The sequence below is a fragment of the Pseudomonas sp. Teo4 genome (assembly GCF_034387475.1).
Classification (GTDB): Bacteria; Pseudomonadota; Gammaproteobacteria; order Pseudomonadales; family Pseudomonadaceae; genus Aquipseudomonas.
Genome location: NZ_JAXCIL010000002.1, coordinates 341,112 through 456,454 on the forward strand (window position 1 = coordinate 341,112; position 115,343 = coordinate 456,454).

General features: G+C 62.5%; 96 protein-coding genes, 2 tRNA genes and 1 pseudogene (2 of these 99 cut by a window edge). 49 read left to right on the forward strand and 50 right to left on the reverse strand.

Annotated features, from left to right (window positions below; genetic code table 11):
* Positions 1-985, reverse strand: partial view of a ShlB/FhaC/HecB family hemolysin secretion/activation protein gene (locus PspTeo4_RS17965; RefSeq protein WP_322365265.1) — the 5' portion only. Its footprint begins 686 nt before the window's first position; only the first 985 of its 1,671 coding nucleotides appear in the window; the start codon lies at positions 983-985; its stop codon lies off the left edge, out of view.
* 91 nt (positions 986-1,076) lie between these two features.
* Positions 1,077-3,431: a peptidoglycan glycosyltransferase PbpC gene (pbpC, locus tag PspTeo4_RS17970; protein WP_322365266.1), complete on the reverse strand. Its 2,355-nt coding sequence runs from the start codon at positions 3,429-3,431 to the stop codon at positions 1,077-1,079.
* 77 nt (positions 3,432-3,508) lie between these two features.
* Between pbpC and PspTeo4_RS17975 the strand changes: the two genes are divergently transcribed.
* The gene (locus tag PspTeo4_RS17975) at positions 3,509-3,802 is read left to right on the forward strand and encodes a hypothetical protein (RefSeq protein ID WP_322365267.1); all 294 of its coding nucleotides are present in this window, start codon (positions 3,509-3,511) and stop codon (positions 3,800-3,802) included.
* A 123-nt stretch (positions 3,803-3,925) separates the two neighbouring features.
* Here the strand turns inward: PspTeo4_RS17975 and PspTeo4_RS17980 are convergent, their stop codons facing one another.
* Positions 3,926-8,827 (reverse strand): alpha-2-macroglobulin, encoded by a 4,902-nt coding sequence (locus PspTeo4_RS17980; protein WP_322365269.1) that lies wholly within the window; start codon positions 8,825-8,827, stop codon positions 3,926-3,928.
* Positions 8,828-8,998: 171 nt separating this feature from the next.
* Here PspTeo4_RS17980 and PspTeo4_RS17985 point away from each other — a divergent pair, with 171 nt between their 5' ends.
* Positions 8,999-10,336: an MATE family efflux transporter gene (locus PspTeo4_RS17985; protein WP_322365270.1), complete on the forward strand. Its 1,338-nt coding sequence runs from the start codon at positions 8,999-9,001 to the stop codon at positions 10,334-10,336.
* Positions 10,337-10,528: 192 nt separating this feature from the next.
* On the opposite strand, the gene PspTeo4_RS17990 is transcribed toward PspTeo4_RS17985, so the two are convergent.
* The 5 genes from PspTeo4_RS17990 to PspTeo4_RS18010 form a co-directional block, all read right to left on the reverse strand.
* A complete protein-coding gene (locus tag PspTeo4_RS17990; RefSeq protein ID WP_322365271.1) occupies positions 10,529-10,927 on the reverse strand; it encodes a hypothetical protein in 399 nt (132 codons plus the stop codon).
* A 224-nt stretch (positions 10,928-11,151) separates the two neighbouring features.
* Positions 11,152-13,065, reverse strand: a complete 1,914-nt coding sequence (speA, locus tag PspTeo4_RS17995; RefSeq protein WP_322365272.1) for an arginine decarboxylase — start codon at positions 13,063-13,065, stop codon at positions 11,152-11,154.
* 151 nt (positions 13,066-13,216) lie between these two features.
* On the reverse strand, positions 13,217-13,588 hold the full coding sequence (locus PspTeo4_RS18000) for a translation initiation factor Sui1 (protein WP_322365273.1): 372 nt from the start codon (positions 13,586-13,588) through the stop codon (positions 13,217-13,219).
* 273 nt (positions 13,589-13,861) lie between these two features.
* On the reverse strand, positions 13,862-14,410 hold the full coding sequence (locus tag PspTeo4_RS18005; RefSeq protein ID WP_322365274.1) for an NUDIX hydrolase: 549 nt from the start codon (positions 14,408-14,410) through the stop codon (positions 13,862-13,864).
* 2 nt (positions 14,411-14,412) lie between these two features.
* Positions 14,413-15,480, reverse strand: a complete 1,068-nt coding sequence (locus PspTeo4_RS18010; protein WP_322365275.1) for a DUF2333 family protein — start codon at positions 15,478-15,480, stop codon at positions 14,413-14,415.
* Between the two features lie 249 nt (positions 15,481-15,729).
* Here PspTeo4_RS18010 and PspTeo4_RS18015 point away from each other — a divergent pair, with 249 nt between their 5' ends.
* From PspTeo4_RS18015 to accC, 6 genes are all read left to right on the forward strand, one after another.
* Positions 15,730-17,346: a diguanylate cyclase gene (locus PspTeo4_RS18015; RefSeq protein WP_322365276.1), complete on the forward strand. Its 1,617-nt coding sequence runs from the start codon at positions 15,730-15,732 to the stop codon at positions 17,344-17,346.
* 228 nt (positions 17,347-17,574) lie between these two features.
* Positions 17,575-19,422, forward strand: a complete 1,848-nt coding sequence (locus PspTeo4_RS18020) for a methyl-accepting chemotaxis protein (protein WP_416196983.1) — start codon at positions 17,575-17,577, stop codon at positions 19,420-19,422.
* A gap of 214 nt (positions 19,423-19,636) precedes the next feature.
* Positions 19,637-21,415: a protein-disulfide reductase DsbD gene (locus tag PspTeo4_RS18025; RefSeq protein ID WP_322365278.1), complete on the forward strand. Its 1,779-nt coding sequence runs from the start codon at positions 19,637-19,639 to the stop codon at positions 21,413-21,415.
* A gap of 179 nt (positions 21,416-21,594) precedes the next feature.
* Positions 21,595-22,047: a type II 3-dehydroquinate dehydratase gene (gene aroQ, locus PspTeo4_RS18030; RefSeq protein ID WP_008093086.1), complete on the forward strand. Its 453-nt coding sequence runs from the start codon at positions 21,595-21,597 to the stop codon at positions 22,045-22,047.
* A 100-nt stretch (positions 22,048-22,147) separates the two neighbouring features.
* Positions 22,148-22,612 (forward strand): acetyl-CoA carboxylase biotin carboxyl carrier protein, encoded by a 465-nt coding sequence (gene accB / locus PspTeo4_RS18035; RefSeq protein ID WP_322365279.1) that lies wholly within the window; start codon positions 22,148-22,150, stop codon positions 22,610-22,612.
* Between the two features lie 17 nt (positions 22,613-22,629).
* Entirely contained in the window at positions 22,630-23,985 is a 1,356-nt protein-coding gene (gene accC / locus PspTeo4_RS18040) for an acetyl-CoA carboxylase biotin carboxylase subunit (RefSeq protein WP_322365280.1), read from the forward strand.
* A gap of 333 nt (positions 23,986-24,318) precedes the next feature.
* Here accC and PspTeo4_RS18045 read toward each other — a convergent pair whose 3' ends face one another.
* Entirely contained in the window at positions 24,319-26,172 is a 1,854-nt protein-coding gene (locus PspTeo4_RS18045) for a sigma-54-dependent Fis family transcriptional regulator (protein ID WP_322365281.1), read from the reverse strand.
* Between the two features lie 280 nt (positions 26,173-26,452).
* Here PspTeo4_RS18045 and PspTeo4_RS18050 point away from each other — a divergent pair, with 280 nt between their 5' ends.
* The 12 genes from PspTeo4_RS18050 (at position 26,453) to PspTeo4_RS18105 (ending at position 41,619) form a co-directional block, all read left to right on the forward strand.
* Positions 26,453-27,508 (forward strand): ATP-NAD kinase family protein, encoded by a 1,056-nt coding sequence (locus tag PspTeo4_RS18050; protein WP_322365282.1) that lies wholly within the window; start codon positions 26,453-26,455, stop codon positions 27,506-27,508.
* Between the two features lie 22 nt (positions 27,509-27,530).
* Positions 27,531-28,508 carry a thiamine pyrophosphate-dependent dehydrogenase E1 component subunit alpha gene (locus PspTeo4_RS18055; protein WP_322365283.1) on the forward strand — a complete coding sequence of 326 codons (978 nt, stop codon included), beginning with the start codon at positions 27,531-27,533 and terminating at the stop codon, positions 28,506-28,508.
* Positions 28,509-28,540: 32 nt separating this feature from the next.
* The gene (locus PspTeo4_RS18060) at positions 28,541-29,563 is read left to right on the forward strand and encodes an alpha-ketoacid dehydrogenase subunit beta (RefSeq protein ID WP_322365284.1); all 1,023 of its coding nucleotides are present in this window, start codon (positions 28,541-28,543) and stop codon (positions 29,561-29,563) included.
* On the forward strand, positions 29,560-30,666 hold the full coding sequence (locus PspTeo4_RS18065) for an acetoin dehydrogenase dihydrolipoyllysine-residue acetyltransferase subunit (RefSeq protein ID WP_322365285.1): 1,107 nt from the start codon (positions 29,560-29,562) through the stop codon (positions 30,664-30,666). The genes PspTeo4_RS18060 and PspTeo4_RS18065 overlap by 4 nt, the downstream gene beginning before the upstream one ends.
* 433 nt (positions 30,667-31,099) lie before the next feature.
* The gene (gene prmA, locus PspTeo4_RS18070) at positions 31,100-31,978 is read left to right on the forward strand and encodes a 50S ribosomal protein L11 methyltransferase (protein WP_322365286.1); all 879 of its coding nucleotides are present in this window, start codon (positions 31,100-31,102) and stop codon (positions 31,976-31,978) included.
* A gap of 42 nt (positions 31,979-32,020) precedes the next feature.
* Entirely contained in the window at positions 32,021-33,352 is a 1,332-nt protein-coding gene (locus PspTeo4_RS18075; RefSeq protein WP_322365288.1) for a DUF3426 domain-containing protein, read from the forward strand.
* A 213-nt stretch (positions 33,353-33,565) separates the two neighbouring features.
* The gene (dusB, locus tag PspTeo4_RS18080; protein ID WP_322365290.1) at positions 33,566-34,579 is read left to right on the forward strand and encodes a tRNA dihydrouridine synthase DusB; all 1,014 of its coding nucleotides are present in this window, start codon (positions 33,566-33,568) and stop codon (positions 34,577-34,579) included.
* Positions 34,576-34,896 (forward strand): DNA-binding transcriptional regulator Fis, encoded by a 321-nt coding sequence (gene fis / locus PspTeo4_RS18085; protein ID WP_011535876.1) that lies wholly within the window; start codon positions 34,576-34,578, stop codon positions 34,894-34,896. Before dusB ends, fis begins: the two co-directional genes overlap by 4 nt.
* An 81-nt stretch (positions 34,897-34,977) precedes the next feature.
* Complete coding sequence (gene purH / locus PspTeo4_RS18090) at positions 34,978-36,585, forward strand: bifunctional phosphoribosylaminoimidazolecarboxamide formyltransferase/IMP cyclohydrolase (protein ID WP_322365293.1); 1,608 nt, start codon at positions 34,978-34,980, stop codon at positions 36,583-36,585.
* 182 nt (positions 36,586-36,767) lie between these two features.
* Entirely contained in the window at positions 36,768-38,063 is a 1,296-nt protein-coding gene (gene purD, locus PspTeo4_RS18095) for a phosphoribosylamine--glycine ligase (protein ID WP_322365294.1), read from the forward strand.
* Positions 38,064-38,198: 135 nt separating this feature from the next.
* Positions 38,199-40,970 (forward strand): hybrid sensor histidine kinase/response regulator, encoded by a 2,772-nt coding sequence (locus PspTeo4_RS18100; protein ID WP_322365295.1) that lies wholly within the window; start codon positions 38,199-38,201, stop codon positions 40,968-40,970.
* A gap of 52 nt (positions 40,971-41,022) precedes the next feature.
* On the forward strand, positions 41,023-41,619 hold the full coding sequence (locus tag PspTeo4_RS18105; protein WP_322365296.1) for a MarC family protein: 597 nt from the start codon (positions 41,023-41,025) through the stop codon (positions 41,617-41,619).
* Here PspTeo4_RS18105 and PspTeo4_RS18110 read toward each other — a convergent pair.
* The 6 genes from PspTeo4_RS18110 to cobG all read right to left on the reverse strand — a co-directional run bounded on the left by PspTeo4_RS18110 (position 41,604) and on the right by cobG (position 47,524).
* A complete protein-coding gene (locus PspTeo4_RS18110; protein ID WP_322365297.1) occupies positions 41,604-42,272 on the reverse strand; it encodes a hypothetical protein in 669 nt (222 codons plus the stop codon). The two genes, PspTeo4_RS18105 and PspTeo4_RS18110, sit on opposite strands and share 16 nt — an antisense overlap.
* Positions 42,273-42,343: 71 nt before the next feature.
* Positions 42,344-43,030, reverse strand: a complete 687-nt coding sequence (locus PspTeo4_RS18115) for a hypothetical protein (protein ID WP_322365298.1) — start codon at positions 43,028-43,030, stop codon at positions 42,344-42,346.
* A gap of 118 nt (positions 43,031-43,148) precedes the next feature.
* Entirely contained in the window at positions 43,149-44,855 is a 1,707-nt protein-coding gene (gene cobJ / locus PspTeo4_RS18120) for a precorrin-3B C(17)-methyltransferase (RefSeq protein WP_322365299.1), read from the reverse strand.
* Positions 44,843-45,574 carry a precorrin-2 C(20)-methyltransferase gene (locus PspTeo4_RS18125; RefSeq protein WP_322365300.1) on the reverse strand — a complete coding sequence of 244 codons (732 nt, stop codon included), beginning with the start codon at positions 45,572-45,574 and terminating at the stop codon, positions 44,843-44,845. Before PspTeo4_RS18125 ends, cobJ begins: the two co-directional genes overlap by 13 nt.
* Positions 45,574-46,200: a precorrin-8X methylmutase gene (locus tag PspTeo4_RS18130; RefSeq protein WP_322365301.1), complete on the reverse strand. Its 627-nt coding sequence runs from the start codon at positions 46,198-46,200 to the stop codon at positions 45,574-45,576. Before PspTeo4_RS18130 ends, PspTeo4_RS18125 begins: the two co-directional genes overlap by 1 nt.
* On the reverse strand, positions 46,193-47,524 hold the full coding sequence (gene cobG, locus PspTeo4_RS18135) for a precorrin-3B synthase (RefSeq protein WP_322365302.1): 1,332 nt from the start codon (positions 47,522-47,524) through the stop codon (positions 46,193-46,195). Before cobG ends, PspTeo4_RS18130 begins: the two co-directional genes overlap by 8 nt.
* 223 nt (positions 47,525-47,747) lie before the next feature.
* Between cobG and cbiE the strand changes: the two genes are divergently transcribed.
* The 16 genes from cbiE to PspTeo4_RS18215 all read left to right on the forward strand — a co-directional run bounded on the left by cbiE (position 47,748) and on the right by PspTeo4_RS18215 (position 64,211).
* Positions 47,748-48,959 carry a precorrin-6y C5,15-methyltransferase (decarboxylating) subunit CbiE gene (gene cbiE / locus PspTeo4_RS18140; protein ID WP_322365303.1) on the forward strand — a complete coding sequence of 404 codons (1,212 nt, stop codon included), beginning with the start codon at positions 47,748-47,750 and terminating at the stop codon, positions 48,957-48,959.
* On the forward strand, positions 48,952-50,046 hold the full coding sequence (locus PspTeo4_RS18145; protein ID WP_322365304.1) for a cobalt-precorrin-5B (C(1))-methyltransferase: 1,095 nt from the start codon (positions 48,952-48,954) through the stop codon (positions 50,044-50,046). The genes cbiE and PspTeo4_RS18145 overlap by 8 nt, the downstream gene beginning before the upstream one ends.
* A complete protein-coding gene (locus PspTeo4_RS18150) occupies positions 50,043-50,762 on the forward strand; it encodes a cobalt-precorrin-6A reductase (protein ID WP_322365305.1) in 720 nt (239 codons plus the stop codon). The genes PspTeo4_RS18145 and PspTeo4_RS18150 overlap by 4 nt, the downstream gene beginning before the upstream one ends.
* A 92-nt stretch (positions 50,763-50,854) precedes the next feature.
* Entirely contained in the window at positions 50,855-51,070 is a 216-nt protein-coding gene (gene vapB / locus PspTeo4_RS18155) for a type II toxin-antitoxin system VapB family antitoxin (RefSeq protein WP_322365306.1), read from the forward strand.
* Between the two features lie 149 nt (positions 51,071-51,219).
* Positions 51,220-51,609, forward strand: a complete 390-nt coding sequence (locus tag PspTeo4_RS18160) for a DUF2946 domain-containing protein (protein WP_322365307.1) — start codon at positions 51,220-51,222, stop codon at positions 51,607-51,609.
* Between the two features lie 47 nt (positions 51,610-51,656).
* Positions 51,657-52,142 carry a copper chaperone PCu(A)C gene (locus PspTeo4_RS18165; RefSeq protein ID WP_322365308.1) on the forward strand — a complete coding sequence of 162 codons (486 nt, stop codon included), beginning with the start codon at positions 51,657-51,659 and terminating at the stop codon, positions 52,140-52,142.
* Between the two features lie 23 nt (positions 52,143-52,165).
* Entirely contained in the window at positions 52,166-52,603 is a 438-nt protein-coding gene (locus PspTeo4_RS18170) for a DUF2946 domain-containing protein (protein ID WP_322365309.1), read from the forward strand.
* Positions 52,604-52,670: 67 nt separating this feature from the next.
* Positions 52,671-54,737, forward strand: a complete 2,067-nt coding sequence (locus tag PspTeo4_RS18175; RefSeq protein ID WP_322365310.1) for a TonB-dependent copper receptor — start codon at positions 52,671-52,673, stop codon at positions 54,735-54,737.
* A 58-nt stretch (positions 54,738-54,795) separates the two neighbouring features.
* On the forward strand, positions 54,796-56,160 hold the full coding sequence (locus PspTeo4_RS18180) for a PepSY domain-containing protein (RefSeq protein WP_322365311.1): 1,365 nt from the start codon (positions 54,796-54,798) through the stop codon (positions 56,158-56,160).
* 147 nt (positions 56,161-56,307) lie between these two features.
* Entirely contained in the window at positions 56,308-57,708 is a 1,401-nt protein-coding gene (gene cycA, locus PspTeo4_RS18185) for a D-serine/D-alanine/glycine transporter (protein ID WP_322365312.1), read from the forward strand.
* A 288-nt stretch (positions 57,709-57,996) separates the two neighbouring features.
* On the forward strand, positions 57,997-59,262 hold the full coding sequence (gene urtA / locus PspTeo4_RS18190; RefSeq protein ID WP_322365314.1) for an urea ABC transporter substrate-binding protein: 1,266 nt from the start codon (positions 57,997-57,999) through the stop codon (positions 59,260-59,262).
* A gap of 106 nt (positions 59,263-59,368) precedes the next feature.
* Positions 59,369-60,889 (forward strand): urea ABC transporter permease subunit UrtB, encoded by a 1,521-nt coding sequence (gene urtB / locus PspTeo4_RS18195; RefSeq protein WP_416196984.1) that lies wholly within the window; start codon positions 59,369-59,371, stop codon positions 60,887-60,889.
* Positions 60,889-61,968 carry an urea ABC transporter permease subunit UrtC gene (gene urtC / locus PspTeo4_RS18200; RefSeq protein ID WP_322365316.1) on the forward strand — a complete coding sequence of 360 codons (1,080 nt, stop codon included), beginning with the start codon at positions 60,889-60,891 and terminating at the stop codon, positions 61,966-61,968. The genes urtB and urtC overlap by 1 nt, the downstream gene beginning before the upstream one ends.
* The gene (gene urtD / locus PspTeo4_RS18205; RefSeq protein WP_416196964.1) at positions 61,965-62,822 is read left to right on the forward strand and encodes an urea ABC transporter ATP-binding protein UrtD; all 858 of its coding nucleotides are present in this window, start codon (positions 61,965-61,967) and stop codon (positions 62,820-62,822) included. The genes urtC and urtD overlap by 4 nt, the downstream gene beginning before the upstream one ends.
* 143 nt (positions 62,823-62,965) lie before the next feature.
* Positions 62,966-63,664 (forward strand): urea ABC transporter ATP-binding subunit UrtE, encoded by a 699-nt coding sequence (gene urtE, locus PspTeo4_RS18210; RefSeq protein ID WP_322365317.1) that lies wholly within the window; start codon positions 62,966-62,968, stop codon positions 63,662-63,664.
* A gap of 31 nt (positions 63,665-63,695) precedes the next feature.
* Positions 63,696-64,211 carry an N-acetyltransferase family protein gene (locus PspTeo4_RS18215; RefSeq protein ID WP_322365318.1) on the forward strand — a complete coding sequence of 172 codons (516 nt, stop codon included), beginning with the start codon at positions 63,696-63,698 and terminating at the stop codon, positions 64,209-64,211.
* An 85-nt stretch (positions 64,212-64,296) separates the two neighbouring features.
* Here the strand turns inward: PspTeo4_RS18215 and PspTeo4_RS18220 are convergent, their stop codons facing one another.
* Both PspTeo4_RS18220 and cbpA read right to left on the reverse strand, forming a co-directional pair.
* Positions 64,297-64,602: a chaperone modulator CbpM gene (locus PspTeo4_RS18220; protein ID WP_322365319.1), complete on the reverse strand. Its 306-nt coding sequence runs from the start codon at positions 64,600-64,602 to the stop codon at positions 64,297-64,299.
* Positions 64,603-64,604: 2 nt separating this feature from the next.
* Positions 64,605-65,555, reverse strand: a complete 951-nt coding sequence (gene cbpA / locus PspTeo4_RS18225) for a curved DNA-binding protein (protein WP_322365320.1) — start codon at positions 65,553-65,555, stop codon at positions 64,605-64,607.
* Positions 65,556-65,718: 163 nt separating this feature from the next.
* Here cbpA and PspTeo4_RS18230 point away from each other — a divergent pair, with 163 nt between their 5' ends.
* Positions 65,719-66,990, forward strand: a complete 1,272-nt coding sequence (locus PspTeo4_RS18230; protein WP_322365321.1) for an Hsp70 family protein — start codon at positions 65,719-65,721, stop codon at positions 66,988-66,990.
* Between the two features lie 125 nt (positions 66,991-67,115).
* Here PspTeo4_RS18230 and PspTeo4_RS18235 read toward each other — a convergent pair whose 3' ends face one another.
* The 3 genes from PspTeo4_RS18235 to PspTeo4_RS18245 form a co-directional block, all read right to left on the reverse strand.
* Complete coding sequence (locus tag PspTeo4_RS18235; protein WP_322365322.1) at positions 67,116-68,123, reverse strand: hypothetical protein; 1,008 nt, start codon at positions 68,121-68,123, stop codon at positions 67,116-67,118.
* Positions 68,124-68,194: 71 nt separating this feature from the next.
* Entirely contained in the window at positions 68,195-68,467 is a 273-nt protein-coding gene (locus PspTeo4_RS18240; RefSeq protein WP_322365323.1) for a PsiF family protein, read from the reverse strand.
* A gap of 62 nt (positions 68,468-68,529) precedes the next feature.
* Entirely contained in the window at positions 68,530-69,420 is an 891-nt protein-coding gene (locus PspTeo4_RS18245) for a triacylglycerol lipase (protein WP_322365324.1), read from the reverse strand.
* Positions 69,421-69,544: 124 nt separating this feature from the next.
* On the opposite strand from PspTeo4_RS18245, the gene osmE reads away from it, so the two are divergent.
* Together osmE and PspTeo4_RS18255 are read left to right on the forward strand one after the other, a co-directional pair.
* Positions 69,545-69,886, forward strand: coding sequence for an osmotically-inducible lipoprotein OsmE (gene osmE / locus PspTeo4_RS18250; RefSeq protein ID WP_322365325.1), 342 nt, complete (start codon positions 69,545-69,547; stop codon positions 69,884-69,886).
* Between the two features lie 47 nt (positions 69,887-69,933).
* Entirely contained in the window at positions 69,934-70,464 is a 531-nt protein-coding gene (locus PspTeo4_RS18255; RefSeq protein ID WP_322365326.1) for a ferritin-like domain-containing protein, read from the forward strand.
* Between the two features lie 764 nt (positions 70,465-71,228).
* Here the strand turns inward: PspTeo4_RS18255 and PspTeo4_RS18260 are convergent.
* Positions 71,229-73,295, reverse strand: coding sequence for an AsmA family protein (locus tag PspTeo4_RS18260; protein ID WP_322365327.1), 2,067 nt, complete (start codon positions 73,293-73,295; stop codon positions 71,229-71,231).
* 341 nt (positions 73,296-73,636) lie between these two features.
* On the opposite strand from PspTeo4_RS18260, the gene PspTeo4_RS18265 reads away from it, so the two are divergent.
* The 3 genes from PspTeo4_RS18265 (at position 73,637) to PspTeo4_RS18275 (ending at position 76,244) form a co-directional block, all read left to right on the forward strand.
* Entirely contained in the window at positions 73,637-74,224 is a 588-nt protein-coding gene (locus tag PspTeo4_RS18265; RefSeq protein WP_322365328.1) for a phage infection protein, read from the forward strand.
* A 122-nt stretch (positions 74,225-74,346) separates the two neighbouring features.
* Complete coding sequence (locus PspTeo4_RS18270; protein WP_322365329.1) at positions 74,347-74,979, forward strand: TetR family transcriptional regulator; 633 nt, start codon at positions 74,347-74,349, stop codon at positions 74,977-74,979.
* Between the two features lie 164 nt (positions 74,980-75,143).
* Positions 75,144-76,244: an AGE family epimerase/isomerase gene (locus tag PspTeo4_RS18275; RefSeq protein WP_322365330.1), complete on the forward strand. Its 1,101-nt coding sequence runs from the start codon at positions 75,144-75,146 to the stop codon at positions 76,242-76,244.
* An 88-nt stretch (positions 76,245-76,332) separates the two neighbouring features.
* On the opposite strand, the gene PspTeo4_RS18280 is transcribed toward PspTeo4_RS18275, so the two are convergent.
* From PspTeo4_RS18280 to PspTeo4_RS18305, 6 genes are all read right to left on the reverse strand, one after another.
* Positions 76,333-77,100 carry an SDR family oxidoreductase gene (locus tag PspTeo4_RS18280; RefSeq protein ID WP_322366887.1) on the reverse strand — a complete coding sequence of 256 codons (768 nt, stop codon included), beginning with the start codon at positions 77,098-77,100 and terminating at the stop codon, positions 76,333-76,335.
* Between the two features lie 605 nt (positions 77,101-77,705).
* Positions 77,706-78,422, reverse strand: a complete 717-nt coding sequence (locus PspTeo4_RS18285) for an ABC transporter ATP-binding protein (RefSeq protein ID WP_322365331.1) — start codon at positions 78,420-78,422, stop codon at positions 77,706-77,708.
* Positions 78,419-79,294, reverse strand: a complete 876-nt coding sequence (locus PspTeo4_RS18290; RefSeq protein ID WP_322365332.1) for an ABC transporter ATP-binding protein — start codon at positions 79,292-79,294, stop codon at positions 78,419-78,421. The genes PspTeo4_RS18285 and PspTeo4_RS18290 overlap by 4 nt, the downstream gene beginning before the upstream one ends.
* Positions 79,291-80,589 (reverse strand): high-affinity branched-chain amino acid ABC transporter permease LivM, encoded by a 1,299-nt coding sequence (livM, locus tag PspTeo4_RS18295; protein WP_322365333.1) that lies wholly within the window; start codon positions 80,587-80,589, stop codon positions 79,291-79,293. Before livM ends, PspTeo4_RS18290 begins: the two co-directional genes overlap by 4 nt.
* A 2-nt stretch (positions 80,590-80,591) precedes the next feature.
* A complete protein-coding gene (locus PspTeo4_RS18300) occupies positions 80,592-81,506 on the reverse strand; it encodes an ABC transporter permease subunit (protein WP_019098910.1) in 915 nt (304 codons plus the stop codon).
* A 154-nt stretch (positions 81,507-81,660) separates the two neighbouring features.
* Positions 81,661-82,797, reverse strand: a complete 1,137-nt coding sequence (locus PspTeo4_RS18305) for a branched-chain amino acid ABC transporter substrate-binding protein (protein ID WP_322365334.1) — start codon at positions 82,795-82,797, stop codon at positions 81,661-81,663.
* 511 nt (positions 82,798-83,308) lie between these two features.
* Between PspTeo4_RS18305 and pncB the strand changes: the two genes are divergently transcribed.
* Together pncB and nadE are read left to right on the forward strand one after the other, a co-directional pair.
* Entirely contained in the window at positions 83,309-84,514 is a 1,206-nt protein-coding gene (gene pncB / locus PspTeo4_RS18310) for a nicotinate phosphoribosyltransferase (protein ID WP_322365335.1), read from the forward strand.
* Positions 84,515-84,517: 3 nt separating this feature from the next.
* Positions 84,518-85,345 (forward strand): ammonia-dependent NAD(+) synthetase, encoded by an 828-nt coding sequence (nadE, locus tag PspTeo4_RS18315; RefSeq protein WP_322365336.1) that lies wholly within the window; start codon positions 84,518-84,520, stop codon positions 85,343-85,345.
* Positions 85,346-85,456: 111 nt separating this feature from the next.
* Here the strand turns inward: nadE and azu are convergent, their stop codons facing one another.
* Positions 85,457-85,906, reverse strand: coding sequence for an azurin (gene azu / locus PspTeo4_RS18320; RefSeq protein WP_322365337.1), 450 nt, complete (start codon positions 85,904-85,906; stop codon positions 85,457-85,459).
* A 349-nt stretch (positions 85,907-86,255) separates the two neighbouring features.
* On the opposite strand from azu, the gene PspTeo4_RS18325 reads away from it, so the two are divergent.
* Positions 86,256-86,843, forward strand: coding sequence for a TIGR00730 family Rossman fold protein (locus PspTeo4_RS18325; RefSeq protein ID WP_322365338.1), 588 nt, complete (start codon positions 86,256-86,258; stop codon positions 86,841-86,843).
* 119 nt (positions 86,844-86,962) lie between these two features.
* Here the strand turns inward: PspTeo4_RS18325 and PspTeo4_RS18330 are convergent, their stop codons facing one another.
* From PspTeo4_RS18330 to rnr, 8 genes are all read right to left on the reverse strand, one after another.
* Positions 86,963-89,260, reverse strand: coding sequence for a YgiQ family radical SAM protein (locus PspTeo4_RS18330; protein ID WP_322365339.1), 2,298 nt, complete (start codon positions 89,258-89,260; stop codon positions 86,963-86,965).
* Positions 89,261-89,463: 203 nt separating this feature from the next.
* Entirely contained in the window at positions 89,464-90,861 is a 1,398-nt protein-coding gene (gene dnaB, locus PspTeo4_RS18335; protein WP_322365340.1) for a replicative DNA helicase, read from the reverse strand.
* 113 nt (positions 90,862-90,974) lie between these two features.
* Entirely contained in the window at positions 90,975-91,421 is a 447-nt protein-coding gene (gene rplI, locus PspTeo4_RS18340; RefSeq protein WP_075804740.1) for a 50S ribosomal protein L9, read from the reverse strand.
* 20 nt (positions 91,422-91,441) lie between these two features.
* Complete coding sequence (locus tag PspTeo4_RS18345) at positions 91,442-92,305, reverse strand: hypothetical protein (RefSeq protein WP_322365341.1); 864 nt, start codon at positions 92,303-92,305, stop codon at positions 91,442-91,444.
* Positions 92,306-92,338: 33 nt separating this feature from the next.
* Positions 92,339-92,569, reverse strand: a complete 231-nt coding sequence (gene rpsR, locus PspTeo4_RS18350) for a 30S ribosomal protein S18 (protein WP_003249563.1) — start codon at positions 92,567-92,569, stop codon at positions 92,339-92,341.
* A 28-nt stretch (positions 92,570-92,597) separates the two neighbouring features.
* Positions 92,598-93,023 (reverse strand): 30S ribosomal protein S6, encoded by a 426-nt coding sequence (rpsF, locus tag PspTeo4_RS18355; protein WP_023378487.1) that lies wholly within the window; start codon positions 93,021-93,023, stop codon positions 92,598-92,600.
* 288 nt (positions 93,024-93,311) lie between these two features.
* On the reverse strand, positions 93,312-94,058 hold the full coding sequence (gene rlmB, locus PspTeo4_RS18360; RefSeq protein ID WP_322365342.1) for a 23S rRNA (guanosine(2251)-2'-O)-methyltransferase RlmB: 747 nt from the start codon (positions 94,056-94,058) through the stop codon (positions 93,312-93,314).
* Entirely contained in the window at positions 94,055-96,637 is a 2,583-nt protein-coding gene (rnr, locus tag PspTeo4_RS18365; protein WP_322365343.1) for a ribonuclease R, read from the reverse strand. Before rnr ends, rlmB begins: the two co-directional genes overlap by 4 nt.
* 271 nt (positions 96,638-96,908) lie before the next feature.
* Between rnr and PspTeo4_RS18370 the strand changes: the two genes are divergently transcribed.
* The 4 genes from PspTeo4_RS18370 (at position 96,909) to PspTeo4_RS18385 (ending at position 100,050) form a co-directional block, all read left to right on the forward strand.
* Positions 96,909-96,995 (forward strand) — tRNA-Leu (locus PspTeo4_RS18370).
* Between the two features lie 88 nt (positions 96,996-97,083).
* Positions 97,084-97,170, forward strand: a tRNA-Leu gene (locus tag PspTeo4_RS18375).
* Between the two features lie 301 nt (positions 97,171-97,471).
* Complete coding sequence (locus PspTeo4_RS18380; protein WP_322365344.1) at positions 97,472-98,485, forward strand: extracellular solute-binding protein; 1,014 nt, start codon at positions 97,472-97,474, stop codon at positions 98,483-98,485.
* Positions 98,485-100,050 carry an iron ABC transporter permease gene (locus tag PspTeo4_RS18385; protein ID WP_322365345.1) on the forward strand — a complete coding sequence of 522 codons (1,566 nt, stop codon included), beginning with the start codon at positions 98,485-98,487 and terminating at the stop codon, positions 100,048-100,050. The genes PspTeo4_RS18380 and PspTeo4_RS18385 overlap by 1 nt, the downstream gene beginning before the upstream one ends.
* A gap of 37 nt (positions 100,051-100,087) precedes the next feature.
* Here the strand turns inward: PspTeo4_RS18385 and PspTeo4_RS18390 are convergent, their stop codons facing one another.
* The 14 genes and pseudogenes from PspTeo4_RS18390 to PspTeo4_RS18450 all read right to left on the reverse strand — a co-directional run.
* Positions 100,088-100,462, reverse strand: a complete 375-nt coding sequence (locus PspTeo4_RS18390; RefSeq protein WP_322365346.1) for a hypothetical protein — start codon at positions 100,460-100,462, stop codon at positions 100,088-100,090.
* Positions 100,462-101,424: a hypothetical protein gene (locus PspTeo4_RS18395; RefSeq protein ID WP_322365347.1), complete on the reverse strand. Its 963-nt coding sequence runs from the start codon at positions 101,422-101,424 to the stop codon at positions 100,462-100,464. The genes PspTeo4_RS18390 and PspTeo4_RS18395 overlap by 1 nt, the downstream gene beginning before the upstream one ends.
* 9 nt (positions 101,425-101,433) lie before the next feature.
* Positions 101,434-101,922, reverse strand: a complete 489-nt coding sequence (locus PspTeo4_RS18400; RefSeq protein ID WP_322365348.1) for a type VI secretion system tube protein Hcp — start codon at positions 101,920-101,922, stop codon at positions 101,434-101,436.
* A 466-nt stretch (positions 101,923-102,388) separates the two neighbouring features.
* On the reverse strand, positions 102,389-103,273 hold the full coding sequence (locus PspTeo4_RS30005; protein WP_416196985.1) for a methyl-accepting chemotaxis protein: 885 nt from the start codon (positions 103,271-103,273) through the stop codon (positions 102,389-102,391).
* A gap of 21 nt (positions 103,274-103,294) precedes the next feature.
* A pseudogene (locus tag PspTeo4_RS30010) lies at positions 103,295-104,476 on the reverse strand (methyl-accepting chemotaxis protein); the annotation flags it as partial.
* Positions 104,477-104,597: 121 nt separating this feature from the next.
* Positions 104,598-105,890 carry an adenylosuccinate synthase gene (locus PspTeo4_RS18410; protein ID WP_322365350.1) on the reverse strand — a complete coding sequence of 431 codons (1,293 nt, stop codon included), beginning with the start codon at positions 105,888-105,890 and terminating at the stop codon, positions 104,598-104,600.
* A gap of 56 nt (positions 105,891-105,946) precedes the next feature.
* Positions 105,947-107,134 carry an ATP phosphoribosyltransferase regulatory subunit gene (locus PspTeo4_RS18415; protein WP_322365351.1) on the reverse strand — a complete coding sequence of 396 codons (1,188 nt, stop codon included), beginning with the start codon at positions 107,132-107,134 and terminating at the stop codon, positions 105,947-105,949.
* A gap of 301 nt (positions 107,135-107,435) precedes the next feature.
* The gene (hflC, locus tag PspTeo4_RS18420; RefSeq protein WP_322365352.1) at positions 107,436-108,305 is read right to left on the reverse strand and encodes a protease modulator HflC; all 870 of its coding nucleotides are present in this window, start codon (positions 108,303-108,305) and stop codon (positions 107,436-107,438) included.
* On the reverse strand, positions 108,305-109,483 hold the full coding sequence (gene hflK / locus PspTeo4_RS18425; RefSeq protein ID WP_322365353.1) for an FtsH protease activity modulator HflK: 1,179 nt from the start codon (positions 109,481-109,483) through the stop codon (positions 108,305-108,307). The genes hflC and hflK overlap by 1 nt, the downstream gene beginning before the upstream one ends.
* Before the next feature lie 96 nt (positions 109,484-109,579).
* The gene (gene hflX / locus PspTeo4_RS18430) at positions 109,580-110,881 is read right to left on the reverse strand and encodes a ribosome rescue GTPase HflX (RefSeq protein WP_322365354.1); all 1,302 of its coding nucleotides are present in this window, start codon (positions 110,879-110,881) and stop codon (positions 109,580-109,582) included.
* 12 nt (positions 110,882-110,893) lie between these two features.
* Positions 110,894-111,154, reverse strand: coding sequence for an RNA chaperone Hfq (hfq, locus tag PspTeo4_RS18435; RefSeq protein WP_003249532.1), 261 nt, complete (start codon positions 111,152-111,154; stop codon positions 110,894-110,896).
* A gap of 94 nt (positions 111,155-111,248) precedes the next feature.
* Positions 111,249-112,220 (reverse strand): tRNA (adenosine(37)-N6)-dimethylallyltransferase MiaA, encoded by a 972-nt coding sequence (gene miaA, locus PspTeo4_RS18440; RefSeq protein WP_322365355.1) that lies wholly within the window; start codon positions 112,218-112,220, stop codon positions 111,249-111,251.
* Between the two features lies 1 nt (position 112,221).
* Positions 112,222-114,129, reverse strand: coding sequence for a DNA mismatch repair endonuclease MutL (gene mutL, locus PspTeo4_RS18445; RefSeq protein WP_322365356.1), 1,908 nt, complete (start codon positions 114,127-114,129; stop codon positions 112,222-112,224).
* Positions 114,126-115,343 carry the 3' portion of an N-acetylmuramoyl-L-alanine amidase gene (locus PspTeo4_RS18450; protein WP_322365357.1) on the reverse strand. 210 nt of this gene lie beyond the right edge of the window, so the window shows 1,218 of its 1,428 coding nt (coding positions 211-1,428); its start codon lies beyond the right edge, outside the window; its stop codon occupies positions 114,126-114,128. The genes mutL and PspTeo4_RS18450 overlap by 4 nt, the downstream gene beginning before the upstream one ends.

Here is a 115,343-nt window from a genome sequence, read left to right on the forward strand (position 1 = left end):
GCGCGACGGTCACTGGCTGACTCAGGCCTATGGCATAGCGGTCGCTTTCACGATGCTGGGTCAGGGTCCCGCCATGGTCCAGACGAACACGGGTATGCGGCTCGCTGCGGTAGCGTGTGGCCGACAGCAACAGTTGGCTGCCTTCGGCATCCAGATACTGGCTGTACTCGACATGCTGGTAATGGGTGTGTTCGTCACCCGGTGGCAGCACGATGCTGGCTGCGAACTGTTCGGCGAAGCGGGTCTGCGACCTGCTGGAAACCCCCAGCAACGCCTGTGGCCCGTCGCGGCTACCATCGCTCAAGGTCAATGCCGCGCCGAACGGCGTACGCCGGGCACGAACGGTCAACTCGGTGGCACCGTCAGTTTGTCCGGTAGGAGGCAGTTCGGCCTCGATGGCTATACCTGGAACACGCTCGGCCAAGCCCAGGTAATGGTCGAGTGTCTTGCGGGTCAGCGGACGTTCGGCCCTCAGCCGGGTCAGCAACTGCTCGAGGTAATCGGCGGCAGGACCGATGTCTCCTTCAAGTCGATAGTCGTGAATGTAGCCTTCGACCAACACCACTTGCACCCGACCATCGGTGAGGTCCTGGGGTGGCAGATAGGCGTACGAAAGCAGGTAGCCGTCACGCTGATAACGTTGTGTGAGGCGGTCCGTGAACTGTTGCAGCTCGCCAAAGGTGGTTTCCCGGCCAATCAACGGCTGATAGTGCTCGCGCAGGTCACTGAGCGGGTACACCGTACCGCCCTCGAAGCGCACCTTGTGCAGCACCAGCCGGGTATCGCTCGGCATTGCTGCTGCCTGCTTGGCGACAGGTAACGCCAGGCGCAGGTCGGGTGCCACGGGACGATAAGCGTCCACCGGCAGGTTCGCGGCAGGCAGGCGGCGTTCGTTTTCGTGGCTGTCGAGAAAGCCGGGCAATAGCTCGGCATGGGCCAGGTTGGCCCAAGACAGCAGCAACAGGGGCACGACCAGAGGACGCATAGGACGCTCCATGATCCCTTGGGCACCGGGACGCCGCCGGTCACACCCGTCACTTGCAAGCGTAGGTGCTGGCCCGGCAAACGTCGAACGGTCACTCGTTGACCTGGAACGCCACCCGCGCGGTTTCACCGCTCTCGTCCAACGCACTCAGTTCGATCTGCCCGGCATTGTCGAAGCGCACCAGCAAACTGTCCTGCCCCTCGGTTTCGCCCAGCGGCTGGCCGTTGAGGAACCACCAGCGTCGCCCGCCACCGCCCAGGGCCGAAACATGCAACTGCAGGGGTTCGCTGCTGGTGGCTGGCCGCCGCAGGTTGTCCCCTGGACGCACACCGACGATCGACAATGGCGGCGCACTGGCGGCCACCTGTGGCGGGCAGGCAGGGTCCACGGCCGGCAGTCGGGCGGCGCGGCGCTCGCTGCGCGCCAGCCAGGGTTCGAGTGGCGCTGGCCACAGAGCGATCTCTCGGGCCTTGGCACCGGGGCATGTGCTGTCGACACGCAGCCCTTGGTCGTTGACCCACACGCTTTCCCGAAGCCCAAGCCCGATGGGCTGGTCGGCCGCCTGCAGTGTCGGCGGGGTGGTGCCGTCCAGGGTCCAGGCGAAGCGCTGGCGACGGCAGTTGGGGTCTTGCCGGTTCATCGGCTGGCCCAGCGGCCAACAGATGGCTGCCACGCCAACGCTCTGCGGTACCTGCTCCACCGGCGCGGCGATGCCACGCTGGCTGTCGCGGTTGCTCAACAGGTCATGGACCTGCAGCATCAACGGCGCCGCCGATGCCAGGCCGAACTGCCCAGGCACTGGCGTGCCGTCCGGGCGACCGATCCACACACCAATCAGGTAACGCGGCCCAACCCCAATCGACCAGGCATCGCGAAAGCCGTAACTGGTCCCAGTCTTCCAGGCCAACTGCGGGCGCTGGACCAACTCGGCATGCGGATCACGATCAGGACGTGCCTGGCCGCTGAGAATGCGCCGGATGATCCAGGCCGAGCCTGGCGACAGCAGGCGTCGTTCCGCCAAGGGGTCCTGGGGCTGCAGGCGTACCCGGGCACTGTTGCCAGCTCTGGCCAACGCGGCGTAACCACCGACCAAGTCTTCCAGACGGCTGCCTGCCCCTCCGAGAATCAACGACAGGTTGGGCTCGGCCAAAGGCGGCAGCACCAGCGGAATGCCCGCGTTGCGCAGTTCAGCGGCGAAACGCTTGGGGCCATAGGCTTCGAGCAACTGCACCGCAGGCAGGTTCAGCGACAGAGCCAGCGCCGAACTGGCCGCCACTGGCCCGCTGAAGCCCATCGAGAAGTTGCCAGGGCGATAGTCCCCATAGCGACGCGGAACATCTTGCAGCAGCGATTCGGAATGAATCAGGCCCTCGTCCAGCGCCATGCCGTAGAGAAATGGTTTGAGGGTCGAGCCGGGCGAGCGCAGGGAGCGCACCATGTCGACATGTCCGAACCGACGCTCGTCGGCCAGGTCGATGGAGCCCAGGTAGGCTCGCACCGCCATGGTCTGCGACTCCACCACCAGCACCGCCGCCGACGTACGCTCCGGCAAACGTGCACGCCAGCCCAGCAACAGGTCCTCGAGACGCCGCTGCAGGTTCGCATCCAGGGTGGTGCGGATCAATGGCGGGCTGTTGGCCGTGTTCAGTCGACGCGCCAGCAAAGGCGCCAGCGCCGGCTCCTGCCGTGGGGCCAACAGCAGTGGTTCTTCGGCAGCCTCCTTGATCTGCTGCGCGGGCCACACTTGATACTCGCCCAGGCGCTGCAGCACCTTGTCGCGGGCCTTTTGGGCACGCGCCGGGTGACGGTCAGGGCGCAGGCGGCTGGGCGCTTGTGGCAACACCGCCAGCAGCGCCGCCTCGGCTGGGGTCAGGTGCATCGGCGACTTGCCCAGGTAGGCCCAACTGGCCGCCGCCACACCCTGCAAGGTGCCGCCGAACGGGGCACGGTTGAGGTAGATCTGCAGAATCTCGCCCTTGGACAGGTGCCATTCGAGCTGCGCGGTGCGCCACAGTTGCCGCAGCTTGCCGGCCAGCGTTCGATCATGCGGGTCGAGCAACCGCGCCACTTGCATCGACAAGGTACTGCCTCCGGACACCACACGCCCGCCGCGCAGGTTGAGCCAGGCAGCCCGTGCCAGGGCCAGCGGGTTGACACCGGGGTGGCGGTAGAACCAACGGTCCTCGTAAGTCAGCAGCGCCTGCAGGTACAGCGGCGAGACCTCTTCAGGGCTGACCGGGTAACGCCACACGCCATCAGCATCGGCGAAGCGCCACATCGGCGTGCCGTCTTCGGCCAGCACTACCCGCGCGAGGTCATCCGCCGGCATGGGCAATGGCCAGATGCGGTCGGCCAACCACAACAAGCCGGCCGCCAACGCCAGCGCCAGAGCGAAACCGCGCAGCAAGCGCCCCGCACGGGGGCGCAGGCGGGTTAAGCTTGGCATCGGGAACCGACCTGGCCAGGTGATGGCCAAAGGCTTGGAATCGGTAACTTCGCCGATTCGATCATCAGGAAGCAACTATGCATGTAGAAGGTTTTTTCGAGTGGCTGGGCCAGGCGCTGGGGTCGTTGATCCGCTTCATCGTCGACGCCTTGAGCGGGCTGTTCAACCTGTTGGCCAACGCCGGGGGTAATTTCATCGACGGCCTGGCACGCACGTTGGGCATGGACACCTCGCTGCTCAGCATCCTGGCGCTGATCGTTGGCCTGATGCTGCTTTACTCGGCAATCCGCGCCTTCATGCGCGCCTCGATCATCGCAGGGATCATCTGGTTGCTGCTGGGTTTGTGGGTGATGAGCTGGATCATCCATTGATCCGGGGCCGCATCGCGGCCCATCGCAGGCTTCGCCAGCTCCCACGAAGAAATCAAAAGTTCGACGGCAAGATACCAGTGGGAGCTGGCGAAGCCTGCGATGGGCTGCAAAGCAGCCCCTTCTTCACCGCGCTTTCACCACCATCTCACCCTGCCCATCCCCCACTGCCTGCAGGTTCGGCCGATACATCGACTCGACCTGCGGCGGCGGCACGCGGTAGCTGCCCGGCGTCACAGCACGCGCCAGGTAGAGCAAGTGCGTGGTGCCATAGCTGTCGAGCTTGAGCGCTGCCACGTAACGATCATCACGATACTCCTGGTGCACCACACTGGCATTCTGCATCGACTCACGCCACTGTTTCACCGCACTGCTGGCGTTGTCCAGGCTCGCCGCGCTCTGCGCCAGGTTCTGGTTTTCCAGCTCCAGGCCCGCAGGTAGCAGGTCGACCACCAGTGCGTCCGGCACAGCGTTCTCGGCCTTGAGCGCCAGGTGCACCAGCACCAGATCACCGCTGCGCAGGTTGTGCAGGTCCAGCGCTTGACCATTCATGCCCAGGTACTCGCGGCGGATCTCCATGCCGTTACCGCCGGCTGCAGGTGCCTGGCGTGGGTACCCCGATAGCGTCAGTTGCTGGTACAGCGTTTCGCTGCCCTCGTTCTGCACACTCAACGGCGAGGCCAGCAGCGGGCCTTCGAGCTTCATGCCCGACTCGGTATTGTTGAACTCGCGAATCTCACCTGCGCTGTCCAGGCGTGCCTTCCACTGCCCCTCCGGTTTGCCGAGCAAGCCGCGACCTGCCAGATACAGCGCATTGCGCTCCTGGGTCGAAAGCCAGCGGTTGGCTGCGAGTTCATCGGACAGAGCGAACAGCCGCTGATCGACCTGGTTGCTGGCCAGGTTGTTCTCCTGCAGCAGCGCCAAAATCAGCGCCTGATCCCGTAGCGCGCTGCCGTAATCAGCCATCCAGCCCTTGCCACGGCTGATGCCCAGGCCAGCCTGCAGTGCCTGATCGGCACGCGGCTTGTCGCCCATCTTGTCCAACGCCACTGCCAGTTGCACCAGCGGCAGCCCGGAGCGCGCATCGGCACGCCGCTCGAACAGGCTGCGCAGGGCACCCAGTGGCGCCTGCTGGCTGCGCGACAACACCAGCGCAGCATAGGCCTGTACGGCAAAACGGGTGTGCTCGGCGTTCTCGCTGTAATCGACCTCGATCAGGTTGCGCTCCTGCAGGTAGCGCAACAGTCGCTCGCTCGCCTTTTTCAATGCCTCGGCCGGCACGCCGTAGCCCTGGTCGCGGGCACGCATCAGGAAGTCGGTGACGTAGGCGGTCAGCCAGTACTCTTCTTCGCTGTCCGAACTCCACAGACCGAAGCTGCCGTTGTGGCGTTGCATGCCCAACAGGTGCTCGATACCCATCTCGATCTTGCGCTTGCGCAGCTCGGTCGGTTCACCCTTGATGCCCAGGCGCTTGAGGCTCTCGGCATCGGCGTACAGCGAGGGGTACAGACCGCTGGTGGTCTGCTCCAGGCAACCGTAGGGGTAGGCCTCCAGTGCACGGATCTGCTCGGCCAGGTTCAGCGGCGGCCGGCTCGACAACGCCAGGCTGGCCTCCAGGCCGGCTGGTTCGAAGGCGGCCAGGTCGCTCTCCGGCAGGCTCCAGGGCTGATCCTTCAGGGCCACCCGGTAGTGCTTGAGCATGGCCGGATAGGCTGGGCGAATACCCAAGGTCCATTCACGCTCGAAGGTATTGGACGGCTCGCCCGGCAGTTGCAGGCCATTGACCCGCACGGTCACTTTGCCCTGGCCCAGGCCTCCTTGGGCCTGTACCGGAATCATCAGCGTGGTGCGCTGGCTTTCAGCCAGGGCGACCGTTTGCTGGGCGCTCGACATCAGGCTCAGTTGGCCTTGCGCACGAAGCTCGACATTCAACTGCTGGGCGCGGCCCGACAGGTTGGCCAGGTCCAGCGCCAGGCTGGTCTGGTCGCCGCCCGCCAGGAAGCGTGGCGCCGCGAGTTCGGCAATCAATGGTGCAGCAACAACGGTCTTGCCCTCGGCCATGCCGAAGTGCTCTTCGCTCCAGGCCTGAGCCATCAGGCGCAGTTCGCCGTTGAAGTCGGGGATATCGACCGTGGCCTGACCTTCGCCATTTTCGTCCAGGGTTACCGGCACGCTTTGCTGGGCGACGATGGTCACCGTGGTGTTGGGGCGTTTGCCACCTTTGGCCATCGCGGCATCACCACCGAACGCCAGGCTTGCAAGGCGGCCCTGGCCGGCTTCGATCAACTGCCCGTAGATGTCCAGTTGATCAGCGCCATAGGCCTTGCGACCAAACAGGCTGGCGAACGGGTCCGGGGTCTTGAAATCGGTGATGTTGAGAATACCCACGTCCACTGCGGACAGCAGCACATGAACCTGTTTCGGGTGGCTGCCGTCGGCGTTGGCGGCCTTGAACTTCACTGTCAGCGGCTGTTTCGGCCGCATCTTTTCGGGGGCCTGCAAGGTGACGGCAAGCTTGCGCTCGGCACGGTCCAGCGGCAGATGCAGTACGCCCACTGCCCGCTTGGGCGTGGCATTGGCTTTGCGTTCACCGGGGCGGATCACCAAGGCGCTGACATACAGGTCATGGCGGGCCCACTGCTTGTCGAGTTTGACCTCGAAGGTCTTGCCCTCGGCGGGAACGTCGATCTCCTGCCACCACAGCGGGCCATCGCTGGACTCGACCATCAGGTAACCACTGCCTGCCGCTGGAGGCGTCACGGTGACGTTTGCAGTGGCGCCATCGGCGTAGGAAGGTTTGTCCAGGGCCAACTTCACCTGGTCTGGGCGCACCGCGCCGCCTTCGGCGTTGTCCTGCGCACGATACCCGGCCCAGAAGCGTTCGCTGGAAACCAGGCCGGTTTCCGGGTCTTCCACTTCTACACGATAAGGCCCCCACTCGACCTGGAAGGTCATCTTGGCCGTGGAGCCTGCCTTGACGCTAACTGTCTCCTCGCTTTGCGTGAGGAACTTCTCGTTGAAGTTGTAGCTCCAGCCATCACTCTGCGAATAGTTCCAGTAGTAGTCTCGGCGCTCGCGAATCAGCCTGACCTTGAGGTCGTTCGCCGCAAGCTTATTACCGTCACGATCCGCCACCAGGAACTCGAATTCCACTGGGCCATCGCTGTCGGTCTCGTCGCCGTCGAACAGGCCACGCAGGCCCGGCAACCTTTCGCCAGGCCAGATCGGCTGTTCCAGGCGCCGAGTGATCGGTCGGCCACCAGACTCCTGCAGGCTGGCCTGCACCGTCAGTTGCAGCGGCGAACGGGCCTCGGCCCAGCGGCTCTCGATATCGACCACCGCTTTCCCGGCCTGGTCGAGGGTCACTTCATCGAGTTCCAGGTCTTGGTTCAGCTCGGTCTCGGTCACCGAACCGAACTGGTAACCCGGCAAGGCCGGCACGGCTTCACGCAGTGGGCGCACATAAGCCTGACCACTCAGGCGATTGCCCGCGGCCGGGGCGCCGTAGAGGTAACGTCCATTGACCTGGATGCGTGCATCCTGCTCAGGCGCGAGCGGCTTGCTGCTGCCCTTGAGTTCCAGGGCCAGGCGCTCAGGCAGGAAGTCTTCGACCAGGAATTCATAAACCTGCTTGCGCCCGCCGCCGAGGTCGAGCAGTAACTGCCAACGGCCCGTCGGCGCCTCCGTAGCCAGTTGCAGTTGGTACTGGTAAAGACCATTGGTATCGGCCTCCCAGACGAACTTGCGGCTCACCTGTTCATCGGGGCGACGCACCTCCACGCTGACCGGCTGAGCCTTGACCGGCTTGCCATCCTGATCGCGCAGCAGGCCATTGAGCAGCACCGTTTCGCCAGGGCGATACAGGTCGCGCGGGCCGAAAATGAAGAACTGCAGCGGGTTGGCCTGAGGCCCGGTGATGTCGAATTCGGCCAGGTCCAGTGCCGCCGTGTTCAGGCGCAGCAGCGTGGTGTGCACGCCCTGGGTGGCGATCAGGGTGTCGGCCTTGGCGGTGATGGGCAACTGCGCATGGCCCTGGCCATCCGTCTTGGCCTGGGCCAGCAGCTTGCCCTTGTCATCGTGCAGTTCGAGGTTGACGTCCTTCAGCGCCTTGCCACCTTCGAGTGCCTGGGCGAATACATCCAGACGGTCATGGTAGCGGTGGGCGGAAACGCCAATGTCGCTGAGGGTGAACAATGTCGCTGGCTGCGAGTAGTCGTAGGTGCCTGAGGCACGCATTACTGCCAGGTACACGCCGGGCTCCTGCAGCGGCTTGATTCCGGCGATCGGCAACAGCACGGTCTCGCGGGTGTTGCGCGCAGGGTTGAGGTCAAAACGGCCACTGTAGACCAGTTCGGCCATCTCCAACGTTTCCTTGGACTGGTAGTAGTACAGGCTGCTGTTGCGGCCCCAGTTGACCAGGAAGCTGGAGAGCATGTCCGGCTTGATGCGGAAGAACTCGACGTCGACCTTGTTGACGTTAAGGGCGATGACCGGCAGGCCTTCGGCCAGGCGCGTCGGCAGCAGCGAACCGCGGCTGGCGAAGCCCACGGTGGGCTGCATGTCCCGGGTTTCCAGGCGGCTCACCGACTCGCTGTCCAGCGTCTTGCCGTTGACTGCCAGCAGGCCCTTGTCGACGGTCAACACCAGCTTGCGCTGTGGCTCAAGATGGCGCAGGCGCAGTTCCATCTGGTTGTCGGAAAGCTCCCAGGCGCCATCGACCTTGCCTTTGACAGTGTCCACAAGGTGCACCTTGGTGGCGAAGTCCTGCTTGGCATCCAGCGGCACCGAGAAACTGATCGACAGCGTGCTGGCTCCGTCGAGCTGAACTTCGGACACATCCAACACGCTCAGTTCGCGGCCCTCGTAGCGTTTCGCGAGCACGGCCGGGTCTTCGCGCTTGGATGCCGGCGCCTCGACCGCCGCGCTCGTGGCAGCAGGTTCGGTCGACTTGGCTTTTTCCGGCGCGGAGCCGTCACAAGCACTGAGCAACGCCAGCGCGCAGGCCAGCAACAATCCTTTGTTGAACATGGAGTGGGAACTCTTTGGCAGCGTGTACGTGAGGGCTGCAACTATAGCGCAAAGGCAGGGACGGCACCGGTGGTTGAGCGGATGAGTGGGCTGGCCATTAGAATGTTGCCAGCCTATTCAGGGGCGCTGCGCACCCCAATCGCTGGCAAGCCAGCTCCTACAGGAATATCCATGTCCCAACTGTCCAACGACTGGCGCGACCGCCTCACCCACCGCAAAGTATGGGGCCTGGCCGCGCCGATGATTCTCTCCAACATCTCGGTGCCCATGGTGGCGCTGGTCGACAGCACGGTGATTGGCCACCTGCCCCACGCCCATCAACTCGGTGCAGTCGCTGTAGGCGCCACCTTGTTCACGTTCATGGTCGGCCTGATGGGTTTCCTGCGCATGGGTTCCACAGGTTTCGCCGCCCAGGCCGCCGGACGCGCCGACGGCGCCGCGCTGCGGCAGGTGCTGGTGCAAGGGCTGCTGCTGGCGATCGGCCTCGCACTGCTCATCGGCCTGGTTGCCCTGCCCTTCAGCCAATTGGCACTGCACGCCATGCAGCCGAGCGAGGCCCTGCAACAATCCACCGAAGACTTCTTCCACACTCGCCTGCTGGGCCTGCCGGCCGCACTCGCCAGTTATGCGCTGGTGGGCTGGTTCCTCGGCACCCAGAACGCCAGGGCACCACTGGCCATTCTGCTGACCACCAACCTGCTCAACATCGTGCTCAACCTGTGGTTCGTCCTCGGGCTGGACTGGGGGGTGTTGGGGTCGGCAAGGGCATCGGTGATCGCCGAGTGGAGCGCTGCCCTGCTGGGCTTGGCCCTCACCCGCCCCGCCCTGCGCGCCTACCCGGGCCAGGTCGCCTGGGCGGCGCTCAAGCGCTGGCAAGCCTGGCGGCCACTGCTGGCGGTGAACCGCGACATCTTCCTGCGCAGCCTTGCGCTGCAGATGGTGTTCCTGCTGATTACCGTGCAGGGCGCACGCCTGGGCGAGGCCACGGTGGCGGCCAACGCCCTCCTGCTCAATGGCCTGCTGCTGACCGCCTATGCCCTGGATGGCCTGGCCCACGCCGTGGAGGCCCTGTGCGGCCATGCCATCGGTGCCCGCGACCGCAACACCCTGCGCCGTTCGTTGGTGGTGGCCTGTGGCTGGTCGCTGATCACCAGCCTGGGCTTTGCCGTGCTGTTCCTGATCGGCGGGCACCTGTTCATCGACCTTCAGACCGACATCGACAGTGTGCGGGCAGCGGCCTACCCATATCTGCCGTACCTGGCTGTACTGCCGTTGATTGCGGTGTGGAGTTATCTGCTCGACGGGTTATTCATCGGTGCCACAAGGGCGCGGGAAATGCGTAATGCAATGTTGGTTTCAGTGCTGGTCGCGCTGCCCCTGGCGCTTGCATTGAGTGGCTTCGGCAACCATGGATTGTGGTTGGCGTTTCTGGGCTTCATGGCGTTGCGGGCGGTGACGCTGGGGTGGGTGGGGTGGAGATTGAAGCAGCGAGACAAGTGGGCTGCATAGCAGCCCTTGGGATCATCAGGAGGGCAGGTACAAAAACCAGGTCGACCCAAATTAATGGTTCTTCCCGGAATGCTGGGGAAGAGGCCTGACTTGAGTTTTGAGTGGGTACGAAAATCGAGCGCCACCCGCGCGGCGCTCGGTCTGCCAAGCACCGAAAATGTTGCGGCAAGCCCAATAGAAATTAATGCCCACTCACGCGCGCTGACCTGGGCCAATAACATCCAACAAATATTTGCTAAGTTGCTTGAACACCTCAACCATCGCTTCGGTGGTATACCCCGTAAACGCGTCTGCGGTGGCTGGGCCAATAACGCCATCAACCGCCAAGTCAACGTTCCACAGTTCGCCTAGATGTTCATTCAGGGCCATTTGCAGCTGGCGGGTAAGGGCTTGTTTCTCCGCCTTCACCGTCAACAACAGTGCAAAATATTGCCCTGTTGCTTCCCTGGCTTCGCCCTCTAAGGAGCTGAGCATATGAAGTGGAGCTGACACCTTTCTGACATCGGTATCAGCCGCCCCCTTGATGAAGTTGAAGGCGTTGTACACAGCTTCTTCGTATACCGCTTTAAGCATTCGATCATTCAGAGTCATGGTTTCTCTCGCGCACTAAAACAGGTTGATCCTGTAGCCGTTGCCTCTGAATACCTTCAGAAGCATCTCGATATAACCATTCCAAAAATGCGTATTGCAGAAGCTGTATCTGTGCGCGCTGTACGACCTTTCCCACCGCTATGAAAGGAAACTGATGAACAAGTGCCTGCCGACTCATTGGGGGAGAAAGCAAGAGCCCGCGATAATCGCGGGCTCTTTGGATGTCACGAAGACAAGTACGAAGACCGGGTCAACCCCAACCGCAGCGCATCGAGGAACTGGGTCCGCTCGCGGGCGCTGATCTTGGCGCTGGCCACCTTGTCGCGGTAGTGGGTCATCAACTCCTCCGGCGACAGGTGCACGTAGCGCAACATGTCCTCGATGGTGTCGTGGGTCTCGATACCGGCGTGGTACACGCTGCCATCGGCATTCTGGTAGATGTTCACCGAATCGGTATCACCGAACAGGTTGTGCATGTCGCCCAGAATCTCCTGGTAAGCGCCGACCAGGAACACGCCCAGCAGGTAATCCTCGCCTTCCTTGACCGCATGCACCGGCATGCTGGTCTCGATGCTCTGCTCGTCGACGTACTGGTTGATCTTGCCGTCGGAGTCGCAGGTCAGGTCCTGCAGCACCGCACGACGCATCGGTTCTTCGTCCAGGCGGTGCAGCGGGATGATCGGCAGCACCTGGCCGATGGCCCAGGTATCCGGCAGGCTCTGGAACACCGAGAAGTTGCAGATGTACTTGTCGGCCAGCTTGTCGTTCAGTTCGTCCAGCACCTGGCGGTGCGAGCGCTGGCGGGCTTTGAGCGAGTTGTGCAGGCGACGGCACACGGCGAAGTAGCACTGCTCGGCCAGGGCTTTCTCGGCCAGGCTGATCTTGCCATCGGCATACTGCGCCGCCACGTCACCCATGTAGTGGGTGGCACGCCAGTAGGTCTCGGTGACCATCTCGATGTCGGTCGGGCCGAGCAAGTCAGCCAACCACTGCACGGTCTCCGGCAAGGCTTCCTTGTTCTCGATGGTCGGTACGTCGTCGTTGTGTTTCTCGACGTCGGTCACCTGGATCACCAGCATGGCGTGGTGCGCGGTCAGCGAGCGGCCGCTCTCGGAGAAGATGTGCGGGTGCGGCAGGCCCTGCGCGTCGCAGAACTCCTTGAGCATGCCCACCACGACGCCGGCATAGTCGTCCATGTCGTAGTTGATGGAGCTGGCATTGCGCGAGTGAGTGCCGTCGTAGTCCACACCCAGGCCGCCGCCGACGTCGATATGGTCGACCGGCAAGCCCAGCGCGCGCAGTTCGCCGTAGTAGCGAATGGCTTCCTTGAAACCGTGCTGGTAGTCGGCCAGGTTGGCGATCTGCGAACCCATGTGGAAGTGCAGCAGGCGGATGCCCTGGTCCAGGCCGGCGTCGCGGAAACGCTGCACCACCGAGATCAACTGGGCGGCAGACAAACCGAACTTGGACTTTTCGCCACCGGTGTCTGCCCACTTGCTCGACGCCAGCGACGACAGGCGCACACGCAGGCCGACCTGCGGCTTGACCTTCAGCTCGGCGGCTTCCTCGATCACCAGGCCGACTTCGGACTCTTTCTCGATGACGATGAACACGTTGTGGCCGAGTTTCTGCCCCATCAGCGCCAGGCGAATGAACTCACGGTCCTTGTAGCCGTTGCAGACGATGGTCCCGCCCTTGGGCGCCAGTGCCAGCACCGCCAGCAACTCGGGCTTGGAACCGGCTTCCAGGCCGATGGACACGTTTTGGGTGGCGATGATGTTTTCCACCACCGCTTCCTGCTGGTTGACCTTGATCGGGTACAACGCGGTGTACTTGCTCTGGTACTCCAGGCGCGCGATGTTGGCATCGAAAGCGCCGGTCAGTTGGCGCACGCGGTCCTGCAGAATGTCTGGGAAGCGTACCAGCAGTGGCAGCGACAGGCCGCTCTGGCGCAATTCCTGAACTTGCTCGAAGAGGTCGATCGGGGCGCTGCTTGGCCCGTTGGGGCGCACTTCGACGCGCCCGGCTTCATTGATGGCGAAATAACCAGCGCCCCAATGGCGGATGCCATAAACACTGCGGCTGTCGGCCACGGTCCATTGGCTACCATCGTCTTTGCGTGTGCGTCGTACGGACATTCAAGTCCCCTATAAAGAAGTCGAAGACACTGCCCCGTAAGGAGGCGGGCGCAGTGTAAAAGCTGAAAATGACGATTCTCCGTGCTCAGGGATAGACCCTTCCTACGGGAACGAGTTTAGAAAGCGCTGGGCAAAAAATCGCGCGGCCGCATCAACCGCCAGACTTTTTCGCCTTGAAGCCTTGCTTGGTCAGCTCGCCGATGAGCAACTCGACGTGATCGCCCTGGATCTCGATCACGCCATCTTTCAAGGCGCCACCCGTACCGCAACGGCGCTTGAGGGTGGAGGCCAGCTCCTTGAGCTGGTCGAGAGGCAGCGGGACGCCGGTGACAGTGGTCACGGTCTTGCCGCCACGGCCTTTGCTTTCACGACGCACACGGGCGATACCGTCCCCTTCGGGAATCACGGACTGCTTGCAGGTGCAGGCGTCCACGGGCTGGCCACAGTCGGGGCAATGCCGGCCGGCATCGGTGGAGTACACGAGACCGCCAAGGGCGGAGAAGGAAGAAGCTTTCTTGGCCACTTTTGTTCCTCTTGCTGAGGACAAAAACTGGTCGGCGGGAGCCGACCGCGAAGCCCCACTCTGGCAGGGGCGGCGCTACTGCCACAAGACCTGCGGCAGCCCGAAAAGGGCGCGCAGTGTAACGATAAATCTGGCGTTTGCTAAGTACTGGAATGCGCCATTTTGCGAATGTTTTGCGACCCTTCGCGGGTAAACCCGCTCCCACAGGTACTTCACTGGACTTTATGGCAGTGGAGCACCTGCGGGAGCGGGTTTACCCGCGAAGAGGCCAGCTCAAGCATTACCTGCTGACAGACTGGCCTTGTAGCGCTGCAAAGCCGCCAACGAGTCCGGGCAATACGGCTTGCTCAGGCTTTCGGCCTCTGCCTGTTCGATGCCGACGAACTTCGCCTCGATCACCTCTTCAGGTTGCAACCGCAAGGGCGCATCGGACACCGCCGAATACACCGCGCACCACAAGCGGTTATCCGGCTGGTCGAAGTAGAAGCGCTCATGGAAGCGCAACTCGACGCCTTCGATCCCCAGCTCCTCGGCCAGCTCCCGCGCGGCGGACTCGGCGTACGCCTCCCCCGCCGTCACCATGCCGCCCGCCGCCACATCCCAATAACCTGGGTACAGCGCCTTGCTCAAGGTACGCCGGTGCACGCACAGCTCACCGGCACCGTTGAACAGCAGGATGAAGGTGCAGCGACCGATCAGGCCGCGCTCACGCAACTCGGCCCTGGGCAAGGCGCCGAGGACCTGATCGGCTTCATCCACCCAGGCGACCAGTTCACGGTCGGAGGCCGCCCGGTGGGCAGCCTCCTTGGGGTCGATGGCCATGATCAGCCCTGCGACAGCAGCTGACGCAGGTCGATCACCGCTGCGTTGGCACGGGAGATATAGTTGGCCATTACCAGCGAGTGGTTGGCCCACATGCCGAAGCCACTGCCGTTGAGCACCATCGGGCTCCACAGCGCCTCCTGGGACGCCTCCAGCTCACGGATGATCTGGCGTACGCTGACCGTGGCGTTCTTCTTCGCCAGTACATCGGCGAAGTCCACCTCGATAGCGCGCAGCAGGTGCGACAGCGCCCAGGCCTGGCCACGGGCTTCGTAGAACACGTTGTCGATCTGCAGCCAAGGCGTTTCCACCAGCTCTTCGTCGAGCTGCGGTGCCTGGCCTGGCTGGACCGACTCGGTCTTCAGGGTGCTGTTGAGCTTGACCCGGCCAACACTGGCCGACAGGCGCTGTGACAACGAACCCAGGCGGGTCGCCACATCACCCAGCCAGTTGTTGAGGTTGTCGGCGCGGGTATAGAAGATCGCGCCTTGGTCGCCCTTGGCCAGGCGCGCCTGGTAGCGGCTCAACGACTTGATGCCTTCTTCGAACTCCGACTCGCTCGATGGCAGGATCCAGCTCTTGTTGTCGAAGTTGAAACGCGGCTCGGCCTTGGCCAGGTCGGCGTCTTCGGTGGATTGCGACTGCGAACGGGCGAAGTCCTTGCGCAGCGCGCGGGACAGGTCACGCACCTGGACCAGCACGCCGTATTCCCAGCTCGGCATGTTGTCCATCCACAGCCCTGGCGGGAAGCGGTCGTTGGAAATGTAGCCGCCTGGCTTGTCCAGCAAGGTCTGGGCGACCGTCTTCAGGGTCTCGATGGTGGTGTAGCCCACGACCATCTGCTGGCCATTTTTCTCAGCTGCGGCCTGGGCACTCTGCTGCACCGGGAACAGCTCGGGCTCCTGGCTCCAGTACCAGCCCAGGCCGATGCAGACCAGCAGGTACAGGCCAATCAACGTGCCCAGCGCACGGCTCCAGAGGCCACCAAGGTAGCTGCGGGCCGCGGCGCCACGGCCATCGACACGCTCGCGGGGCTCGGCTTTGGCCTCGCGGTTTTTCCAATCCAGCATGGCTTTGTCCTTAATCAGTCACGACGGTTCAGGGGCTTGGACCACAGGCCAGGGCCAGGGTGCCACGGCAAGCCCGCGTGGCAGCACTATAAAGCAGACACCGCCGTACGCATAAGCGACCAATGAGTCGGCAACTGAATATTCGTTCTGAACCCTTTGTTGATGCAGGGCACTCACTCGTCGGAAAAGAACTGCTAGCATAGAGCCATCATTGCACCTGCACATCCCCAACTAATAAGTAGTCAGGACATGAGCCAAACAGCCGAGCCGAGCCACGAGCGCCTCAAGCAGCACTTTGCCCAGCGTGTGATTCTTCAGGCCAGACAGATCCTCGAGATCTGGCAGCGGCTGCAGCGTGGCGAATGGTCGGACGGCGATCTGGGCGAACTGCGCGAGGCTAACCTGCGCCTGCAACGCTACGCCGAGCGCTTCGAGCAGCCTGAGCATAGCAACCTGTCGACAGCCATCGGCCAGACCCTGCAGGCCATCGAGGCCAACAGCGCACAGCTCAACTCGCAGCTGATCGGCGAGCTCAACCGCCTGATGCAACGTCTGTCGCGCACCGGGCTGCGCAAGGGCGACCAACTGGACCAGGTGCCCCTGCCGCCCTTGCGCAAGCCGGTGTACATCCTGTTGCAGGACCATGACCGGGCCGAGCGCCTGGCCCAGCAACTGGAATTCTTTGGTCTGGGCGTCGAGGCCCTGTTCAGCGCCGATGCTTTCCAGGCTTCGATGAAAGAACGCCTGCCGTCGGCCATCGTCATGGATGTCGACTTCACCGGCCCCGGCCTCGGCCTGCAACTGGCCGCCCAGGCCCAGCAAGGCCTGGAGCAACACATTCCGCTGCTGTTCTTCAGCCACCAGGAAACCGACACACCAACCCGCCTGGCCGCCGTGCGCGCCGGCGGCCAGGAGTTTCTCACTGGCACCCTGGAGGCCTCCAGCCTGCTGGAGAAGGTCGAACTGCTGACCAGCGCCACCCAGTACGACCCGTTTCGCGTGCTGATCATCGACGACTCGCGCGCCCAGGCCCTGCACACCGAGCGGCAGCTCAACAGCGCCGGCATGATCACCCGCAGCCTGAACGACCCGATCCGTACCATGGCCGAGTTGGCCGACTTCCAGCCCGATCTGGTAATCCTCGACATGTACATGCCGGCCTGCACCGGCACCGAACTGGCCAAGGTGATTCGCCACAACGACCGTTATGTGAGCGTGCCGATCATCTACCTGTCTGCCGAGGACGACCTGGACAAGCAACTCGACGCCATGAGCGAAGGCGGCGACGACTTCCTGACCAAGCCGATCCGTTCACGTCAGCTGATCACCACCGTGCGCAATCGTGCCGCCCGCGCCCGCCACCTCAAGGCGCGCATGGTCCGCGACAGCCTCACCGGGCTGTACAACCACACGCACATCCTGCAATTGCTCGAAGACTGCAGCTTTCGCGCCCGCCGCGAAGAACAGCCGTTGAGCTTCGCCATGCTCGACATCGACCACTTCAAGAAGATCAACGACCGCCATGGCCACCCCATGGGTGACCGGGTAATCAAGAGCCTGGCGCTGTTTCTCAAGCAACGGCTGCGCAAGACCGACTTCATCGGCCGCTACGGCGGCGAAGAGTTCGCCATTGTCATGCCCAACACCTCGCTGGATGCGGCGCACAAGGTGCTGGACGAAATCCGCCGGCGCTTCGCCGAGATTCTCTACCCGGCTCAGCCACACGACCTGCAGTGCACCTTCAGCGCAGGCGTCGTGCAGCTGGATGACGACCTGGACGCCCTGACCATGGCCAGTGCCGCGGACGAAGCGTTGTATCGGGCCAAGCATGCAGGACGTAACTGCGTGGTCAGGGTCGAACCATAAAGGCACATAGCCACTTTTTTCTGGCGCCAAGCCCTGCCCGTCATCACCGCGTCATAAAACCGCAATAACTTCAGGCACCTACCTCTCCACTCCCCCCGCAGGAAGTTCGCGGCTATGCGCCTGAAGTGGCTGACCAATTTCAACACCCTGTTGCTGGTGACCGTGTGTATTGCCCTGGGCGCGACCCTGTGGTGGTCGCAACGCGCCCTGGAACGTCCCTACCAATTGATGGAACGCTACCTGGGCCTGTCCCGGCAGTTCCAGAATGACGCCGCCCGCAATATCCAGGCCTACCTCGGCAGCGGTGACGCCCTGCGCCATGCTGCGGCGGTGGAGGCCAACAAGCAGTTGCAGGCCTCTCTCGCCGAGTGGCCCGAAGACCTGGCCGGCAAACTGAGCCCCAGCCTCGGTAGCCTGCAAGCCTTTACCAGCAACGAACTGCTCGCCGCTGGCAAACTGGCCGGCGACCCACAGGCGCTGCTGTTGCAGGCCGAACGTGAACTGGGGGCGAACTTCGAGCAACTGGCTGGCTATGCACGCGACAGCGGCAGCGCCGAAGCCAACCGTTACCTGGCCCCGGTTCTGGACGCCACGGTGCACCTGGGCCGCCTGTCGTTGGCCCGCGACAAACTGGTCAGCAGCGGCCGCGCCGAGCTGGCCGATGAAGTGGAACGCGAGCTGCAGCTCATTCGCGCCCAGGCCCAGATCATCGATGGCCTGCCACTGCTGGGCGTGACCCGAGCAGCGGAATCGGGCGCCGATGACTTCGCCGCCATGATGGGCCTTCAGAGCCAGGCCAGCGAGCAGCAGGAAGACATTGCCGTTGGCCTGAAACGCGAGTTGCAGAGCCTGCTCAACCGCTACCCGGCCGAACTGCAGCGTACCCGTGAGCAGATCGAACGCCGCACGGCCCTGGCCACCAGCACCAACGAGCGCCTCGATGCCGTACAACAGGCGATCGCCGCCCTGGAGCCGGAGGTGCGCAGCCAGCACGGCAAGATCGCCAACGAAGTGCGAATCATCCAGGGCCTGATGATTGGCGTGATCCTGCTGATTGCACTGCTGATCGACACCCTGCAGCGGCGCTTGGCTCGCACCCTCACCAGCCTGGCGCCGGCCCTGTCACACTGGGCCGAAGGCGACTTCGCCAAGGCCATCGCCCTGGGCAAGAGCAACCGGGAGCTGCAGGACATTCAGGAGTCGCTCAACCGCCTGCGCCAGTATCTGGTGGAACTGGTCGGCACCATCCGCCACAACGCCGAGCAGGTGGCGGGCAGCAGCCATGCCCTGGCCGGCATGAGCGCGGCCCTGCACGACGGCGCCGAACGCCAGGCCGGCGACACCGGGCAGATTCGCGATGCGCTTGGCGAGCTGGAATCGACCATCGTGCAGGTCGCAGGCGATGCCAGCTCGGCCGCAGATGCCAGCCGCGATGCCGGCCGTGCTGTGGAACAGGGCCAGGCCGTCATCGGCCAAAGCCTGTCGGGCCTGCGCGAACTGGTGGACGAAGTACAAGGCAACGCCCGCATGATCGAGCAGTTGGCGGAAGAGTCGGCCACCATCGGGGGCGTCCTGACGGTCATCCGCTCGATTGCCGAGCAGACCAACCTGCTGGCCCTCAATGCCGCTATCGAAGCCGCCCGCGCCGGGGAAATGGGCCGGGGCTTTGCCGTGGTCGCCGACGAAGTGCGTTCGCTGGCCCAGCGCACCACTGGCGCCACTGGAGAAATCCAGGCGTTGATCGACCGGCTGCAACAGGCTGCGCGTGAGTCGGTGGCGGGCATGCGGGCCCAGCTCGAACACGCAGAAGCCACTGCCGACCAGGCCCAGGCCGCCGATGGCGCGCTGGACGAGATCGTCAGCGCGATCCGCACGATCTCCGCCACGGCTATCCGGATCGCCGACGTCACCGCCCAGCAGAGCGGCGCCGTGAGTGAGATCCGCGACCACAGTGAGCGGATTCATGCCTTGGGCGAGGACAACCTGCAGCGCATTGGCGAAGGGCGCGAGCAAGGGGAGCAATTGCTTGTGCTGGGGGGTGAGTTGAACCGGGCAGTGGGGGCGTTTCGCCTGTAACACTCGAGGCGCAGCATTCGCGGGTAAACCCGCTCCCACAGGCCAGTCGCAAACATCAATATCGGCGATCCCCCTGTGGGAGCGGGTTTACCCGCGAAAGGGCAGGTTCAGGCAATAGACGAGCCGGCCCCGAGTATCGCCCTCCTTCCCCCCACAACCCAACTCACCTCAACTCCGCTATCATGCCCAGCAAGTTCCACCTCGCGAGTCCGCCATGCGCCGCCTGTTTTTCCTGCTATTCCTGCTGCTGGCCAGCCCCGCCTTCGCCTCAGGCCTGCTCGACAACCGCCCCAGCGCCACCCTCGGCGCCGCCTCGCTGTCCAACAGCGCCGACTTCCTGCCTGTCCATGAAGCCTTCAAGCTCAGCCTGATCCAAGGCGATGCCCAGACCATCAAGCTGCGCTTCATCGCTACCGACGGCTACTACCTGTATCGCCACCGCTTCCAGTTCCGCAGCGAGCCTGCCGACGTCGCCCTGGGCACACCACAGATCCCCAAGGGCGAGCCCAAGCACGACGAGTTTTTCGGCGACGTCGAGGTCTACCACGGTGTACTCGACATCGAGATACCACGATCGGCCAGCGACCAACGCGCCTTCACCTTGCTGGTGAGCTACCAGGGCTGCGCCGACAAAGGCCTGTGCTACCCGCCTGAAACCGAACGCCTGAGCATCGACGGCAGCGGCAGCGCCAGCTCGCCTGCCACTGACAAGGCCTGGAACTGGCAGTCGCTGCTGTTGTTCTTCCTCGCCGGAGTCGGCCTGACCTTCACCCCTTGCGTGCTGCCAATGCTGCCGATCCTGTCGGGCGTAGTGCTGCGCGGCCAGGTGGGTGGGTGGCGTGGGTTCAGCCTGTCGCTGGCCTATGTGCTGCCGATGGCCGCTTCGTTCGCCGTGCTCGGTGCCTTGATGGGCGTGTTCGGTGCCAGCCTCAATTTGCAGGCACGCCTGCAGTCTGCGTGGGTGCTGGTACCGTTCGCGCTGTTCTTCGTGCTGTTCGCCCTGGCCATGTTCGGCCTGTTCGAGCTGAAACTGCCTCAAGCGCTGAGCGGCCGCCTGAACCACTTCGCCAACAGCGTCAGGGGCGGTTCACTGCTGGGCGCGGCGGTGTTGGGCGTACTGTCCAGCCTGCTGGTATCGCCGTGCGTGTCGGCTCCGCTGGCCGGTGCTCTGCTGTACATCAGCGCCAGTGGCGATGCCCTGGGCGGCGCCCTCAAACTGTTCGCCCTGGGCCTTGGCATGGGTGCCCCGCTGTTGCTGGTCGCCACGGGCGGCGCGGCCTGGCTGCCGAAGAGCGGCCCTTGGCTGAACACTGTGAAAAACGCCATCGGCGTATTGCTGCTGGGCCTGGCCATCGGCTTGCTCAGCCGCGTTCTGCCGGGGCCGGCCACCTTGCTGCTGGTCGGTTTCCTGGCTGCCGGGGTGGCACTGTTCCTCGGCGCCCTGGAGTTCGTGATCAAAACACCACGCCAACGCCTGGCACAACTGCTGGGCCTGGCGCTGCTGGTCTATGCCCTGGCCTGCTGGTACGGCGCCCTGAGCGGTCGCGGCGACCCGCTGCGGCCACTGCCTGCTCCGGTGTTGGCCGGGGCTGGGCCTGCCACCACGGCGGCCAAAGCGGATGCCTGGGAGACCCTGACTACCCCCGCCGCTCTCGATGCGGCGCTGGCCGAGGCCAAGGCCGCCGGCCAGCCGGTGCTGCTGGACTGGTACGCCGACTGGTGCATCAGTTGCAAGGTGATCGAGCATGAAGTGCTCAACGCACCGCAGGTTCAATCGCAACTGGGCGCCTTCCGCTTGCTGCGCTTCGACATCACCGATAGCAACGCCGAACAGCGCAGCCTGCTCGACCGCTACCAGCTGTTCGGCCCGCCTGCGCTGATGTTCTTTGCGGCGAACGGCAGCGAAATGACCGCTGATCGGGTGATTGGCGAGATAAATGCCGGCGATTTTGCGCAGGTTCTTGCGCGCGTGCGCGGCAAACTCGGTCTATAACTTCCCGCGTGCTGTAAAAAAACCTCAATAGAGTGACCAGATTTAATTATTTGGTCACATACTTCGCGCGAACCTCGGACAACGTGCTGGCTATTGCAGGGAACTGGACACTTGCTGCCGCTTTGCGGCACACTCGCCGCGCTGTGTCGAATTGCCCTACAAATTCAAGGAATCCGCAGATGGCAACCCTATTGGTGCTCCACGGCCCCAACCTGAACCTGCTCGGGACCCGCGAACCGGGCCACTACGGCGCCGTGACCCTGGCCCAGATCAACCAGGACCTGGAGCAGCGCGCCCGCGCCGCTGGCCACCATCTGCAGTACCTGCAGAGCAATGCCGAGTACGAACTGATTGACCGTATTCACGCCGCACGCAACGAGGGTGTGGACTTCATCCTGATCAATCCGGCTGCTTTCACGCACACAAGCGTCGCATTACGTGACGCATTGCTCGCAGTGAGCATCCCATTCATCGAAGTGCACCTCTCCAACGTGCACAAACGCGAACCGTTCCGTCACCACTCCTACTTCTCCGATGTGGCCGTAGGGGTGATTTGCGGTCTGGGCGCCAGCGGTTATCGCCTGGCCCTGGAGTCTGCACTGGAACAACTGGCTGCCAACGCACAGCCCTGATGATAGAGACCTCGGCCTAAGTGGGCCGGGGTACGAGAGAAACGTTTTTAAACACGTTTTCAATTACGCCCCCTGACCGAACCTTGGGAGTTGATGATTAATGGATATCCGTAAAGTCAAGAAACTGATCGAACTGCTGGAAGAGTCTGGCATCGACGAACTGGAGATCAAGGAAGGCGAAGAGTCGGTCCGTATCAGCCGTCACAGCAAAACCCCAGTTGGCCAACAATTCTACGCACCGGCTCCAATGGCCGCCGCGCCTGTTGCCGCTCCGGTCGCTGCCGCCGCTGCCCCGGCTGCTGAAGCCGCTGCCGCCGCTCCTGCCCTGAAAGGCACCGTTATCCGTTCGCCGATGGTCGGTACTTTCTACCGCAAGCCATCGCCGACCTCGCCAAACTTCGCTGAAGTTGGCCAGTCGGTGAAAAAGGGCGACACCCTGTGCATCGTCGAAGCCATGAAGATGATGAACCACATCGAAGCCGATATCGGCGGCGTCATCGACGCCATCCTGGTGGAAGACGGCCAGCCGGTTGAGTTCGACCAGCCGCTGTTCACCATCGTTTGATTCGCGGAGAGCCAACGATGTCTGGGAAGCTGGAAAAAGTCCTGATCGCCAACCGTGGGGAAATTGCCCTGCGGATCCTGCGTGCCTGCAAAGAGCTGGGCATCAAGACCGTCGCCGTACACTCCACGGCCGACCGTGAACTGATGCACCTGGGCCTGGCAGACGAGTCGGTCTGCATTGGTCCTGCTTCGTCCAAAGATTCGTACCTGCACATCCCGGCGATCATCGCTGCCGCTGAAGTGACAGGCGCTACCGCCATCCACCCTGGCTACGGCTTCCTGGCGGAAAACGCCGATTTCGCCGAGCAGGTCGAGAAGTCCGGTTTCGCCTTCATCGGCCCGAAAGCCGACACCATTCGCCTGATGGGCGACAAGGTTTCGGCCAAGGACGCGATGATCAAGTCGGGCGTACCGACCGTTCCAGGCTCCGATGGCCCACTGCCGGAAGACGAAGAGGTTGCCCTGGCAATCGCTCGTGACGTCGGCTACCCGGTGATCATCAAGGCCGCCGGTGGCGGTGGTGGTCGCGGCATGCGCGTGGTGCACAAGGAAGAAGACCTGATCGCCTCGGCCAAGCTGACCCGTACCGAAGCCGGTGCGGCCTTCGGCAACCCGATGGTCTACCTGGAGAAGTTCCTGACCAACCCACGTCACGTGGAAGTTCAGGTACTGTCCGACGGCCAGGGCAACGCCATCCACCTGGGCGACCGTGACTGCTCGCTGCAGCGCCGTCACCAGAAGGTTCTGGAAGAAGCACCTGCACCGGGCATCGACGAGAAGGCCCGTCAGGAAGTCTTCAAGCGTTGCGTCGATGCGTGCATCGAGATCGGCTACCGCGGTGCCGGTACCTTCGAATTCCTGTACGAAAACGGCCGTTTCTACTTCATCGAGATGAACACCCGTGTGCAGGTTGAGCACCCGGTGTCGGAAATGGTCACCGGTATCGACATCGTCAAGGAGATGCTGAGCATCGCCGCTGGCAACAAGCTGTCGTTCCGCCAGGAAGACGTGGTCATCCGTGGTCACTCGCTGGAATGCCGTATCAACGCCGAAGACCCGAAGAAGTTCATCCCGAGCCCAGGCAAGGTGAAGCACTTCCACGCACCAGGCGGCAACGGCGTTCGCGTCGATTCGCACCTGTACAGCGGTTACTCGGTTCCGCCGAACTACGACTCGCTGATCGGCAAGCTGATCACCTACGGCAAGGACCGCGACGAAGCCATGGCGCGCATGCGCAATGCCCTGGACGAGATCGTCGTCGACGGCATCAAGACCAACATCCCATTGCACCGCGACCTGGTGCGTGATGAAGGTTTCTGCAAAGGCGGCGTCAACATCCACTACCTCGAGCACAAACTCGCTAACGAAGAGTGATCGAGTAGCGTGATGCATGAAAACCCCGGACTTGTCCGGGGTTTTTTATTGCCTGTCTTTAGAGGTGTGCCGCCTGTGCGACCGAGCGCCGCCCACGCGGCGCATCGCGAGCAAGGCTCGCTCCTACGTTTGTTTCGGGCCAGTAACGCCTGTGACAGGCGCGCGCGACCGCCTTGTTTGTACGACGCGATATCGTGCCATGCGCCAAAGCGTTCGCGCGCAAATCCCCCAGGAATAATTGGCCCGAAACAAGCGTAGGAGCGAGCCTTGCTCGCGATGCGCCGCGCGGGCGGCGCTCGATCTCACAGACGCTGAAAATATCGTGGCGAGCACTCACCCCTTCATCCGCGGCATCTCGATCCGGTGCTCATGCACCCGCCGGTACAAGGTCGCCCGCGAAATGCCCAACGCTCGCGCCGCATCGGCCGGTTTCCAGCGGTGGCGAATCAGTGCATCGAGCAACAGCTGCCGCGCCGGGCATGATTGAACGGCCTGCCCTGCGGGCACCGCATCTGCACGCACCTCCTGCGGCAAGTCTTCAAGCCGCACCTGCCCGCCCTCACACACCGCGCAGGCATAACGCAGCACCTGACGCAGCTGCCTGAGGTTACCCGGCCAGCGATAGATCAACAGCGCCTGCAACGCATCGTCAGCCAGATCCACCTCAACCCCACAGGCCTCAGCCTCCTCGGCCAGCATTTGATGGATCAACCCCAGCCGATCCTCCCGCTCGCGCAGTGGCGGCAATTCGAACCTGGCGTTGGCCAGGCGGAAATACAAATCTTCCCGGAACCGTCCCTGCGCCACCATGCCCGTCAGGTCCCGGTGCGTGGCACAGATCACCTGGATATCCACCCGCTCGCGCCGCGCCGCACCCAAGGGTGCAACCTCGCCCTCAGCCAGCACACGCAGCAGACGGGTTTGCAGGTTAAGCGGCATGTCACCGATTTCGTCGAGAAACAACGTGCCGCCATCGGCCTGCTGCATCAGCCCCTGCATGCCCTTGTTCGATGCCCCGGTGAATGCGCCGGCAACATAGCCGAACAGCTCGCTCTCGATCAGGCTCTCTGGGATCGCCGCGCAGTTGAGCGTGACGAAAGGGCCTGCCCGGCGCTGACTCTGCTGGTGCAACTGGCGGGCGAACACCTCCTTGCCCGCGCCAGTTTCGCCCTGCACCAGCACAGCCAGGTTGCAGTCCTTGACCCGCGTGGCCAGGCGCAAGTGCTGCTCGATACGCGGGTCCTGAGCCTGGCGCACAGGCTGCGCACGCTCACGCCGCCGGGGCGCACTCACCCGACCGTACAACCCGCCCCAGCCCGGCAGATGCTGGGCAGAGGCCTCATTGGCACGACGCAGCTGGTCCAGGTCGAACAACTCGCCGATGTGCTCAGGCAAACGCCCATGGCGGGCCAACAGCCGTTCGCGAGCCAGGCTGTTGATTGCCTGCAGGCGGCCGTCGGCGTCCCAGGCCAGCAGGTAGTCCGGCTGGCTCTCGACATACCCCGGCGTGCCGTGGGCGCGCATCACCCAGTGGCCCTGGGCGCTGTGCATGAAAAAGGCATTCTCGATCTCGCGGGCGGTCTGTTCGACCAACTGGCGTATCAGGTGCTGGCTACGACGGTCGTCCGGCGATTGCAGGGCGGAAACATCCACCACTCCCAACAACTCGCCCTGCGGGTCGAACACCGGCGCCGCCGTGCAGGTCAGGCCAATGAAGGCGGCACGAAAGTGATCGCGCTTGTGCACGGTGACCGGGGCCTTGCTGGTCAGCACTGCCGCTACGCCACAGGTCCCCTCCTCACCCTCCGACCAGCAGGTACCCAGATACAACCCGGCCTTGCGACAGTCGTTACGGATGGCGGACTCGACCCGGTAGTCGATGGTGCGGCCCTGGGCGTCGGTCAGCAACACACAGTAATCGGCGCCGCGCACACGTTCGTGCAGCCTTGCCACCGCATCGCTGGCAATACGCAGAAACAGTTCGGCACGTTCACGGCATTCGTTGAGCAGGCTTTGGGACAGGATGCGCGGCCCCTGCTGGGAGCCGGGGTCTAGGCGGTACAGCTCCATGGAACGGCGCCATGAGTCGAGGATCAGCGGCGGCACCGGCGCCTGGGGCAGGCGGTCGGCGTTCTTCAGCACCCGGCTGACGCAGTCGACATGGGCTCGGGAGTTCGCGGCAAGCATTGGGGCCCTCCGGTTCTCATCTTTCTTGTCGTTGTGCCGCCATTAAGCGCTTGTGGGCAATCCCCTTCAAGCACTGTGTGTTTGCCGGCCAGCTTGAGACGCAGCGTCTCAGCGTCTCGTCGAAAGCCGTCGATGCCTGGCACCCGGCGTCTCGTGAACGCCACTCAAAACCACTGACCGCAAGCGCATAAACCGCTCTGGAACGAGCATTCCGAGGCATCCGCAGAAAGCTGGCACCCACTTTGCTCCAGCCCTGGCAAACAAAAATACGAGGTGCGCCATGCCGCAACCCGCCCCGACAGTCGGGATCATTGCCAACCCTGCCTCAGGACGCGACCTGCGTCGCCTGACCGCCAACGCAGGGCTTTACTCGAGCACCGACAAGGCATCCGCTATCCAGCGGCTGCTCGCAGCCTTCGGCGCCACCGGGGTGAGCCAGGTGCTGATGCCCACGGACATGACCGGCATCGCTGCCGCCGTGCTCAAGGCCAGCCACGGCCCAATAGCCCGCGACCAGCACTGGCCGACGCTGGAACTGCTCGACCTGCCCCTGACCCAGACCGTTGCCGACACCCGCCTGGCCGTCCGTCAGATGGTCGAGCGTGGCGTGGCCATGATCGCGGTGCTCGGTGGCGACGGCACCCACAAGGCAGTTGCCGCCGAAGCCGGGGACGTACCGCTGCTGACACTGTCCACCGGCACCAACAATGCGTTCCCCGAACTGCGCGAAGCCACCAGTGCAGGCTTGGCCGGCGGCCTGGTTGCCAGTGGGCAGGTGCCGACCACGATCAGCCTGCGCCGCAACAAGCGCCTGTTGGTGCACGTCCCCCGGCAAAACCTCTGTGAATGGGCCTTGGTGGAAGTCGCGGTATCGCCCCAACGCTTTGTCGGTGCCCGCGCCCTGAGCCGCAGCGAAGACCTGAGCGAAGTCTTTGCCTGCTTCGCCGAACCCCACGCCATCGGCCTGTCGTCCTTGTGCGGCCTGTGGTGCCCGGTGTCGCGCCAAGCGCCGCAAGGTGCCTGGGTACGCCTGAACCCTGGGGCCGAGCATGCCCTGCTGGCGCCCCTGGCCCCCGGCCTGCTGCAAGGTTGCGGGATCACCGCTTCCGGCTTTCTGGCGCCTGGCGTGCCCCATGGCTTGAGCCTCGCCAGTGGCACCCTGGCCCTGGACGGTGAACGCGAGATCGAGTTCGCCGAAGGCGATCACCCCACCATCACCCTCGACCACCAAGGCCCGCTGACCGTGGATGTCGAGGCCGTGCTGGCCCATGCCGCACGCCATCACCTGCTGGCCGTTCCGCGCGGCCACCGGCTGCACCCTGCAACCCCGTGTTGAGACAACCCTGGAGAACAACAAGATGTCCACTCACCTCAGTTCCGAACAGTTGCTACATGCCTACGAAGTGATGCGCACCATCCGCGCCTTTGAAGAGCGCCTGCACGTGGAGTTCGCCACCGGCGAAATCCCCGGCTTCGTTCATCTCTATGCCGGCGAAGAAGCCTCCGCCGCCGGAGTCATGGCCCACCTGCGTGACAGCGACTGCATCGCCTCGACCCACCGTGGCCACGGCCACTGCATCGCCAAGGGCGTGGATGTGTACGGCATGATGGCCGAGATCTACGGCAAGAAGACCGGCGTGTGCGGCGGCAAGGGCGGCTCGATGCACATCGCCGACCTGGAAAAAGGCATGCTCGGCGCCAACGGCATCGTCGGTGCTGGCGCACCGCTGGTGGCCGGCGCCGCCCTGGCCGCCAAGCTCAAGGGCCGTGACGACGTCTCGGTGGCATTCTTCGGCGATGGCGCCTCCAACGAAGGCGCGGTGTTCGAGGCGATGAACCTGGCCTCGATCATGAACCTGCCCTGCATCTTCGTCGCCGAAAACAATGGCTATGCCGAAGCCACCGCTTCGACCTGGTCGGTGGCCTGCGACCACATCGCCGACCGCGCCGCCGGCTTTGGCATGCCCGGGGTCACCATCGATGGCTTCGACTTCTTCGCCGTGCACGAAGCGGCTGCCGCGGCCGTCGAGCGCGCCCGTTCGGGCCAGGGCCCGTCGCTGATCGAGGTCAAGCTCAGCCGCTACTACGGCCACTTCGAGGGTGATGCGCAAACCTACCGCGCCCCGGACGAAGTGAAAAACCTGCGCGAACAGCGCGACTGCCTGCTGCAGTTCCGCAACAAGACCACCCGCGCTGGCCTGCTCACCCACGACCAGCTCGATGCCATCGACGCCCGCGTCGAGGACCTGATCGAAGACGCCGTGCGCCGCGCCAAGTCAGATCCCAAGCCACAGCCTGCCGACCTGCTCACCGACGTCTACGTCACCTACCCCTGAGCCCGGACAACAAGAACAACAGGAGAACCACCATGGCAAGAAAGATCAGCTACCAGCAGGCCATCAACGAAGCCCTGGCCCAGGAAATGCGCCGCGACAGCAGCGTGTTCATCATCGGCGAAGACGTAGCAGGCGGTGCCGGCGCCCCCGGCGAGGACGACGCCTGGGGTGGCGTGCTTGGCGTGACCAAAGGCCTCTACCACCAGTTCCCTGGCCGCGTGCTGGACGCGCCGCTGTCCGAAATCGGTTACGTCGGCGCCGCCGTCGGTGCCGCCACCCAGGGCCTGCGCCCGGTGTGCGAACTGATGTTCGTCGACTTTGCCGGTTGCTGCCTGGACCAGATCCTCAACCAGGCCGCCAAGTTCCGCTACATGTTCGGCGGCAAGGCTGTCACCCCACTGGTGATGCGCACCATGTACGGCGCCGGGCTGCGTGCGGCGGCACAGCATTCGCAGATGCTCACCTCGCTGTGGACCCACATCCCCGGCCTGAAAGTGGTCTGCCCCTCTTCCCCCTACGACGCCAAGGGCCTGCTGATTCAGGCCATCCGCGACAACGACCCGGTGATCTTCTGCGAGCACAAGCTGCTCTACAGCATGCAGGGCGAGGTGCCGGAAGAGGTCTACACCGTGCCTTTCGGCGAGGCCAACTTCCTGCGCGACGGCGACGACGTGACCTTGGTCACCTACGGCCGCATGGTCCATGTAGCGATGGAGGCGGCCAACAACCTGGCGCGCCAGGGCATCGACTGCGAAGTGCTGGACCTGCGCACCACCAGCCCGCTGGACGAAGACAGCATCCTCGAAAGCGTGGAAAAGACCGGCCGCCTGGTGGTGATCGACGAAGCCAACCCGCGCTGCTCCATGGCCACCGACATTAGCGCGCTGGTCGCACAGAAAGCGTTCGGCTCGCTCAAAGGCCCCATCGAGATGGTCACCGCGCCGCATACACCCGTGCCGTTCTCTGATGCCCTTGAAGATTTGTACATCCCGGACGCTGCAAAAATCGAGGCAGCCGTGCGCAAGGTGATCGAAGCCGCAAGGAGCGCCGCATGAGCCAGATCCATACCCTGACCATGCCCAAGTGGGGCCTGTCGATGACCGAGGGCCGGGTCGACACCTGGCTGAAGCAGGAAGGTGACGAGATCAACAAGGGCGACGAGGTACTGGACGTCGAGACCGACAAGATCAGCAGCAGCGTCGAGGCGCCTTTCAGTGGCGTGTTGCGTCGGCTGATCGCCCAGCCGGACGAGACCCTGCCGGTGGGGGCTTTGCTTGCCGTGGTGGTGGAAGGTGAGGCCGAGGAAGCCGAGATCGACGCGGTGGTGCAGCGTTTCCAGGCCGAGTTCGTGGCCGATGGCGGCGCCGACCAGGCTCAAGGGCCAGCACCACAGAAAGCCGAGGTGGAAGGCCGCCTGCTGCGCTGGTTCGAGCTGGGTGAGGGTGGCACGCCACTGGTGCTGGTGCACGGCTTCGGCGGCGACCTCAACAACTGGCTGTTCAACCACCCGGCCCTGGCCACCGAACGCCGGGTGATCGCCCTCGATTTGCCCGGCCATGGTGAGTCGGCCAAGGCTCTGCGGCGGGGCGATCTCGATGAGCTGAGCGAAACGGTGTTGGCACTGCTCGACCACCTGGATATCCCGCGCGCTCACCTGGCCGGGCACTCCATGGGCGGCGCGGTCAGCTTGAACGTGGCGCGCCTGGCGCCGCAACGGGTAGCGAGCTTGTGCCTGGTCGCCAGTGCCGGGCTGGGCGAAGCGATCAACGGGCAATACCTGCAAGGCTTCGTCGATGCGGCCAACCGCAACGCTCTCAAGCCACAGCTGAGCCAACTGTTTGCCGACTCAGGGCTGGTTACCCGGCAGATGCTCGAAGACATGCTCAAGTTCAAGCGCCTGGAAGGTGTGGATGAGGCGCTGCGGCAGCTGCGCTCAGCCATCGCCGAAGGTGACAGGCAGCGGCATAACCTGCGTGACGTGTTAGGCCAGCATCCGGCACTGGTGGTCTGGGGTGCTGAGGACGCGATCATTCCAGCAACTCATGCCGATGGGGTGGAGGCCGAAACCCTGATCCTGCCTAATGTTGGCCACATGGTGCAGATGGAGGCGGCTGAACAGGTCAACGAGCGGCTACTGGCATTTTTGCGCAAGCACTGAGCCTGGTGAGTTCAGGTTTTCGAGCGGGTGCCAGGCGAGCGTCTTTTGGTGGGATCGAGATCGAGCGCCGCCCGCGCGGCGCATCGCGAGCAAGGCTCGCTCCTACGTTTGTTTCGGGCTAGTTATGCCTGTGGGATTTGCGCGCGAACGCCTTGGCGCATGGCTTGATATCGAGTCGTACACACAAGGCGGTCGCGCGCGTCTGTCACAGGCGTTATTGGCCGTAAACGAACGTAGGAGCGAGCCTTGCTCGCGATGCGCCGCGCGGGCGGCGCTCGATCTCCCAAGCAACACAAATCCACCGGCAAACACCTTGCGCCCCATATACGGTCTCAAGACTGACCCCTGCTCTACAAACCCCCCGCACTCGCGTAAACTGCCAGCCTTCGCGCAGCCTCGGGCTGCCCCTGTCGATTTACCAAAGGTGCCCGCCATGCCTTGGCTGCAAGTACGCCTGGCCATCAGCCCGGAACAAGCCGAAACCTACGAAGACGCCCTGCTTGAAGTGGGCGCCGTCTCGGTGACGTTCATGGATGCCGAAGATCAACCGATCTTCGAGCCCGACCTCAACACCACCCCGCTGTGGTCGCACACTCATCTGCTGGCCCTGTTCGAGGCCGATGCCGAGCCAGAGCAGGTGTTCGCCCACCTGCGCCTGCTGACCGGCGCCGAGTTGCCCGAGCACCAGGCCGAAGTGATCGAGGACCAGGACTGGGAACGCAGCTGGATGGACAACTTCCAGCCGATGCGCTTCGGCCAGCGCCTGTGGATCGTGCCAAGCTGGCACGAGGCACCCGAGAAAGACGCGGTCAACCTGCTGCTCGACCCGGGCCTGGCCTTCGGCACCGGCACCCACCCGACCACCGCCCTGTGCCTGGAATGGCTCGACGGCCAACAGCTCGAAGGCACCCAGGTGCTGGACTTCGGCTGCGGCTCGGGCATCCTGGCTATCGCCGCGCTGCTGCTGGGCGCCCGCGAGGCGGTCGGTACCGATATCGACGTGCAAGCCATCGAAGCTTCCCGTGACAATGCCCAGCGCAACGGCATCGCCGATGAGAAGCTCGCGCTGTACCTGCCCGGGCACATGCCAGCCATGCAGGCCGACGTGCTGGTCGCCAACATCCTGGCCGGCCCGCTGGTTTCGCTGGCACCGCAGTTGTCCGGTCTGGTTCGCCAAGGCGGCCTGCTGGCGCTGTCGGGCATCCTCGCCGAGCAGGGTGAGGAAGTGGCCGCAGCCTACGCCGCCGACTTCGACCTGGACCCGATCGTCGTGCGCGACGGCTGGGTGCGCATCAGTGGTCGCCGCCGCTAAGCGGGCCTAAAATACTCCTCTGCATAGCTCCCGGACCGCCGCATGACCGACAGTTTCGTCACCCAGTGCCCGCATTGCCAGACCAGCTTTCGCGTCACCCATCACCAGTTGAGCGTGGCACGCGGTGTCGTGCGCTGCGGCCACTGCCTGCAGGTGTTCAACGCGGCCAAGCAACTGTTGGAGCAGAACCGCGCAGGCACCGCCCGCGCGCCGGTGGCCCCGGCAGAGCCTGAAGCTGCGCCGGCGGTCGCGCCGTTGCCGCCGGTCAGCGAACCCGCTGCCGAGCCGGCTGACTGGGCCGCCACCGCACAAGCGCTGGACGCGCTCGACCTGGACCAGGAACTGGCCCGACTCGAGCGCCGCGGCAAATCCGTCGAACCTCAGACGCCGAGCGCGGATGAAGCACTGCACGCCCGTCGTGACGAACCAACCTCGCCCGGTGTGGCAGACGAACCGTTCGGCACAGCGACCGACGAACCGCTGGAGCCACATGCAGCATCGGAGCCTGCCCCGGTATTGCTGGAGCAGGAGCCTCTGGAGCTGGAGCCTGAACCCGGAGACCGTACCGAACCCACTTTGGGGACAACCCTGGACCTGGACCTCGACGATGAGCCGCCAGCGCGGACCAGCGCCGAGGTCGAAGCGCAGGAAACCTTCGGCGAGCACCTGTCGGTGCTTGATGATGAAATCCACGTCAAAGGTCTAAGTGCCCGGGACGATGACGATACCGATCTGCACCTGTCGGCCCGCGACGATGAACCGCTCGAGCCGGTACCAGGCGAGCGCATCGAACCCGACCTGGTCGCCATGGCCGAGCGCCCTACGCGCAAGGAACCGTTGGTCGATGTGGTCGACGACCCTCTGCAACTGGACTGGGAAAAACCCCGGGCCAACTGGGGCAAGCGCCTGTTGTGGGGCGTACTGACATTGCTGGCCGCCGGTCTGCTGGCCTTCCAGTACATCTGGTTCCATTTCGACGAGATGGCTCGCCAGGACCAGTACCGCCCGTGGTTCCAGCAAATCTGCCCGCTGCTTGGCTGCGAGGTGCCAACCCGCGTCGACATTTCCCGCATCAAGAGCAGCAACCTGGTGGTGCGCAGCCACCCCGACTTCAAAGGGGCGCTGATCGTCGACGCAATCATCTACAACCGTGCGCCATTCGCCCAGCCGTTCCCGCTGCTGGAGCTGCGTTTTGCCGACCTCAACGGCCAGTTGATCGCCAGCCGTCGCTTCAAACCCAGCGAGTACCTTTCCGGTGAACTGGCCGGGCGTGGCGAAATGCCCAGCCAGACCCCGATCCATATCGCCCTGGACATCCTGGACCCGGGGCCCAAGGCCGTGAACTACAGCCTCAGCTTCCGCTCTCCCGAGTAAGCTTCAAGCCGCAAGCTGCAGGCCACAAGAAAAGCGAGCCGATCAGCGGTCAGCTTCTGCTTGTGGCTTGTGTATTACCGCTCGAAACTCAAGAGCATTAGCCGACAGTTGTACAGATTTTATCCAAATCCATCTTTATCCGGTCACCGAGAGCGGGTATCATGCCAACCCTTTTTCGACTCCAATGATTCGGCCCCACAACAGGGAACACCTATGTCGGCGGTACGCATCGGCCCTTATACACTGCGAAACAACCTGATCCTTGCGCCCATGGCCGGGGTCACGGACCAGCCTTTCCGGACACTTTGCAAGCGCTTGGGCGCGGGCATGGTGGTGTCGGAGATGGTGACCAGCGACATGAGCCTGTGGAACAGCCGCAAGTCCAGCCTGCGCCGCATCCATGAAGGCGATCCCGAGCCACGCTCGGTCCAGATCGCCGGAGGTGATGCACAGATGATGGCGGCGGCGGCCCTGGCCAACGTCGAAGCTGGCGCCCAGATCATCGATATCAACATGGGCTGCCCAGCAAAAAAAGTCTGCAACAAAGCCGCAGGCTCTGCTTTATTGAGAGATGAAGCCTTGGTCAGCGAGATTCTCCACGCCGTAGTCGGTGCAGTGGACGTCCCGGTGACACTGAAGATCCGCACCGGATGGGATCGGACAAGCAAGAACGGCCTGAACGTGGCGAAAATCGCCGAACAGGCTGGCATCCAGGCGCTGGCGGTGCATGGCCGCACACGCGCCGACCTGTATACCGGCGAAGCCGAGTACGACACCATCGCTGCCATCAAGCAGGCGGTGTCGATCCCGGTTTTCGCCAACGGCGATATCACGTCGCCAGAAAAGGCCCGGGCGGTACTGGACGCCACCGGCGTCGACGGCCTGCTGATTGGCCGGGCTGCCCAAGGGCGGCCATGGATCTTTCGCGAGATCGAGCATTACCTGAGGACTGGCGAACACTTGCCAGCCCCCACGCTGGACGAAGTGGAACACATCCTGCTAGAGCACCTGGCCGCGCTGCATGCCTTCTATGGCGATGTAATGGGCGTACGTATCGCCCGCAAGCACGTCGGCTGGTACCTGGCAACAAAACCCGGCGGCAAGGAGTTTCGCTCCCGGTTCAACGCTTTGGAAGACACACAAGCGCAGTGCGCCAACGTTCGCGCCTTTTTCAGCGAGCGTCGACAGAGCCTTGAGACAGAGGACGAACAAGGGGTGGCCGCATGACGATGATGACCGAGACATTAGTGAGTGGAACAACGCCCGTGAGCGACAACGCCAACCTCAAACAGCACCTCAACACGCCGAGCGAAGAGGGCCAGACCCTTCGCGACAGCGTCGAGAAGGCGCTGCACAACTACTTCGCCCACCTGGAAGGCGCTACCGTTACGGACGTGTACAACCTGGTGCTCTCCGAAGTCGAGGCGCCCCTGCTCGAATGCGTGATGAACTACGTCAAGGGCAACCAGACCAAAGCCAGTGAGATGCTCGGGCTCAACCGTGGCACCCTGCGCAAGAAGCTCAAGCAGTACGACTTGTTGTAAAGCCAGAATCCCAATCAGAAAAGGCGGCTCCGTTACCAGAGGCGCCTTTTTTGCTGACTCCACCGCGTTATGGAATCCGAAATGACCGACCAGACTACCCGCCTGCCGATCCGCCGCGCCCTGATCAGCGTCTCCGACAAGACCGGTATCCTCGAATTCGCTCGCGAGCTGCAACAGCTCGGTGTCGAGATCCTGTCCACCGGCGGCACCTACAAGCTGCTCAAGGACAACGGCGTGAACGCGGTGGAAGTGGCTGACTACACCGGCTTCGCCGAAATGATGGACGGCCGGGTCAAGACCCTGCACCCGAAAATCCACGGCGGCATCCTCGGCCGTCGCGGTGTCGACGATGCCATCATGAACGAGCACGGCATCAAGCCGATCGATCTGGTCGCCGTCAACCTGTACCCCTTCGAAGCCACCATCGCCAAGCCTGGCTGTGACCTGCCGACCGCTATCGAGAACATCGACATCGGCGGCCCGACCATGGTCCGTTCGGCAGCCAAGAACCACAAGGACGTGGCCATCGTGGTCAACGCCAGCGACTACGCCAGCGTCCTGGAAGGCTTGAAAGCCGGCGGCCTGACCTACGCCCAGCGCTTTGACCTGATGCTCAAGGCCTTCGAGCACACTGCCGCCTACGATGGCATGATCGCCAACTACATGGGCACCATCGACCAGGCCAAAGAGACCCTGAGCACCGAAGGCCGCAGCGAATTCCCGCGCACCTTCAACAGCCAGTTCGTCAAGGCCCAGGAAATGCGCTACGGCGAGAACCCGCACCAGAGCGCGGCATTCTACGTCGAGGCCAAGAAAGGCGAAGCCAGCGTCTCCACCGCCATCCAGCTGCAAGGCAAAGAGCTGTCGTTCAACAACGTGGCCGACACCGACGCCGCGCTGGAGTGCGTGAAGAGCTTCGTCAAACCGGCCTGCGTCATCGTCAAGCACGCCAACCCATGCGGCGTGGCCGTCGTCCCTGAAGACGAAGGCGGCATCCGCAAGGCCTACGACCTGGCCTACGCTACCGACACCGAGTCGGCCTTCGGCGGCATCATCGCCTTCAACCGCGAGCTGGACGGCGAAACCGCGAAAGCCATCGTCGACCGCCAGTTCGTCGAAGTGATCATCGCCCCGAAAATCTCCCAGGCTGCCCGTGAAGTGGTTGCTGCCAAGCAGAACGTGCGTCTGCTGGAATGTGGCGAGTGGCCAGCTGAGCGCGCCACCGGTTGGGACTTCAAGCGCGTCAACGGTGGCCTGCTGGTGCAGAGCCGCGATATCGGCATGATCACCGCCGATGACCTGAAGATCGTCACCAAACGTGCGCCGACCGAGCAAGAGATCCACGACCTGGTGTTTGCCTGGAAAGTGGCCAAGTTCGTCAAATCCAACGCCATCGTCTACGCCAAGCAGCGTCAGACCATCGGTGTCGGCGCCGGCCAGATGAGCCGCGTGAACTCCGCCCGTATCGCCGCCATCAAGGCCGAGCATGCTGGCCTGCAGGTTCAAGGCGCGGTCATGGCTTCGGATGCGTTCTTCCCGTTCCGTGACGGCATCGACAATGCGGCTAAAGTGGGTATCAGCGCCGTGATCCAGCCTGGCGGCTCGATGCGTGATGCCGAAGTGATTGCAGCTGCCGACGAAGCCGGCATTGCTATGGTCTTTACCGGTATGCGCCACTTCCGCCACTGATTTACGGCAATCGGCCGCACTGAAGCAGGCATCTGCTGCGTTGGGGCCGGTTCCGCTGATGCTCATTGCCAGAAGGCAACTCCGCTCATCGGAACCGGCCCCGCCTTGCATCTACCTGCTTCATTGCGACCTCGTACAGTGTGAGGCCTAGCCTCCCGTCCGAAAGAATTCGAGGTTTTGACATGAAAGTTTTGATCATCGGCAGCGGCGGCCGTGAGCACGCCCTGGCCTGGAAAGTCGCCCAGGACCCACGCGTCGAGAAAGTCTTCGTCGCCCCGGGCAACGCCGGCACCGCCACCGAAGCCAAGTGCGAGAACGTCGCCATCGACGTGCTGGCCCTGGAGCAACTGGCTGACTTCGCCGAAAAGAACGTGCAGATGACCATCGTCGGCCCTGAAGCGCCGCTGGTTGCGGGTGTGGTCGACCTGTTCCGCAGCCGTGGCCTGGACTGCTTCGGCCCGACCAAGGGCGCGGCGCAGCTGGAAGGCTCCAAAGCCTTCACCAAGGACTTCCTGGCCCGTCACAAGATTCCGACCGCCGACTACCAGAACTTCACCGAGATCGAGCCAGCCCTGGCCTACCTGAAGGAAAAGGGTGCACCGATCGTGATCAAGGCCGACGGCCTGGCCGCGGGCAAGGGCGTGATCGTCGCCATGACCCTGGAAGAAGCCGAAGACGCCGTGCGTGACATGCTGGCCGGCAATGCCTTCGGTGACGCGGGTTCGCGCGTGGTGATCGAAGAGTTCCTCGACGGCGAAGAAGCCAGCTTCATCGTCATGGTCGACGGCCACAACGTGCTGCCGATGGCCACCAGCCAGGACCACAAGCGCGTCGGCGACCAGGACACCGGCCCGAACACCGGCGGTATGGGCGCCTACTCCCCTGCCCCGGTGGTCACCGCCGAAGTGCACCAGCGTGTGATGGACCAGGTGATCTGGCCGACCGTTCGCGGCATGGCCGAGGAAGGCAACGTCTACACCGGTTTCCTCTATGCTGGCCTGATGATCGACAAGGCGGGCAACCCCAAGGTCATCGAGTTCAACTGCCGCTTCGGCGACCCGGAAACCCAACCGGTCATGCTGCGCCTGGAGTCGAGCCTGGTGCTGCTGGTCGAAGCCGCATTCGCCAAGGCCCTGGACAAGATCGAAGCCCAATGGGACCCGCGCCCGAGCCTGGGCGTGGTGCTGGCAGCCGGCGGTTACCCGGGCGACTACGCCAAGGGCGACGTGATCAGCGGCCTGGATGCAGCGGCCAAGATCGAAGGCAAGGTGTTCCACGCCGGCACTTCGCTCAAGAATGGCCAAGTGGCGACCAACGGTGGTCGTGTGCTCTGCGCCACCGCGATGGGCAGCACCGTTGCCGACGCTCAGCAGCAGGCTTACCGCCTGGCCAAGGAAGTCTCCTGGAACGGCAGCTTCTACCGTACCGACATCGGCTACCGGGCCATCGCCCGCGAGCGCGGTGAGCACCAGCAGTAAGTTTTACCGAATCGCCGTGGTGCCTTGCGCCCACGGCCTTCGGCTCGTCGACAGGGCCTGGCCAAGGCCTTGCCTTCGACTTGGCGCGCCGCGCATAGTTAATACCCGGCACATCAGCTAAGAAGGGATTTCGTCGTGCGTCGGCTTCGGATTGCCACAGCCCTGATCGTCAGCTTGCTGACCTTGCTCTGCCTGCTTCCGGCTTCGGCCGAACAAGGCGGAGGGTGGTCGGTTCTGCTCGATGAACAGGCCAACCTGCAATTGAGCGATGTGCGCTCCGACCGTTACCGAAGCCAATTCAGCCCCATCGACCTTGGCGACCTGGATGCCGCCCCTGCGGAACAGGCACTGTGGTTGCACTATCGGCTGGAACCCGGCGATCAGGAGCAACTGCTGCGGGTTTTCGCCCCGGACCTGTCACGTCTCGACCTCTACGCCCTCAACGGCGACCAATTGCTCCGTCAGCTGCACCATGGGCGCCAGGCCGGCAACGCCAGCCCGACCCTGCGCGGCAGCGACCATGTCTTACCTTTGCCCAACCGCCAGCAGCCGTTGGACATCTACCTGCGCCTGGTCTCCGAGCACCAGCTGCGCCCGGCCATCAGCCTTGAGCCTGCAGCGGTAGCCGCATCCGATCAGGGCCAGCCCTTGCTGTTCGGCATGCTCTTCGGCGGCCTGGTGATGCTCATCCTGCATAACCTGATCCGCTTCCTCTACACCCGCTCCAGCACGACCCTGGTACTGGCCCTGTATCACGGGCTGATGCTGCTCAGCGGCCTGATCCTGCTGAACCTCAGCGGCCCGTGGTGGCATCTGTGGCACAGTGCGCAAACCCCGGCGGCCTACCTGACCCTGGTCCTGGCAGGCCTGGCCGGGTTGTACTTCACCCAGCATTTCTTCTCTTCTTGCAGCTCGCCGCGGCTCAACCGCTTGCTGCAGGGTGAGATGCTGGTCACTGCGGTCAGCGGGCTGGTCCTGCTGTTCGTCGACACTTTGCCACTGAACCTGATGACCTACGCCCTGCTGGCACTGGGCAGCGTCAGCATGCTGCTGGTCAGCAGCTTCCACTGGTACAAAGGCTATGCGCCAGCACGCCTGTTCAGCATCGCCATGGTGGTCTACAACCTGGGCGGGCTAGTGTTGCTGCCGGCGCTGCTCGGCCTGACTCGAACCTCCACACCCTGGCTGCTGTGCATCCTCATGGCCATGACCGTGGCCAGCGGCCTGCTGCTCAACCTGGCTGTCAGCGAACGCCTGCGGCGGATGAGCGAGGAGCGCTTCAGCGCCAGCCGCGCCCTGGCCGCCAGCGATGCCGAAATCAACGCCAAGGCCGAGTTCCTGGCCAAGATCAGCCACGAAATCCGTACTCCCATGAACGGCGTGCTGGGCATGACCGAGTTGCTGCTCGGCACCCCGCTGTCGGTCAAGCAGCGCGACTACGTGCAGACCATCCACAGCGCCGGCAACGAACTGCTTACCCTGATCAACGAGATTCTCGATATCTCCAAGCTCGAATCCAGGCAGATCGAGCTGGACGATGTGCAGTTCGACCTCAACGCCCTGATCGAAGATTGCCTGAATATCTTCCGGGCCAAGGCCGAACAGCAGAACATCGAGCTGATCAGCTTTACCCAGCCGCAGGTACCACGGGTGATCAGCGGAGACCCGACACGCCTGCGCCAGGCATTGTCGAGCCTGTTGGAAAACGCCCTGAAAAACACCGACCAAGGCGAGATCCTGCTGGTCGTCGCGCTGGACCAGCGCGGCGAGGTGCCACGCCTGCGGATCGCCGTCCAGGACAGCGGCGAGCCACTGCCAGCGGCAGAGCGCGAGGCCCTGCTGCAGGCCGAGTTGCACAGCCACCACTTCCTGTCGAGCAACAAGCTGGGCGGCCACCTTGGCCTGGTCATCGCCAAGCAGCTGATCGGCATGATGCAGGGCGAATTCGGCATCAAGAGCAGTACCAACATGGGCAACACCCTGTGGCTGACGCTGCCGCTTGACCCTTCGCGCCTCGAGCAACCCCCGACCGACCTCGACGGCCCGCTGCGCGATGCCCGGGTACTGGTGGTGGACGACAACGACACCTGTCGCAAGGTACTGGTACAGCAGTGCAGCGCCTGGGGCATGAACGTCAGCGCCGTGCCTTCGGGCAAGGAGGCACTGGCCCTGCTGCGCACCAAGGCGCACCTGCGCGATTACTTCGATGCAGTGCTGCTGGACCAGAACATGCCCGGCATGACCGGCATGCAACTGGCCGCCAAGATCAAGGAAGACCCGAGCCTGAACCACGACATCCTGGTGGTGATGCTCACAGGCATCAGCAATGCGCCGAGCAAGGTCATTGCCCGCAATGCCGGGGTCAAGCGGATCCTGGCCAAACCGGTAGCCGGCTACACGCTCAAGACCACGCTGGCAGAAGAACTGGCACAACGTGGCCGCGAACAGGCCGTGCCCGCCCCCGTGCCTGGCACCGCACCGGCGCTTGAGTTGCCCCGAGATTTTCGCGTACTGGTGGCCGAAGACAACAGCATCTCGACCAAGGTGATCCGCGGCATGCTTGGCAAGCTGGACCTCGAGCCCGACACGGCCAGCAATGGCGAAGAAGCACTGCAGGCCATGAAGGCGCAACGCTACGACCTGGTGTTGATGGACTGTGAAATGCCGGTGCTGGACGGGTTCTCCGCGACCCAGCAATTGCGCGCGTGGGAAGCCGCCAATCAGCGCCAGCGCACCCCGGTTGTCGCTTTGACTGCACATATTCTTGCCGAGCACAAAGAGCGCGCGCGCCTGGCTGGCATGGACGGGCATATGGCCAAGCCGGTAGAGCTGTCGCAGCTGCGGGAGCTGATCCAGTATTGGGCGAACAACCGTGAAGCCCACACGGACACGGCGCAAACCTCGTGATGTCAGGGGCCTGATACACTTCCCACACCCACCCCTGCCATGGACCTTGCCCATGCTCCATGAGTTGTTCAGCGTCTATCTGAAGATGCTGGTGCTCTACAGCCCATTCTTCGTGCTGTCGTGCTTCATCAGCCTGACCCGTGGTCACTCCAGCAAGGAGCGCAAGCAACTGGCCTGGCGCGTGGCCTTCGCCGCGCTGGTGGCCAGCGTGCTGCTGTACTTGTTCGGGCGGGTGATCTTCGGGGTGTTCGGCATCACTGCCGACGCCTTCCGCATCGGCGCCGGCAGCGTGCTGTTCATTTCGGCTTTGGGTATGGCCCAGGGCAAACCGGCGGTGCAGGCGGACAATGTGCAACAGGACGTCACCATCGTGCCGCTCACCATCCCTCTGACCGTCGGCCCTGGCACCATTGGTGCCCTGCTGGTGATGGGGGTGGGCCAACCGCATTGGGACGACAAGCTGCTGGCGATCATCAGCATCGCACTGGCAAGTTTTACCGTAGGCCTGGTGCTTTACCTCTCCAACAGCATCGAACGGATTCTGGGCGACCAGGGCTTGCAGATCGTCAGCCGTTTGATGGGCCTGTTCGTCTGCGCCTTGGCGGCACAGATTATTTTCACCGGGATCAAGGGTTACTTGCTGCCGTAACGTATTAGTTTGGCTATGAACTGGCGATCCTGCGACGTGACGAATTTCTCTACTTTCTGGTGATGGTGGTCCCGAAACAAACGCAGGTTGAATCGAATCAACTCTGCACTTTGTGCTCGTAACCCCAGGCCCTCACCGTGGCTTGCAAAAAGAACGTTCAAATAGTCGTCTAACTGAGTTGCTTCCAGGTGGAACAGCACCATGTCGAAATAACTACCGGAGCGCCTTACGCATGGCATGAACTGAATGTGCTTGGTGTCCGTCTCTCTCATCCTTGTTTCCAGACGCAAACGCAACGCAGAGTCATGCTGCAATGCCCACAAGGACCGCTCTGTTTCAGCGACATGCTCCTGCGAGCCTACCTGTCCTATCCCGCGTAAAACCTTCTCCACCAGTTGCTCACGACTTGGGCCAGGAAGCTTAACGATGGGCGGCGGGGTGGCATCCCAGCCCAGGAAACTCAGCTTGCGCCGAAAATTGGGAAACCAGTCCAGGAAAAGCGGTGCCTCGCTCTCACTGGTAGCCACCAAGTGGGCATAACGGATAACCAGCAGAATGTCCTCGCGTTCATCCAGGCTGACATTTGAACCGAACGGCATGATGGTGCTTTCGACTATCGTGCCACATGTGGATTCAGGGTTGAGATCAGACATGGTCCATACTCCCTAACGGTCGCATCCAGGCAAGAGGTCAGGCGCCTTGCTCCCGACCCCAGCTTCATTGATCAAGGCAGTACACGCTCGGCCAGTACCTTGCGTGCATCGGCATCAAGCCCCTTTTCGATCAGGTCGCGAACAGCCCCGTAACTCCTGCGGCTGAAGCTCAGTGTTGCCCCGCAGGCGTAGGTGATGGAGCCGCGGTGTTCCCATTTACCCAGCAGCGTTTCACCTTTCTTGGTCGGAATTTCGTCGTTCTGCAGGGCGCAGACCAGCATGACCACTTCACCATTTGCCGACTCGACGCACTTGCACAGGCTGATGCTCACGCGGTCATCTTTAATGCTGCGGGTGTCCAGCAACTTGAGGACTTCGCGGTCCTTCAGGGCATCGATAATGGCGCCGCCCAGGTCTTTCAGGCTTTGCTTGATGTCGCCGGTAGCCGCACCGTATGCAGTCTGGAGACCCTGATAGAACAGATTGCTCATCTCCACATACGAACCAACTTCGGTGATTTTCCTGACCTCATACTTGAGCCTGGTCCAGCCGCTGGCGCCCATGGTATCCAGGTAATCATTGAACCAGGCGTCCACAGCCCGCCTTGGATGATGCCGTTTGTTGGCATTTCGTGTGGCAAACGCGTGGCAGTCCCTGCTTGCCTCGCGAGCCAGCTCACTGACGTTGTCGCTGAAGACAAACAGGTTCTGGTCGGCAAGCAATTGCAGGGTCTGTTTCTTTTCTAGGGTGTCGGTCATTGGGTATCTCTCCATGGTAGGGATGGGCGGAGCACTGTGGCCCCGCCTGCAAACCTACCGATCGCCAGATACCTTGCCTTGCGCGAAAGACTTCCTGCCCTGCAGCCGTTTCAGTGGCTTACGGCTTGTTGCCGTACCAGCGTGGGGTGTACGCCCAGAGCCCGCCATCCGCGCGCTCGAAGGTGCAAGTGGTGGAGGAACCGAGCAGCACCATGGTGCGCATATCGACCATTTCTGGCACCAGGTCGGCCAAAAGTACGACCCTGAGTGTCTGCCCCGGCCTACCGATATCTCGGCCGAGGACTACAGGCGTTTTCCCGTCCCGATGCTGACGCACAATCTCCAGAGCGCGCCCCAACTGCCACGGCCGCGAACGCGAGATCGGGTTGTAGAACGCCAGAACAAGGTCGGCCTGGGCCGCGAGGTCCAGACGACGTTCGATGATCGACCAGGGCTTGAGGTTATCCGACAGCGACATCACGCAGAAATCATGCCCCAGAGGGGCGCCAGCTTGCGCGGCAGTGGCCAGCGACGCGGAAACACCCGGCAGGATCTCCAGGTCTACCCGATGCCAGGCCGGGTCGGTCGATTCGTGCAGGGCCTCCAACACTGCGGCAGCCATGGCGAACACCCCAGGGTCCCCCGACGACACCACCACCACCGAGCGCCCTTGGGCGGCCAGCTCGAAGGCATGGCGAGCACGCTGCATCTCTTCACGGTTGTCGGTGCAATGCAGTACCTGGTCGGCACGGAACGGGCCAGCCATACGCACATAGGTTTCGTAGCCAAGCACGTCCTGAGCGCGGGCCAATTCAGCCTTGACGGCTGGCACCATCAGCTCTGCCGCACCAGGCCCCAGCCCGATGACCGCCAGGCGACCACGGGGGCGGCCAACCTGTGCGACATCTACAGGTGCAGGTGCCACGGCAATGACCACGCCCCCTTGCTCGATAACTCGGGCCTCAGGCAAGGCTGCGACAGCCATCTCGACCAGGCCGGCCCGCTTGGAAGCGAAACGCAGTGCCACGCCAAGCGCCTGCGCGGCTTCGTGCAGGGAAGGCTCTGCCATGGCCTGTTCGGCCACCAGCAAGCAGGCCAGCGAAGGCTCGGCGATGCCTGCAGCACGCAACGCATCACGCACCTGGTCAACCAAAGCAGGCCCCGCAGACTCGACGACGACCACCACCGAGCGTGCGTGAATCTGCAATTCGTCCCGGTTGGCCGGACGCGCCTCACACCCAACATGAATGATGCGTTGAGCGGACTCACTGGACGGTAGCTGAACCTGTGCAAGCCACAGGGCGTCGCCTTCGACACGCACTGTCTCGCCGGCCAGCAGATCGGAGACGAAACGCTTGCCCTGCTCAAGATCCGCCAGCGCATAGCCTTCGGGCGGGTTCAGCAGGCACGTGCCGAATCGCAATTCGCCGCTGGTGGTGATCGCCGCAGGCACCCCCAGCGCATCACCGACCTCGCGGGCCATGACATTCACCCCGGCCAGCCCGCCCAGCAGCGGCACCACCGCACTGCCATCCTCGGCGACCGCCAGCACAGGCGGCTCGACGCCCTTCTCGTTGAGCAGGCTGGCCAGGCTGCGGATGACGATTCCCGCCGCACACAGTGCGATGATCGGCGTGTCCTGCTGGTACAAACCGCGCAGCGTTTCGCCGAACGACGCATAGCTGTGATCGGCGCCTTCGACCCGTCCGCTCAGGCCATGGATCGATGCGTCGGGATAAAGCCCTTTGATTCGCTGCGCCGTGGCCAGGCTGCCAGGGCCAAGAATGATGATCGCCGGTGCTTTGAGCATGCTCATCCCTGCCATTTTTCACCCGGCACGATGATCAGCGAGAAGTACGGCGACGACTGCGGGTCGACCTCATCCAGCGGCACGATCTTCTGGTTGGCCATGGTTGCGCGCTCGACATACAGCGCACGCCGGTCCAGGCCCAGCTCGGCAAGCACCTCGCGCACCTTGGGGAAGTTGCGGCCAAGCTTCATGATCACCGCCGCATCGGCGTCGGCCAGGCGGCGCTTGAGTTCTTCGGCCGGCAACACGCCAGACAGCACCGACAGGCTCTGGTTGCGGTACACCAGTGGCGCACCCAGCACAGAAGCACCGCCGAGCATCGAGCACACGCCCGGAATCACCTCAGCGTCGTAGCGCTCGGCCAAGCGGTCGTGCAGATACATGTACGAGCCGTAGAAGAACGGGTCCCCCTCACAGATCACCGCCACGTCACGGCCGGCATCCAGGTGTTCGGCCACCTGGACGCTGGCTTCGTCGTAGAAATCGCTGATCACTTGCTCGTAGGACAACGGTGCCGGCAAGGCTTCGGTGGTCACCGGGTACACCAACGGCAGCAGCGTCTGCTCGGGCTGCAGGTGTGCCTCGATGATGCCGAAGGCATTGCCACGCTTGCCCTTGGCCACGAAGTAGCCAACCACCGGCGACTCGCGCAGCAAGCGCAGCGCCTTGACGGTAATCAGTTCAGGGTCACCAGGGCCTACGCCCAGGCCCAGCAGGCGTCCGCGCGGCGTCATCACTCCACCTCCGTGGCCAGGGCGTTGACCGCGGCGGCGGCCATCGCGCTGCCGCCCAGGCGGCCCTGCATGATCACGAACGGCACGCCACGGCTATCGGCGGCGAGCATGGCCTTGGACTCGGCGGCCCCGACGAAACCGACCGGGAAGCCGAGGATCAACGCAGGCTTCGGCGCACCGGCATCGAGCATCTCCAGCAGGTAGAAGAGTGCGGTCGGCGCGTTGCCGATCACCACTACACTGCCCTCCAGGTGCGGGCGCCACAGCTCCAGTGCAACGGCAGAACGGGTATTACCGGCGTCCTTGGCCAGGCTCGGCACGCTCGGGTCGCGCAGGGTGCAGATCACCTGATTGTTGGCAGGCAGGCGCGCACGGGTGATGCCCTCGGCCACCATGTGCGCGTCACACAGAATCGGCGCACCGTTGGCCAGGGCCTGGCGCCCTGCGCTGCCCGCGCCGTCGGAGAACTGCAGGCCATCGATGGCCTCGACCATGCCGCAGGCATGAATCACCCGCACGGCGAGCTTCTCAAGGTCTGCGGGAATCCGCTCGAGTCGGGCCTCCTCACGGATGATCCGGAAGGAATTGCGATAGATCTCCTGACCATCGCGGATGTAGTCAATCATCAAGGTGCTCCGTCGGCAGGTCGAGCATGGCGCCTGCTTCGTTCAAGGTGAGGTTGGCGGCGCGCAGGGCACCGAAGCCCGGCAAGCGCGCATCGCGCAGGTAAAGGTCGTAACGGCCCGGTGAGCGGGCCAGCAAGGTGGCCGGGGCGACATGGGCCACGGCGCAGGATCTGAGGCAGCCGGACAAATGCACGCTGCCGGGAGCGCCAGGGCGCAACAGGGTGGCCAGGACAACGGCATCGGCCTTGGTTTCAGCCTGGGCCTTGGCACAGCCGCTGGCACCGGTGCACGCTGTGATTCGGGCAAGGGGAGCCTGGCTGTCGCACAACAGGCCTTGTGCTGACAGCGCAGCCAGCGCCTGTTCATTGCGATCAGCATCAATATTGGTCAACACCAGGCTTTGCCAAGGGCTCATGCGCAGGCTGCCATCGCCCATTTCACGGGCCACGTCCGCGGCGCAGCGCAACATGCTGGGTGTCAGGCGACCCAGCGGCGGGGCGACACCCAAGGCGATGCCTTGTGCCTGGGGCAAGACGCCCAGCCAGTCGGCGGCGCGGGCCGTACGCTGCCAGCCGAGCACGGCTGAATCGCAACGGATGTCCAGCCCGAGCCCCTCGACGAACGCCTGGGCTGTGCAGCTTTCCAGCAACTGGCGCATGCGCGACTGTTCGGGGCTTGCCAGGTCGAGGAAGCGCTCCAGCACGGCACGCACCAGGGCCAAGCCCTGCTCCACCGGCACGGCCCCCAGCACCTGGCCATCGGCAGGGCAACCCGCCAGGCCAAATGCCAACCAGGTACGCTGCTCCAGACGCACGGCCGACAGCCACAGGTCGTGCGGGTGTTCAAGCATGGCCAGGCCCTCGCCGCCATCCAGCTGCACGGCGAACTTGGCCGACAGCTGATGCAGGCGCGGAGTACTTTCCAGCATGTGCAGAATCTGCCCGGCCAACGGCCGCACATCCAGCAGCATCGCCGGGTCATGCCCGGCCAGCGGGCTAAGCATCAAGTTGCGTACATCGTCGCCAGCGGCCTCTCGCGGGCCGAGCCCCGCAGCCAGCAGGCTGTCGATCAGGCCGCGTTGGTCGCTGCCGATGCCGCGAATCTGCAGGTTGCCGCGGTTGGTCGCCTCGATCACGCCCCCCGCGTAACGCTCGGCAGCGGTGGCCACGGCGTCGGCCTGGTCGGCCAGCAGCAGGCCACCAGGCAGCTTGATCCGGCAGATACCGCCGTCCAGAGCACTGACGATACGCCACAACCCCGGGCAGGCCGAGGGGCGAGGCGAAACTTCGGGGGCGTTTACCTGCTTCAAAGGGGTGTCCGGCAATCCGTGAAAATGCGCTTGAGTGTAGAAGGCGCGGTATTATGCCTGCTTTGTCCGGCGGCATGAAAAACCGGTGGTCGAGCATCAGTGGCGATTGAGCAGAAATTCATGACCCTTTCGCGGGTAAACCCGCTCCCACAGGTAATGCGCTGCCCTCGACAGCAGCACCGGCCTGTGGAAGCGGGATTACCCGCGATGGGGCACCTTTAACGGCGGAATGAAACAGATGGCACCCTGGCTGACAGTTGTAGGTATCGGCGAAGACGGCTTCAGCGGGCTGGGCAAGCAGGCCCGGCGCGCCCTGCTCAGCGCCTCGCAGATCTTCGGCAGCCCACGCCAGCTGGCCTTGCTGCCGCGCTGCATCGGCGCCGAACGGCAGGAATGGCCAAGCCCCTTCTCGCTGGCACCGGTTCTTGCCCAGCGCGGCGAGGCGGTCTGTGTGCTGGCCAGCGGCGACCCGATGTTCTATGGCGTCGGCGCCAGCCTTGCACGCCAGGTACTTGCTGAAGAGATGCAGGTGCTGTCGATGCCATCATCCTGCGCCCTGGCAGCTGCCCGTCTCGGCTGGCCACTGCAGGATGTCCAGATACTCTCCGTGGTTGCACGTCCGCTGGCGGCGCTCAATGCGCATCTGCACAGTGGCGTGCGCCTGCTGGTACTGAGCAACGATGGCGACAGCCCAGGCGCCATCGCCAACATGCTGCGCGAGCGAGGCTATGGGCCGAGCCGCATGCAGGTGTTCGAACACCTTGGCGGCACGGATGAGCGCCAGCTGTCTGGCACCGCCGAGGACTGGCCGCACGCCCAGGTTGCCGCACTGAACCTGGTGGCCATCGAGTGCCGCGCCGCGCCCGATGCACTGCGCTTGCCGCGGGTCGCGGGCCTGCCCGACAGCGCCTTCCGTCATGACGGCCAGTTGACCAAGCGCGATGTCCGCGCCATCACCCTGGCTCGCCTGGCACCACAGCCTGGCGAGTTGCTGTGGGATGTGGGTGCCGGGTGCGGCTCCATCGGTATCGAATGGATGCGTTCGCACCCCGCCTGCCGAGCCCTGGCGATCGAGGCCGATGAAGGCCGCCAGGGCTTCATCGAATACAACCGGGATGCCCTGGGCGTACCCGGCCTGCAGTTGGTTCGCGGCAAGGCCCCGGATGCCTTGCAAGCGCTGGAACTTCCCGACGCCATTTTCATCGGCGGTGGCGTCACTCGCGAAGGCGTACTGGACCTGTGCTGGCAGCGCCTGCGCCCAGGCGGGCGTCTGGTAGCCAATGCCGTTACCTTGCAGAGCGAACTCGCACTGGGCATTTTCCGTGAACAGCACGGTGGCGAGCTGACCCGCATCCATGTCGCCCACGCACAACCCCTTGGCAGCTTCGACACCTGGCGCCAAGCCCTGCCGATCACCCTGCTCGAGGTGGTGAAGCCTGTCGATGCGTGAAGAAACCCGAGAACAACCGGCCCCCCTGCGCAGCGGACTGACCACCGGCAGCTGCGCCACAGCCACCAGCCTGGCCGCGGCGCGCCTGCTGCTGACCGGTGAATGCCACGATGCGGTAAGCATTACGTTGCCCAAGGGCAAGGTGGTGCAGATGCGCCTTGAGTTTTGCCGCAAGGACGGCGAACGCGCCGAAGCCGGCACGCTGAAAGATGCCGGCGACGACCCGGACGTCACCCATGGGGCGTTGCTCTACACCCAGGTGCGTTTAGTCGTTGAACCTGGCGTTCGCTTCGTCGCTGGCAAAGGTGTCGGCACGGTCACTCGCCCTGGGCTGGTGCTGGCGGTGGGTGAACCGGCGATCAACCCAGTGCCGCGACGAATGATCAGCGAGCATCTGCAACAACTGGCCTGCGACTGCGCCTACAACGGTGGCTTCGAGGTTACGGTCAACGTGCGCGACGGCGAACAGCTGGCGCTCAAGACCATGAACCCACGGCTGGGCATTCTTGGCGGTTTGTCGATTCTTGGCACCAGCGGCATTGTGCGGCCCTTCTCCTGCGCCGCTTACATCGCCTCGATCCATCAAGGCATCGACGTTGCCCACACCAACGGCTACACCCACATTGCGGCCTGTACCGGCAACGCCAGCGAGGACACCATACGCCGCATCTATGGCCTGCCGGAAATTGCCCTGATTGAAATGGGCGACTTTGTCGGCGCGGTGCTCAAGCACCTGCGCAAGGTGCCCGTGGCCCAAGTGACCCTGTGTGGCGGCTTCGGCAAGATCAGCAAGCTGGCCGCCGGACACATGGACCTGCACAGCCGCCATTCGAGCATCGATCTGCCGCAACTGGCCGGCTGGGCGGCAAACATCGGTGCTGATCAAACGCTGCAAAACGCAATCATCGCTGCCAACACCAGCCAGCAGGCCCTGGCCCTGGCCCATGCACAAGGCATTGCCCTGGGTGATGAGGTCTGTGCCCACGCCCTGGCCTTCGCCCGCAGCGTGGTGCCGGCACAGGTGCAGGTGGAAGTGATCGCCATCGACAGACAAGGCGGCATCGTTGGCCGGGCAGGTACCCTATGAGCAATCGCATACTACTGCTGGGTGGCGTCACCGAAGCCCTGGCCATCGCCCGTCGACTTGGCCCCGAGCACATCTACAGCCTGGCCGGTATTGGCCGCGTACCCCAGGACCTTGGTTGCCAGGTAAGGGTTGGTGGTTATGGTGGCGCAGAGGGCCTGGCCAACTACCTGCGTGAAGCAGGAATCACCCTGCTGATCGACGCCACCCACCCCTATGCCGCGCAAATCAGCCACAACGCCGCACTTGCCGCGCAGGCCGTCGGCATTCCTTGCTGGGCCCTTCGTCGACCAGCCTGGGAGGCGCAGCCCGGCGATGATTGGCGCGAGGTGGAGGACTGGGCCGGCCTGATCGAAGCGCTCAAACCCTTCCGACGCCCGCTATTCACGCTGGGACGCGAGCCGTTGCAGCATCTGGACGAGATTCCGCCCGACCAGTTCTGGACACTCCGCGCACTGGAAGCCTGCCCAGGCAACGAACGCTGCGAGGTGATCGGTGCCCGTGGTCCATTCAACATCGACGACGAGCGCGCACTGTTCGAACGTCGGGCCATCGATGTGCTGGTCAGCAAGAATAGCGGCAGCGTGGCCACCGAGCCAAAGCTTGAGGTGGCGCGTGAACGTGGGGTGCCGGTGTTGATCCTCAAGCGCCCGACGCTGCCCGAGGTGGACCTGGCGTTTACAGGGGTGAGCCTGTTGCTCTCCAGGTTGGGGCTTTGACTGCCGGCCTGCAGAAACGTATATCTGATTGTCATATACACCCCTACACACAAAAACTCAGTCACACATTGCAGCTTCCAAGGAGGCCTAACATGGAGCAAGGTGCTGTCTTCAAAAGCAACCGTAGCCAGGTCATCCGCTTGCCAAAAACCGTCGCACTTCCCGATGACATCACCCGCGTAGACATCGTAGCGGTTGGGCGCACCCGAATTATTACGCCGGCCGGGGAGTCATGGGACAGCTGGTTCGACGGTGAGGATGCCAGCCCGGACTATATGGCCAGCCGAGAACAACCTGCCGACCAGTAACGCGAAGGGTTTATGGGAGCCAGCTTGCCGGCAATGGGTCGGATCAACCACATACACCCAACCCCACCTGCGTCACTTCACCGCACCCTGCCATTTTTACCTATACTCCGCCTTACAATAGCCACCACGATTCCTGACCGGATCTCTCCATGCCCCCACGTCGGCACATTGCCTGGATAGCCTGCCTTGCTGTGCTGTTCAACCTGCTGGCCATGCCGCTGTCCTCTGCCGCGCCCAAGGGCCCGGCCGAACAGCTGCTGTGGGGGGCTTTCTGTTCGAGCGTGGCGGGCAAGGCCAAGGTCGATGTCCAGGCCCTGGCCAAGATCGACCTCGGCAGCCAAAGCGACGACCACTCGAACATGCAACACTGCTGGTGCTGCTCGTGTGCTGCGCCGTTGCTGGCCCTGCCGGGCTATCCGCCGCAACTGCACAACCCTCCGACAGTGCTTGCCGGGCTCGCGCCGCAGTTCACGGCCTACCAACCTACGCCGCGCCAGCTCTGGCCCGCGCTCAATCCCCGAGCCTCTCCCCTGGTCTGAGTTCATCACGCTTTCGGTTTGAACCTGAACAGAATGGAGACTCACCCATGCTCAAACACGCACTCATGCTGGCTGCCCTGCTGCTGCCTGGCACCTACGCCAGCGCTCACGAATACACCGTAGGCGACCTGCACATCGCCCACCCCTGGTCGCTGGAACTGCCTCCGAACGCACCCAACGTCGCTGCCTATTTCGTCGTGCACAACAACGGCAAGGCCGACGACCGTTTGCTCGGTGTCGACAGCCCGATCAGCGACGACGCGCAATTGCACGAACATGCCAGCACCAGCAGCGGCACCATGAAGATGCAGCAAGTGCCGAGCGTGGTGGTACCGGCAGGCAAGGACCTGACCTTCGCCCCTGGCGCCTACCACGTGATGCTGATGCAACCCAAGGACCGCAGCCTGCTCAGCGATGGCAAGCGCTTCCCGCTGACCCTGCACTTCGAGAAGGCCGGCAACATCACGGTTGATGTGGCCGTGCAGAAGCAGCCACCGACGGACCAGCCCCAGGCCCACGAACACGCGCACTGACTGACACCTGACAGGCACTCACCATGAGCCTGCCACGCAGCCAGACCAGCCGTACCACCCGCCCTGAACGCAGGCGCATCGGTGGCGGTTGGCTGAGCCTGTTCGCCATGTGGATGATCTTCATCGGCCCGCTGATTTCTCAGTCGATGCCGATGGATCACCACGCCGGAATGACCATGCCGATGAGCATGGACATGTCCATGTCCGCAAGCCACGAACAAGGTGGTGACGCGCAGCATGGCCACGGTGGCGATGGTCAGTTGCACGTCATGTGGGAAAAGTGCGGTTACTGCAGTCTGCTGTTCAACTGCCCCGCACTGCCGCAAACCTTAAGCCCGCTCACCGCCGGCATCATTGTTCCCTCCCCCGCCCTCACTGCGCCAACGCGCCATGGCCACGCCCGGCAGGCGGTGTTCCCCGGTGCGCGCAGCCGAGCACCGCCCCTTTCGATCAACGTCTGAAACCAACTTTTTTCGCCCGGAGCCAGGAGGCTTCGCGCACACTCATGACTGATCGACTGGAATCACTATGTCCGGCTGCACCCCTGTTTTTGTCTTGTCCCTGCGAGGGACACTCGCCGCGTTGTGCGGCTCGCTGCTCACCCCGATGGCCCTGGCCGCCGACCTCGGCCATGAAGGCCATGAGCACGAGCACGCCGAGCTGAGCCCGACGGTCATCACCGCCGTCGCTCCCAGCTCGCCACTGACTGTGGTCACCAACCCGAAAGACCCACGCCAGCCGGTGCCGGCCAGTGACGGCGCCGACTACCTCAAGACCATCCCCGGCTTTTCGGCGATCCGTTCCGGTGGCACCAACGGTGACCCGGTGCTGCGCGGCATGTTCGGCTCACGGCTGAACATCCTCACCAACGGCGGTGTGATGCTCGGCGCCTGCCCCAACCGGATGGACGCGCCGACCTCCTATATTTCACCGGAAACCTACGACCGCCTGACCGTGATCAAAGGCCCGCAAAGCGTGATCTGGGGGCCTGGCGGCTCGGCGGGCACCATTCTGTTCGAGCGCGAACCGGAGAAATTCGGCACCCTCGGCAGCCGCGTCAACGCCAGCCTGCTGGCTGGTTCCAACGGCCGCTTCGACAAGGTGCTCGACGCCGCCGCCGGCAACAGCCTGGGTTATGCCCGCTTCGTCGGTAACCAGTCGCGCTCGGATGACTATGAGGATGGCAACGGCGACACCGTGCCATCGCGATGGGACAAATGGAACGGCGATGTGACCCTGGGCTGGACACCAGACCAGGACACCCTGCTGGAGCTCACTGCCGGCAAGGGCGACGGCGAAGCACGCTACGCCGGGCGTGGCATGGATGGCGCGCAGTTCAAGCGCGAGAGCCTGGGCCTGCGCTTTGAAAAATCCAACCTGGGCGAGGTGCTCGACAAGGTCGAGGCGCAGGTCTACTACAACTACGCCGACCACGTGATGGACAACTACAGCCTGCGTACTCCGTCAGGCACCGGCATGATGGCCGGGCCGATGGCCGCCGCCGTCGAACGCCGTACGTTGGGCGCGCGCATCAAGGCCACCTGGCGCTGGGCCGATGTGCAACTGATCAGCGGCATCGACGCGCAGACCAACGAGCACCGTGCACGCAGTGCAATGGGTGTCGACACCTACAAGAACGAGCCTTGGGACAAAGACGCCGACTTCCACAACTACGGTGCGTTCGGCGAACTGACCTGGTACGCCACCGGCGAAGACCGCCTGATCACCGGCGTGCGTCTGGACCGCGCCTCGGCCAGGGACTTTCGCGATGACAGCGCCACCAACGGCAACACCCGTGCCGACACGCTGCCCAGCGGGTTCGTGCGTTATGAACACGACCTGGCGGCGCTGCCAGCCACCACCTACATCGGCCTCGGCCATGCCCAGCGCTTCCCCGACTATTGGGAGCTGTTCTCCCCGGACCAGGGCCCTGCCGGTTCGGTCAATGCCTTCGACAGCATCAAGCCCGAGAAGACCACCCAGCTCGACTTCGGCATCCAGTACCGCGATGAGCGCCTGGAAGCCTGGGCCTCGGGTTATGTCGGGCAGATCCGCGACTACATCCTGTTCGACTACCGCACCGGCATGATGGGCATGACCTCCACCCAGGCGCAGAACATCGACGCTCGCATCATGGGCGGCGAACTGGGGGCTGCCTACAAGCTGACCGAAAACTGGAAAGCCGACGCCACGTTGGCCTACGCCTGGGGCAAAAACAGCAGCGACGGCAAGGCCCTGCCGCAAATGCCACCGCTGGAAAGCCGCCTGGGCCTGACCTACAGCCGCGACACCTGGAGCGTCGGCGCCCTCTGGCGCTTGGTGGCGGCGCAGAACCGCATCGCCGAGAACCAGGGCAACGTGGTGGGCAAGGACTACCAGAAAAGCGCGGGCTTCGGCGTGTTCTCGCTCAACGGTGCCTACAAGGTGAACCACAACCTCAAGCTCAGCGCAGGCGTCGACAACCTGTTCGACAAAACCTACGCCGAGCACCTGAACCTGGCAGGGAATGCCGGGTTCGGCTACCCGGCCATCGATCCACAGCCGGTGAACGAGCCAGGCAGGACCTTCTGGACCAAGGTCGACTTCAGCTTCTGACAACAACAACCGGCGCGCTTTCGGGCGCGCCTCTCAGCTGGTCAAACAGGAGGTTCCCATGAGCGGAACACGTGTTTCTTTCTACAACCTGGCCTGGCGCTGGCATTTCTACGCAGGGCTGTTCGTCGCACCCTTCATGATCCTGTTGGCGATCACCGGGATCATCTACCTGTTCAAACCGCAGCTCGATCCGCTGATGTATCGCGACCTGATGGTGGTCGAAGCCGGCACACAGCGACAGGGCGCCGACACCCTGCTGGCCGAAGTACGCCAGGCCTACCCGCAAGGCCACGTGGGCCAGTACCTGCCGCCAGTCAACGCCGAGCGCAGTGCGCAGTTCGTGGTGCACGACGGCGGCCACGAGTTGAACGTGTTCGTGAACCCCTACAGCGGCAAGATTCTCGGTGATCAGGATGCCAAGCAGAACCTGCAGGCCATCGCCCGTGCCCTGCACGGCGAGCTGATGGTCGGCACGGTCGGCGACAGGCTGGTGGAGTTGGCCGCCGGTTGGGGCATCGTGCTGGTGGTATCTGGCCTGTACCTGTGGTGGCCACGTGGGCGCACCAGTGGCGGTGTCTTATGGCCAAGGCTGTCTGCCCGTGGCCGCGTGTTGTGGCGCGACCTGCATGCGGTCAGCGGGTTCTGGGGCTCGGCGCTGCTGCTGATGATGCTGCTCAGCGGCATGACCTGGACCGGGCTGTGGGGCAAGCAGTACGCCGACCTGTGGAACCGCTTTCCGGCGGCCATGTGGAACGATGTGCCGAAGTCCGACCAGCAGGCCGGTGAGCTCAACAACGCCCACCGCCAGACGGTGCCCTGGGCCATGGAGAACACGCCGATGCCGCAGTCTGGTGCCCATGCCGAACACGCCGGGCACCACATGATGTCGAACAAGCCAGCGGCGCCCCAGGTGAACCTGCAACAGGTCGAGGACCTCGCCAACGCACGCCAGGTCGAACCGGGCTACAGCATCACTCTGCCGACCACTGCCGATGGCGTGTTTACCGTCTCGGTGTTCGCCGACGACCCTCGCAACGACGCCACCCTGCACGTTGACCAGTACACCGGCCAGGTGCTGGCCGATGTCCGTTGGCAGCATTACAGCCCAGTGGCCAAGGCCACCGAGTTAGGTGTCATGCTGCATGAAGGGAAGATGTTCGGGGCGCTGAACCAGATCATCATCCTGCTGGTGTGCCTGATGATTCTGCTGGGCTCGGTCAGCGGGCTGGTGATGTGGTGGAAGCGCCGGCCGGTCGGTGGCATGGGCGTGCCGCCACTGCGTCATGACCTGCCGCGCTGGAAGACGGCGGTGGTGGTAATGCTGGCACTGGGGGTGGTTTTCCCGCTAGTGGGCGTTTCGATGCTGCTGATATGGATAGCCGACAGCGTGTTGGTGCGACGCAGAGTATTGGCCCAGGCATAAGCTCATAGCGAGCCCATCGCCGGCTTACCGGCGATGGGACTGCTACCCAAAAGTCGAGTCGATCTGTCGCGCCCCGAGCTGAAACGTCCGTGTTAGCCTTGCCGGCTACCTCTGACAAGCAGACTGACTCTCAATGGAATGCAGCCTATGACTTCAACCTCACCTGCTGACGACCAGCACCTGCAACGCAACCTGACCAACCGCCACATCCAGCTCATCGCCATTGGCGGTGCCATCGGCACCGGCCTGTTCATGGGTTCGGGCAAGACCATCAGCCTCGCCGGCCCTTCGATCATCTTCGTCTACATGATCATCGGCTTCATGCTGTTCTTCGTCATGCGTGCCATGGGCGAACTGCTGCTGTCGAACCTCAACTACAAGTCGTTCATCGACTTCTCCGCCGACCTGCTCGGCCCCTGGGCAGGCTACTTCACCGGCTGGACCTACTGGTTCTGCTGGGTGGTCACTGGCATTGCTGACGTGGTCGCGATCGCCGCGTACACCCAGTTCTGGTTCCCCGACCTGCCGCAGTGGATACCCGCGCTGACCTGCGTGGCGGTACTGCTGTCGCTGAACCTGGTCACGGTGAAGATGTTCGGCGAGCTGGAATTCTGGTTCGCCCTGATCAAGATCGTCGCCATTCTCGGTCTGGTCGTCACTGGCCTGTACATGGTCATCACCGGTTTTGAATCACCCAACGGGCGCACCGCGCAACTGGCCAACCTGTGGAACGACGGCGGCATGTTCCCCAATGGCCTGATGGGCTTCTTCGCCGGTTTCCAGATCGCCGTGTTCGCCTTCGTCGGCATCGAGTTGGTCGGCACCACGGCCGCCGAAGCGAAGAACCCCGAGCGCACCCTTCCACGGGCGATCAACTCGATCCCGGTACGGATCATCGTCTTCTATGTACTGGCGCTGATCGCAATCATGGCCGTGACACCCTGGCGTGACGTGGTACCGGGCAAGAGCCCGTTCGTCGAGCTGTTCGTGCTGGCCGGCCTGCCGGCGGCGGCCAGCATCATCAACTTCGTGGTGCTGACCTCGGCTGCCTCGTCGGCCAACAGCGGCGTGTTCTCCACCAGCCGCATGCTCTACGGCCTGGCCCAGGAAGGTGATGCACCACAAGCGTTCGAGAAACTGTCGCGCCGCGCCGTACCGGCCAACGGCCTGTACTTCTCCTGCACCTGCCTGCTGCTTGGGGCGGTGCTGATCTACCTGGTGCCCAACGTGGTCGAGGCGTTCACCCTGGTCACCACCGTGTCGGCGGTACTGTTCATGTTCGTCTGGACGCTGATCCTGCTGTCCTATCTCAGCTACCGCAAGAACCGTGCGGCGCTGCACCAGGCATCGACCTACAAGATGCCGGGCGGACGGTTCATGTGCTATGCGTGCCTGGTGTTCTTCGCGTTCATCCTGGTGCTGCTGAGCCTGGAGGACGACACCCGTGCGGCGTTGCTGGTGACGCCGATCTGGTTCGTGCTGCTGGCCGCCACTTACCAGGGCGTGCGCAGCAAGCGGCATCCGCGTAGTGCCGTTCGCGAGAACTGATCAACCACTGGGGCTGCTCTGCAGCCCATCGCAGGCAAGCCAGCTCCCACAACAATTGCATTGCTCTAGAGGCCAACGCCATACCTGTGGGAGCCGGCTTGCCGGCGATGGGCCGCTGTGCGGCCCCAATGCTGTGCATGCAAAACATTCAAGCACCAAACTGGATCCACTTCGCGCCCTAATACCTCGCACAGCCCCTCTATTACGGCTCTTTCGCCGCTAGGCACACCCCTTGCAACACCCCTCTCCGAGTAGCCAACACCACAACAAACTCATCGGAGAGAGCACATGAAGCGTCGCAGTCTGATCAAGGCTTTTACCCTCAGCGCGTCTATCGCGGCGATGGGCCTGAGCTGGAGCATCCAGGCCGCCGAGACCATCAAGGTCGGCATTCTGCATTCGCTGTCCGGGACCATGGCGATTTCCGAGACATCGCTCAAGGACATGGCCTTGATGACCATCGAAGAGATCAACGCCAAAGGTGGTGTAAACGGCAAGATGCTCGAGCCGGTGGTAGTGGACCCGGCCTCCAACTGGCCGCTGTTCGCCGAAAAGAGCCGCCAGCTGCTGACCCAAGACAAAGTCGCGGTGGTGTTCGGCTGCTGGACCTCGGTGTCGCGCAAGTCTGTGCTGCCGGTGTTCGAAGAACTCAATGGCCTGTTGTTCTACCCGGTGCAGTACGAGGGTGAAGAGATGTCGCCGAACGTGTTCTACACCGGCGCTGCGCCCAACCAACAAGCGATTCCGGCAGTGGAATACCTGATGAGCGAAGACGGCGGCAGTGCCAAGCGCTTCTTCCTGCTGGGCACCGACTACGTCTACCCGCGCACCACCAACAAGATCCTGCGCGCCTTCCTGCACAGCAAAGGTGTGGCCGACAAGGACATCGAAGAGGTCTACACGCCGTTCGGCCATGCCGATTACCAGACCATCGTCGCCAACATCAAGAAGTTCTCCGCTGGCGGCAAGACCGCCGTCATCTCCACAGTCAACGGCGACTCCAACGTGCCGTTCTACAAAGAACTGGCCAACCAGGGCCTGAAGGCCACCGACGTGCCGGTGGTGGCGTTCTCGGTGGGTGAAGAAGAACTGCGCGGCATCGACACCAAACCGCTGGTGGGCCACCTGGCGGCATGGAACTACTTCGAGTCGGTGGATAACCCGGTGAACCAGAAGTTCGTCGCCGACTGGAAGGCCTATGCCAAGGCCAAGAACCTGCCAGGCGCCGACAAGGCGGTGACCAACGACCCGATGGAAGCCACCTATGTGGGTATCCACATGTGGGCGCAAGCGGCTGAGAAAGCCAAGTCGACCGATGTCGACAAGGTCCGCGAAGCCCTGGCCGGGCAGACCTTCAAGGCACCGTCGGGCTTCACCCTGACCATGGACAAGACCAACCACCACCTGCACAAGCCGGTGATGATCGGCGAAATCCAGGACGACGGTCAGTTCAGTGTGGTGTGGGAAACCGAGCAACCGCTGCGGGCGCAGCCATGGAGCCCGTTCATTCCGGGTAACGAGAAACGGCCTGACTATGCGGTGAAAGGTAACTGAGTGCCCTGGGGCCGCTTTGCGGCCCAATCGCCGGCAAGCCGGCTCCCACAAGGTAATCACTGCCCTTGAGAGCTGTGCAGGACCTGTGGGAGCTGGCTTGCCAGCGATGAATCCACCGCCGATTTCCAGGATTACCCGCATGCTCAGACTACTGCTCACCCTTCTCCTGCTGTTGCCCCTGGCAACCCAAGCCAGCGAAGGCGAATTCTTCCTCACCGCCAAGCCCGCCGAGCAAGCGCAACTGCTCGAAGGCTGGGCGGCGCAACCCGATGCCGCGCGCCTGCCGCTGCTGGAAAACCTGCGCCAGGGCCGTATTGCCGAAGGCGACACCCGCAAAGTTCGCCTGAACAACCGTCTGCGCGGCCTGATCGACAACGCTCTGGCCAGCCACCAGTTGCTCGGCGACAACGTCGAAACCCGCCTGGCCGCTGCCCAGCAGTTGCAAAAAAGCGCGCAACCGGCGCAGATGGCCTTCCTCGACCGCCGTTTCGCCAGCGAACCCGATGCCGCCGTGCACGCCGCCCTTGGCTTGGCACTGGCCAACCTGCAACTGGGCGCCAGCGAACCCGCAGTACGCCTGGCCGCCGTCCGGCTGCTCGGCGAAACCGGCGACCCTGTGGCCCGCACCCGCCTGGAAGCACTGTTGCAGCCCGGTGCAGAGACCGACGCCAACGTACGTACCGCCGCTGAAACCAGCCTGGCGCAGGTCAAACGCAAACTGCTGTTCGGTGAACTGCTCGGCCAGGCCTTCAGCGGCCTGTCACTGGGTTCGATCCTGCTGCTGGCCGCCCTTGGCCTGGCGATCACCTTCGGCCTGCTGGGTGTGATCAACATGGCCCATGGCGAAATGCTGATGCTCGGCGCCTACAGCACCTATATGGTCCAGGTCCTGATGCAACGCTATGCCCCTGGTGCCATCGAGTTCTATCCACTGATCGCGCTACCTGTGGCCTTCGCCGTCAGCGCCGGGGTCGGCATGGCGCTGGAGCGCACCGTCATCCGTCACCTTTACGGCCGTCCCCTGGAAACCCTGCTGGCGACCTGGGGTATCAGCCTGATCCTGATCCAGGCCATTCGCCTGATCTTCGGCGCGCAAAACGTCGAAGTCAGCAACCCGGCCTGGCTGTCTGGCGGTATCCAGGTGCTGCCCAACCTGGTGCTGCCGTACAACCGCCTGGTGATCATCGGCTTCGCCCTGGCCGTGGTGCTGCTGACCTGGCTGCTGCTCAATCGCACCCGGTTGGGCCTGAATGTGCGCGCCGTCACCCAGAACCGCAACATGGCGGCTTGCTGTGGCGTGTCCACCGGCCGTGTCGACATGCTCGCCTTCGGCCTTGGCTCCGGCATTGCCGGGCTTGGCGGCGTGGCCTTGAGCCAGGTCGGTAACGTCGGCCCCGACCTGGGCCAGAGCTACATCATCGACTCGTTCCTGGTGGTGGTGCTCGGCGGTGTCGGCCAACTCGCCGGCAGCCTCTGGGCAGCCTTTGGCCTAGGCATCGCCAACAAGCTGCTGGAGCCGCAGATCGGCGCGGTACTCGGCAAGATCCTCATCCTTGCGTTGATCATTCTGTTCATCCAGAAACGCCCGCAAGGCCTGTTCGCCCTCAAGGGACGGGTAATCGACTGATGAACCAGCCACTGCTTGTTACCGCTTCGCAAAAGGCCGGGCCGCGCCTGACCCTGGCCATCGGTGCCCTCGTCGTGCTGGTGCTGGTGGCACTGCCACTGCTGTCGCTGCTGCCGAGCGACAACGCCCTGCAGGTCTCGGCCTACACGCTGACCCTGGTCGGCAAGATTCTCTGCTATGCCATCGTCGCCCTGGCACTGGACCTGGTGTGGGGCTATGCCGGGCTGCTGTCGCTGGGCCACGGCCTGTTCTTTGCCCTGGGCGGATACGCCATGGGCATGTACCTGATGCGCCAGGCTGCTGGCGACGGCTTGCCCGGGTTCATGACATTCCTGTCGTGGACCGAGCTGCCATGGTATTGGGCCGGCACCCAGCATTTCGCCTGGGCCTTGTGCCTGGTGGTGCTGGCGCCCGGGCTGCTGGCGCTGGTGTTCGGCTTCTTCGCCTTCCGCTCGCGGATCAAGGGCGTGTACTTCTCGATCATGACCCAGGCCCTGACGTTCGCCGGCATGCTGCTGTTCTTCCGCAACGAAACGGGCTTCGGTGGTAACAACGGATTCACCAGCTTCCGCACCATCCTGGGCTTCGATATTGCCGCCCAGGGCACCCGGGCGGTGCTGTTCCTGCTCACCGTCGGCCTGCTGCTGGCCAGCCTGTACCTGTGCTGGCGCCTGACCCAGAGCAAGTTCGGGCGCTTGCTCACCGCCGTGCGCGACGCCGAGAACCGCCTGATGTTCTGTGGCTACGACCCGCGTGGTTTCAAGCTGCTGGTGTGGGTGCTGAGCGCGGTTTTGTGCGGCCTGGCCGGCGCCTTGTACGTGCCCCAGGTGGGCATCATCAACCCCAGCGAGATGTCGCCGACCAACTCCATCGAAGCCGCCGTATGGGTGGCCCTGGGCGGGCGCGGCACGCTGATCGGCCCGCTGCTTGGCGCGGGCCTTGTCAATGGCATGAAGAGCTGGTTCACCGTGGCCTTCCCGGAGTTCTGGCTGTTCTTCCTCGGCGCGCTGTTCATCCTCGTGACCCTGTACCTGCCCAAGGGCGTGGTCGGCCTGTTGAAGAAAAGGAGCCAGCCATGAAAGGCGTGCCCCCCGTGCATCCCGAATTCATGCTCGAACCGGTGTTCGACAACCTGGGGCCCAGCCGCGACGCCATCGGCCTTGGCCAGGCTCGCAAAGCCGGCCTGGACACCCGCCACGGCACGGTGTTGAGCCTTGAAGACATCAGCGTCAGCTTCGATGGCTTCAAGGCCCTCAACGCGCTGAACCTGTACATCGGCGTGGGCGAACTGCGCTGCATCATCGGCCCCAACGGCGCGGGCAAGACCACGATGATGGACGTGATCACCGGCAAGACTCGCCCTGATACCGGAAGTGCCTACTTCGGTGACACCCTCGATCTGACCCGCATGAGCGAGTACCAAATTGCCCAAGCCGGGATTGGCCGCAAGTTCCAGAAACCAACGGTGTTCGAGGCGCTGACGGTGTTCGAGAACCTGGAACTGGCGCTGAAAACCGACAAGTCGGTGTGGGCCAGCCTGGCAGCGCGGTTGAGTGGTGAACAGCGCGCACGCATCGAAGAGGTGCTGACCACCTTGCGCCTGTTGCCACTGGCCGAGCGCCAGGCGGGGTTGCTGTCCCATGGCCAGAAGCAGTTCCTGGAGATTGGCATGCTGCTGGTGCAGGAGCCGCAGCTGTTGCTGCTCGACGAGCCGGTGGCGGGCATGACCGATGCCGAGACCGAGTTCACCGCAGAGCTGTTCAAAGGCCTGGCCGGCAAGCATTCGCTGATGGTGGTGGAGCATGACATGGGGTTCGTGGGCAGCATTGCCGACCATGTCACGGTGCTGCACCAGGGCAGCGTGCTGGCAGAGGGGTCGCTTGAGCAGGTGCAGGCGGACGAGCGGGTGGTCGAGGTGTATCTGGGCCGCTAGGTATCGAAACCTGTGCCGGCCTCTTCGCGGGTAAACCCGCTCCCACAGGTTCGGTACTGGTCTTGAGAACCGTGCAGTCCCTGTGGGAGCGGGTTTACCCGCGAAAGGGCCGCTACAGGCAACGCAGAATCCAGGAGCCGCACATGCTAAAGATCGATTCCCTGCACCAGTTCTACGGCGGCAGCCACATCCTCCGTGGCCTCTCCTTCGAAGCCAAGGTCGGCGAGGTAACTTGCCTGCTGGGGCGCAATGGCGTGGGCAAGACCACCCTGCTGCGCTGCCTGATGGGCCTGGTAGCGTCCCGCGAGGGCAGCATCGAGTGGGAAGGCAAGGCCATCACCGCACTCAAGCCCCAGCAACGGGTTCATGCCGGCATCGCCTATGTGCCCCAGGGCCGCGAGATTTTTCCGCGCCTCACCGTCGAAGAGAACCTGCTGATGGGGCTGTCACGCTTTCCTGCCCGCGAAGCACGCGAGGTGCCCGCGTTCATCTACGAGCTGTTCCCAGTGCTTGAGCAGATGAAGCAACGCCGTGGTGGCGACCTTTCCGGCGGTCAGCAACAACAGCTGGCCATCGGCCGTGCCCTGGCCAGCCGCCCACGCCTGCTGATTCTCGACGAGCCCACCGAAGGTATCCAGCCCTCTGTGATCAAGGAGATCGGCGCGGTAATCCGTCGCCTGGCAGAACGCGGCGACATGGCCATCCTGTTGGTGGAGCAGTTCTACGATTTTGCCGAGGAGCTGGCCGACCAGTACCTGGTCATGGCCCGTGGCGAGATCGTTCAGCGCGGGCGTGGCGAAAACATGCAGGCAGAAGGTGTGCGCGGGCTGGTAACCATTTAATCTGCGAGCAATGTTCCTGCGAGACGCTGTCATGAGTCACTTTATCCGCGACGCCCAGCCCGCCGATGTAGCGGGCATCCTCGATATTTACAACGATGCCGTGCGCAACACCACGGCGATCTGGAATGAAACCCCGGTGGACCTGGCCAACCGCCAGGCCTGGTTTGAAGCGCGGGCGCAACAGGGTTACCCGATTCTGGTGGCGGTGGACGACAGCGGCGTGCTGGGTTATGCCTCGTTCGGCGACTGGCGGCCGTTCGAAGGTTTTCGTCAGACCGTTGAGCACTCGGTGTACATCCGCGATGACCAGCGCGGCAAGGGCCTGGGGCCGTTGCTGATGGCTGCGCTGATAGAGCGTGCGCGGGGCTGTGGCAAGCATGTGATGGTGGCGGCCATCGAGAGTGGCAACGCGGCGTCGGTGCGCCTGCATGAGCGGCTGGGGTTCGTGGTGACCGGGCAGATGCCGCAGGTGGGAGTGAAGTTCGGCCGCTGGCTAGATCTGACTTTCATGCAACTGGTGTTGAACCCGGGGGCGAAGCCGGCCTGAGACTCGAAGTTGTGAGGAACTAGCCGGCTCCTGCATTGACCGTGTGGGAGCCGGCTTGCCGGCGATGAGGCCGGAACCGGCAACATCACACCTGGATAAACCGCCCCAACCGCTGCCTCAGCATGCTGTTCTCACTGCGCAATTGCTGCAGCTCCTGCAGCAGCTCCAGCGCCAGCGCCACCCCTTCCCATTCCAGCTCCAGCTCTTGATGCAGCTTGACCGCACGCTTGGCCAACAACGGCGCCTGGTCATCGAACAGCCAGTCTTCCGGCGTTCGCCCTGAAGGTTCAACAATGCCGTGCTCGACGATTTCAATCACGTAGTCGGCCGTGATATCGGCCTCCTGGCAAAGGGTCCGCATGTCCAGTTGAACGATCAGGGTGCTGCTCATGATCAGTTACTCCAATGGGTCCTCGGATTGAACGCAGCCTTCTCGGAAAGCTTGGTCCACAGTTCGCGGGTAGCCGCGTCGGATGTCGTCGGCATGACCACCTTGAGCTGCGCGTAGAGGTTGCCGCGCTCGCCCTGCTTGTTCGCCAGCCCCATGCCTGGCACGCGCAAGCGCTGGCCGCTCTGGCTGTCGGGGCGGATGGTCAGGTTGATCTTGCCGGTCAGCGTCGGCACCGCCACCTTGGTGCCCAGGGCCGCTTCCCACGGCGCCAGCGGCACGGTGATGATCAGGTCATGACCTTCGACATCGAACAGCGGGTGCGGTGCCATGCGAATGGTCAGGAACAGGTCGCCATTGGCCCCGCCGCCACTGCCCGGCGCGCCCTGGCCCTTCAGGCGAATACGCTCGCCGTCGGTCACCCCGGCCGGAATCTTCACGTTCAGGGTCTTGGTGGTGAACCCGGTGCGCTGACCGGCGGCGTTGGTCTGCGGCACCTGGAAGCTGATCTGCTTGGATTCCTTGCTCAGGGTCTCCTCAAGGAAGACCGCCAGTTCCAGTTCCACGTCCTGCCCTCGCCTGCCTGCGCTGCGCTGTTGACCACGGCCTCCGAACGGGCTGCCGCCACGGGAGCCGAAGATCGAGCTGAAGAAGTCGGAGAAATCGCCGCCTTCGAAACCGCCGCCACCACCACGGTTCTCCCAGCCCGGCGGGGCCTGGAACGGCCGGCCGTGTTGGCCGCCATACTTGCGAATTTCGTCGAACTCGGCGCGTTTCTGCGCATCGCCCAGCACTTCGTAGGCCTCGTTGGCCTCCTTGAATTTCTCCTCGGCGTCACGCTCCTTGCTGACGTCGGGGTGATACTTGCGCGCCAGCTTGCGGTACGCGGCCTTGATCGCCTTCTCGTCCGCTGTGGGCTCTACGCCAAGTATCTTGTAGTAGTCTTTGAAGTCCATCTGTGGATCACCAGTGTGAAATTTCGTGTTGCTTCTGAAGATTGGGGTCAAGCATAGCCTTTCAAGCTTTGCTTGGCTTTGCTTGACGGCAGACAGCCGGTCTTGATTCTGTTGCCAAGTGGCATAAACTGCGCGGCCGTTTTGCCTCCGGAAGCCTTTTCCCATGTCTGACGTATCACCGGCCCGCGCCCTCGGCATCGACTTCGGCACCTCGAACTCCACCGTCGGCTGGCACCGCCAGGGCGCTTCGTCGCTGATCGCCCTTGAAGACGGCAAGATCACTTTGCCCTCGGTGGTGTTCTTCAACATCGAAGAACGTCGCCCGGTATACGGCCGTCTGGCGCTGCACGAGTACCTGGAGGGCTACGAAGGCCGTCTGATGCGCTCGCTCAAGAGCCTGCTGGGTTCCAAGCTGATCAAGCACGACACCAGCGTGCTGGGCAGCGCCCTGCCGTTCAAGGACCTGCTGGGCATGTTCATCGGCGAGCTGAAAAAGCGCGCCGAAGCTGACGCAGGCCGCGAATTCGACCAAGTGGTGCTGGGCCGTCCGGTGTTCTTCGTCGATGAAGACCCAGCCGCCGACCAGGAAGCCGAAGACACCCTCGCCGAAGTAGCGCGCAAAATTGGCTTCAAGGACGTGTCGTTCCAGTACGAACCTATCGCCGCAGCCTTTGACTACGAGTCGGGCATCAGCCGCGAAGAGCTGGTACTCATCGTCGATATCGGCGGTGGTACTTCAGACTTTACCCTGATCCGCCTGTCGCCGGAGCGCCACCAGGTGGCCGAACGCCAGAGCGACATCCTCGCCACCGGCGGCGTGCACATCGGCGGTACCGACTTCGACAAGCAGTTGAGCCTGCAGGGCGTAATGCCTTTGTTCGGCTATGGCAGCCGGATGAAAAGCGGCGCGCTGATGCCCACCAGCTACCACCTAAACCTGGCCACCTGGCACACCATCAACGCCCTTTACTCGCAGAAGTCGCAACTGGCGTTGGGCAGCATGCGCTACGACATCGAGGGCACCCTCGGCATCGACCGCCTGTTCAAGCTGATCGAACAGCGCGCCGGGCACTGGCTGGCTATGGAAGTGGAAGCCAGCAAGATCGAGCTGACCGACCACGACAGCCGCCGCATCGACCTGGGCCGCGTCGAGCGGGAGCTGGGTGTTGACCTGACCCGCGCACTGTTCGAGGCGGCCATCGAGGGGCTGCTGGAGCGTGTACGCGGCAGCGTGACCGACCTGCTGGGCAAGGCTGGCGTCACTGCGGACCAGGTGGATACCGTGTTCTTCACTGGTGGTTCCAGCGGGATTCCAGCGCTGCGTAACAGCGTGGCGGCGATGCTGCCCAATGCACAGCATGTGGAAGGCAACATCTTCGGCAGCATTGGTAGCGGGTTGGCGATTGAGGCGCGCAAGCGTTACGGCGCGGTCTGATAGAGCTTGGGGCTGCTTTGCAGCCCATCGCAGGCTTCGCCAGCTCCCACGAACACAGGAAATGAGCTGTGCCCGTGGGAGCTGGCGAAGCCTGCGATGGGCCGCACAGCGGCCCCATGAAGAGGTCAGACCAGCTCGGCCCGCTTCAACTCACTCTTCAGATACGCGTAATACACAGGCCCCGCCACCACCCCCGGCAGCCCGAATGCCGCCTCGAACACCAGCATCGCCAGCAACAGCTCCCAGGCCTTGGCACTGATCTGCCCACCCACGATCCGCGCGTTGAGGAAATACTCGACCTTGTGGATAACGATCAGATAGCCCAATGCCGCCGCCGCCACCCAGATCGACAGTGACAGCCCGACGATGGTGATCAGGGTGTTGGACATCAGGTTGCCGATCACCGGCAACAGGCCCAGCAGGAAGGTCAGCACGATCAGCGTCTTGGTCAGCGGCAGGTGCACGCCGAACAGCGGCAGCACCACTGCCAGGAAGATACCGGTGAACACGGTATTGAGCAGCGAGATCTTGATCTGCGCGAAGACGATGTTGCGAAACGCCTGCACCAGCAGGCTCAGTCGCTCGAACAGCGCCGCCGCCAAGGGTTTGCGCCGGGAAATGTCGGGAATGCGCTGAAGGGCGACGATGGCCCCGAGGATCATGCCGATCAGCAGGGTCACGAACATGTGCGCCATGCCCTTGCCCACCAGCTGCAGATCGCTCAGGTGGCTTTTGATCCAGTCACCGATGGCCACTTTGAACTCGGCGGCACTGGCCGGCAGGTAACCTTCGATGAACGGCGGCAGCTGGCCACGGGCGCGTTCCACCAGGCCCATGAACTTGTCCAGCGAGGCGCCGGGGTTCTCTGCCTCGTGCAACAGGAAGCTGAATGCACCGGCAATCAATAACGTCAGGGTACTGACCACCAGCGTGCCCAGCAGGGCCACGGCCAACCAACGCGCGCGCTGCCCGGCAATGACCGGCTGCAGTCGGGGCGTGAGCATGTTGACCAGCTCGAACACCAGCAACCCGGCCAGCAGGCTGGGCAGCAATTTCAGGGGCAGCGCCAGCAACAGGCCGGCAAACACGATGATCCAGCTGGCCAGGGTGACCTGGCGGGGGGTGAAGGTCATACAGCCTCAGCGGCAGACAACGGAAAAGACCCGCAGTCTGCCAGCCTTCGTCCTACAGGCATAGGCACAGGTCATTTCTTCTTCAGGCAGTCGCTCATGAAGGCCTTGCGCTCGTCGCCCTTGAGCGCCTTGGTGGTGGCGTCGGCGTTGCAGGTTTTCATCTTTTCCTGCTGGGTCGCCTTCAGGCATTTGCTCATGAATGCCTTACGCTCGTCACCCTTGAGGGTTTGTTCGGTGGCTTCGGCATTGCAGGTTTTCATCTTCTCCTGCTGCGCCGTGGCGGCGAATCCTTGCCCACAGATCAACACACCCAACACCAGCACAGGCACTTGCAGCATCTTCATGGAGTGGTCTCCTTGTCTCCGCACCCGATGCACGGACGTGGGGCTGAGTGTAGTAGCTTTTTTTACAGCCCCGCCGCCTTGAGCCGGGCTGCGTGTTCGGTGAACAGCCGCACCGGTTCGGCGCCTTTGCCCACTGCGCCAAGTTGCTGATTGACGATGTCCAGATGGTCGAGTGGGTAGTCATCACCAATCACTTTCCCAAGGTGCGAGCTGAAGCGCCCGACCATGCCGTCGCAGTGCCCATGCTCTTTAACGAAACTGCGGGCGAACAGGCGGCAGAAGCGGTTGCTGCCATCGAACCGGTTACGACCCCGGTCGGTCAGCCCAGGTTGCAGCGTACCCGACCAGGAATAGTAGCGAACGCCGTTGACCTCTTCCGGCCCTTCACCACCCCAGGTTTGCGGCAAGCCTTGTGGATAAGTCTGGTTGAACAGCGCGACTCCGGCGCTGGTCAGCGACTGGTGCGAGGCATGTACGTCGATGGGCAGCGGGTCGCGCCGCCAGCTGGTTTCCAGCCACACCAGCAGCACTGCAAGGCCGTGCAGCAGCGCTTTGAGCACGCGTCCTTGAGGGGAGTCACCAGGGGCGACGCGCTCCAGGTGGTCAGCCAGCTCCGAGCCGTGGTTGGGCCCAGCCACCGAGGTCACCGAAGCGACTCGATCCGGGCGTTTGGCCGCCGCATAACGCGCATCCAGCGCCCCTTGGCTGTGGCCGATGAGGTTGACCTTTTCCGCGCCGGTGCGCTTGCAGATGTCTTCGATGATGGTCAGCAATTGCTTGCCGCGCACCTCGCTGGAGTGCACGGGCGACACCTGAACCGGAAACACCTGCGCCCCACCGCGGCGCAGGGCCGGGACGATGCCGAACCAGTAAGGGTAGAGCAGCACCCGCACGAACCCGAGCATGCCCGGCACCAGTACCAATGGGTATCGCGTTGCCAATTCCTGTGCCATTGCCCCAGCCCTTGTCCGTGGACGACGGCCTAACACTACCGCGCTGCCAATGAGCACCGCAATCGAACTCCCGGCGGGCGCTGTGGTTCCAAACCAGAACAGACCCTGAGCAAGGAGCGGGACCATGTACAAGCAGACCCTGGCCATTCTTCTGGCAAGTACCGCGTTGGCCGCGTGTGGCAGTCGCCCGGAAAACCCGGTGGACTATGTCACCTACCGTGACGAGCCGCTGGTGAAGCAGGTTGAGCATGGCATGACCATGCAGAAAGTGATCGCCATCGGTGGCAGCCCTTCGAACGTGATCGACCTGCCCCACGGCGGCACCTGCAACGACTACATCCTCAACCGCGACGGCCACCAGCAGCCTTACTACGTGCGTTTCGACGCGACCGGCCATGTCGATGCCAAGGGTTTCAAGACCTGCAAACAACGTGAGGAAGACAGCAAGGCCACCCGCGGCGCATGAACCTTCCCGACACCTGACCACCCGTCCTGATCTGTTTGGAGACCACCATGAGCAACGTTGAACTGACCGATGTGAACACCTTGCGCAAGCGGGCCCGCCAGCATGTCGAGCAAGGTGCCGTGACCGAGGGGTACCAGGCTGACCGCGAAACAATCCTGCGCCTGCTCAACGAGTCGCTGGCCACCGAGATCGTCTGTACCTTGCGCTACAAGCGGCACTACTTCATGGCCATTGGTATCAAGGCCGGTGTGGCGGCGGCGGAGTTTCTGGAGCATGCCAATCAGGAAACCGAACATGCGGACAAACTGGCTGAGCGGATTGTGCAGTTGGGGGGTGAGCCTGATTTCAATCCAGATAACCTGACGAAAAACTCGCATGCTCAGTATGTGGCGGGGAAATCGCTGAAAGAGATGGTGTTGGAAGACTTGGTGGCTGAACGGATTGCTATCGACAGTTACCGGGAGATCATTCAATACATCGGTGACAAAGACCCAACTACGCGGCGTATCTTTGAAGATATTCTGGCGCAGGAAGAGGAACACGCTGACGATATGTCGGACTTGCTGCAAGGTCTTTAAGCTTCAAGCTTTTGCTTTGCTTTGCTTTGCTTTGCTTTGCTCTTGCTTCTAGTGCGCGCTAGTTCAGGCGCCACAAATTGCGACGTCAGGAGGCCGAGCGGAGGTCTTGCGGAGGGAGGTGACGGCCATGGATGGCCGTCAAGCGCTGCGGCCCAGGATGGGCCGTACAGCGCGGTCCTCCCGGGAGCAAGACCGGAGCGAGGGAACCCCGAAGCGCAGCGTAGGGGCCGGATGTAGGAGCCAGACTTTTTTGGTTACTTTTTGGGGCGTTTGCCAAAAAGTGACCCGCTGTAAGAGCGGAAAGGTGATTAAGCGTCGCCTTGGCAAATGGATATGCTTGCAAATTTAAAAACCAACTTCAAAACAAAAAACAAAAAACAAAAAACAAAAAACAAAATTAAGCGTAGGCATCTATACAGCGTGAATATCCATTTGCCATGGAGGCGCTTATTCACCTTTTCGCCTTTACGGCGACCTACTTTTGCTCTTGGGCAAAAGTAGGCAAAAACCGCTCGCTCCTACATCCGGCCCCTGCGCTTCGCTCCGGGGTACCCTCGCTCCGGTCTTGCTCCCGGGAGGACCGCGCTGTACGGCCCATCCTGGGCCGCAGCGCTTGACGGGCATCCATGCCCGTCACCTCCCTCCGCAAGACCTCCACTCGGCCTCCTGAAGTCGCAATTTGTGGCGTCTGGACTATCGCGCACTAGAAGCAAAAGCAGAGCAGAGCAAGGACCTATACATGTGCAGTTCGCTGGGGATGATCGCTATTTCTTACCCTTCACCGCCGTAGGCGCCTTCCCTGCCTTCATCTGCTGCAACAACGGCGTACATTGATTCGGCTCATCACCACTACTCGGAGCAATCAAAGCCAACAACCCTGCCGCCGGCCCCGCAACAACCCCAAGCGCCACCATCCCCGCCCCACGCAGCGCCAACGGCACCGCCTGCACCCCCGCACTGGGCTTGGCAAACGGCCCGCGCACGTAAAGCGGCGAGCGCAGCGAGAACAACCGCAAGCCCTTGGACTCCGGCGTAATCTTCAAATCGAGCTGTTCACTGGCAAAATTGGCCGTGCCATCGATATAGATGATCGCGTTCTCGGTATCGAAGATGAACAAACGCGTCGTCGCCAGACCATTCTTGATCCCCACATCCGCCGCCGCACAGTTGATCTTCACGTCCTCATCGCCGAACAACTTGCCAATCACGTAGTTACCCACATTGAGCCCGGCGATTTCCATCAGGCTGCGGCTGATCGCGCCATCGTTGATCAGCATGCGCAAGTCACCATTGGCAGTGCCCAGCAAAGCCGCTATCGAGTTGCCACGGCCACTGATGTCCGCATCACCGTTCAGCTCACCAAAACTGGTCTGCATCGGCGCGAAGCTGGGGAACAGCTGTTTGAGCTTGAACCCCCTGGCAGTCAGCTTGGCGCGCCCCTGCAGAGGCACGTTGCGACCGTCCAGGCGAATATCGGATGCCAGGTTGCCGCCCGCCACACCAAATCGCAGCGGCTCCAGGCGGAGCAAACCATCGTCGAGAATCACGTGGGCGGACAAATCAGTGAAGGGCAATTGCGCACTGTGGACAATCCGCTTGCCGCTGAAGGTGACGTCGGCATCCATGGCACGCCAGCGCTCGGTACGAAACTCCTCCACAGGCAATACCTTGCCCGAGGGCTGTTTGCTGGCCCCGCCCCGGGCCTTTTGCTCGGCGTTGGAGTCAGCACCAATCAGTGGAGCCAGGTCCTTGAACAACAGCTGGTTGGACACCAGGTTCCCGGATAGCTTTGGCCGGGGCTGACTGGCGACAAAAGCCAGGTCGCCATGGATGTCGCTGTCACCGATCTTGCCGTTGAAATCCTGGTAATGGAACGTCGCACCATCCGGCGCATGCAGGTTGGCGCTCAGGCGGCCGTCAGTGGAATACGCCGGGGTATCCGGCAGGGTTACGCCAGTCAGCGGATAAAGGTTACCCAGGCTTGCGCCGGACAAGCGCAGACGCAAATCCAGGGCTCCCAGATTGCGCGGGTCGGTCAAGGTACCCGCCAGCACCACATGGGTGTCGGCAATGCGCACGTCGGCTTGCAGCGGGAACGGCTGGCTGGCGTCCTGCAAGGCCAGCAGACCGCCAATCTTGCCCGTGCCAGACACCGGTTGACCCTTGTAACGGCCCTGGGCCTTGAGGCCGAACGCGTAATCCTGGGCGCCGCCTGCCTTCTCGGCACGGGCTTTGCCGACGATGTCACTGAACGGGATCGGCTTGCCCAGCGGGTCGATCTGCACCTTCATGCTGGTTTTCAGGGTCTGATCGTCGACACTGACATTACCTTGGTCGAATCCGATGGCTCCGATATCCAACTGCCAGCTGGACGGCGCTTCGCTTTCATCCTTTGGCCCGAAGTCGAAATTCCAGTTGGCACGGCCGTCGGCCAAGCGGGTGAGGCTGGCGGTGGGCTTGGTCAGGTCGATACGGGGGATGACGATCTGCTGGAAGATCAAAGGCAGCGGCGACAGACGGAACTCCACACGCTCCAGACCAACCATCTTCGGCTCCTTCAACCAGTCTGGGTTACCCAGAGTCAGGTCTTCAGCGATGAAGCGCGGCCATGGTACCCAGGCCCGCCAGCCACCCTCTTGCGGCTCGGTGCGCCACTGCACGGCCAGGTTGCCATTGATCGCGAAGGGCCGATGCAGGGCTGCGGAAACCTTCTCGTTGAGCAGTGGTTTGACACGATTCCAATCGAACGTGGCAATCACCACCACGATGATCGCCAACACGGTCAAAAGGCTGCTGAGGGTCCAGACGAGTATTCTGGCGGGACGCGTCATTGCGTGAGTCACCTGACGGCATGGCACAAAACAAGCACAACAGTGGCACTTAGTAATTCGGACTAATGAAAACCCGCAGGGTTTTATCGGCGCGGCCATGATAACCAAGTTTTTCCTGGCGGCCGGCTCAGCTTTTGGTCTGGACGCCCCCTTCGCACACCGACGGAAACACAGTAGCCAATTGCCTTCTAATGACCTGAAACAACCGCACTAGAGCCACTGCAAGTCTCTATCAATCCTGTCGATTGTCACCATTACCCTTATGAACTTCTCTCTGGCGTTACCAAGCGTAGCATTGGCTTCGTACCCACTTTTCAGCCCCCGAGAGGAGCAACCCAATCATGAAACGCCATCTGCTGACCCTGACCCTGTCCATCCTTGCAGCCAACGCTTTCGCCATGCCAGCTGACGATCAGCACCTGACCGCTGAATCTCGCTCCAGCGCCGCTGAAATCGCCCAGCCTCTGAAAACCCTGGCAGAAGGTGGCGCTGACCGTCTGCAAGAACGCGCTGGCCGTGTCGCTGAAGGTGGCTCGGATCGCCTGATCGAACGCACTGGTCGCGTCGCCGAAGGTGGCTCGGATCGTCTAATTGAACGCACTGGCCGCGTCGCTGAAGGTGGCTCGGATCGTCTGATCGAGCGTACTGGCCGCGTCGCTGAAGGTGGTTCGGATCGTCTGATCGAACGCACTGGCCGCGTCGCTGAAGGTGGCTCGGATCGTCTGATCGAACGCACTGGCCGCGTCGCTGAAGGTGGCTCGGATCGTCTGATCGAACGTACTGGCCGCGTTGCCGAAGGTGGCTCGGATCGTCTGATCGAACGTACTGGCCGTGTAGCCGAAGGTGGCTCGGATCGTCTGATCGAACGCACTGGCCGTGTAGCCGAGGGTGGTTCGGATCGCCTGGTCGAAATCAGCCGTGTGAGCTGATCACCATGGCCGAAAAGAACAATCCCACGCAAAGCGCCTGCTCCCCTCCAAGCCCGGTCCATTGACCGGGCTTTGTTTTTTTATCCAGAATGCCCAGCCGTACAGTCACAGAATTCGCCCCCATGCTGCCTCGCGCCGAACAGAAGCTACAGACCCGCCAGGCCCTGCTGGATGCCGCCTGCCAGTTGATGGAGAGTGGCCGCGGGTTCGGCAGCATCAGCCTGCGTGAAGTGGCCAGGGCCGCTGGCATCGTGCCCACCGGTTTCTACCGGCACTTCAGCGACATGGATGCCTTGGGCTTGGCCCTGGTCGCCGAAGTCGACACTACCTTCCGTCAGACCATTCGCCTGGTGCGGCACAACGAGTTCGAACTCGGCGGCATCACCGACGCTTCGGTCCGCATCTTCCTTGACGTGGTCGCCGCCCACCGCGCCCAGTTCCTGTTTCTGGCCCGCGAACAATACGGCGGTTCACAGGCGGTGCGCCAAGCCATTGCCGGACTGCGCCAGGGCATCAGCAACGACCTGGCCACCGACCTTGGACGCATGAAACGCTGGCATCATCTGGACGCAGCTGCTCTGGCCGTGATGGCCGACCTGGTGGTGAAAACCGTGTTCGCTACCTTGCCCGAGTTGATCGACAGCCCAGAGCCGGGTTATCCACAGGTGCTGACACCACAAGAGAAGATCACTCAGCAGCTGCGCTTCATCTTTGTCGGCGCCAGGCATTGGCAGGGGTTGGGCAACCCAGGCTGATCAATTGCCTGCACAGCCCCTTTCGCGGGTAAACCCGCTCCCACAGATTACGAAGGCTACTGTGCACTGTGGGAGCGGGTTTACCCGCGAAAGGGCCGGCGCGGCCAACCCACTACCCCACTTCTGCTAACATGGCGCACTGCCCGATTGCGACGAGCGCCTTCATGTCCGACCCCCGCCCTACCCTGTCCGAGCTGACCACCCGCTTCCAGCAGCACTTCGCCGAGCGCATCGTGCCGCTGTGGCAAGGCCCGGGTTGGAACGCCGACATGGCCTTGCCCTACGAGGCGCTCGACGACCAGCATCGCCCGCTACCGGTCCAGCGCTACCGTGCCATGGCCTGCGCCCGCCAGCTGTACCTGTTCAGCAGCCGCATCGAGCAGCCCGGTGCAGCGGAACGCGCCGCCGCGCTGTTCCGCTCCCTGCAGCGGCACTTCCATGATGCCGAGCATGGCGGCTGGTTCTACAGCATCGATGCTGATGGCAAGCCACTGGACACGCGCAAGGACCTCTACACCCACGCCTTCATCGTGTTCGCCTGCGCGCACTACTGGGGCAAGGTTCGCGAGAGCCTGGTGGAGTCCACGCTTAACGCGGCCCTGACCGTCGTCGCCGAACAGTTCGCCCGTGACGACGGCCTGTATGAGGCCAGCCTGGGTGAGGACTGGTCGGACCTGGGCAGCGGACCACTGCAGAACCCGCAGATGCACCTGGCCGAAGCCTTTCTTCAGGTGTTGGCAGTGCGTGACGATGATGGCGTGCAACAGGCACTGTTGCAGCTGTGCGATGCATTGCAGGTGCACTTCATCGAGCCTGAACACGGCCTGATGCTGGAAAAACCGCGCGGCGCTGTGGATAACTGGTTCGAACCCGGCCATCAGTTCGAATGGTTCTACCTGCTCGATACCTCGGCACTGCTGCGCGGCACGCCACTGCATGCATCGATAGACCGCGCTTTCGGTTATGCCGAGCAATGCGGAGTGAAGGATGCGGCCGTGCTGGCCATGCTGGATGTGAACGGCAAGGTGATCGATGCCACCCAGCGGATCTGGGCACAAGCAGAGTACCTGCGGGCGCTGGTATTGCGTTCCGGGGGAATGGCTAAACTGCCGGCACAGCTGAATGCGATGGCACAGCAGTTCCTGCATGCTGGCGGCTGGTATGAGTGCCGGGATGGTGAAGGCGCCGTCAGCCGGCACGACATGCCTTCGACCACGCCCTATCACCTCGCGACCTGCCTGGAAGGGCTACTGCGGCTGAGCTGACGCATTCGCGGGACAATCCCGCTCCCACAGAACTGCAAGATGGTCGCGGTCCCTGTGGGAGCCGGCTTGCCGCGATCAGGCCGTCAAATCAACCCTTGGCCGAACGGTCGATCGAGAACCCTGCCCAGTCCTGACTCACCGGCATCAGTTCAAGGCTGTTGATGTTGATGTGCGCCGGCTGGTTGAGGATCCAGAAGATCGTGTCGGCGATATCCTGCGGTTGAATCGGCTCGGCACCTGCGTAGGTCGCATCATATTTCGACTGATCGCCACCGAAGCGCACCAGCGAAAATTCGCTTTCGCACAGGCCCGGCTCGATGTTGCTGACCCGCACGCCAGTGCCGCGCAGGTCACAGCGCAGGCTCAACGAGAACTGGCCGACGAAGGCTTTGGTGCCGCCATACACGTGGCTGCCGGGGTACGGGTAGTTGCCGGCCACCGAACCCACGTTAAGGATCGACGCACCACGGCCGTGTGCAATCAGACGCGGCAGCAACAGGCGCGTGGTGTACATCAGGCCCTTGATGTTGGTATCGACCATGGTTTCCCAATCGTCCAGGTCGCACTTCTGCGCCGGGTCCGCCCCCAGCGCCAGGCCTGCGTTGTTGACCAGGCCACGCAGCTTCTCGAAGCCTGCGGGCAGGTTGGCGATTGCCTCTTCCATGGCTTTGCGGTCACGTACATCGAGTACCAGGCCGTGCACTTCAGTCTTGGCCGACAGTTCGGCGCACAGGGCGTCCAGGCGCTCCTTGCGTCGACCCGTAAGGATCAGCTTCCAGCCCGCCTCAGCAAAACGCCGGGCAGTGGCCTCGCCAAAACCGGAGGTCGCGCCTGTGATGAATACGGTGGACGTCATGCTCTGTTCCTCGCTGTGGATTATCGTCGGCAGGGTTTGCAGCATGCCCTCAGGCAGCGTTGGCAGCAAGCCGTCATCAACACTGGTCATTTTTTGTACATATACGCCAAACCCTTGTCATAGAGGGGCCAGCGCTAGGTATGCATAACTTATCCACAAGGCTTTCCCCATGGATTGGGGGCAACTCGTCGGGGCCGCGGAACCCTTTCAGCGGATCATGGTCGCCTACGGATAACTCCGTGATGGCGCAAGGCTTTCAAACATGCCGCTTGCAGCAGTCTGTCCAAGGCTTTCCCACAGAGTTATCCACAGGAATTAACAGTATTTCCTTAGCCGTGGCCTGTGCAAAAAATGCCTGAAAAATCATCCACAAAGCATGCCTGATCAAAAAATGATCAAAGCCTTGCAGGCCTCATGATTAAAGGGATTCAGCGAGGTGCCACCATGTTTTCCACAGGCGGCTCCACATTATCCGTGGAAAAACAGGAGCTGTGGAAACAACGACTTGCGAGAGGATTGTGGCGTGCTTCGAGAAAGATATGCGACAAGTTGTCCACATCCGTTTTGGCGGAAGCTGGGGCCGCACAGCGGCCCCAACTGATGACTCAGTGCCCGCCCAGGTAGGCGTTACGCACCTCCTCGTTCACCAACAACTCCTGCCCGGTCCCAGTCATGCGGATCTGCCCGTTGACCATCACATAGGCCCGGTCCGAAAGCTTGAGCGCATGGTTGGCGTTCTGCTCCACCAGGAAAATGGTCATGCCACTCTTGGCCAGTTCCCGCAGGGTGGAAAAGATCTGCTTGACCACGATCGGTGCCAGCCCCAGCGATGGCTCGTCGAGCAACAGCAACTTCGGCCGGCTCATGAGCGCACGGGCGATGGCCAGCATCTGCTGCTCACCACCCGACATGGTCATGGCCCGCTGGTTGCGGCGCTCCTTCAGACGCGGGAACAGTTCGAACATGCGCTGCATGTCCTCGCTGGCATATTTGTCACCAATAGGGATGGTGCCCATCATGAGGTTTTCCTCGACGGTCATGTCGGGGAATACCCTTCGCCCCTCAGGCGACTGCGCGATACCGTTGGAAGCGATGTAGTGCGACGACTTGCGGGTGATGTCGGTGCCGCGGTACACAATGTGCCCGGAGGCCGCACGCGGCTGGCCGAAAATCGACATCAGCAGGGTCGACTTGCCGGCCCCGTTGGCGCCGATCAGGCTTACCGTCTCGCCCTCGTTGATGTGCATCGAGACCTTCTTCAGTGCCTGAATCGGCCCGTAGAACACGTCCAGGTCCTTCAGTTCGAGAATGGGTGCACTCATACCAGTTCCTCTTCATCGGCACCCAGATAGGCGGCAATCACTGTCGGGTTGTGGCGGATATCCTGCGGCGAGCCTTCGGCAATCACGTTGCCGTGGTCCAGCACGACGATGTGGTCGGAAATGCTCATGACCATGCCCATGTCATGCTCGATCAGCACCACGGTGATGTCATGCTCGTCACGCAGCACACGGATCATGCCGCTCAGGGCTTCGGTTTCCTGCGGGTTGAGGCCGGCAGCCGGTTCGTCCAGGCAGATGATCTTGGGTCGGGTGCACATGGCCCGGGCAATTTCCAGGCGCCGCTGCTGGCCATAGGACAGCTCGCCCGCCAGGCGGTTGGCACAGTCGACCAGGTCGACCACTTCAAGCCAGTAGAAGGCATGGTCGAGGGCATCGCTCTCGGCCTTGCGGTAGGCCTTGGTATTCAGCACGCCGGCCAGCAGGTTACGGTTGACCCACATGTGCTGGGCCACCAGCAGGTTTTCCACCACCGACATTTCCTTGAACAGGCGAATGTTCTGGAAGGTGCGTGCCAGGCCCGCGCGGTTCACCAGGTGGGTGCCGCCGAACATCTTGTAGTACATGCGGTTGGCAAAGCGTGCAGGCGAGATGAAGTCCGCCGGCTGGAAACGCTCGCCGAGCAACTGGATGACGTTGGTGTGGCTGCCGCGCACGTTAAGTTCGATACGCCCGCCACTGGCCTTGTAGAAGCCGGTGAGGCAGTTGAATACCGTGGTCTTGCCCGCACCGTTGGGGCCAATCAAGGCGAAGATCTGGTTGCGCTTGACCTTCAGGCTCACATCACTGAGCGCCTTGATGCCGCCGAACTGCATCATCAGGTTGTCGACCGAAAGAATGATATCGTCGCTCATGGCGCCACTCCTTTACGCGGGACCACACCGGTACGGCTGATGCGAATCAGCCCACGCGGTCGCCAGATCATCATCAACACCATCAGCACGCCAAACAGCAGCACCCGGTACTCGGAGAAGCTGCGCAGCAGTTCTGGCGCCACCGTGAGCACGAACGCCGCGATCACCACACCCACGGTCGAACCCATACCGCCGAGTACGACGATGGCGAGAATCAGAGCCGACTCGAAGAAGGTGAACGAAGACGGGTTGACGAAGCCTTGGTAAGTGGCGAAGAACACCCCGGCCAGGCCGGCGGTGGAAGCCCCGAGGGTGAATGCCGAGAGTTTGACCAGCACGTGGTTCAGGCCCATCGAACGGCAGGCGATTTCGTCTTCGCGCAGCGCTTCCCAGGCACGCCCGACCGGCATGCGGGTCAGGCGATGCTTGATGTACAGCACAGCCAACACCACCAGGAACAGCACGGCGTAGATGAACACGAACTTGAGGTTGGCGTTGTATTCGAAGCCGAAGAACTCGTGGATAGGCACCCCGCCATCCTTGGCCCGACGGCCGAACTCCAGGCCGAAGAAAGTCGGCGACGGTGCCGGCATGCCGTTCGGGCCACCGGTGAACGACAGCCAGTTGTTCAGCACCAGGCGAATGATCTCGCCGAAGCCCAGGGTCACGATCGCCAGGTAGTCACCGTGCATGCGTAACACCGGGAATCCGAGTATGCACCCCGCCAACGCCGCGGCGATGGCCGCCAGCGGCAGCACGCTCCAGAAGCCCAGCCCGAGGTACTGGTAGCCCAATGCCAGGCCGTAGGCGCCGATGGCATAGAACGCCACGTAGCCCAGGTCGAGCAGGCCCGCCAGACCGACCACGATGTTCAGGCCCAGGCCTAGCAGCACGTAGATCAGGCCGAGGATGACCACCGTCAGCAGGTACTTGTTGGCAAACACCGGGAAGATGATGGCAATCACCACCAGCGCCGGAATGATGTAGCGCAGGCGCGACTTGTAGTCCGGCGCGTTGACATGCACGCCCGAGCCACCGCTTTCGAAGCCTTGCAGCATGCGAGTGCCAACGGCGGTCTGCAGGTACAGGCTGAGCAGGAAACGCCCCAGCATCACTCCGCCGACCAGCCAGGCAACGCGCCGCGGCTCGGCATTGAAGCTGTAGCCGTCGAGCACCACACCGACGACCGGACCAAAGACAATAAGTGCCAGCAGACCGGCGACGATGGTCTCCAGCAGGCTGCGTTTAAGGTCGAAACCTTTTTGCGTAACAGGGGCAGTATTGGCAGCGGACATGTTCACACCTTAGCCACGAGCGGGCGACCCAGCAGGCCTTGTGGGCGGAAGATAAGGATCATCACCAGCAGCGAGAAGCTGAACACATCCTTGTAGTCGGAGTTGATCAGGCCAGAGAACAGCGACTCGGAAATGCCCAGGATGATCCCGCCCAGCATGGCGCCGGGGAGCGAGCCGATGCCGCCGAGTACCGCAGCGGTGAACGCCTTGATCCCGATGATGAAGCCGGCATAGAAGTCGAAGGTGCCGTAGTTCATGGTGATCAGCACGCCCGCCAGGGCGGCCATCACCGCACCGATGACGAATACGTAGGAAATCACCCGGTCGGTGTTGATGCCCAGGATCGACGCCATCTTGCGGTCTTGCTGGGTGGCGCGGCACATACGGCCAAGCTTGGTGTACTTGATCACGTAGGTGAGCAGGCCCATGCCGACGAAGGCGGCAACCAGAATGAAGATTTTGGTGTAGGTCAGTTGCACGAAGCCGGTGCCGACTTCGACGCGCATGGCACCCTCAAGCAGGGTCGGCACGCCTTGCTGGCGGGCGCCCTGGCTGATCTGCGCGTAGTTCTGCAGGATCAGCGAGATGCCGATGGCACTGATCAGCGGTGCCAGGCGGGTGGAGTTGCGCAGGGGTTTGTAGGCGATGCGCTCGATGGTGAAGCCGTAGACGCCTGTGACGACGATGGTGAACAACAAGGTGCCCAGCATCAGCAGGGGGAACGACTCGATACCGAAGTATGCCAGCAATGCCAGGCTGATCGCCGCGAGGTACGCGGAAATCATGTACACCTCGCCGTGCGCGAAGTTGATCATGCCGATAATGCCATAGACCATTGTGTAGCCGATGGCGATCAGGCCATAGACCGACCCTAGGGTCAGGCCGTTGACCAGTTGCTGCAGGAAAATACCATCCATAACGCAATCTCACCTGATTGAGATTGCACGAGCGCCGACCACGGCGGGCCTCGGATAAAGCGGCCCTCGCAGCGCAGAACTGTGCAGATCTACGGATAAAGACAGGTACCGCGGGGCTATGGCCCAGGCGGTTCACGCCCGGGCCTAACCGTTATTATTTTTGTTTGTCCAGCTGGTGGTACTTGCCGTTGGCATCCCACTGGTAGACCACGTAGTCGGAGACGGTCAGGTCGCCCTTGGTGTCCCACTTCTTCTCGCCCATGACGGTCTTGACCGTGTTGGCCTTGAGCCACTTGGCCGCGTCTTCGCCCTTGTTCGACTTGGCGCCGTTGAACGCGGCAGCCAGTGCCTGGAGCGAGGCGTAGGCATACAGGGTGTAACCTTCAGGCTCGGTACCGGCCTTGCGGAACTCTTCCACCACGGTCTTGCTGTCTGGCAGCAGGCGTGGGTCGGCGCCGAAGGTCATGTACACGCCATTGGTGTATTGCGCGCCACCGGCAGTGGATACCAGTTCGTCGGTGACGATGCCGTCATCGGACATGAAGGCTACGTCCTTCAGGCCCTGCTCACGCAGCTGACGCACCAGTGGGCCGGCTTCCGGGTGCAGGCCGCCGAAATAGACGACGTCGGCGCCAGCGGCACGGATCTTGGTAACCACCGCGCTGAAGTCTTTCTCGCCGCGGGTCAGGCCTTCGTACAGCACCGGCGTGACGCCACGCTTGATCAGCTGCGCCTTGGTCGCGTCTGCCAGGCCCTGGCCGTAAGTGTCCTTGTCGTGCAGCACGACCACTTTCTTGCCCTTGAGCACATCAACGATGTAGTTGCCGGCGACGATACCCTGCTGGTCGTCACGGCCGCACATGCGGAACATCGCGCTCAGGCCACGCTCGGTGACCTGCGGGTTGGTGGAGCCTGGGGTGATGGCGATCACGCCGGCCTCGTCGTATACCTCGGAGGCAGGAATGGTGTTGGAGGAACAGAAGTGGCCGACCACGCCGATCACCTTGTCCTGATCGACCAGGCGGTTAGCCACGGCCACGGCCTGCTTCGGCTCGCAAGCGTCATCGCCCTTGACCAGGACGATCTTCTCGCCGTTGACGCCGCCAGCGGCGTTGATCTTGTCGGCCGCTGCCTGCGCACCTTTCATGTACTGCTCGCCAAACGCTGCGTTGGCCCCGGTCATGGGGCCCGCGACGCCGATCTTGACGTCGGCCTGAACATACGAAGAAACACCCAGTGCCGTAGCTACGGCCAGAGCCAGGAAACCTTTCTTGTAAAACGTCTGCGACATGAGGTGGTGCTCCTAGAGTTTTTTTGGTTGGCACTACAACTTCTCAGCCCTGTACTTGGAGCAAGGGCCGTGCCATTGGTCATGTGATCCGGGAAAACACACTGCAAAGGTCGCCCCCAGGCGACCGACGGCCTTTTCTTTATTGAGCGTGCAACCGTCTGCCGCGCGGCGGGCGCCACCACACGTACAGACAAGGAGCAACCGTCGAGTGCCATCATTGCAACCTTGGCAAGTGTTTACGTGCAACCAGCCTGTAACAGCAGACGTCACCGAAGTGCACACCACTGGTGCGCAACTGCTACAGGCGGCACCGTTTCAAGGCTAGCTCGTGCACGAAAAAACACCTGTTTTGCCTGTACCGGACTCTTCGCGGGTAAACCCGCTCCCACCCTGGGCCAGTGCGCGCCCTACCTGTGGGAGCCGGCTTGCCGGCGATAGGGCCGGCACAGACACATCAACAGCAAAAAGGCTGGCACAATGTCCGCCATTCGCTGCTTTTGGAGCCCCTTTGATGAGCGAGAGCGCATTCGCCGAGCGCATCGTGCACAACCTGCTCGACACCGACTTCTACAAGCTCACCATGATGCAGGGCGTGCTGCACAACTACCCGGACGCCGATGTGGAATGGGAGTTCCGCTGCCGCAACGGCGAAGACCTTCGCCCCTATCTAGGCGAGATCCGCAACCAGATCGAACTGCTCGGCGACCTGACCCTGGACGAAGGCCAGCTCGGCTTCCTCGAACGCATCAGTTTTCTCAAGCCGGACTTCCTGCGTTTTCTCGGGCTGTTTCGCTTCAACCTGCGCTACGTGCATCTGGGTATCGAAAACAACCAGCTGTGCCTGCGCCTGCGTGGCCCCTGGCTACATGTGATCCTCTTCGAAGTCCCCCTGCTGGCCATCATCAGTGAAGTGCGCAACCGTCACTTGCACCCTCGTATGCGCCTTTCCGAGGCACGCGACCAGTTGCACCGCAAGTTCGACTGGCTGCGCGCCCACGCCAGCGACGATGAACTGGCCGAACTGCAGGTGGCTGACTTCGGCACGCGTCGGCGCTTTTCGAGCCGCGTGCAGGAAGAAGTGGTACGCGTGTTGCGCGACGATTTCCCCGCCCGTTTCGTCGGCACCAGCAACGTCGACCTGGCATGGAAACTGGATGTCAAACCTCTCGGGACCATGGCCCATGAGTGGATCATGGCCCACCAGCAGTTGGGGCCACGGCTGATCGACAGCCAAAGCGCCGCCCTTGACTGCTGGGTCCGTGAGTACCGCGGCCTGCTCGGCATCGCCCTGACCGACTGCATCACCATGGATGCATTCCTGAGCGATTTCGACCTGTACTTCGCCAAGCTGTTCGATGGCCTGCGCCATGACTCGGGAGAACCGGTGGCGTGGGCAGAGAAAGCCATCGCCCATTACCAGAAGCTGGGTATCGACCCCATGACCAAGACCCTGGTGTTCTCTGATGGCCTGAACCTGACCCGTTCGCTGGAGATCTTCCGGGCCCTGCGCGGTCGCATCAACGTCAGCTTCGGCATAGGCACCAACCTGACCTGTGACATTCCCGGGGTGGCGCCGATGAACATCGTGCTTAAAATGACCGACTGCAACGGCTCGCCGGTGGCCAAGATTTCCGACGAGGCTGCCAAGACCCAGTGCCGCGACGAAAACTTCGTCGCCTACATGCGCCACGTATTCAAAGTCCCCAGCAAGGAGTAACCCATGCAAGCCGTCCAGCAAGAGATTGCCCAGGCGCTCAAGGTACAGCCGCCGTTCGCCGACGCCGCCGCACTCGATGCAGAGGTAGCCCGGCGCGTGGCCTTCATCAAGGATTGCCTGGCCAACGCCCGGCTCAAGACCCTGGTGCTGGGCATCAGCGGCGGCGTCGACTCGATGACTGCCGCCCTGCTCGCCCAGCGTGCCGTCAACGAACTGCGTGCCGAAACCGGCGATAAGGCCTACACCTTCATCGCCGTTCGCCTGCCCTACCAAGTGCAGCACGACGAACATGACGCCCAGGCCTGCCTGGACGTGATCAAGGCCGACGAAGTGCACACCGTGGATATCGCTCCGGCGGTACGTGCCCTGGCGAGTGAAGTAAAAGCGCTGGAAGGCGGCTCGCCAACCCTGGTGGACTTCGTGGTGGGTAACACCAAGGCCCGTATGCGCATGGTGGCCCAGTACACCATCGCTGGCGCCCGCGCAGGCTTGGTGATTGGCACCGACCACGCTGCCGAAGCGGTGATGGGCTTCTTTACCAAGTTCGGTGATGGCGCGTGCGACCTGGCGCCGTTGAGCGGGCTGGTGAAAAACCAGGTGCGGGCGATTGCCCGTAGCTTTGGTGCACCGGAGTCGCTGGTGGAGAAAGTACCAACTGCCGATCTTGAAGACCTGGCTCCAGGCAAGCCGGACGAGGCGTCACACGGCGTGACGTACCAGCAGATCGATGCATTCCTGCATGGGCTGCCGGTCGATCAGGAAGCGTTCGACATCATCGTGAACACCTACCGCAAGACCCAGCATAAGCGCGAACTGCCGTTCGCTCCTTGATCAAGCTGTAAAAAGACCTGTGGGAGCGGGTTTACCCGCGAAGGCGTCGGTGAATCCACCATCGCCTTCGCGGGTAAACCCGCTCCCACAGGGTACTGCGTCAGTCGCTGATTACTTGACGATGACCTTGCCTTTCATCATCGAGATGTGGCCTGGGAAGGTGCAGAAGAAGCTGTAGTCACCACCGGCTTCCAGCTTGGAAGTATCGAACTTCACTTCGGTTGCTTTTTCCGGCGCGCCAATCATCTTGGTGTGGGCGATGATCCCGGCGTTGGCGGCGTTGATGTAATCGTTATCCAGGCCTTTGGCCATGCCTTCGGTGGCAATGCCCTGCATGTCGGCAGTCTTGCTGATCACCAGGTTGTGGCCCATGACGTTCTTCGGCAGGTTGCCGGAGTGGGTCAGTTTGACGGTGAATTCCTTGCAGCTCTTGTCGACGGTGAATTCCTTGCTGGTGTAGGACATCTGGTCGGTCGAGTCGACAGTCACCGAGCACTCGGCTGCGAAGACAGAGGCGCTGGCGAGGGTCAGCAGGGATACCGCTACAGCTTTCGCAAACATCATGAATCTCCTTGGCAGGGTTTTATCAATTGCGAGACTGCCTGAAACCGTAAAGCCCCCGCCTGATATGAATCAAGGGGGTGTCAAGTGGCCAGCCAGTAGAATTGTTCGATCGATTGTATACAACCAATCTAAGAGCACATCATGCCCTTTTAGTAGACGATGGGACAACCTCTCATTTAGGAGTTGATCGAAATGTCCCTTGGAAGCCTGATGAACAGCCTGCTCGCTGCATATGCCCACGGCGCCAGTGGTGCGATCTGCGAATTCGCCCGTCCCGAGTAAAACCGCCCTTGGAACCAGCAGGCATGCGCCGTACCCTGTCACGCAATGCGACTGGAGATGAGCCATGCCTGTACGTTCCGTTTGTGTCTTCTGTGGTGCCAGCATCGGCGCCAACCCTGCCTACAGTGAGGCCGCCGTCGCCCTCGGCCAGGCCATTGCCCGGCGCGGCCTGACTCTGGTGTATGGCGGCGGCGCGGTCGGTTTGATGGGCACCGTGGCCGACGCGGCGATGGCTGCTGGCGGTGAAGTGATCGGGATCATTCCCGAAAGCCTGATGAATGCCGAAATCGGCCACAAGAAACTGACCCGCCTGGAAGTGGTCGACGGCATGCACGCACGCAAGGCACGCATGGCCGAACTGAGCGACGCCTTCATCGCGCTGCCGGGCGGCCTGGGGACGCTGGAGGAACTGTTCGAGGTGTGGACCTGGGGGCAGCTGGGCTATCACGCCAAGCCGCTGGGGCTGCTCGATGTGAATGGTTTCTATGAAAAGCTGGGCGGGTTCCTCGACCATATCGTCGAGGAAGGCTTTGTGCGGCCGCAGCATCGGGCGATGTTGCTGCTGGGTGAGCAGCCGGATGAGCTGCTGGACGGGATGGACAGGTTCGTCTCGCCAGTGCTGCCCAAGTGGGTCGACAAGAAGCCTGACTGAAAATTTGAAGCCGTAACCATGCCTGTGGGAGCGGGTTTACCCGCGAATGCGATGGTGGATTCACCGACTTATTCGCGGGTAAACCCGCTCCCACAGGGCTCTCTGTTCAGCCTGCCAGATCAGCGCGGGATGACGGGCTGACGCGGCTTCTTGCCCTTGCCGCCCTTGGCCGCTTCCTTACGCTCTTTCGCCGCCTGCTGATTGCGCGCAAACGCCTCGGCCTTGGCCTTCTCGCGCTTGTCCCACGGTTTGCTGCCATCGCTGGCACGCGGTGGCAGGCCAGTGTGCTGGGTGAGGATCTTCTGGTCCTTGCCCACCTTGTGGCTGCCGGCCGGGGTCGAGTTCTTGCGACGGGCACTCTGGTAGGTGTCGGTCTGCGGCTGGTGCAGCGGAATCAGCTGATGCTTGCCCGGGCCGATCAGGTCGGCGCGGCCCATGCGCTCCAGCGCCTCACGCAGCATCGGCCAACCCTTCGGGTCGTGGTAGCGCAGGAACGCCTTGTGCAGCCGGCGCTGTTCCTCGCTCTTGACGATCTCCACCCCTTCGCTCTTGTAGGTCACCTTGCGCAGCGGGTTCTTGCCCGAGTGGTACATGGCCGTGGCCGAGGCCATCGGCGATGGGTAGAACGCCTGCACCTGGTCGGCACGGAAGCCGTTGCCCTTGAGCCACAGGGCCAGGTTCATCATGTCTTCATCGGTGGTGCCAGGGTGCGCCGCGATGAAGTACGGAATCAGGTACTGCTCCTTGCCCGCCTCTTTCGAGAACTTCTCGAACATGCGCTTGAAGCGGTCGTAGGTACCGATACCCGGCTTCATCATCTTGTCCAGCGGGCCACGCTCGGTGTGCTCCGGGGCAATCTTCAGGTAGCCGCCCACGTGGTGGGTGACCAGTTCCTTGACGTACTCCGGCGACTCGACAGCCAGGTCGTAACGCAGACCCGAAGCGATCAGGATCTTCTTCACACCCGGCAAGGCACGTGCCTTGCGGTACAACTCGATCAGCGAGCTATGGTCGGTGTTGAGGTTCTCGCAGATGCCCGGGAACACGCACGACGGCTTGCGGCAGTGCTTCTCGATATCGTGGCTCTTGCACGCGATGCGGTACATGTTGGCGGTCGGCCCGCCGAGGTCGGAGACCACGCCGGTAAAGCCCGGAACCTTGTCGCGCATTTCCTCGATTTCGTTGAGGATCGACTCGTGCGAGCGGTTCTGGATGATGCGGCCTTCGTGCTCGGTGATCGAGCAGAAAGTGCAGCCACCGAAACAGCCACGCATGATGTTCACCGAGAAACGAATCATCTCGTAGGCCGGGATACGCTCCTTGCCATAGGCCGGATGCGGAATACGGGCGTACGGCATGCCGAACACGTAGTCCATTTCCTCGGTGGTCATGGGAATGGGTGGCGGGTTGAACCACACATCCACTTCGCCATGCTTCTGCACCAGAGCCCGGGCGTTGCCTGGGTTGGTTTCCAGGTGCAGCACGCGGTTGGCGTGGGCATAGAGCACCGGGTCGTTACGCACCTTTTCGAACGACGGCAGGCGAATGACCGACTTCTCACGGGTTATGCTCGGGCTGTCGAGCAGCTGAACGACCTTGGCTTCGTTCGGGTCTTCCTGCTCGCCCTTGGCCTGCTCGATGGCACAGGCCTGGGTGTCCTGGGTGTTCACATACGGGTTGATGATCTTGTCGACGCGGCCTGGGCGGTCAATGCGCGTGGAGTCGATCTCGTACCAGCCCTCTGGCGTGTCACGGCGTACGAACGCGGTACCGCGAACGTCGGTGATGCTCTCGATGCTTTCACCCTGGGACAGGCGTTGGGCCACCTCGACGATGGCACGCTCGGCGTTGCCGTACAGCAGGATGTCGGCGCTGGCGTCGATCAGGATCGAGTGGCGAACCTTGTCCTGCCAGTAGTCGTAGTGGGCGATGCGGCGCAGCGAGGCCTCGATGCCACCAAGCACGATCGGCACGTGCTTGTAGGCTTCCTTGCAACGCTGGCTGTACACCAGGCTTGCGCGGTCCGGACGCTTACCGGCCAGGCCACCCGGGGTGTAGGCGTCGTCGGAACGGATCTTCTTGTCCGCGGTGTAGCGGTTGATCATCGAGTCCATGTTGCCCGCCGCTACCCCGAAGAACAGGTTCGGCTCGCCGAGCTTCATGAAGTCGTCTTTCGACTGCCAGTTCGGCTGGGCAATGATGCCCACGCGGAAGCCCTGGGCCTCCAGCAGACGGCCGATGATGGCCATGCCGAACGATGCGTGATCGACGTAGGCATCACCGGTCACGATGATGATGTCGCAGGAATCCCAGCCGAGCTGATCCATCTCCTCCCTGCTCATCGGCAGGAAAGGCGCTGGCCCGAAGCATTCGGCCCAGTACTTTGGATAGTCGTAGAGTGGTTTGGCTGCTTGCATGTCAGTGACCGGTTCTGGTGTGCAGGGAAATCGCGGGCGCGGAATATAGCACAAATTTTGACCAAATCCGACGGTGGTTGTCGGATTCATGGGGTGCCTGTACTGGCCTCATCGCCGGCAAGCCGGCTCCCACAAGGCCACCACAGCTCTCAGGACAGTGGTAATTCTGTGGGAGCCGGCTTGCCGGCGATGAGGCCGGTGGCTTATTCGTCGTCGTCGAAGTTGTACATACCCGGCGCGAGGTTCTCGAAACGGGTGTACTTGCCGATGAACGCCAGGCGTACGAAGCCGATGGGGCCGTTACGCTGCTTACCGATGATGATTTCAGCCACGCCCTTGTGCTCGGTTTCAGGGTGGTACACCTCGTCGCGGTACACGAACATGATCACGTCGGCGTCCTGCTCGATCGCACCCGATTCACGCAAGTCGGAGTTCACCGGGCGTTTGTTCGGGCGCTGCTCCAGGGAGCGGTTGAGCTGCGACAGGGCGATGACCGGGCAGTTGAACTCTTTGGCCAGGGCCTTGAGCGAGCGGGAGATTTCGGAAATTTCGTTGGTCCGGTTATCGCCGGCCGAACCCGGAATCTGCATCAGCTGCAGGTAGTCGACCATGATCATGGCAATTTCACCATGCTCACGCGCCAGACGGCGGGTACGCGCACGCATCTCAGACGGGCTGATGCCCGCGGTATCGTCGATGAACAGCTTGCGGTCGTTGAGCAAGTTGACCGCTGAGGTCAGGCGCGGCCAGTCATCGTCGTCCAGCTGACCGGAACGCACCTTGGTCTGATCGATACGGCCCAGGGACGAGAGCATACGCATGATCAGCGATTCACCTGGCATCTCGAGGGAGAACACCAGCACCGCCTTGTCGGTACGCAATACGGCGTTCTCCACCAAGTTCATGGCGAAGGTGGTCTTACCCATCGACGGACGACCGGCGACGATGATCAAGTCAGCCGCTTGCAGGCCGCTGGTTTTCTCGTCCAGGTCGGTAAAGCCGGTCGATACACCGGTGATATCGCTGTCGGAGTTGAACAGCGTGTCGATCCGGTCGATGGCCATGGTCAACAGTTCGTTGACCCCCACCGGGCCGCCGGTCTTTGGCCGCGCCTCGGCGATCTGGAAGATCTGCCGCTCGGCGTCGTCGAGAATTTCCTCGGCGTTGCGCCCCTGCGGGTTGAAGGCGTTATCGGCAATGTCGGTACTGATGCTGATCAGCTGCCGAAGGGTGGCCCGCTCGCGAATGATCGCGGCGTAAGCCTTGATGTTGGCCACCGACGGGGTGTTCTTGGCCAGTTCAGCCAGGTAGGCCAGGCCACCGATCTGAGTCGACAAGCCTTCCTTGTCCAGCTGCTCGTGCAGGGTGACGACGTCGAACGGCTGGTTCGCGTCTGCCAGCTTGTGCACGGCACGGAAGATCAAGCGGTGGTCATGCCGGTAGAAGTCACCGTCCGACACTTGGTCCAGCACCCGCTCCCAGGCGTTGTTGTCCAGCATCAAGCCACCGAGCACGGCCTGTTCGGCCTCGATGGAATGCGGCGGCACCTTGAGGGCTGCGGTCTGCAGGTCTAGCTGTTCGGGATTGGTGATCTCGTTCATGGCCACGAAAGAATTCTGGAGGATGAAAAAGACAAAGGGCACGGCCTGTAGAAAACAGGACCGTGCCCGATGTTAACCGGCTGACTCACAAGGAGCCAGCCAGTCAGCGCAGCTTAGGCAGCTACGACGACCACACGTACGGTGGCTTCAACGTCGCTGTGCAGGTGCACGGCTACGTCGTATTCGCCAACCTGACGGATGGTGCCGTTCGGCAGACGAACTTCAGCTTTGGCCACTTCAACGCCGGAGGCGGTCAGGGCGTCAGCGATATCGTGGGTGCCGATCGAACCGAACAGCTTGCCTTCGTCGCCAGCGGTGGCAGTGATGGTCACTTCCAGCTCGGCCAGTTGGGCAGCACGGCTTTCAGCCGAAGTTTTCTTGTCGGCAGCTGCTTTTTCCAGCTCGGCGCGGCGCTCTTCGAACGCAGCCAGGTTGGCGGCGTTGGCAACGGTGGCCTTGCCGAATGGCAGCAGGAAGTTACGGCCGTAACCAGCCTTAACTTTTACTTTGTCGCCCAGGTTGCCCAGGTTGGCGACTTTTTCCAGCAGGATCAGTTCCATTTGGTAAAACCTCTTAACTTTTAACCTTCACCGTTCGCGGAATCATCCCCCTGAGGGGACTTGCGACCGCGAAAATCAATCAGGCTGTCGACAATGGCCAAAACCACGAGTAACGGATAAATCAGCTGCATGATCAGCGGCAGTGTCACGTACATGCCCACCAGCCAGAAACCGGCCAGTCGGCCCTGCGCCACCAGCCCGTGCATCAAGGCGATGCCGGCCAGAACGAGCACCAGGCTGGATGCGGAAGCCAGGACGATGAACTGCGGGCCGATGAACGGACCCAACACCATCACTGCTAACAAGGCCAGCATGGCCCCTCGTGGCAGCTTCAAGGCACGAAATTCGCGACCGAAGCCTCCAGGGTTGTACAACACCGCTTGCCAATAACGCGCCAGCATCAATGCCAGCAGGCTGAACAACTGCAACATCACCGCCGTGGAAGCGACCAGCACAGGGCCGATCAGCTCACCGGGAATCACCGGCTTGCCTTCGATTTGCGGCAGGGCTTGTACAAGCGCCTTGGCCAGCACCTCGAAGGTTTCGCGCAGCACCGTGCCCAGGATGAGGCTGTAGACCAACCCCAACACAACACTGGACATCAACACCCGGTTCCAGGAATGCCCGGCACGCAACAAGGCGGCCAGCCCCAGCGTTCCCAACAGCACCAGCAAGGTGCTTGGATCGCCGAAGACCCAAATGGCCACCGCGGGCAAAAGGCCCCAGGCGATGACCGTTGAAGCGTCCTTGAACCCGCGCCGCAGAAGCACCAGGCTTCCGGCAGCGGCACTCAACCAGAACAACAGCGGCAATACCGCACTTGCGACCACCACCAGGGTGGCCTGCACACGACCGCGCATGATGAAATCAGCTAACGCCCGCATGCTTATCCCTTACTACTTGTCGACGACCCGGTCTCAGCGGCCGTGGCTGTCGGTGTAGGGCAGCAGGGCCAGGAAGCGGGCGCGCTTGATAGCGGTAGCCAGCTGACGCTGATAACGAGCTTTGGTACCAGTGATACGGCTCGGAACGATCTTGCCGGTTTCGGATACGTAAGCTTTCAGGGTGTTGAGATCTTTGAAGTCGATCTCTTTCACGTCTTCAGCAGTGAAGCGGCAGAATTTACGACGACGGAAGAAACGTGCCATGTAATAGGCTCCTCAAAAGGTCCGTGGATTACTCGTCAGCGTTATCGCTGTTGTCGCTGTCATTGCTGTCATCGCCTTCGGCGGAGTCAGCATGCTCAGGACGTTCACGACGCTCACGGCGCTCGCTGCGGTTCTCTTCTGCCTTCAGCATCTCGGACTGACCGGTTACGGCTTCGTCACGACGGATGACCAGGTTACGGATAACGGCATCGTTGTAGCGGAAGTTGTCTTCCAGCTCGGCCAGGGCCTTGCCGGTGCACTCAACGTTCAGCATCACGTAGTGAGCCTTGTGAACATTGTTGATTGCGTAGGCCAGTTGACGACGGCCCCAGTCTTCCAGGCGGTGGATCTTGCCACCATCTTCTTCGATCAGCTTGGTGTAACGCTCAACCATGCCGCCGACTTGCTCGCTCTGGTCCGGGTGAACCAGGAAGATGATTTCGTAATGACGCATGAATGCTCCTTACGGGTTAGTAGTCTGCCAGCGAATCTGGTCAGACAAGGAGTGAATGACACTGTATGTCTTGCCATGGAGGGGAGGCACATGCGCGCCTGCCAGCTCGGCAAGGGGCGCAATTGTAGAGAAGGCGGGGCGTACAAGCAAGGTGATTGGCGAATAATTGAACAGCCTGAAACATATTCGCGGGTAAACCCGCTCCCACAGGTTCACCACAGGGTTTAAAGGCTGCGGTGCGCCTGTGGGAGCGGGTTTACCCGCGAAGAGGCCCTTACAGGCTATGGCTCAGCGCTTGGCCTGGCGCTGACGAACGGCCTCGAACAGGCAGACGCCGGTCGCCACCGAAACGTTCAGGCTACTGACGCTACCGGCCATCGGAAGCTTCACCAGGAAGTCGCAGTGCTCACGGGTCAACCGGCGCATGCCCTTGCCTTCCGCGCCCATGATCATCACCAGCGGACCGGTCAGGTCTTGCTGGTAGATTTCCTGCTCGGCCTCGCCAGCGGTGCCGACCACCCACAAGCCACGTTGCTGGAGTTTCTCCAGGGTACGCGCCAGGTTGGTCACGGCCACCAGCGGAATCACCTCCGCCGCGCCACACGCCACCTTGCGCACCACCGGGGTCAAGGTCGCCGACTTGTCCTTGGGCACCACAACAGCCGTGGCACCAGCGGCATCCGCGGTGCGCAGGCAGGCACCCAGGTTGTGCGGGTCGGTGACGCCGTCCAGCACCAGGATCAGCGGCGGCGTTTCAGTACGCTCGAGCAGTTCCTCGAGCATCAGTTCGCCCCACACCTGGCTCGGGCTGACCTCAGCGACCACACCCTGGTGAACACCCTCGACCCAGGCATCCAGCTCTCGGCGCTCGGCCTGACCGACCGGCACCCGGTTCTCTGCAGCCAGCGCCAGCAAGCCCTGGATACGTGGCTCGCTGCGTCCTTCCGACAGCCAGATCTGCTTGACCCGTTTCGGATGGTGCTGCAGCAACGCCTGCACAGCGTGCACGCCGTAGATTTTTTCCAGCTGACTCATGACTTGCTCTTGCCTTTACGTGGCGCGCCAGATTTGGACGGGCCTTTACGGTGCTTGGTCGGCTTGCCGGAGGACGATTTGCTGCCCTTATCCGACTTGCTGCTGGCGTGGCCACTGCTGCGGGCCTCGCTCATCAGCGCCTTTTTCATTTCGCGGCTCTTGCGCACTTCGGCGTTGCGCTGAACAGCGTCTTTCGGGAAGTACGCCTCGGCGGCTTCGCTCTTGCGGCTGCGCGGCTTGGGCGTGGCCTTGGCTTCGACCGCAGGCTGCTGCTCGGTTTTTTCCGCGGCTGGAGCTGCACCACGGCCCTTCTTGCCAACCGGGGCAGCGAGCTGCTGCTCGGACACTTCGAAGTCGATCTTGCGCTCGTCCAGGTCGACGCGCATCACCTTGACCTCGATGGTGTCGCCCAGGCGGAAGCTACGGCCACTGCGCTCGCCCGACAGGCGATGGTGCACAGGGTCGAAGTGGTAGTAGTCGCCCGGCAGCGCACTGACGTGCACCAGGCCTTCCACGTAGATGTCGGTCAGTTCGACGAACAGGCCGAAACCGGTCACGGCGGTGATCACGCCCGGGAAGGTTTCGCCCACGCGATCCTTCATGTACTCGCACTTGAGCCAGTTGACCACGTCACGAGTGGCCTCGTCGGCACGGCGCTCGGTCATCGAGCACTGCTCGCCCAATTGCTCCAGCGTGTTCTCGTCGTACGGGTAGATACGCGCCTTCGGAATGCTCATCGCGCCTGCACGCTTGACGTGCGGGGTATCGACCTTGGAGCGGATGATGCTGCGGATGGCACGGTGCACCAGCAAGTCCGGGTAACGGCGGATCGGCGAGGTGAAGTGGGTATACGCCTCGTAGTTCAACCCGAAGTGGCCGTTGTTGTCGGTGCTGTACACCGCCTGGCTCAGCGAGCGCAGCATCACGGTCTGGATCAGGTGGAAGTCCGGGCGCTCGGCGATGCTGGCCAGCAGGGCCTGGTAGTCCTTCGGCGACGGGTCCTTGCCCTTGTGCAGGGTCAGGCCCAGCTCACCGAGGAAGGCACGCAGCTTTTCCAGGCGCTCTGGCGGCGGACCGTCGTGTACGCGATACAGCGCTGGCACGCCGTGTTTCTGCAGGAATTCGGCGGTGGCCACGTTGGCGGCCAACATGCACTCTTCGATCAGCTTGTGCGCATCGTTGCGCACGGTTGGGCGAATTTCCGCGATCTTGCGCTGGTCGCCGAAGATGATGCGGGTTTCCTGGGTCTCGAAGTCGATCGCACCACGGGTGTGACGGGCATCGACCAGCACCTTGTACAGGTTGTACAGGTTCTTCAGGTCCGGCAGGACTTCCTTGTACTCCTCGCGCAGCGCCTTGCCTTCGCGAGTACGGGCATGCTCGAGCATGCTGCTGACCTTGTTGTAGGTCAAACGCGCGTGGGAGTGGATCACGCCTTCATAGAACTGGTAGTCGACCATCTGGCCGGCCTTGTTGATGGTCATTTCGCAGACCATGGCCAGGCGATCGACGTGCGGGTTCAGCGAGCACAGGCCGTTGGACAGCTCCTCGGGGAGCATCGGCACCACACGCTCGGGGAAGTACACCGAGTTACCGCGCTGCTGGGCCTCGACGTCCAGGGCCGAACCCAGGCGCACATAGCTGGAGACGTCGGCGATGGCCACGTACAAACGCCAGCCGCCGGAGAACAGGCGCAGCTTGCCCAGTGGTTCGCAGTAGACCGCATCGTCGAAGTCGCGGGCGTCTTCGCCGTCGATGGTGACGAACGGCAGATGGCGCAGGTCGACGCGCTTCTCCTTGTCCTTCTCTTCGACTTCCGAGCGGAACTTGCGCGCTTCCTTGATCACGTCCTTGGGCCAGACGTGCGGAATGTCGTAGCTGCGCAGGGCCACATCGATTTCCATGCCCGGCGCCATGTAGTTGCCGATCACTTCGATCACGTCGCCTTGCGGCTGGAAGCGTGGAGTCGGCCAGTGGGTGATCTTGATCTCCACGAACTGGCCAATCTTGGCTCCACCGTTGCGACCAGCGGTGACCAGCACTTCCTGCTGGATCTTCGGGTTGTCAGGCGTCACGTAGCCAATGTCGCCTTCTTCGAAGTAGCGACCGACCACGGTTTCATGAGCGCGGGAGATGACTTCCACCAGCACGCCTTCGCGGCGGCCGCGGCGGTCGACACCAGAAACCCGGGCCAAGCCGCGGTCACCGTCGAACACCAGGCGCATCTGCGACGGGCTGAGGAACAGGTCTTCGCTGCCATCGTCAGGAATAAGGAAGCCGAAACCATCGCGGTGGCCAGAGACACGACCGCAGATCAGGTCCAGCTTATCAACCGGGGCATAGGTGCCGCGCCGGGTATAGATAAGCTGGCCATCGCGCTCCATGGCACGCAGGCGGCGGCGCAGGGCTTCGATCTGGTCTTCTTCATAAAGACCGAACTCGGCCGCCAGCTCCTCACGCGCGGCCGGTTCGCCACGGTCGGCAAGGCGCTGCAGGATCAGCTCACGGCTGGGAATGGGGTTTTCGTATTTTTCCGCTTCGCGAGCGGCCTCGGGATCGAGGGATTGCCAATCGGCCATCAGAAGGGATTCACCTTGGGGTATATAGATAGGAATTCTGGCATAGGCGTATTGAAACCGGAAATGTCAGCCTTGGACAGCCCCAGCGGCGTGTCCAGAGCGCAGTAATAGGCCTGCGGAATCAACAAGTTGAATTTTTTGAATTTTTTTTCGATTGGGGGCTTTACAGCCCTCCAGAGCGTCCGTATAGTGCGCACCACAACGACGGACAACCCCGAAGTTGTAGTAGAGATGAACGGCGCTGTAAAGCATCTTGTAATCTCGAATGTGTGCCCAGGTGGCGGAATTGGTAGACGCGCTGGTTTCAGGTATCAGTGGCTTAACGGCCGTGGAAGTTCGAGTCTTCTCCTGGGCACCAAATATTTTCAAGTAATAGATGACCAAGGATCTGTTACTACTGTGTGAAAGTGAACGATAGTCGCCTTCACCAGATGATGCAAAGCTTTGCCCAGGTGGCGGAATTGGTAGACGCGCTGGTTTCAGGTATCAGTGACTTAACGGTCGTGGAAGTTCGAGTCTTCTCCTGGGCACCATACAAAAACCCACTAGCTTGCTAGTGGGTTTTTTCTTGCCTGCGATTTCTTCTCGCAGCCCCTGTGGGAGCGGGTTTACCCGCGAATGCGGCGCTGAAGCCCTAAACCTTTCGCGGGTAAACCCGCTCCCACAGAAATCACGAACGCCATTTGATTTCGAGCAAGACTCCCGCCCCACAAACAAGCGCAGCCCCTCCCCTTCCTTAGTCTGCCCATGAATTTCTCGTCACACGGCCACTTGAGAAACGATTTCGTTTACCATTGTTTCCAAATATGTAGCCGTAAGCGAGGAAGTACCCGCATGACGATCCGTCCGCAACCGCTGATGCGCACCCTGGCCGCCGCAGTCCTGAGCCTGGTGATTGGCGCTCCGGCCGCCATGGCAGACGAACCGGTGACGTTGACCATGTACAACGGTCAACACAAGGAAATCGGCGAAGCCATCGCCAAGGCCTACGAGGCCAAGACCGGTATTCATATCAACATCCGCAAGGGCAGCAGCAACCAGCTGGCCAGCCAGGTCATCGAGGAAGGCGACCGTTCGCCAGCCGACATCATCTACACCGAAGAGTCCCCACCCCTGAACAACCTGGGTGAGCTGGGCCTGCTGGCGAAGATCGACGACGCCACCCAGAACATGATGCCCAAGGAGTATGTAGGCGCCAACGGCACCTGGATGGGCATCACCGCCCGTACGCGCATCGTGGTGTACAACCCGAAGAAGATTGACGAGAAAGACCTGCCGACCACGGTGATGGACTTCGCCAACCCCGAGTGGGAAGGTCGCGTCGGCTATGTACCCACCAGCGGCGCCTTCCAGGAACAGGCCGTGGCCATCCTCAAGATGCATGGTCGCGATGCCACCGAAGAATGGCTGACCGGCCTGAAAGCCTTCGGCAAGACCTACACCAACAACATGGTCGCCCTGAAAGCCGTGGAAAAAGGCGAAGTCGCCGCCGTGCTGGTCAACAACTACTACTGGTACGCACTTGAGCGCGAACGCGGCAAGCTGGATTCGAAGTTGTACTACCTGGCCGATGGCGATGCCGGCAACCTGGTGACCATCTCCGGCGCCGCTGTGGTCAAGGCCAGCAAGCACCCTAAAGAAGCCCAGGCCCTGCTGAACTGGATGGCCAGTGAAGAAGGCCAGCGCGTGATCACCCAGACCACCGCTGAGTACCCACTGCATAAGGGCATGGTTTCCGACCGCGGCCTGAAGCCGTTCGAAGACCTGCGCCCGCCAAAGATCTCGCCGGCCGACCTGGGCAATGCCGAGGAAGCCATCGAGCTAGAACGCGAGGTCGGCCTGCTCTGATGACTGCCGCCCTGTCCGAACCGGCGTCGGTACGCTTCGTACCGCGCCGCAAGCGCCCCTCGATCTGGGTGGTGCTGCCTGTATTGTTTCTGGTGGCGATGAGTTTGCTGCCGTTGCTGTACGTTGCCATCAAGACCTGGGAAGCCGGTTGGCGCGAGGCGCTGCATCTGTTGTGGCGCCCCTTCGTCTGGGGGCTGATGAAAAACACCATGATGCTCATGGTGGGCGTCACCCTGACGTGCATGGTCTTCGGCCTGGCCCTGGCTTGGCTGCTCGAACGCAGCAACCTACCCGGGCGTCGCCTATGGGGCGTGGTGTTGTGCCTGCCGTTCGCCGTGCCTTCGTTCGTCAGCAGCTTTACTTGGGTATCGCTGAGTTCGGACTTCGAGGGCTTGGGCGGGGCGATCATGGTCATGGCCCTGTCCAAGTACCCGCTGGTGTTCCTACCGGTGGCCGCGACCCTGCGCAATCTCGACACCTCGCTTGAAGAGTCTGCACGCACCCTGGGCTGCAGCCGCTGGGGCGTATTCATCAAGGTCACCCTGCCGCTGCTGTGGCCGTCGATGCTGGGCGGCGCATTGCTGATTGCGCTGCACATGCTGGTGGAGTTCGGTGCGCTGTCGATCCTTGGCTTGCAGACCTTCACCACGGCGATCTACCAGCAATTCGAGCTGGAGTTCAGTAACGCCAATGCGGCGATGCTGTCGGCTGTACTGCTTGCCCTGTGCCTGGTGATGCTCTGGCTGGAGCTGCGGGTGCGCGGCAAGGCGCGTCATGTGCGTATCGGCCAGGGTGTTGCCCGCCGCGCACAACCGGTACGCCTGCGTGGCTGGATGCCAGTGGCGCAGCTGTTCTGCCTGGGCCTGGCGATTTTGGGCAGCGGCATCCCGCTGGCCATGCTCGGTTACTGGCTGAGTGTCGGTTCCTCGGCAGCCTTCCCGGTGGCCGCTATCAGCAAGGCATTGTTCACCTCGCTGTCGGTGTCGCTGGGTGGCGCTGGATTCTGCGTGTTGCTGGCCCTGCCGATCAGCTTCCTGGTGGTGCGCTATAAAGGCCGCTTGGCGATCTGGGCCGAGCGGCTGCCTTATCTGCTGCACGCCCTGCCAGGCCTGGTGATTGCACTGACGCTGGTGTTCTTTGCCCTGCACTATGTGCCGGCGCTGTACCAGACCACTGCGCTACTGCTGCTGGCTTATGCGTTGCTGTTCCTGCCACTTGCCCAGTCACCGGTGCGCACCGCGCTGAACAAGGCTTCGCCGACACTGGAAGAGGCTGCGCGCACGCTGGGCGCAACTAGCTTCACCGCGTTCTGCCGAGTGACCCTGCCGATCATCTTCCCGGCCATGGCGGCTGCCTTCGCCCTGGTGTTCCTGGATGCGATGAAGGAGCTGACCGCCACCCTGCTGCTCAGCCCGACCGGCATGACCACCTTGGCCACCGAGGTGTGGGCGCATACCGCCAACGTTGAGTTCGCGGCGGCAGCGCCTTATGCGGCGTTGTTGATCGTGGTTTCGGGGTTGCCGGTGTATCTGCTGACTACGCGGATGTATTTGAACAAGGCGTGAAAAATCCAGGCTGCCACGCAGCCTGGGTTACATCTTTTTATCTCCCGAAGCACTTCACCCAGAGGTAGAGCGCCGCAGCCCCCGCAAACACTGTCACATGAAAGTACCAGAGAATAAGTAAGTTTCGCCTGACGGAAGCAGGAAAATTTGAGATATCCGAGCTATCCACCAAGCCTTTGCGAACAAAAATACCATTCATGGATAACATCACCGTAATCGATCCAACCCGCATCATCTTTCCTAACATCCCCGCATGGGAGTATGTGCTTTTGTTGGCTTTGACAAAGTCACTGTTTGGAAAACAGGCCTCGATTTGCTCGACATACCTTGAGGCCGCATAAACCCACGCCCCCAGGACTAAGATCGCGAGCAAAAACAACAAAATCCAAATAGAGGCCTCAATGACATCCATCACGGCACCACCTCATACAGAATTTCACCAACCCTCTCTCCGCCCATCCCCCCTATTTCCCCGCCGAGCACACCTCCAGCGACACCACAAGCAATAGCACCCGAACCACCGGTTGGTATACCCAGAATCGCAACACACGCAGCGGATGCCGCATATCCCCCCGCAGCACCTCCCAACCCACCAAACGTCGTCTCGCCTACCAACGTACTCGTCTCTACATATTTCGCTCTTCTGCAATCTTCCTCACGACCCGTAGTACAAGCCTTGTGAATCGAAAGCCCCGTTGCAGTTACATCAAGCGCCAGCCCAACATATAATCCTCTTTTAATTAGATTGGCAGCTCTCGCCACGCCAGTGATGTTCTCAGCGTACCTGGATATTTCTCCCGTCCGGAGATAACTTTTGGTCGATATGTTCAACATCCGCTTGATCGCCCCATGCTTTCGTAATCCAGAACCATAAGCAGCAAGCGCTCCCAACTGTTCATCCAATTGTACGAACAGCGCTGTCCGCTTGGCATAAAACTCATCACGCGCCCGAAGCGTACCGCTATTCATGTACTCTCGGTGTAACTGCTCTATTTGCTCCAACGTCCTCTTGATCGCCTCCAGATGCTTCGCCCAGCCATCAGTAGCCACCCCTGCCCCCATTGAGGCGTGAGCCAGCAAACTCTGTAGCATTTCGAAGTTGTCCAGCAGAAACCCGTCAACGCCGCCACCATTGAATTCGATGTCGTGGTGGATGCTTATCGCTTTTGCCATGAGAAAGGCCTCATGACTCGTACAGGAAGGGGTACTGGGATCACCTACGATCACCAATTCACCGGAGAACACCACCGTGTTAACGATGTGCGCATTCAACACATCGAACTTGATCCGTTGATTGGCGTTCATCGGCGTGTTGCTCTTGAGTGTCTCGTAATTCTGCGAAGTGGGATTAATGAAGCTGCGGGCCTCGGACATGACCGTACCTCACGCATACTTCTTGTTGTTGATCCGATCCCAACCACCAGTCACATTGCCGCCAGCGCTCCCATCAAGGCGCTTCTGTCGTGTGTAGGTGGTCTTGATGCGGCCGTAGTTCAGCTGTACCACCTCCATCGGTACGCCAGCGTTGGCGCTTTGGGCGTAGTCGGCGATGATCACTTCTTCGAGAACGACTTCGTAGTACTTGAGTTTTTCAGTGCCGGCCCGGCACACCACTAGCTTCACCTCCTTCAGGTGCTGCCCGGCACAGCTCGCTTCGAGCAGCTTGCAGCTGGCGCTGTCCAGGTACTTGGTGAAGGTGAAGTTGGTAAGAGTAGTACGGCCTGAAGAGGCGCCGCCTGCTGAGCTTGCAGTAGCCGAGGTGCTCTGGTTGGCACCGAACTTGTAACCGATGATCTCGATCCAGTTTGTGTACTGCTCGTCCAGCGCTTCGCCAGTGATTTCCGCGATTTGAATATAAGCATCGAAAGCCATGCTTACCTTTCCTTGGTAATGAGTGGACTGAGAACGACGGTGGTCAGACACCTTCGCGATGATTTTACTCCCGGAGGCAAACGGCAGGCTCGCTGCTTGACTTACAGGCTCACCTGACACTAGTTCCATGTGACAGGCACCACAATGGTACATGGCCGATACCGGCAAATTTGGGAAATGGCCTACAAAATTGGCGATGAAGTTAGCCTGATCGCGTAAGGAGCTGTCAGGCCTCAGATGCTGCGTTTGATGCCCATATAGGCGTCATCCATCAGGCCTTGGCCATAGTCGCAGGGACTGGGCAAACCCTGAATGAGGGAGGTATCGTCCTGTGTTGCCAGTACCGGCCTAATCGCCGGCAAGCCGGCTCCCACAGGTATTGCAGTGATCCAGAGAGTGCCGCGGTCCATGTGGGAGCGGCCCATTCGCGATACAAGGCCACTCCCACACTGGCTACATTCCAGAATCAGGCCCTGAACTGCCCCAGACTGGCCCGCAACTGCGTCGCCAGGTCATCCAACACCTTGCTGCTGGCTGTGGTCTGCATCACCACCTCGGCAGAACGTTCAGCCTGGGCATGGATGTTCTCCACCCGCCCACGCACCGCCTGGGCACCATGAGCCTGCTGCTCGGCTGCACGGGTAGCCACACCGATCGCGGCGTGCACTTGCTCCACCGCCGCCTGCACCGACTGCTGGCGACGCTCGTTGTCGCGCAGCACCAGCAGGCCCTCGCTGGCCTTCATACCTGCCTGACTGATAGTCGCCACCGCCTCTTTGGCCCCCTTCTGCAGCGCGGCGATATGAGCCTGAATATCACCCGTGGAGCTTTGCGTCTTGCTCGCCAGTGCCCGCACCTCATCAGCCACCACGGCGAAGCCACGCCCGGTTTCACCCGCACGCGCCGCTTCGATGGCGGCATTGAGTGCCAGCAAGTTGGTCTGCTCGGCAATCCCATGAATGACGGTAAGCACCACCTCGATCTGTTCGCTCTGTTTGGCCAGGCGCTCGATCACCTGAGACCCGGTCTCGACCTGGCCTGCCAGGTTCTCAATCAGCCCTGCCAGCTGCGTAGAGGTGCGGCTGTTTTCGTCGGTGGCTTGGCGAATATCCACCACCTGCTGCAGCGCCGCCTGCATCGCGTGGCTTTCCGCCTGGGCCTCGTCAGCCATGCTGGAGAGGTCACGCAAGCTGGCCGCCACCTCATCACGCTGCAAGGCTGCGGCGGCATCGGCGCCTGCATTGCGCTGGGCCATGGCATCGATCTCCACACCCGTACGCTGCGCCACTTCCCCGGCCTCACGGACGATGGGCTGCAACTTGTCGACGAAGCGGTTCACTGCCGAGGCCATGTCGCCAATCTCGTCACGACTGTCGAGGGTGACTCGCTTGGTCAGATCGCCCTCCCCGGCCGCCAGGTCATTGAGGGCGGTGATCAGCAGGCGCAGCTTGCTCAGCACACGACGGCCCAATACCAACGCCACCAACAAAAGCACTCCCAGTCCGACCAGTACCAGCCCCAGTCCGATACGCCAGCGCAACTCAGCGGCCGCATCACGCACGGTCTGAGCGGTGTTGGCCTGCATGGCCGTGGCGCTGTTCTGCGCGGTTTCCAGGCGCTCACGCAAGGTCTTGCCGCTGTCGGCAGCAGCGGCACCCAAGCTGTCACCCACCAACTGCTCACCACTGGCGATCAACGCCGCAAAGCGCTGGTCGAGGGCCTTGAGCTCCTGATCGACGCCAGCCGTGGACACCCCCATCAGCACCTTGCCGATTTCCGCGCCATTGGGGCTGATCGAAGCCTCGACGAAATACACCGAAGGGTCGCGACGGGCTGCCTCCAGCACCTTATCCAAGGCGCGCTCGCCCTGCCCTTTCTCCATGAGGGCCTGGTTGATGGGGTTCTGACGATTCAGGTAGCGCGTCAGGTGCTGACCCTGGGCGTCGTCGTAGATCACGAACAGCACGTTGGGGTTGCGCTGAGCACGCCGAGCGAAATCTGAAAGCATCGGCACGTCGTTGTCCCAGATGGCACGCGGCGCCACCGAGGCCAACAGTTCGGCCATATCGTTGGCAGAGTCCTTGAGGTTTTTTTCCAGCGTGGCGCGCAGCTGTTGCTGCTCGCTTTGCAGGCGTTCGGACAACCCGGCGCTCAGGCGCTGACGGGTGCTGCTGGAGAGGCTTTCAAGACCGGATCGAACGTCCTGACCTGCCTGTTCAAGCTCGGTGGCCAATTTGCGACTGTCAGCGCCAAGGCGCTCCCCAAGGTCGGCCTCCAGAGCTGTAACGGTGCTCCGGGTAAGCGCAACAGCAACCAGTACCTGCACCAAAAGAGCGATACCAAGCGCAACAAACACAGGCCGCAAGAGGCGGCTTCGTAACAGTGAGAGGATGGCAGACACGTTGTAACCCTCGTGCTTTCTGGCGCCATTATTTTGATGGCATCTACAGAATCTTCTTACAGCAAGGGTTGTGCCGTGGGCAGCAGGGATAAACGCCAAGATGTGTGGCAACTGTACCGACGCCATCGCCGGCAAGCCGGCTCCCACACACATGCCAGTGCTTTACCTGTGGGAGCCGGCTTGCCGGCGATAGCGTCGGTACAGGCATACCCCACAAATGAAAACGCCGCGATCCTTTTCAGGACCGCGGCGTCAGATCAGCCTGGAGGGCAGATCAGGCGAACGGGTGACGCAGAACGATGGTCTCGTTGCGGTCCGGGCCGGTGGAGATGATGTCGATCGGCGCGCCGATCAGCTGCTCGATGCGAGTGATGTAGGCACGCGCATTGGCTGGCAGTTCTTCCAGGGTCTTGGCGCCCAGGGTCGACTCGCTCCAACCTGGCATCTCTTCGTACACCGGCTCCAGGCCGATGTAGCTGTCGGCATCGGAAGGCGCGTCGATGACGGCACCGTTCTCGTTCTTGTAGCCAACGCAGATGTTGATGGTTTCCAGGCCGTCCAGTACGTCCAGCTTGGTCAGGCAGATGCCCGAGATGCTGTTGACGTCGATGGCGCGACGCAGGATGACGGCATCGAACCAACCGCAACGACGGGCACGGCCAGTGGTGGAACCGAACTCGTGGCCACGCTTGGCCAGGGTAGCGCCGGTTTCATCGAACAGTTCGGTCGGGAACGGACCGGACCCGACACGAGTGGTGTAGGCCTTGGTGATACCCAGGATGTAGTCCAGGTACATCGGGCCAACGCCGGAACCGGTGGAGATGCCGCCAGCGGTGGTGTTGGAGCTGGTGACGTACGGGTAGGTACCGTGGTCGATGTCCAGCAGCGAGCCTTGGGCGCCTTCGAACATGATGTCCTTGCCGGCGCGGCGCAGGTTGTGCAGCTCGGCGGTGACGTCGAGCATCATCGGCTTGAGCTGTTCTGCGTAGGCCATGCACTCGTCCAGGGTCTGCTGGAAGTCGATGGCCGGCTCTTTGTAATAGTTCACCAGCTGGAAGTTGTGGTAGTCCAGCAGCTCACCGAGCTTGGCGGCGAAACGCTCGCGGTGGAACAGGTCACCGACGCGCAGGCCGCGACGGGCGACTTTGTCTTCGTACGCTGGGCCGATACCGCGACCGGTGGTGCCGATCTTGGCTTCGCCACGGGCTTTCTCGCGGGCCTGGTCCAGGGCAACGTGGTACGACAGAATCAGCGGGGCAGCCGGGCTGATGCGCAGGCGCTCGCGCACTGGCACGCCTTTCTCTTCCAGCTTGGTGATTTCACGCATCAGGGCATCGGGAGCAACGACCACGCCGTTGCCGATCAGGCACTGTACGCCTTCACGCAGGATGCCGGACGGAATCAGGTGCAGAACGGTTTTCTCACCGTTGATCACCAGGGTGTGGCCCGCGTTGTGACCGCCTTGGTAGCGCACTACAGCGGCAGCATGTTCGGTCAGCAGATCGACGATCTTGCCTTTGCCCTCATCACCCCACTGGGTGCCCAGGACGACGACATTCTTACCCATTACACTTGTCCTCATTCACGCAAACTTGGTTGCCGGCCAACTGCCGACGCAGAAACTCATTGGGTCAGCGGCAGTACCTGCCAGCGCCCGTCTTGCTGAATCAATTGCCGATCACAATCCGCCTCGAGAGCAGCACTCAACGGCTGGCCAGGCAGAGCCTGGACCACACGCTGGCCCTCGTTGCGCAACTGGCAGACCTGCTGCCAGAGGGCCGCGTCGCCACTGTCGGGCATCCAGATGCCGCCAGTTGGCAATACGACCTCCGCTCGCCCCAGTGTGACCAGGGTCTTCAAATCCGTGGAGAAACCGGTGGCCGGGCGCGCCCGGCCAAAGTCGGCGCCGATGTCGTCGTAACGGCCGCCCTGGGCGATCGATTGACCTTCGCCAGGCACGAACACCGCGAACACCACGCCGGTGTGATAGTTGTAACCGCGCAGCTCGCCGAGGTCGAAGTACAGCGGCAAGTCCGGGTAACGCGACGCCAGGCGATCGGCGATCGCCAGCAGGTCGTCCAGGGCCGCCAGCACGCTGGCCGGGGCACGGCCCAGGCGCACGCGAGCTTCGTTCAGCACTTCGCGGCCACCGCACAGCTCGACCAGGGCACGCAGCATGTTGCCGAGGTCTTTAGGCAGATCGGCGGTCAACGCCTGCACTTCATCGACAGCCTTGCGCTGCAGGGCGTCGAACAGCTGCTGCTCGACCGCGCCGGACAGGCCGGCGGCACGGGCCAGGCCGCGGTAGATACCGACGTGGCCCAGGTCCATGTGCACATCCGGCACGTCGGCCAGTTGCAGCGTGGCAAGCATCAGGCTGATGACTTCGACATCGCTGGTGGGGCTGGCGTCGCCGTACAGCTCGGCGCCCAGCTGAATCGGGCTACGCGAGGTGGACAGGGCACGCGGCTGGGCATGCAGCACGCTGCCGGCATAGCACAGGCGGCTCGGGCCTTCGCGACGCAGGGTATGGGCGTCGATACGCGCCACCTGCGGAGTGAAGTCGGCGCGGAAGCCCATCAGGCGACCGGACTGCGGGTCGACCACCTTGAAGGTGCGCTGATCCAGGTCCTGGCCGGCGCCGGTCAACAGCGACTCCAGGTACTCGATATGCGGGGTGACGACCAGTTCGTAGCCCCAACTCTGGAACAGGTCCAACACCTGCCGACGCGCGATCTCGATGCGCGCAGCCTCAGGTGGCAGTACTTCCTCGATGCCATCTGGCAGCAGCCAGCGGTCTACCGTTGCCATTACGCCATTTCCCCTCTGGTCCGGGCGGCCTGCCTGTGGCGAGCCGTCAGTGAAGCAGGCATTGGCGCACAGCAGCGGGCAGCACTGATCCCAGCGCAACCACCGTAGCCAATACCCTCGAATTGCCTTGCGAGCTGACCAATCCGTCAACTGGCCTTTGGCCAATCAACCTTGCAGACGCAAAAAAGCCGGGAAATTTCCCGGCTGCCGCATCATACACCCCTTTTCATTCAGGATGCACCCCGACTGGTGTTTTAGCTGCCAGGCGGGGGGCCTCCTTGTCCGATCAGGGGTCAAATCATCAGGGCTTGCTCTTGTCCAGGAAGCGGAAGAACTCGTTCTTCGGGTCCAGGACCAGCACGTCGCTCTTGCTGGAGAAGCTTTCGCGGTAAGCCTGCAGGCTACGGTAGAACGCATAGAAATCGGCGTCCTGGGTGTAGGCCTTGGCGTAGATGGCTGCCGCCTGGGCGTCACCATCACCACGGGTTTCTTCAGCTTCGCGATAGGCTTCAGCCAACAGTACACGGCGCTGACGGTCGGCATCGGCGCGAATACCTTCGGCCAATTCGTTACCTTTGGCGCGGTGCTCGCGGGCTTCACGCTCACGCTCGGTGCTCATGCGATCGAACACGCTGCGGTTGACTTCCTTCGGCAGGTCGATGGCCTTGACGCGTACGTCGATGACCTCGATACCCAGCTCCTTGCTGGCCATGCGGTTCAGCGAAGCGGTGATGTCAGCCATCAGCGCGTCACGCTCACCGGAGACCACCTCGTGCAGGGTGCGCTTACCGAACTGGTCACGCAGGCCGCTTTCCAGACGACGCGACAGACGCTCGTCGGCGATCTGCTTCATGCCGGAAGTGGCAGTGTAGAAACGCTCGGCATCCTTGACGCGCCACTTGGCGTAGGCGTCGACCATCACCGCTTTCTTCTCCAGGGTCAGGAACCGCTGGGTCGGGGCGTCGAGGGTCATCAGACGGGCGTCGAACTTGCGCACCTGGTTCACATACGGAATCTTCACGTGCAGGCCCGGCTGGACATCCGCCTGGACCACCTTACCGAAGCGCAGCAGTACCGCACGCTCGGTCTGGGACACGATGTAGAAGCTGTTCCAGGCCACGATGGCCAGCACCACAGCGGCGATCAGGGCGATCAGCGATCTATTGCTCATCAGCGGCTCTCCCTAGTGCGCATCTGCTGCTGTTGCTGTTGCAGGTCCTGCGCTGCACGCGCTGCCGCATCGTTGACCGATGGCGACACGCTGGTGATCGGCGCGGACGTGTTGCGGCTGCCTTCAACCATTTTGTCCAGCGGCAGGTAGAGCAGGTTGTTCTGCCCGTCCTTGGTTGCCACCAGGACCTTGCTCGAGTTGCTGTATACCTCTTGCATGGTTTCCAGGTACAGGCGCTGACGGGTCACGTCAGGTGCCTTGCGGTACTCGCCCACCAGCTTGCTGAAGCGGTCGGCCTCACCCTTGGCGCGGGCGATCACTTCGTCGCGGTAACCGTTGGCATCCTCGATGATGCGCTGGGCCTGACCACGGGCTTCCGGCACCACGCCGTTGGCGTAGGACTCGGCCTGGTTGCGGGCACGCTGCTCGTCTTCGCGGGCACGGATCACGTCGTCGAAGGCTTCCTGCACTTCACGCGGGGCTGCCGCGCTCTGTACGTTGACCTGGGTGACGGTGATACCGGTCCGGTAGTTGTCGAGGAAACGCTGCAGGCGTTCGCGGATATCCACGGCCATCTGCTCACGGCCTTCGGTCAGCACCTGGTCCATCGAGGTGGAACCCACCACGTGGCGCAGGGCGCTATCGGTTGCGTGCTGCAGGCTCACCTCAGGCTGATCGACGTTGAGCACGAAGTCCTGAAGGTTGCTGATCTTGTACTGGACGGTCAGCGGCACCTCGACGATGTTCTCGTCTTCGGTCAGCATCTGGCCCTGCTTGGTGTAGGCACGCTCGCGCGTGACGTTCTCCATGTACTTGCGATCGATTGGCGGGAAGTAGATGTTCAGGCCGGGACCGACCGTCTCATAGTACTTGCCGAAGCGCAGCACCACGGCCTGCTCCTGCTCGTCAACCACATACACGGCGCTGTACAGCCAGATGGCCGCCAGTACTGCCAGGCCGATGCCCAGCAGGCCATAGCCGCCGCCCTTGCCGACATTGCGGTCACCGCCGCCACGTTTCTTGCCACTGCCGAACATGCCGTTCAGGCTGTCCTGCAGTTTGCGGAAGGCCTCGTCCAGATCCGGCGGACCTTTTTTGTCGCCACCGCCGCCGCCACCGCGACGGCCGCCCCAGGGATCCTGATTGTTCGAGTTGCCACCCGGCTCGTTCCAAGCCATAGCGCTCTCCATCTGATAAAGCAAAGACGCACCCACGGCGCGCCGTCCAATGCTACAGAATGCCTGCCACTGCTGCCCGGCGACCTCGACGGGCATTTATTGCAAAGTGTGTTGCTCGACAAACACTTGCGGCTCCATGCCTTCGCGGCTGACCAGACGATTAAAATCGACCTTGGACAACCGGATACTCAGCAGGCTGCGCCCTTCTTCGTCATGTTCCTCACTCTGCACGGCACCCAAGGCAAAGAATTGCGCGCGCAAGCGGGCAAAACGCTGCTCAAGACACAGGGTACCGACAAACAGATCATCCCCCAGCAACTCGGCAATCGCCTGGCCAACCAACTCCAGGCCACGTCCATCACGTGCCGATACCCAGACCCGCTGCGGTTTGCCATCGGCATCGCGCTGGATCTGCGGCTCGACATCTTCGAGCAGGTCGAGTTTGTTATAGACCTCGAGGATCGGCAAGCCTTCGGCACCGATCTCGCCCAGAACCGCCAGCACCTGCTCGATCTGCTCCATGCGCTCTGGCTCATGGGCATCGATTACGTGCAGCAACAGGTCGGAGTTGCTCGACTCTTCGAGCGTAGCCCGAAATGCCTCGACCAGCTTGTGCGGCAGATGGCGAATGAAGCCCACGGTGTCGGCCAGCACGATAGGCCCAAGGTCGTCCAGCTCGAGCCGGCGCAAGGTCGGGTCGAGGGTGGCGAACAGTTGGTCGGCGGCGTAGACCTCGGCTGCGGTCAGGGCGTTGAACAGCGTGGATTTACCGGCGTTGGTGTACCCAACCAGCGATACCGACGGGATTTCTGCACGGCGACGGCCACGGCGGGCCTGCTCGCGCTGGCTGCGGACCTTTTCCAGGCGCGCCTTGATCTGACGCAGGCGCACCCGCAGCAGTCGGCGGTCGGTTTCAAGCTGGGTTTCACCCGGGCCGCGCAAGCCGATACCACCCTTCTGACGCTCAAGGTGGGTCCAGCCGCGCACCAGCCGTGTGCTCATGTGCTCAAGCTGGGCCAGTTCGACCTGCAGCTTGCCCTCATGGGTACGCGCCCGCTGGGCGAAGATGTCGAGGATCAGCCCGGTACGGTCGAGCACGCGACACTCGAAGACACGTTCGAGGTTACGCTCCTGACTGGGCGTGAGGGTGTGATTGAAAATCACCAGATCTACCTGTTCGGCTTTGACCAGGTCGCGCAGTTCCTCGACCTTGCCGCTGCCAATCAGGTATTTGGCCGTAGGCTGGTGCCTTGCCACTGTAACCAGCGAAACGATGTCCGCTCCGGCCGACAGCGCCAGCTCCTGAAACTCCTGCGGGTCTTCGCGCGCCTCAGGGATCTGACCTTCCAAGTGAACGAGCAGCGCCCGCTCACCACCACCGTGGCGCTCAAAGAACAATGCAGGCTCCTATCAGGCGTTGCCTGGCTCGCTGTCGCCGTGCTCGGAATCGGTCGGGCTTGGCAGACGAACCGGACGGGCCGGTACCACGGTCGAAATGGCGTGCTTGTAGACCATCTGGCTGACGGTGTTCTTCAGCAGTACCACGAACTGGTCGAACGATTCGATCGAGCCCTGCAGCTTGATACCGTTGACCAGATAGATGGAAACCGGGACCTTTTCTTTTCTCAAGGTGTTCAAGTAAGGGTCTTGTAGCGAATGCCCTTTTGACATATGCCGCACTCCTGTAAGGATCAATAGTAGAAAATCAGAAAAATCAATAAATTCTGCCGCCCCATCGCAAGGATAGACGGCAATGAGCAGGGACTCAGCTCAATATGGAGACGGTCCCAAGGTATTTCAAGGTGCGGGACAGATTGTCGCAGGCCAGGCTGTCAAGCCAATGTACGTCGTTCCAACCACGCAACCAGGTGAACTGCCGCTTGGCCAGCTGTCTGGTGGCAATGATACCGCGTTCTCGCATCTCATTCTCAGTCAGCTTGCCGTCCAGGTAATCCCAGACCTGCCGATACCCCACTGCCCGTATAGACGGCAGCCCGGCGTGCAAGTCACTTCTGGCTCGCAGCGATCGGACCTCATCGACGAAGCCCTGTTCCAGCATCTGCGAAAATCGTAGCGCAATTCGCTGATGCAAAATGTGACGATCTGTAGGAGCAATCGCCAAACTCGCGACAGTATAGGGCAAATGCCCGCCTGCGCCTGCGTCTGCGCCGCGACTTTCCGCGTATTGACGCTGGCGATGGGCCGTCATGCTCTCGCCACTTACCCGGTAAACCTCCAGGGCGCGAATCAGTCGCTGGGGGTCATTGGGGTGAATTCGGGCTGCCGACTCCGGGTCGACCTCGGCCAATAGGCGGTGCAATTCGCCAAGGCCAAGCTCATTGGCCAGGGCCTCCAGTTCGGCACGCACGGTGGCGTCCGACGCTGGCATGTCTGCCAAGCCATCGAGCAATGCCTTGTAGTAGAGCATGGTGCCACCCACCAGCAGCGGGACCTTGCCACGAGCGGTAATCTCGGCCATGGCCTCGAGGGCATCACGACAGAAATGGGCTGCCGAGTAGCTTTCAGCCGGGTCGAGGATGTCGACCAGCCGATGCGGGTGGGCGGCCAGCACCTCTTTTGAGGGTTTGGCGGTACCGATATCCATGTCGCGATAGACCAGCGCCGAATCGACGCTGATCAGCTCGCAAGGCAACACCTTGGTCAGCTCGATGGCGAGGTCGGTCTTGCCGGCCGCCGTCGGGCCCATGAGAAAAATCGCTGGGGGCTTGCCGCTCATGTCATCGACCGCGCAGGAAAAGTTTGTCCAGATCGTCCAGGCCCATCTGGGTCCAGGTAGGTCGACCGTGGTTGCACTGGCCGCTGCGCTCGGTGTTTTCCATGTCGCGCAGCAGTGCATTCATTTCAGGAATGGCCAGGCGCCGATTGGCGCGCACAGCACCGTGGCAGGCCATGGTGCCCAACAATTCGTTCAGGTGCGCCTGAATACGATCGCTGGTGCCGTATTCCATCAGGTCTGCGAGCACATCCTGGACCAGGCGGTTGGCTTCGGCCTGCTTGAGCAGTGCCGGAATCTGGCGAATCGCCAGGGTCTCGGGGCCCAGACGTTGCAATTCGAAGCCCAGACGTTGGAACCACTGGGCGTGCTCTTCGGCACAGTCGGCCTCGCGCTGGCTCAAAGCCAGAGACTCAGGCACCAGCAAGGGCTGACCGCTCAAGCCTTCGCTGGCCATGGCCACCTTGAGGCGCTCGTACATGATCCGCTCATGCGCGGCATGCATGTCCACCAGCACCAGGCCCACAGCGTTCTCGGCAAGAATGTAGATGCCCTTGAGTTGCGCCAGGGCGTAGCCCAGCGGCGGGATGTCGCCCTGACTCTCCGGCAGCGAAGCAGGCGCAGCATTGCCTTCGCCCAGTGGCGCGTAAAACTCGCGATAGACGGCCTGCGCCTCGGCAGCCTGCACCGGCTGCGACGGGCGCGGTGTGTACTGGTACTGGTAGCCTGCGCCGCTGCCGTTGCTGCCAGCTGTGGAGAACGCGCGCGGCTCGGCTTGAACCTGTTCGAGCACAGGCGAGGCCAGCCGCATTTCGCCCTGCGGGCCGAACTCACCCGCCTGCAGGCCACTGGGGCGAACGATTTCCGCTGCCGGGGCCGGCGCTGCCAGCTGGTCCTCCGGACGCACATCGGCCAAGGCCCGGTGCAAGGTGCCGTACAGGAAGTCATGCACCGTGCGCCCCTCGCGGAACCGCACTTCGTGCTTGGTCGGGTGCACGTTGACGTCGACGCCGTTGGGCTCAAGCTCCAGGAACAGCACGAATGTCGGGTGCCGGCCATTGAACAGCACGTCGCGGTAAGCCTGGCGCACCGCGTGGGCGACCAGCTTGTCGCGCACCGCACGGCCGTTGACGAAGAAGTACTGCAAGTCGGCCTGGCTGCGCGAGAACGTCGGCAAGCCGACCCAACCCCACAGGCGCAAGCCGTTGCGCTCTACATCAATCGGCAGCGCCTGCTCCAGGAAGCCCGGCCCGCAAATGGCACCGACCCGCCGCGCTCGGGCAACGTCGTCGTGGGCCTCGTGCAGGCTGAGGATGCTCTTGCCGTTGTGGCGCAGGTGGAAGCCAACGTCGAAACGCGCCAGCGCCAGACGGCGGATGACTTCCTGCAGGTGGTCGAATTCGGTTTTCTCGGCTTTGAGGAACTTGCGTCGGGCCGGGGTATTGAAGAACAGGTCTCGCACTTCCACCGAAGTGCCGACCGGGTGCGCGGCAGGCTGCACGCGCGGGGTCATGTCACGCCCTTCGGTTTCGACCTGCCAGGCTTCGCTGGCATTGGCGGTACGCGAAGTGAGGGTCAGCCGCGCCACCGAACTGATCGACGCCAGCGCCTCACCGCGAAAACCGAGGCTCAAAACACCTTCCAGGTCTTCCAGTTCGCGAATCTTACTGGTGGCGTGACGGGCCAGAGCCAACGGCAGGTCATCGGCGGAGATACCACCACCGTCATCGCGGACCCGCAGCAGTTTGACCCCGCCCTGCTCCACCTCGACATCGATACGCCGGGCGCCCGAGTCGAGGCTGTTTTCCAGCAGTTCCTTGGCCACCGAGGCCGGGCGCTCGACCACCTCGCCTGCGGCGATCTGGTTGGCCAGCCGCGGACTCAGCAGCTGGATGCGCGAGCCCCCACTCATTGCTGCGATGCCAGGGTGGTAGCAGGAATATCGAGGTGCTGGCCAACCTTCAGCTCATCGGTCTTGAGGCTGTTGCTGTTGCGCAGGCTGGTCACGCTCACCTGGTAACGCACGGCGAGCATCGCCAGGGTTTCGCCAGGACGCACGGTGTGTTCACGCGGCCCTTGGGCGATCTTGCCACTGTCGCGCAACCAGGCGATGTAGGTGCCAGGTGGCGGGTTTTGCTGGAAGTACTGGCGCACACCGGTATGGATCGAGCGAGCCAGGGCCTGCTGGTGGCTGGCAGTGGCCAGCTTGGCGGCTTCGTTGTTATTGGAAATGAACCCGGTTTCCACGAGGATCGACGGAATATCGGGCGATTTCAACACCATGAACCCGGCCTGCTCGACACGCTGCTTGTGCAGGGAAGTCACCCGCCCCATGTTACCCAGCACCTTCTGCCCGACATTGAGGCTGGAGCTGAGCGTGGCGGTCATCGACAGATCGAGCAGCACACCGGCAAGCATGCGGTCCTTGTCGTCCAGGCTGACGTTGCCCGCACCGCCGATCAGGTCGGAGCGGTTCTCGGTGTCCGCCAACCAGCGCGCGGTCTCGGAAGTGGCGCCACGGTCGGACAGCGCGAACACCGAAGCACCGAAGGCAGCCCGGGACGGCGCGGCGTCGGCGTGAATCGAGATGAACAGGTCGGCGCCCTTCTTGCGGGCGATTTCCGTGCGCTTACGCAGCGGGATGAAGTAGTCACCGGTACGGGTCAGCTCGGCGCGGTAGCCCTTCTCGGTGTTGATCTGACGCTGCAGCTCCTTGGCGATCTGCAGCACGATGTCTTTTTCGTGCTGCCCGCGCGAGCCGGAAGCACCCGGGTCCTCGCCACCGTGGCCGGCGTCGATGGCGACCACGATGTCACGCTTGCCACTCGGCGCTGGCGGCAATTTGATGGCCGGCTGGGCCGGGGTCACCGGCACCGCAGGCGTGGTCGCGGGCGCCTGCACCGGCGGCGCGGCAGGTGTGCTGGCGGCTACGGCATCGGCTTCCTGATCGTAAAGGTCCACGACCAGGCGGTTGCCATATTGCGCATTCGGCGCCAGGGTGAAGCTTTTGGGCGTGACCGACTTCTTCAGGTCGACCACCACGCGCAAATCGGTCGGAGTCCGCTGGGCGGAGCGCACGCTGCTGATCGGCGTATTGGAGGTGGACACGTTCAGCGGCGCGGCCAG

Coding starts and splice junctions, on each gene's coding strand:
- pbpC (WP_322365266.1), bottom strand. CDS start 3,431: ATGCCAAGCTTAACCCGCCTGCGCCCCCGTGCGGGGCGCTTGCTGCGC.
- PspTeo4_RS17975 (WP_322365267.1), top strand. CDS start 3,509: ATGCATGTAGAAGGTTTTTTCGAGTGGCTGGGCCAGGCGCTGGGGTCG.
- PspTeo4_RS17980 (WP_322365269.1), bottom strand. CDS start 8,827: ATGTTCAACAAAGGATTGTTGCTGGCCTGCGCGCTGGCGTTGCTCAGT.
- PspTeo4_RS17985 (WP_322365270.1), top strand. CDS start 8,999: ATGTCCCAACTGTCCAACGACTGGCGCGACCGCCTCACCCACCGCAAA.
- PspTeo4_RS17990 (WP_322365271.1), bottom strand. CDS start 10,927: ATGACTCTGAATGATCGAATGCTTAAAGCGGTATACGAAGAAGCTGTG.
- speA (WP_322365272.1), bottom strand. CDS start 13,065: ATGTCCGTACGACGCACACGCAAAGACGATGGTAGCCAATGGACCGTG.
- PspTeo4_RS18005 (WP_322365274.1), bottom strand. CDS start 14,410: ATGGCCATCGACCCCAAGGAGGCTGCCCACCGGGCGGCCTCCGACCGT.
- PspTeo4_RS18010 (WP_322365275.1), bottom strand. CDS start 15,480: ATGCTGGATTGGAAAAACCGCGAGGCCAAAGCCGAGCCCCGCGAGCGT.
- PspTeo4_RS18015 (WP_322365276.1), top strand. CDS start 15,730: ATGAGCCAAACAGCCGAGCCGAGCCACGAGCGCCTCAAGCAGCACTTT.
- PspTeo4_RS18020 (WP_416196983.1), top strand. CDS start 17,575: ATGGAACGCTACCTGGGCCTGTCCCGGCAGTTCCAGAATGACGCCGCC.
- PspTeo4_RS18025 (WP_322365278.1), top strand. CDS start 19,637: ATGCGCCGCCTGTTTTTCCTGCTATTCCTGCTGCTGGCCAGCCCCGCC.
- aroQ (WP_008093086.1), top strand. CDS start 21,595: ATGGCAACCCTATTGGTGCTCCACGGCCCCAACCTGAACCTGCTCGGG.
- accB (WP_322365279.1), top strand. CDS start 22,148: ATGGATATCCGTAAAGTCAAGAAACTGATCGAACTGCTGGAAGAGTCT.
- accC (WP_322365280.1), top strand. CDS start 22,630: ATGTCTGGGAAGCTGGAAAAAGTCCTGATCGCCAACCGTGGGGAAATT.
- PspTeo4_RS18045 (WP_322365281.1), bottom strand. CDS start 26,172: ATGCTTGCCGCGAACTCCCGAGCCCATGTCGACTGCGTCAGCCGGGTG.
- PspTeo4_RS18050 (WP_322365282.1), top strand. CDS start 26,453: ATGCCGCAACCCGCCCCGACAGTCGGGATCATTGCCAACCCTGCCTCA.
- PspTeo4_RS18055 (WP_322365283.1), top strand. CDS start 27,531: ATGTCCACTCACCTCAGTTCCGAACAGTTGCTACATGCCTACGAAGTG.
- PspTeo4_RS18060 (WP_322365284.1), top strand. CDS start 28,541: ATGGCAAGAAAGATCAGCTACCAGCAGGCCATCAACGAAGCCCTGGCC.
- PspTeo4_RS18065 (WP_322365285.1), top strand. CDS start 29,560: ATGAGCCAGATCCATACCCTGACCATGCCCAAGTGGGGCCTGTCGATG.
- prmA (WP_322365286.1), top strand. CDS start 31,100: ATGCCTTGGCTGCAAGTACGCCTGGCCATCAGCCCGGAACAAGCCGAA.
- PspTeo4_RS18075 (WP_322365288.1), top strand. CDS start 32,021: ATGACCGACAGTTTCGTCACCCAGTGCCCGCATTGCCAGACCAGCTTT.
- dusB (WP_322365290.1), top strand. CDS start 33,566: ATGTCGGCGGTACGCATCGGCCCTTATACACTGCGAAACAACCTGATC.
- fis (WP_011535876.1), top strand. CDS start 34,576: ATGACGATGATGACCGAGACATTAGTGAGTGGAACAACGCCCGTGAGC.
- purH (WP_322365293.1), top strand. CDS start 34,978: ATGACCGACCAGACTACCCGCCTGCCGATCCGCCGCGCCCTGATCAGC.
- purD (WP_322365294.1), top strand. CDS start 36,768: ATGAAAGTTTTGATCATCGGCAGCGGCGGCCGTGAGCACGCCCTGGCC.
- PspTeo4_RS18105 (WP_322365296.1), top strand. CDS start 41,023: ATGCTCCATGAGTTGTTCAGCGTCTATCTGAAGATGCTGGTGCTCTAC.
- PspTeo4_RS18110 (WP_322365297.1), bottom strand. CDS start 42,272: ATGTCTGATCTCAACCCTGAATCCACATGTGGCACGATAGTCGAAAGC.
- PspTeo4_RS18115 (WP_322365298.1), bottom strand. CDS start 43,030: ATGACCGACACCCTAGAAAAGAAACAGACCCTGCAATTGCTTGCCGAC.
- cobJ (WP_322365299.1), bottom strand. CDS start 44,855: ATGGCAGGGATGAGCATGCTCAAAGCACCGGCGATCATCATTCTTGGC.
- PspTeo4_RS18125 (WP_322365300.1), bottom strand. CDS start 45,574: ATGACGCCGCGCGGACGCCTGCTGGGCCTGGGCGTAGGCCCTGGTGAC.
- PspTeo4_RS18130 (WP_322365301.1), bottom strand. CDS start 46,200: ATGATTGACTACATCCGCGATGGTCAGGAGATCTATCGCAATTCCTTC.
- cbiE (WP_322365303.1), top strand. CDS start 47,748: ATGGCACCCTGGCTGACAGTTGTAGGTATCGGCGAAGACGGCTTCAGC.
- PspTeo4_RS18145 (WP_322365304.1), top strand. CDS start 48,952: ATGCGTGAAGAAACCCGAGAACAACCGGCCCCCCTGCGCAGCGGACTG.
- PspTeo4_RS18150 (WP_322365305.1), top strand. CDS start 50,043: ATGAGCAATCGCATACTACTGCTGGGTGGCGTCACCGAAGCCCTGGCC.
- vapB (WP_322365306.1), top strand. CDS start 50,855: ATGGAGCAAGGTGCTGTCTTCAAAAGCAACCGTAGCCAGGTCATCCGC.
- PspTeo4_RS18160 (WP_322365307.1), top strand. CDS start 51,220: ATGCCCCCACGTCGGCACATTGCCTGGATAGCCTGCCTTGCTGTGCTG.
- PspTeo4_RS18165 (WP_322365308.1), top strand. CDS start 51,657: ATGCTCAAACACGCACTCATGCTGGCTGCCCTGCTGCTGCCTGGCACC.
- PspTeo4_RS18170 (WP_322365309.1), top strand. CDS start 52,166: ATGAGCCTGCCACGCAGCCAGACCAGCCGTACCACCCGCCCTGAACGC.
- PspTeo4_RS18175 (WP_322365310.1), top strand. CDS start 52,671: ATGTCCGGCTGCACCCCTGTTTTTGTCTTGTCCCTGCGAGGGACACTC.
- PspTeo4_RS18180 (WP_322365311.1), top strand. CDS start 54,796: ATGAGCGGAACACGTGTTTCTTTCTACAACCTGGCCTGGCGCTGGCAT.
- cycA (WP_322365312.1), top strand. CDS start 56,308: ATGACTTCAACCTCACCTGCTGACGACCAGCACCTGCAACGCAACCTG.
- urtA (WP_322365314.1), top strand. CDS start 57,997: ATGAAGCGTCGCAGTCTGATCAAGGCTTTTACCCTCAGCGCGTCTATC.
- urtB (WP_416196984.1), top strand. CDS start 59,369: ATGAATCCACCGCCGATTTCCAGGATTACCCGCATGCTCAGACTACTG.
- urtC (WP_322365316.1), top strand. CDS start 60,889: ATGAACCAGCCACTGCTTGTTACCGCTTCGCAAAAGGCCGGGCCGCGC.
- urtD (WP_416196964.1), top strand. CDS start 61,965: ATGAAAGGCGTGCCCCCCGTGCATCCCGAATTCATGCTCGAACCGGTG.
- urtE (WP_322365317.1), top strand. CDS start 62,966: ATGCTAAAGATCGATTCCCTGCACCAGTTCTACGGCGGCAGCCACATC.
- PspTeo4_RS18215 (WP_322365318.1), top strand. CDS start 63,696: ATGAGTCACTTTATCCGCGACGCCCAGCCCGCCGATGTAGCGGGCATC.
- PspTeo4_RS18220 (WP_322365319.1), bottom strand. CDS start 64,602: ATGAGCAGCACCCTGATCGTTCAACTGGACATGCGGACCCTTTGCCAG.
- cbpA (WP_322365320.1), bottom strand. CDS start 65,555: ATGGACTTCAAAGACTACTACAAGATACTTGGCGTAGAGCCCACAGCG.
- PspTeo4_RS18230 (WP_322365321.1), top strand. CDS start 65,719: ATGTCTGACGTATCACCGGCCCGCGCCCTCGGCATCGACTTCGGCACC.
- PspTeo4_RS18235 (WP_322365322.1), bottom strand. CDS start 68,123: ATGACCTTCACCCCCCGCCAGGTCACCCTGGCCAGCTGGATCATCGTG.
- PspTeo4_RS18240 (WP_322365323.1), bottom strand. CDS start 68,467: ATGAAGATGCTGCAAGTGCCTGTGCTGGTGTTGGGTGTGTTGATCTGT.
- PspTeo4_RS18245 (WP_322365324.1), bottom strand. CDS start 69,420: ATGGCACAGGAATTGGCAACGCGATACCCATTGGTACTGGTGCCGGGC.
- osmE (WP_322365325.1), top strand. CDS start 69,545: ATGTACAAGCAGACCCTGGCCATTCTTCTGGCAAGTACCGCGTTGGCC.
- PspTeo4_RS18255 (WP_322365326.1), top strand. CDS start 69,934: ATGAGCAACGTTGAACTGACCGATGTGAACACCTTGCGCAAGCGGGCC.
- PspTeo4_RS18260 (WP_322365327.1), bottom strand. CDS start 73,295: ATGACGCGTCCCGCCAGAATACTCGTCTGGACCCTCAGCAGCCTTTTG.
- PspTeo4_RS18265 (WP_322365328.1), top strand. CDS start 73,637: ATGAAACGCCATCTGCTGACCCTGACCCTGTCCATCCTTGCAGCCAAC.
- PspTeo4_RS18270 (WP_322365329.1), top strand. CDS start 74,347: ATGCTGCCTCGCGCCGAACAGAAGCTACAGACCCGCCAGGCCCTGCTG.
- PspTeo4_RS18275 (WP_322365330.1), top strand. CDS start 75,144: ATGTCCGACCCCCGCCCTACCCTGTCCGAGCTGACCACCCGCTTCCAG.
- PspTeo4_RS18280 (WP_322366887.1), bottom strand. CDS start 77,100: ATGACGTCCACCGTATTCATCACAGGCGCGACCTCCGGTTTTGGCGAG.
- PspTeo4_RS18285 (WP_322365331.1), bottom strand. CDS start 78,422: ATGAGTGCACCCATTCTCGAACTGAAGGACCTGGACGTGTTCTACGGG.
- PspTeo4_RS18290 (WP_322365332.1), bottom strand. CDS start 79,294: ATGAGCGACGATATCATTCTTTCGGTCGACAACCTGATGATGCAGTTC.
- livM (WP_322365333.1), bottom strand. CDS start 80,589: ATGTCCGCTGCCAATACTGCCCCTGTTACGCAAAAAGGTTTCGACCTT.
- PspTeo4_RS18300 (WP_019098910.1), bottom strand. CDS start 81,506: ATGGATGGTATTTTCCTGCAGCAACTGGTCAACGGCCTGACCCTAGGG.
- PspTeo4_RS18305 (WP_322365334.1), bottom strand. CDS start 82,797: ATGTCGCAGACGTTTTACAAGAAAGGTTTCCTGGCTCTGGCCGTAGCT.
- pncB (WP_322365335.1), top strand. CDS start 83,309: ATGAGCGAGAGCGCATTCGCCGAGCGCATCGTGCACAACCTGCTCGAC.
- nadE (WP_322365336.1), top strand. CDS start 84,518: ATGCAAGCCGTCCAGCAAGAGATTGCCCAGGCGCTCAAGGTACAGCCG.
- azu (WP_322365337.1), bottom strand. CDS start 85,906: ATGTTTGCGAAAGCTGTAGCGGTATCCCTGCTGACCCTCGCCAGCGCC.
- PspTeo4_RS18325 (WP_322365338.1), top strand. CDS start 86,256: ATGCCTGTACGTTCCGTTTGTGTCTTCTGTGGTGCCAGCATCGGCGCC.
- PspTeo4_RS18330 (WP_322365339.1), bottom strand. CDS start 89,260: ATGCAAGCAGCCAAACCACTCTACGACTATCCAAAGTACTGGGCCGAA.
- dnaB (WP_322365340.1), bottom strand. CDS start 90,861: ATGAACGAGATCACCAATCCCGAACAGCTAGACCTGCAGACCGCAGCC.
- rplI (WP_075804740.1), bottom strand. CDS start 91,421: ATGGAACTGATCCTGCTGGAAAAAGTCGCCAACCTGGGCAACCTGGGC.
- PspTeo4_RS18345 (WP_322365341.1), bottom strand. CDS start 92,305: ATGCGGGCGTTAGCTGATTTCATCATGCGCGGTCGTGTGCAGGCCACC.
- rpsR (WP_003249563.1), bottom strand. CDS start 92,569: ATGGCACGTTTCTTCCGTCGTCGTAAATTCTGCCGCTTCACTGCTGAA.
- rpsF (WP_023378487.1), bottom strand. CDS start 93,023: ATGCGTCATTACGAAATCATCTTCCTGGTTCACCCGGACCAGAGCGAG.
- rlmB (WP_322365342.1), bottom strand. CDS start 94,058: ATGAGTCAGCTGGAAAAAATCTACGGCGTGCACGCTGTGCAGGCGTTG.
- rnr (WP_322365343.1), bottom strand. CDS start 96,637: ATGGCCGATTGGCAATCCCTCGATCCCGAGGCCGCTCGCGAAGCGGAA.
- PspTeo4_RS18380 (WP_322365344.1), top strand. CDS start 97,472: ATGACGATCCGTCCGCAACCGCTGATGCGCACCCTGGCCGCCGCAGTC.
- PspTeo4_RS18385 (WP_322365345.1), top strand. CDS start 98,485: ATGACTGCCGCCCTGTCCGAACCGGCGTCGGTACGCTTCGTACCGCGC.
- PspTeo4_RS18390 (WP_322365346.1), bottom strand. CDS start 100,462: ATGGATGTCATTGAGGCCTCTATTTGGATTTTGTTGTTTTTGCTCGCG.
- PspTeo4_RS18395 (WP_322365347.1), bottom strand. CDS start 101,424: ATGTCCGAGGCCCGCAGCTTCATTAATCCCACTTCGCAGAATTACGAG.
- PspTeo4_RS18400 (WP_322365348.1), bottom strand. CDS start 101,922: ATGGCTTTCGATGCTTATATTCAAATCGCGGAAATCACTGGCGAAGCG.
- PspTeo4_RS30005 (WP_416196985.1), bottom strand. CDS start 103,273: ATGGCCTCGGCAGTGAACCGCTTCGTCGACAAGTTGCAGCCCATCGTC.
- PspTeo4_RS18410 (WP_322365350.1), bottom strand. CDS start 105,890: ATGGGTAAGAATGTCGTCGTCCTGGGCACCCAGTGGGGTGATGAGGGC.
- PspTeo4_RS18415 (WP_322365351.1), bottom strand. CDS start 107,134: ATGGCAACGGTAGACCGCTGGCTGCTGCCAGATGGCATCGAGGAAGTA.
- hflC (WP_322365352.1), bottom strand. CDS start 108,305: ATGAGCAATAGATCGCTGATCGCCCTGATCGCCGCTGTGGTGCTGGCC.
- hflK (WP_322365353.1), bottom strand. CDS start 109,483: ATGGCTTGGAACGAGCCGGGTGGCAACTCGAACAATCAGGATCCCTGG.
- hfq (WP_003249532.1), bottom strand. CDS start 111,154: ATGTCAAAAGGGCATTCGCTACAAGACCCTTACTTGAACACCTTGAGA.
- miaA (WP_322365355.1), bottom strand. CDS start 112,220: ATGAGCGGCAAGCCCCCAGCGATTTTTCTCATGGGCCCGACGGCGGCC.
- mutL (WP_322365356.1), bottom strand. CDS start 114,129: ATGAGTGGGGGCTCGCGCATCCAGCTGCTGAGTCCGCGGCTGGCCAAC.